Genomic DNA, 81,523 nt, shown 5'->3' with positions numbered 1-81,523 from the left:
ACCGGGAGAGGGAATTACCGGGATTAACGCTTCAGCGCATCGCTCAGTTCATCACGCATGTTTGCCAGCATGGCTTTAACAACGCGTGGGTTACCTGCAACGATGTTGCCGGTAGACATATAGTTATGGCCGCCGGTGAAATCGCATACCAGTGCGCCTGCTTCACGCGCGATCAGCTCGCCCGCAGCAAAGTCCCACGGCTTCAGCGCCAGTTCGAAGTAACCGTCAACGCGGCCGGTCGCCACGTAGGCCAGATCCAGCGCGGCAGAGCCGGTGCGACGGAAGTCCGCGCATTCGGTGAACAGTTTGCCGAGGATATTCATGTAGGTGGTTGCGTGCTGTTTCGCCTTGAACGGGAAACCGGTCGCCAGAATGGTGCCGTCCAGATCGCGTGCATTGCTGCAGCGCAGACGGTAACCGTTCAGCTGCGCGCCCTGACCGCGGGTAGCGGTGAACAGTTCGTTACGCATTGGATCATAAACAACGGCAACTTCAGTACGGCCTTTAATGCGTACTGCAATAGACACAGAGAAGTGTGGCAGGCGTTTAACGAAGTTGGTGGTGCCATCCAGTGGATCGATAACCCATTGAACATCCTGATCGGTACCTTCATGTTCACCGCTTTCTTCGGTGATGATGGTGTGCTGTGGGTAAGATTTGCGGATCGTTTCGATAATAATCGCTTCTGCGGCTTTATCGACGTTAGTCACGAAATCATTGCTGCCTTTCTGGCTGGTTTCTACGGAGTCTGGCGTTTCGTAGTGTTTGGCAATTACATTACCCGCCTTGCGCGCTGCGCGCACGGCGATGGTCAGCATCGGATGCATCGGTCTCTCTCACTGGATGTTAAAGAACAGGAAAATCGGCGCAGAGTATAGCAGCGGGATCGGAATATGTCTCTCGTTTATGATAATATGCCCGAATATTCTTTAGACACTGAATTCAGACATCCAAAACTATGCTGCAAAACATTCGAATCGTGCTGGTCGAAACATCGCATACCGGCAATATGGGCTCCGTTGCCCGCGCTATGAAAACCATGGGCTTAACGAATCTGTGGCTGGTTAATCCGCTGGTGAAACCGGACTCTCAGGCCATCGCACTGGCCGCCGGTGCCAGCGACGTGATTGGCAACGCGCAAATTGTTGATACCCTGGACGAAGCGCTGGCGGGTTGCAGTCTGGTCGTCGGTACCAGCGCGCGTTCCCGTACGCTGCCGTGGCCAATGCTGGACCCGCGCGAATGCGGCCTGAAAAGTGTCTCAGAAGCGGAACAGGCGCCTGTGGCGCTGGTGTTTGGGCGTGAGCGCGTCGGCCTGACCAATGACGAACTGCAGAAGTGCCATTACCACGTCGCGATTGCGGCGAACCCGGAATACAGCTCGCTGAACCTGGCGATGGCGGTACAGGTCATTGCCTACGAAGTGCGGATGGCCTGGCTGGCGACCCAGGAGAAAGTGGCAGAACCGAAAGAAGAGACCGCCTATCCGCTGGTGGACGATCTGGAGCGCTTCTATGGTCACCTGGAGCAGACGCTGCTCTCTACCGGTTTTATCCGCGAAGGCCATCCGGGGCAGGTGATGAATAAGCTGCGTCGCCTGTTCACCCGTGCGCGCCCGGAAAGCCAGGAGCTGAACATCCTGCGTGGGATTCTGGCGTCGATTGAGCAGAAGAATAAAGAGTAGTGTCGTCTGTTCGCCGGGTGGCGCTGCGCTTACCCGGCCTACAAAACCCGTAGGCCCGTGCAAGCGCAGCGCCGCCGGGCAAAAGAATACGGCACGGAAGGTTAAATACCTGACTAAAACAGTCAAGTAAATAGTTGACCAATTTAGTCAGGAATGTCAGACTTGGCCCTGCTATGCAATACCCCATTTTACTATAAAAAACCCCGGGCAGGGGCGAGTTTGAGGTTAAGTAAGACATGAGACTGACATCTAAAGGGCGTTATGCCGTAACCGCGATGCTGGACGTTGCGCTCAACTCCGAAGCGGGCCCGGTTCCGTTGGCTGATATTTCTGAACGACAAGGGATCTCTCTCTCTTATCTGGAACAGCTGTTCTCCAGACTGCGTAAAAATGGACTGGTTTCCAGCGTTCGTGGCCCAGGCGGCGGTTATCTGCTGGGTAAAGACGCGGGCAGTATTGCGGTTGGCGAAGTCATTAGTGCGGTTGACGAATCCGTTGACGCGACCCGTTGCCAGGGGAAAGGTGGCTGCCAGGGCGGCGATAAGTGCCTGACCCACGCGCTGTGGCGCGATCTGAGCGATCGCCTGACCGGCTTCCTGAACAACATCACCCTTGGTGAACTGGTGAATAACCAGGAAGTTCTGGATGTATCGGGCCGTCAGCACAGCCAGGAATCTCAACGCAGCACCCGCGCGCAGGACGCTATCGACGTTAAATTACGCGCGTAATAAAAAGATAAGTATTTCAGAATCAGGCCGGGGCGAAGCTGCCCCGTGTACTCGGTCGTACATCCAGCCGGTTGCCTGATTCCTTGCATTGAAGCGATGTACGGAGTTTATAGAGCAATGAAATTACCGATTTATCTCGACTACTCCGCAACCACGCCGGTGGACCCGCGTGTTGCCGAGAAAATGATGCAGTGTCTGACCCTGGACGGAAACTTTGGTAACCCAGCTTCCCGTTCACACCGTTTTGGCTGGCATGCTGAAGAGGCGGTGGATATCGCCCGTAATCAGATTGCTGACCTGGTGGGTGCCGACCCGCGTGAGATTGTGTTCACCTCCGGTGCGACCGAATCCGACAACCTGGCGATCAAAGGTGCAGCCAACTTTTATCAGAAAAAAGGCAAGCACATCATCACCAGCAAAACCGAACATAAAGCTGTGCTGGACACCTGCCGTCAGCTCGAGCGTGAAGGCTTTGAAGTCACTTACCTGGCGCCACAGAGCAACGGTATTATTGACCTGAAAGAGCTCGAAGCGGCGATGCGTGATGACACCATCCTGGTTTCCATCATGCATGTAAACAACGAAATCGGCGTGGTGCAGGATATCGCGACCATCGGCGAAATGTGCCGTGCGCGCGGCATCATCTATCACGTTGATGCGACTCAGAGCGTGGGCAAACTGCCTATCGACCTGAGCCAGCTGAAAGTCGACCTGATGTCCTTCTCCGGCCACAAAATCTATGGCCCGAAAGGTATCGGCGCGCTGTACGTTCGTCGTAAGCCACGTATCCGCATTGAAGCGCAGATGCACGGTGGCGGACACGAGCGCGGCATGCGTTCCGGTACGCTGCCTGTTCACCAGATTGTGGGCATGGGCGAAGCTTACCGCATTGCGAAAGAAGAGATGGAAACCGAGATGGCGCGCCTGCGCACGCTCCGTAACCGTCTGTGGGACGGCGTGAAAGATATGGAAGAAGTGTATCTGAACGGCGATCTCGAGCAGGGCGCACCCAACATCCTCAACGTGAGCTTCAACTATGTTGAAGGCGAATCGCTGATCATGGCGCTGAAAGACCTGGCGGTCTCTTCCGGTTCTGCCTGTACGTCTGCAAGCCTGGAGCCATCCTACGTGCTGCGCGCGTTGGGTATGACTGACGAGCTGGCACACAGCTCTATCCGTTTCTCTTTAGGTCGTTTCACTACCGAAGAAGAGATTGACTACACCATCAAGCTGGTTCGCAACTCCATCGGCCGTCTGCGTGACCTTTCTCCACTGTGGGAAATGTTCAAGCAGGGCGTGGATCTGAACAGCATTGAATGGTCACATCACTAATCGGTACATAAGGAGAATTCAATCATGGCATACAGCGAAAAAGTAATCGATCATTACGAGAACCCGCGCAACGTTGGCTCTTTTGACAACAGCGACGAGAGCGTAGGTAGCGGTATGGTTGGCGCGCCAGCTTGTGGCGACGTGATGAAGTTGCAGATTAAAGTCAACAATGAAGGTATCATTGAAGACGCGCGCTTCAAGACCTACGGCTGCGGTTCTGCTATCGCGTCCAGCTCCCTGGTTACCGAGTGGGTGAAGGGCAAGTCTCTGGACGAAGCACAGGCAATCAAGAACACGGATATTGCTGAAGAACTCGAACTGCCACCGGTGAAAATTCACTGTTCTATCCTGGCAGAAGACGCGATCAAAGCCGCCATTGCGGATTACAAAAGCAAACGTGAAGCAAAATAATTGAGGTTTGAGTATGTCGATTACCCTTAGCGACAGCGCTGCCGCGCGAGTAAGCTCTTTTCTGGCGAACCGTGGTAAAGGCTTTGGCCTGCGACTGGGCGTACGTACCTCCGGCTGTTCTGGTATGGCTTACGTACTGGAGTTTGTTGACGAACCAGCGTCCGATGACACTGTGTTTGAAGACAAGGGCGTGAAGGTGGTGGTCGATGGCAAAAGCCTGCAATTCCTCAACGGCACTCAGCTGGACTTTGTAAAAGAAGGCCTGAACGAAGGGTTCAAATTCACGAACCCGAACGTCAAAGACGAGTGTGGTTGCGGCGAAAGCTTCCACGTTTAATCGCGCGTCATCCGAAACCCCACCGTGGCTTTATTTGCTACGCGTGGGGTTTGTTCTAACAGGCTACCCCTGAGATTGTTATGGATTACTTCACTCTCTTCGGTTTACCCGCTCAATACCCGATTGATCTCCAGGCGCTGACGATCCGTTTTCAGGACCTGCAGCGTCAGTATCATCCGGACAAATTCGCCAGCGGTACTCAGGCTGAACAACTGGCTGCGGTGTCGCAATCCGCGACCATCAACCAGGCCTGGCAGACGCTGCGCCATCCGCTGGCGCGTGCAGAATATCTGCTTTCGCTCCACGGCTTTGATCTGGCGAGCGAACAACACACCGTACGCGACACGGCGTTTCTGATGGAACAGCTTACGCTTCGCGAAGAGCTGGATGAGATTGAACAGGCCAAAGACGAAGCGCGTCTGGAAGGGTTCATCACGCGCGTGAAGGGCATGTTTGATACCCGCCATCAGCAGATGGTGGCGCAACTGAACAACGAGACCTGGGACGTGGCGGCAGACACTGTGCGCAAACTCCGTTTTCTCGATAAACTGCGAAGCAGTGCTGAACAACTCGAAGAAAAGCTGCTCGATTTTTAATTTCGGAAGCAATTATGGCCTTATTACAAATTAGTGAGCCTGGCTTAAGTGCCGCACCGCACCAGCGTCGTCTGGCGGTGGGTATTGATCTTGGCACCACCAATTCCCTCGTGGCAACCGTGCGTAGCGGCCAGGCGGAGACGCTGGCTGACGAGCAGGGCCGCCATCTGCTGCCTTCCGTGGTCCACTACCAGCAGCAGGGCCACGCGGTGGGCTTTGATGCCCGCGCTGACGCCGCGCGCGATCCGGCGAATACCATCAGCTCCGTTAAGCGGATGATGGGCCGCTCGCTGGCCGATATTCAGACCCGTTACCCGCATCTGCCGTATCAGCTGCAGGCCAGTGAAAACGGCCTGCCGATGATTGCGACTGCGGCCGGGCTGCTGAACCCAATTCGCGTATCCGCTGACATCCTTAAAGCGCTGGCGGAGCGTGCCACGGCAACGCTCGGCGGCGATTTAGACGGTGTGGTGATTACCGTTCCGGCCTACTTTGATGACGCACAGCGTCAGGGCACCAAAGACGCCGCGCGTCTGGCGGGCCTGCACGTGCTGCGCCTGCTGAACGAACCGACAGCGGCAGCGATTGCCTACGGCCTCGACTCCGGTCAGGAAGGGGTGATTGCGGTTTACGATCTCGGCGGCGGTACCTTTGATATCTCGATCCTGCGCTTAAGCCGTGGGGTGTTTGAAGTGCTGGCGACCGGCGGGGACTCCGCGCTGGGCGGCGATGACTTTGACCATCTGCTGGCGGATTACATTCGCGAGCAGGCGGGCATCAGCGATCGCAGCGATGCCCGCGTACAGCGTGAACTGCTGGATGCGGCCATCGAGGCCAAAATTGCGCTAAGCGATGCTGGGTCAGTCAGTGTGAACGTGGCGGGCTGGCAGGGTGAGATCGCCCGTGAACAGTTTAACGATCTGATCGCCCCCCTGGTGAAACGCACGCTGTTAGCCTGCCGTCGTGCGCTGAAAGATGCCGGCGTTGAGGCGGATGAGGTGCTGGAAGTGGTCATGGTGGGTGGCTCCACCCGCGTACCGCTGGTGCGTGAGCGTGTAGGCGAATTCTTTGGCCGCACGCCGCTGACCTCCATTGACCCGGACAAAGTGGTTGCCGTGGGCGCGGCGATTCAGGCGGATATTCTGGTCGGCAACAAGCCGGACAGTGAAATGCTGCTGCTGGACGTTATCCCGCTGTCGCTGGGTTTAGAGACCATGGGCGGACTGGTGGAGAAAGTCATTCCGCGCAACACCACCATTCCGGTGGCACGTGCGCAGGAGTTCACTACCTTTAAAGACGGTCAGACGGCCATGTCCATTCACGTGATGCAGGGCGAACGCGAACTGGTGCAGGACTGCCGCTCGCTGGCGCGCTTTGCGCTGCGGGGCATTCCGGCGCTGCCTGCGGGCGGGGCGCATATTCGCGTCACCTTCCAGGTGGATGCAGACGGCCTGCTGAGCGTCACGGCGATGGAAAAATCGACTGGTGTCGAATCGTCCATTCAGGTGAAGCCGTCCTACGGCCTGACCGATGGCGAAATCGCCTCCATGATTCAGGACTCAATGAGCTACGCCGAGCAGGATGTGAAGGCGCGTATGCTGGCCGAACAAAAAGTGGAAGCCGCACGCGTGCTGGAAAGCCTGAACGGCGCGCTCGCTGCCGATGCCGCGCTGTTAAGCGCCGCTGAGCGTCAGGTGATTGACGAGGCTGCTACGCACTTAAGCGTGGTCGCCCAGGGCAATGACGCTGACGCAATAGAAGAAGCCATTAAAAACGTTGATAAACAAACCCAGGACTTTGCTGCTCGCCGCATGGACAAATCTGTCCGCGTCGCGCTGAAAGGCCAGTCCGTGGACGAGGTTTAATATGCCAAAGATTGTTATTTTGCCTCATGCGGACCTCTGTCCGGATGGCGCTGTTCTGGAAGCGAAGACCGGTGAAACCATTCTCGATGTTGCCCTGCGTGCAGGTATCGAAGTGGAACACGCCTGTGAAAAATCCTGTGCCTGCACAACATGCCACTGCATCGTGCGTGAAGGTTTCGACTCGCTTGCCGAGAGCACCGAAGACGAAGATGACATGCTGGATAAAGCATGGGGTCTGGAGCCCGACAGCCGCTTAAGCTGCCAGGCAGCGGTGACCGACGAAGATCTGGTCGTGGAGTTCCCACGCTACACCATCAACCACGCACGCGAGCATTAATATGGGACTGAAGTGGACAGACAGCCGTGAAATCGGCGAAGCGCTCTACGACGCTAACCCGGATCTCGATCCAAAAACCGTACGTTTCACCGATATGCATCAGTGGATCTGCGATTTAGAGGATTTTGACGACGATCCCAACGCATCCAATGAAAAAATTCTGGAGGCGATTCTGTTAGTCTGGTTAGATGAAGCAGAGTAAATCACGTAACGGGCTGCCTTCAGGCGGCCCGTTTGCTAATAAGGATAAATAAAATGACCGAAGCGATGAAGATTACGCTCTCTACGCAACCCGCCGATGCGCGTTGGGGCGAAAAAGCCACTTACAGTATCAACAACGACGGTATTACCCTGCACCTGACGGGCAACGACGATCTGGGCCTGATCCAGCGCGCCGCGCGTAAAATTGATGGGCTCGGCATTAAGCATGTCTCTCTGGCAGGCGAGGGCTGGGACACCGACCGCAGCTGGGCGTTCTGGGCCGGTTATAAAGGGCCAAAAGGCACCCGCAAAATTGAGTGGGCCAACCTTGACGAAGCCGGTCAAAAAGAGCTGGAAAGCCGCCTGACCATTATCGACTGGGTACGTGACACCATTAACGCACCGGCAGAAGAGCTGGGGCCGGAACAGCTGGCACAGCGCGCCGTTGATCTGCTGTGCGGCGTGGCCGGCGACAACATGTCTTATCGCATCACCAAAGGTGAAGACCTGCGCGAGCAGAACTACATGGGCATTCACACCGTGGGTCGTGGCTCTGAGCGTCCACCGGTGCTGCTGGCGCTGGACTACAACCCAACCGGCGATAAAGACGCGCCAGTGTTTGCCTGCCTGGTCGGGAAAGGTATCACCTTCGACACCGGTGGCTACAGCCTGAAGCAGAGCGCGTTCATGGACTCCATGAAATCCGACATGGGCGGGGCGGCAACCATTACCGGTGCGCTGGCGTTTGCGATTACCCGTGGCCTGAAAAAACGCGTGAAGCTGTACCTGTGCTGCGCGGACAACATGGTAAGCGGTAACGCCTTCAAGCTGGGCGACATCATTCGCTACCGCAACGGCAAAAATGTTGAAGTGATGAACACCGATGCAGAAGGCCGTCTGGTGCTGGCCGATGGCCTGATCGACGCTTCTGCCCAGAAGCCAGAGTTGATTATCGATATGGCCACCCTGACCGGCGCGGCAAAAACGGCTCTGGGTAACGACTACCATGCGCTGTTCAGCTTTGATGACAAGCTGGCGGCCCGCCTGCTGGCAAGCGCTGCGGCAGAAAACGAACCGTTCTGGCGTCTGCCGCTGGCGGAGTTCCACCGCAGCCAGCTGCCGTCTAATTTTGCCGAACTGAATAACACCGCGAGCGCGGCATACCCGGCGGGTGCAAGCACCGCAGCTGGCTTCCTGTCCCACTTCGTTGAGAACTATCACGAAGGCTGGCTGCATATCGACTGCTCCGCAACCTACCGTAAAGCGGCGGTTGAGCAGTGGTCTGCGGGCGCGACCGGCCTGGGCGTGCGTACCGTGGCGAACCTGCTGACGGCTGAGTAATGCTTTTTGCCCTCACCCTAACCCTCTCCCACGGGGAGAGGGGATGGTTTGCTCCCTCTCCCTTGAGGGAGAGGGCCGGGGTGAGGGGAAAATTCGACATCTGGAATTGTTATGTCCGAAACCAAAAATGAATTAGAAACCCTTCTGGAACAGGCGGCGACCGAGCCCGCCCACCGTCCGGCATTTTTCCGCACGCTGCTGGAATCCACCGTCTGGGTGCCAGGAACCGCGGCGGAAGGTGAGCAGGTTGTTGAAGATAGCGCGCTGGATCTGCTGCACTGGGAGAAAGACGACGGCACCTCGGTGATCCCGTTCTTTACCTCGCTGGAAGCGCTGCAGACCGCCGTTGAAGATGAACAGGCGTTCGTGGTGATGCCGGTACGCACGCTGTTCGAAATGACGCTGGGCCAGACGCTGTTCCTTAATGCGAAACTGCCGACCGGGAAAGAATTCACGCCGCGTGAAATCAGCCATCTGATTGGTGAAGAGGGTAACCCGCTCAGCACCCAGGAAGTGCTGGAAAGGGGCGAAACGCTGCTGCTCTCTGAAGTGGCCGAACCGCCAGCGCAGATGATCGATTCCCTGACCACGTTGTTCAAAACCCTGAAGCCGGTAAGACGCGCGTTCCTCTGTTCAATTAAAGAGCAAGCGGATGAACAGCCGGTACTGTTGATTGGTATTGAAGCTGACGGCGATATCGATGAAATCATCCAGGCGGCGGGCAGCGTGGCCACTGATACGTTGCCGGGCGATGAGCCAATTGATATCTGCCAGGTGAAGAACGGTGAGAAGGGCATCAGTCACTTTATTACCGAGCACATCACACCGTTCTATGAGCGTCGCTGGGGCGGTTTCCTGCGCGATCTCAAAACCAACCGCATCATCTGATTACAGCGGGGTGACTGTCACCCCGTTGCTTCCAGCAGCAGTAAATCCATCAGCAGTACCAGATTCGACTCAAACGACGTCACCCCTGCGGCTTCCGCGGCGTAATGCACTGCCTCGTCATAGAGAGCGAAGTGCACGTCCGCCATGCCCGCCAGCGTATTGGCCGAGGCGCGGGTAAACGCGACAATCGTCATCCCGACGTTTTTGGCGATCCGCGCTTTATCCAGCACCTGCTCTGTTTCGCCGCTGCGCGAGACGGCAATAAATACCTGATACCGGGCGGCGTTGCTGAGAAAGATGTTCCGGCTGTCACCCGGCCCGGAGATAAACGCCGTTTTCCCCAGCACCTGCAGTTTTTTGGTCAGGTATTCGGCAAACAGATAGGAAAACCCGGCACCGTAGAGAAAGAAGCTCTCTTTGTGACGCAGCAGGTCGGCAAACTGCAGGCGCTTCTCATCGGTCACCCACTGGAATGTCTGCTGATAGTTGGCAATAAACTGGCTGAACAGCGCAGGCAACTGCGGAAGGGCGTTTCCTTGCGTCGTAATATGCGGCGTGTCGGTGAGGAGCTGTTTGCAGTGCCAGATAAACTCGCTAAACCCGCTGAACCCCAGCTTCTGACACAGCCGCATAATCGTCGCGGTAGAGACAAATGTCGCCTGCGCCAGTTCCCGCACCGTGATGTTACCCACCAGCAGCGGATGCTCCGTAAGATGTGCGAGTACGCGATATTCCGCGCGGGTCAGCGATTCCCCGCGCGTTAACAGCGTGGCCAGGCGGTTATCCATTATTTCGCGGGTTCAACCGGCAGATCGTCCCGCGCACCCCACTCACTCCAGGCACCGTCGTACAGCGTGACGTCGTTTACGCCGAGCGTGGCGAGCGCCAGTATCACCACGCAGGCCGTTACGCCGGAACCGCAGCTGGCAATAATCGGACGGTGTAAATCCACGCCCTGACGATCAAAAATCGCGCGTAGCTCATCGGTGGTTTTCAGTTCGCCCTCAAACACCAGATCGCCCCACGGCACGTTCAATGCTCCCGGAATGTGTCCGCGTTTCAGGCCAGGGCGAGGTTCGTCCGCTTCAGCGTTAAAACGTGCGGCAGGACGCGCATCGACGATTTGAGCAGTGTTTTCATGGCTGACGACCAGCACGTCGGTCAGGCGTTTCACCACATTTGCGTCAAACGTCGCGTCAAAATCCCCCTCCGGCAGCGTCACGTCCCCCTGCTGCAGCGGCAGTTCGTCGCGCTTCCAGCCAGCCAGACCCCCCGCCAGAATCGAGACTTTCTCGACGCCGAAGTTTTTCAGCATCCACCACGCGCGCGGGGCAGAGAAGAGGTTACCTTCATCATAAACAACGAGGTGTTTGTCTTTGCTGATGCCCAGCTCGCGCATCGCCACGGAGAAGGCTTCCGGGCGTGGCAGCATGTGCGGCAGAGGGGAGGTGTGATCGGAGAGGGCTTCGATATCAAAAAATACCGCGCCCGGCAGGTGCCCTGCGCGGTATTCACCGGGAACGTCACGATGCTCCTGGCCCGGAGGAGCCATACGCGCGTCAATAATCTGCACTTCAGGATCGTCGCCGTGCTCAATCAGCCAGTCGGCGGCGACAAAATATGAGGTGGACATGGGTTGCCTCCATTCTTTTCCGTAAAAAAGGATTGTCGGTGTTTTTTCTGACACCGACAAGCAAACCACGTTCAACTCGCGAGCAAGCCCCTATTTTTTCACCGCTTCGCCGTTCTGCCAGGCTTTTTGCAGCGCAGGCCAGTACTCGCGGTTAGCCTCGATCATCTCATCCAGAATCGCTTTCGCGTGCTCCATGGTCGGTACGGTGCGGTTCAGGGTAAATGCCTGCAGCGCTTTCTCATAGCTCCCTTCAATGGTTGCTTCCACCAGCAACTGTTCAGAGGCGAGCTGCTGTTGCAGCAGCGTCTGATGGAACAGCGGCACCTGGCCCACGCGGACAGGCTCTGGCCCCTCGGAGGTGATATAAGCGGGAACCTCGACGACCGCATCGTACGGCAGATTAGTAATTGCCCCGCGGTTTTCCACCATCACCAGATGACGGCTCCGCAGGTTGAAGGCCAGCGAGCAGGCGACATCGACGATAAACTCGCCGTGAACGCCAACGTGGAAGGCGTCCGGCAGGATCCCGGTACGCTTATATTCTTCGGCTGCGGCAAACAGCTTTTTCTCACGCCCGTTCATCACTTCGTTAGCGCGGGTGTAGTCCGGGTTCTGATGCTCAACAATCTGGTTCGGCATCAGGTAGTACTGCAGATACGGGTTCGGCAGATACTCCGGGAAGTTATCCATGATCGGCTTGATGTTGCGCCAGGTTTTTACCCACGACGGATCGGAGTGCTGTGGGTCGGTTTTGGCGGCATCTTCCGTCAGCAGACCAAACTTCGCGATATGTTTACGCAGCTCCGGCAGCTTGTCCTCGCCGTCCACCAACACACGGGTAAACCAGCCGAAGTGATTCAGCCCAAAGTAGTCCACCTCCAGCTTGCGGCGATCGACCCCCAGAATGGCTCCCATGTTACGCATTGCGGCAACCGGCATATCGCAAATATTCAGCACGCGGGCGTTCGGCCGCAGGCGACGCACCCCCTCTGCGACGATTGCCGCCGGGTTGGAGTAGTTTACGATCCATGCTTTTTCATGCGCGTAGCGATCCACCAGATCGATAAGCTCGACCATTGGCAGGATCGTACGCAGCCCGTAAGCCAGCCCGCCGGGGCCGCAGGTCTCCTGACCAACCACGCCGTGGCGCAGCGGGATCTTCTCATCCTGCTCGCGCATTTTATACTGGCCAACGCGCATCTGGGCGAAGACGAAGTGTGCGCCGCTGAAGGCCACTTCCGGGTCATTGGTGACGGTAAATTTGATGCTCTGGCTGTGGTCGCGGATCACTTTTTCCACCACCGGGGCAATCGTGTTCTGACGCGCCTCGTCGATGTCGTAAAGGCGGATTTCGGCCAGCGGGAAGTCCTGCAGACGCACCATCAGGCTTTTCACAATACCTGGCGTGTAGGTGCTACCGCCGCCAGCAATCGACAGAATGAATGGGGGTGTAAACATCTTTAGCTCCTTTCAGAGAAACGTCTCAACGGCTTCTCGCATTTTTTTGACATGCAGCCCGTAGACCACCTGAACGTTGTTACCTTGTTTGATAATCCCTTTTGCGCCGGTCGCTTTCAGGCGCGGCTCATCAATGATGGCGACATCCTTCACCGTCACACGTAAGCGGGTGTAGCAGTTATCCACCACTTCAATATTTTCCCGGCCGCCCAGACCGACGACGATGGATTCACCCAGCCCGTCGTTATTGCCCTTCGCCTGGTACTCCTGTTTGCTGTAAAGGCGCGTCTCCTGGTCCTCATCTTCACGGCCTGGCGTTTTCATGTTGAAACGCAGGATCAGGAAGCGGAACACCACGAAGTAGAGGACAAACATGATCAGCCCGACCACGATGTACATCGGCCAGTTGGACTTTTCCGTACCGAGCGGCAGGTTGTAGAGAATAAAATCGATAATCCCGTTAGCGCCGATGGCGTGAACACCCAGCAGGGAGAACAGCATCATCCCGATACCCGTCAGCACCGCGTGCACCACGAACAGCAGCGGGGCGACAAACAGGAAGGAGAACTCGATGGGCTCGGTGACGCCGACCAGCAGCGAAGTGAGCGCCGCCGGGATCAGAATCGCTTTTGCTGCCGCTTTACGCTCCGGCTTTGCGGTCATGTACATCGCCAGCGCCGCCGCCGGCAGGCCAAACATCTTGCTGATGCCGCGCGCATCCCATACCACCGTGCTGCTGAGCTGTTTCACCTCCGGGCAGGCCATTTCCGCGAAGTAAATGTTGCGCGCGCCCTGATAAACCGTACCGCACACCTCTTGCGTGCCGCCCAGTTCGGTATACAGGAACGGGGTATAGACCAGATGATGCAGGCCGGTGGGCACCAGAATGCGCTCAAGGAAGCCGTAGATCGCCACGCCGAACGGACCAGAACCTTTGATGGCAAGCGCCATTGCGCTAATGCCGTGCTGGGCAAACGGCCACAGCTCGCTCATTACTACGCCGAGCAGCATGGAAACGGGCAGCATCACAATGGCGACAAAACAGTGACCAGAGTAAATCGCCATCGCGCCGTTAAACTGTACGCCGGAGTATTTGTTGTACAGGTATCCGGAAAGCGCGCCGGTCAGGATCCCGGCGAACACACCCATCTCCAGCACCTGAACGCCCAGCACCATGGTCTGCCCGGCGGCTTTCATCTGCGCTGCGGGCGCCAGTTCGCCCTGAAGCTGTAGCGTGACGTTCATGGCGTTGATAAACACCACAAACGTTACCAGCCCAATCAGCGCCGCGTAGCCTTTGTCCCGTGTTGCCAGACCAATCGGGATGCCGACGGCAAACACCAGGGCCAGGTTAACCAGCACCGACACGGCAGATTTGGCGATCAGCTGGCCGATATTCTGGATCAGCGGATGGCCGAGAAACGGCAGATACTCGGCCAGGTTGCCATTGCCCAGCACATTGCCAAAGGCGATAAACAGACCGACGATCGGTAAAATAAGTACCGGTCCGTACAATGATTTTCCGAAATTTTGTAGGGCGTTCACGGCTCGTTTCATGGCTTTCTCTCTTATTGAACCGCGCACTCGGGGTGCGTCTTGAGCTTAAAACTAGCAGGCTCCCGGCGAGCTTATCCAGCTATCTTCTTGTTTTAAAAACAAATGACGTGAAAGGTAACATGTGACGTTTGACGTTGTGATCGGCGTAACATCACCACGTTGACGATGCGAGCCTCCTTCCAGATCCTAAAAATGGACTTTTTGTATTAACGAAACTTGCGGATAATACTTATCCGGAAGACGACCAACAGGCTCCATGGGCCAGGGACAAAGGATGAAACCGTTTCGCTTAGCCGCGCTCTCTCTTGCGCTGCTCACCACGTTTACGCTTGTCGGCTGTGATAACAGCGACGATAAACCTCAGGCTGCGGCTCCCGCGGCATCTACAGCAACCACACCAAAAGCGGCCGAAAAGCCAGACGCTGACAAGCTGGCAAAACTGGCTGCACAAAGTCAGGGCAAAGCGCTCACTCTGCTTGATGCCTCTGAAGTGCAGCTGGACGGCGCCGCCACGCTGGTGCTGACATTCTCTGTTCCACTGAATCCGGATCAGGATTTCTCGAAAACCGTGCATGTCGTGGATAAGAAAAGCGGCAAGGTTGACGGGGCGTGGGAACTGGCGCCGAACCTGAAAGAGCTTCGTCTGCGCCATCTGGAGCCTAACCGCAATCTGGTCGTCACCGTGGAACGCGATCTGCAGGCGTTAAACAAAGCGACTTTTGGCATCGACTACGAAAAAGCCCTGACCACCCGGGATGTCGAGCCGACGGTCGGCTTCGCCAGCCGCGGGTCACTGCTGCCGGGTAAAGTGGTGGAAGGCTTGCCGGTCATGGCGCTCAACGTCAATAACGTGGACGTGAACTTCTATCGCGTGAAACCGGAGTCGCTGGCTTCATTCGTCAGCCAGTGGGAATACCGTAACTCGCTGACAAACTGGGAATCTGACAATCTGCTGAAGATGGCCGAGTTGGTTTATACCGGTCGTTTCGATCTTAACCCGGCACGCAACACGCGTGAAAAACTGCTGCTGCCGCTGAAAGATATCAAGCCGCTCCAGCAGTCGGGAGTCTATATCGCAGTGATGAATCAGGCAGGGCATTACAACTACAGCAATGCCGCCACGCTCTTCACCTTAAGCGATATTGGGCTGTCCGCTCACCGTTATCATAACCGTCTCGATATCTTCACCCAGAGCCTGGAAAACGGTGCGGCGCAATCCGGTGTAACCGTCACGCTGTTAAACGATAAAGGGCAGACCCTGGCTGAGGCGAACAGCGATGCCGACGGCCATGCAAAGCTCGAAACTGACAAAGAAGCCGCGCTGATCCTTGCCAGTAAAGATGGCCAGACTACGCTGCTTGACCTCAAGCTGCCGGCACTCGATCTGGCGGAGTTCGACATTGCCGGTGGCCCGGGTTACAGCAAGCAATTCTTTATGTTTGGCCCGCGTGACCTCTATCGCCCAGGCGAAACGGTGATCCTGAACGGCTTACTGCGCGACAGCGACGGTAAACCGCTGCCAGCGCAGCCGGTGAAGCTGGATGTGCTTCGCCCGGATGGGCAGGTAGCGCGTACCGTCGTCGTCCAGCCGGAGAACGGTCTCTATCGCTTTAACTATCCGCTGGACAGCGGGGCGCAAACCGGCATGTGGCATATCCGCGCCAATACGGGCGATAACCAGCAGCGTCTGTGGGACTTCCATGTCGAAGATTTTATGCCAGAGCGTATGGCGCTGAATCTGAGCGGACAAAAAATGCCGGTTTCACCGCAGGATAACGTCGACTTTAACGTGGTGGGATATTACCTGTACGGCGCACCGGCCAACGGTAATGCCCTGCAGGGGCAGCTCTTTTTGCGTCCACTGCGTGAAGCGGTTCCGGCGCTGCCTGGCTTCCAGTTTGGCGATATCGCCGAAGACAACCTGAGTCGCAGCCTGGATGAAGTGCAGCTTACGCTTGATGAACAGGGGCGTGGGCAGGTCTCTACAGAAAGCCAGTGGAAAGAGGTGCACTCTCCGCTTCAGCTGATCCTGCAGGCCAGCCTGCTGGAATCAGGCGGTCGTCCGGTGACGCGTCGTGCTGAACAGGCTATCTGGCCAGCAGCCGAATTACCGGGTATTCGTCCTCAGTTCGCCAGCAAGGCGGTGTATGATTACCGCACCGATACCACCGTTAACCAGCCTATTGTCGATGAAAACGGCAATGCCAGTTTCGACATTGTCTATGCCGATGCCAGTGGGGCGAAAAAGGCTGTTTCCGGGTTACAGGTGCGCCTGATCCGCGAACGCCGCGACTACTACTGGAACTGGTCAGAAAGCGATGGCTGGCAGTCCCAGTTTGATCAAAAAGATCTCATTGAAGGCGAGCAGGAGCTGACCCTCAAGGCCGATGAAACGGGTAAAGTGACGTTCCCTGTAGAGTGGGGCTCCTATCGTCTGGAAGTGAAAGCGCCTGATGACATGGTCAGCAGCGTACGTTTCTGGGCCGGGTACAGCTGGCAGGATAACAGTGACGGCACGGGAGCCGCGCGCCCCGACCGCGTGACCCTGAAACTGGATAAGCCTTCTTACCAGCCGGGTGACACCATCCAGCTGCATATCGCCGCACCTGCCGCGGGTAAAGGCTATGCGATGATCGAATCCAGCGAAGGGCCGCTGTGGTGGAAAGAGATCGACGTTCCGGCCAACGGACTGGATCTCTCTATTCCGGTAGACAAAGCCTGGAAACGCCACGACCTCTATCTCAGCACGCTGGTGGTTCGCCCTGGCGATAAATCCAAATCCGCCACGCCGAAGCGGGCGGTTGGCCTGCTGCATCTGCCGATGGGGGATGAAAATCGCCGTCTGAATATCGCGCTGGATAACCCGCAGAAAATGCGCCCTAACCAGACGCTTTCCGTGAAAGTAAAAGCCAGCGTTAAAGAGGGCCCGGTACCACAGAAAGTGAACGTGCTGGTCTCCGTGGTGGACAGCGGCGTGCTGAACATTACCGATTACGTCACGCCGGATCCGTGGCAGGCCTTCTTTGGTCAGAAGCGCTATGGCGCGGATATCTACGATATCTACGGCCAGGTGATTGAAGGCCAGGGACGTATGGCCGCGCTGCGTTTTGGTGGTGACGGCGATGAGCTTAAACGCGGCGGTAAGCCGCCGGTGAACCATGTCACCATTATCGCCCAGCAGGCACAGCCTGTGACGCTTGATGCGAATGGTGAAGGGTCCATCACCCTGCCAATTGGAGACTTCAACGGTGAGCTGCGTCTGATGGCGCAGGCCTGGACGGAAGAGGATTTCGGCAGCAGCGAAAGCAAAGTAATCGTGGCCGCGCCGGTCATTACCGAGCTTAATACGCCGCGCTTCCTGGCAAGCGGCGATACCTCACGGTTGACACTGGATCTCACTAACCTGACCGATCAGCCGCAAACGCTAAATGTGGCCTTAACCGCGACCGGCAAGCTGTCGCTGGAAGGGGCACAGCCGCAGCCTGTCAAACTGCCACCGGGTGCGCGCAGCACGCTGTTTATTCCGGTGCGTGCACTGGAAGGTTACGGTGACGGCGAAGTGACGGCGCAGGTAACAGGACTTCAGCTGCCTGGCGAGACCTTCGCTCCGCAGCAGAAGAGCTGGAAAATCGGCGTCCGTCCTGCGTTCCCGGCGCAGACGGTGAATACCGGGGCCATGCTGAACCCGGGTGAGTCCTGGACTGCGCCAGGGCAGCATATCAACGGCTTCTCTCCCGCTACATTGCAGGGACAACTGCTGCTTAGCGGCAAACCGCCGCTTAATCTGGCGCGCTATATCCGTGAGCTGCAGGCATATCCTTATGGCTGTCTTGAACAAACCACCAGTGGCCTGTTCCCGTCGCTCTATACCAACGCGTCACAGCTGAAGGCGCTTGGCATTAAAGGCGACACGGACGACAAACGTCGTGCTGCCATTGATATTGGCATCTCCCGCCTTCTGCAGATGCAGCGTGATGACGGTGGTTTTGCGCTCTGGGATAAAAACGGTCCGGAAGAGTACTGGCTGACTGCCTATGTCACGGACTTCCTGGTGCGTGCCGGTGAGCAGGGCTACAGCGTGCCGACGGATGCGGTCAATAATGCCAATAGCCGACTGCTCCGCTACCTGCAGGATCCGGGCATGATGTCCATCCGCTACAGCGACGATACCCAGGCCAGCAAATTTGCCGTGCAGGCCTATGCCGCACTGGTACTGGCGCGCCAGCAAAAAGCCCCGCTGGGTGCGTTGCGTGAAATCTGGGATCGTCACGGGCAGGCGGCTTCTGGTCTGCCGCTGATGCAGCTCGGTATGGCACTCAAACTGATGGGGGATGCCCCGCGCAGCCAGCAGGCGCTGGATCTGGCCCTCAAAACGCCGCGCAACGACAGCAGACACTGGATGGCGGATTACGGTAGCGCGCTTCGTGACAACGCGCTGATGCTCTCCCTTCTGGAGGAGTACAAGCTGCTGCCTGATGCGCAAAATAGGCTGCTGAATGCCCTGTCTGAACAGGCCTTCAGCCAGCGCTGGCTGTCTACGCAGGAGAGTAACGCGCTGTTCCTGGCCGGACGTTCGCTACAAACTCTGTCCGGAGCATGGCAGGCGGAAACCTCACTCTCGGGTAGCGCATTGAGCGGTGACAAGGCGCTGGTGCAGAACATGAATGGCGATCAGCTTGGTGCGCTGCAGGTGACCAACACCGGCACGGCACCGCTTTGGGTGCGTCTGGATAGCACCGGTTACCCGGACTCAGCTCCTCAGCCATCCTCGAATGTTCTGCAGATTGAACGCCATATTCTGGCAACCGACGGCAGTTCGAAATCGCTCTCTTCGCTGAAGAGCGGTGAGCTGGTGCTGGTATGGCTGGAAGTGAAGGCCAGCCAGGACGTGCCGGATGCGCTGGTGGTGGATCTCCTCCCGGCGGGTCTGGAGCTGGAGAACCAGAACCTGGCGAGCAGCAGCGCCAGCCTGCAGGACAGCGGCAGCGAAGTGCAGAACCTGCTTAGCCAGATGCAGCAGGCGGATATTCAGCATATGGAGTTCCGCGACGACCGCTTTGTGGCCGCAGTGCCGGTAAACGAAGGGCAGCCGGTTACGCTGGTTTATCTGGCGCGCGCCGTGACGCCGGGAACGTACCAGGTACCGGTGCCGCTGGTGGAGTCCATGTATGTTCCGCAGTGGCGGGCAACGGGTGCGGCCAGTGGCCCGCTGATTGTTGTACCGTAATATGTCAGTTGCACGTCTGATACGCTCCCGCTGGCTGTGGCTGGCGGGGGCGCTTCTCATTTTATGGGGGCTGATTGTCGCCGCCGACCGCCTCTGGCCGTTGCCGCTGAAAGAGGTTAACCCCGCCCGGGTGGTGGTGGATGAGAAGGGCACGCCGCTCTGGCGTTTTGCCGACAGCGAAGGGATCTGGCGTTATCCGGTCACGATTGAAGAGGTCTCTCCTCGCTATCTTGAGGCCCTGATCCAGTATGAAGATCGCTGGTTCTGGGAGCATCCAGGCGTGAATCCTTTCTCTGTGCTGCGCGCTGCCTGGCAGGATCTGACGTCCGGTAAGGTGGTCTCCGGCGGCAGTACACTGACCATGCAGGTTGCGCGTCTGCTGGATCCGCATCCGCGCACCTTTGGCGGTAAAATTCGTCAACTCTGGCGGGCGATGCAGCTTGAATGGCATCTCTCCAAGCGCGAGATCCTCACCCTCTATCTCAACCGCGCCCCGTTTGGCGGGACGCTCCAGGGAATAGGTGCCGCAAGCTGGACCTATCTGGGTAAACCGCCATCACAGCTCAGCTATTCCGAAGCGGCCCTGCTGGCGGTGCTACCTCAGGCCCCCAGCCGTTTACGCCCGGACCGCTGGCCGGCGCGGGCGGAGGCGGCGCGCAACAAAGTGCTCGAGCGGATGGTAACGCAGGGCGTCTGGTCAGCCCGACAGGTTAACGAATCCCGTGAAGAGCCGGTATGGCTGGCTCCCCGGCAGATGCCCCAGCTGGCGCCGCTCTTCGCACGCATGATGCTGGGAAAAAGCCGTGATACCAAAATTGTCACCACTCTGGATGCCGCCTTACAACGGCAGCTGGAAGAGCTGGCAATGAACTGGAAATCCCGCCTGCCGGCGCGCAGTTCGCTGGCGATGATCGTCGTGGATCATACCAATATGAAAGTGCGCGGCTGGGTCGGTTCGGTGGATATTAACGATGACACCCGCTTCAGCCATGTGGATATGGTGAATGCGATCCGATCCCCGGGATCGGTACTGAAACCTTTTATCTACGGTATGGCGCTCGACGATGGACTGATCCATCCCGCTTCGCTGCTTCAGGATGTTCCCAGGAAAACCGGTGATTATCGTCCCGGTAACTTTGACAGCGGATTCCATGGGCCGGTGAGCATGAGCGAAGCGCTGGTGCGCTCCCTTAACCTTCCTGCCGTGCAGGTGCTGGAGGCGTACGGGCCTAAGCGTTTTGCCGGCATGCTCAGCAACGCAGGGTTGCCGCTTATTTTGCCTGCGGGGGCGCAGCCAAATCTGTCGTTGATCCTGGGCGGGGCGGGAGCGCGGCTGGCAGATATTACTGCTGCCTACAGCGCTTTTGCCCGCCGCGGTAAAGCGGGAAGGCTGCGCTTACAGCCAGGTGATGCGCTGGTTGAACGTCCGCTGTTGTCACCCGGCTCGGCCTGGATTATTCGCCGTATTCTGGCGAATGAAGCCCAACCGTTACCGGATAACGCACTGCCGCAGGTTGCGCCGCTGGCATGGAAAACGGGCACCAGCTACGGCTATCGCGATGCCTGGGCCATTGGCCTGAATGCGCGTTACGTGATTGGCATCTGGACAGGAAGGCCGGACGGCACGCCCGTGGCGGGACAGTTTGGTTTTGCCAGTGCCGTGCCGCTGTTAAATCAGGTGAATAACCTGCTTCAGTCGCGCTCAACGATAGACGAAGCGCGCCTGCCACGAGATCCGCGCCCGGAAAGCGTCGGGCGAGGCGTGATCTGCTGGCCTGGCGGGCAATCGTTGCCGGAGGGCAGTGAAAACTGCCGTCGACGCCTGTCGACCTGGCTGCTGGAAGGAAGTGAGCCGCCGACGCTGTTGCTGCCGGAGCAGGAGGGCATCCGCGGGATCCGTTTCCCGATCTGGCTGGATAAAACCGGCAAACGCGTTGCGGCAGATTGCCCGGATGCCACAGAGAAAGTGCTGGACGTCTGGCCGCTGCCCCTGGAGCCCTGGCTGCCCGCAGCAGAAAAAAGAGCGGCACGTCTTCCCGCACCCTCAACGGTTTGTCCACCGCTGGATGATAACAATGCGGCACCGCTAATGATTTCGGGTGTCAGAGAGGGGGCGGTCATTAAGCGTCTTCCGGGTGAGGAAAAAGTGACAATTTCCGTCACGACCAGCGGGGGAGAAGGGCAGCGATGGTGGTTTTTAAATGGCGAGCCTCTTGAACATAAAAATCGGAATTTTTCAATGCAGTTATCTTTGCCCGGTAAATATCAATTAGTTGCCATGGATGAGGCCGGGAAATTGGCTACGCTTAATTTTGAATTAAGCCGCTAACCCCTACTCCCTATTAATTAGCTTGATAATAATCAATGTTCGTTCCTGCGAAAAAACGAGAATGCGTTTTTATTTGAAGGAATGAGCAATGACAAAAATAAAAAGCCAGGGAGACGGCCTTTTACCCGCTGTATCCCGACGTCAGTTTATCCAGGCCGGGTCGGCGCTTGCTGCCCTGCCGTTTGTCGCCCGCGTTGGCAAAGCAAAGGCGAGTGAAGACACCGCCGCACAAGACGAGCCTGCGGAAAACATTATTCAGACCTGCAGCACATTTGACTGCGGGGGGAAATGTGATATTCGGGCCCACGTCAACGATGGCGTGGTGACCCGAATTTCCACGCGCCCGGATAATGAGCTGGATCCGCAAATGCCGGTGATGCGCGCCTGCGTTCGTGGCCGGGCTTACCGGAAATTTGTTTACCATCCTGACCGTTTAAAATATCCGATGAAACGCGTGGGTAAGCGCGGTGAAGGAAAATTTGAACGTATTTCGTGGGATGAAGCTACCACGCTTATTGCCGAACGGTTAAAAACGATCACGCAACAATATGGCGCAGCCTCGCGCTATGTTCATGTGGGTACGGCGGTTTCCGGGGGCACCTTTTCCGGGGATAAGATGGTCCGTCGTTTGCTCAACTTAACCGGCGGATACCTTGAAAGCTATCATTCGGTCAGTATGGGCAATACAGCTGCCGCGACGCCTTACACCTACGGCACCGCCGCCAGCGGCAGTTCGCTGGATACACTGCAGGATACCCGGCTGGTGATCCTCTGGGGTCATAACCCAACGGAGACCATTTTTGGTCACAGCAACCACTATTTCCAGAGGATGAAGCAAAACGGCACGCGTTTTATCGTGGTTGATCCACGCTACTCAGATACCGTTTCATCCCTTGCCGATCAATGGATCCCCTTATTACCGACGACCGATAACGCGCTGATGGACGCGATGATGTACGTTATCGTCACGGAAAACCTGCACGATCGTGAATTTATTCAGCGCTATACGCTGGGCTTCGATGAAGCCTCAATGCCTGAAGGTGTGCCCGCCAACGAGTCTCTTGTCGCCTATCTGACCGGTGCGAAAGATGGAGTGGTGAAAACTCCCGAATGGGCAGAGCAAATTACCCATGTGCCAGCGCAGACCATCCGGCAGCTGGCACGCGACTATGCCACAACAAAACCTGCCGCGTTAATTCAGGGCTGGGGTCCACAGCGCCACAACTGCGGCGAACGCACCGCGCGTGGCTCTACGCTGCTGGCAACGCTGACGGGCAATGTTGGCGTAAAAGGTGGGTGGGCTGCAGGATATGGTGGTTGTGCCAACCGGAAATTTGCGGTCGGTCCTGACATGCCGGATAACCCGGTCAAAGCAAAAATATCGGTGATGAACTGGGTTCAGGCCGCTGACGATGCCTCACAGGTCACACCGGATGTCGGCCTGAAGGATGCTGAAAAGCTCGACAGTAATATCCGCATTCTGTTTTCTCTGGCGGGTAACTATCTTGCTAACCAGAACCCCGATCTGCATCAGGCGACACGGGTACTGGAAGACGAGTCGAAAATTCAGTTCATCGTGGCAAGCGATCTCTTCATGACGCCGAGCGCCCGCTATGCCGATCTTCTGCTGCCGGAAACCAGCTTTATGGAACGCTGGAATATCGGTGAAACCTGGGGGACCGCAAGCTATCTGATCCTCTCGGAAAAGCTGATCAAACCCGAATTTGAACGCCGTTCAGACTATGACTGGCTGCGCGAAGTAGCCGCTAAGCTGGGTATCGAACCGGCCTTCAGCCAGGGGCGGGATGAAAAGGCGTGGATTGAACACATATGGGAGCAGACTCGCCTGGCGATGCCAGAGGAAAACTTGCCTGACTTCGCGACGCTGCAAAAGACGCGGCAACATCTCTTCAAAAGCGCACCGTATGTCGCTTTTGAGGACAATATTCGCGACCCGCAAAATCATCCTTTCCCGACGCCATCCGGAAAAATTGAGATCTTCTCGAAGCGTCTTTACGACATGCATCACCCGGAAATCCCTGCGCTGTCGCATTACGTGCCAGCCCATGAAGGACCGGAGGATGAACTGGCGAAGACGTTCCCGTTACAGCTCATTACCTGGAAAGGGAAAAACCGCGCCAACTCCACTCAGTATGCCAACCCATGGTTGATTGAGGTTCAACAGCAAAAGTTATGGATTAACCCACAGGACGCGCAAAAACGCGGTATTGCGCAGGGAGATACCGTGCGTATTCACAATGCACGGGGGATATGTGAAATCCCGGCCGAAGTCACGCCGCGCATCATTCCTGGCGTTGTTGCCATGCAGGCTGGCGCCTGGTGGCAGCCGGACGAGCGGGGCATTGATAAAGGTGGCTGCGCGAACGTGCTCAGCTCCGCCCGCATTACCGCACTTGCGAAAGGGAATTCTCATCAAACCATGCTGGTGGAGGTAGCAAAAGCATGAGTCAGTTTAAACACTACGCGCCGGTGAGCGACAAACAGCTGGGTTTCTGTATCGACTCATCCCGCTGCTCGGGCTGCAAGGCCTGCCAGGTGGCGTGCAAAGATAAAAACAACCTTGAACCCGGGCGTCGTTTCCGTCGCGTGTACGAAATCAACGGCGGGAATTTCATCCCAACCGGCCAGGGTGGCGTCAGCAATAACGTTTTTGCCTACACACTTTCTGTCTCCTGCAACCACTGTGCGGATCCTGTCTGCACCAAAAACTGCCCGACCACCGCGATGCATAAGCGTCCGGGTGACGGCATCGTGCGCGTCGATACGGATAAGTGCGTCGGCTGTGGATATTGTGCGTGGTCATGCCCCTATGGCGCGCCGCAGCTCAACGAGCAGACCGGGCAGATGTCCAAATGCGATTTTTGCGTGGATCTGCAGGCGAAAGGCGAACAGCCTGTCTGCGTGGCAACCTGTCCCCTTGAAGCGATCAAATTCGGGCCGATTGATGAACTTCGGGCGAAATACGGTGTGGTCTGTGACGTGAAGGGATTGCCTGATTCCTCCATCACCAAACCGAACCTGGTGATCAAAGCACATCAGGGCGCAGAGAAAGAGGGGACACGTCATGCATGAGTTACCGTTGCTGATTTTTACCCTGTTCCTTCAGGGATCGGTAGGCGTTACGCTCTGGCTGGCGCTCGGAGGCGCGCAGGCTTCGCCGCGTAACGCGCTGCTGCCTGCTGCCGGGGCATTCGTGCTGGCCTGCCTGGGGCTGCTCGCCTCGGCGCTGCATATGGGCTACCCGCTCAATGCTCTCAACGCGCTGCGCCACGTATCCAGCTCCTGGCTGAGCCGTGAGATTGTATTTGCCAGCCTTTACCTTGCGGCGCTTGGTCTTGCGACGCTGCTGATGTTCGCGAAAAAACCAGGCTGGAAGCCGCTTCTGGCGGTGGCGGGTCTTGTCGGGCTGGTGGACGTGTTCTGCATGGTGCAGATTTATATCCATACGTCGGTTGTCACCTGGCAGCACATCAACACGCTGGTGCTGTTCATCGGCTCGGTGGGAATCATTGGCTCAGCCTGCGTGGCCGTTGGGGCGCCTTCCCGGATTAACCTGCGCGCGGCGGTTGTGATTATTACGCTGTTGGTGCTTGTGCGTCTGGTGATGCAGCCCGTCTGGCTGGCCGACATTACAGCCATGGACAACACCGTGGTGACATTCCCTCACGCTCCGTTACGGATGCTGGAGCAACTGCGCACGATGCATCTGCTGAGCTGGTGCGTTTCCGTTGCGGGCATGCTGTGTTTTGCCGCGGGCGGTCTGAAGGCCGCGCGAGGCCCGGTGCTGCTGGGCAGCGCATTACTGATTGTGGGTGAGCTAATGCTGCGCTTCGTTTTCTTCAGTATTGGCTGATGGACGGATTAACGCTTATCCCGGCGATGGACGTGACGCATGCGTGCGTTTGTCGCCGTTTCCGCCATGCCTCCTGCCACGCCTGTGCGGACGCTTGCCCTGTGCAGGCGTTCTCTTTTACGGACTCGGGCGTTCTGATTGATGACAGCCGTTGTATTGAATGCGGTGACTGCCTGTTTGTCTGTCCAGCCGGAGCCATTACCGGCATCGTACCGCGAAAACGCTTTTTGCGTGGAGATACGCTTGCCGGGCCGTTTACGGAACGCGCCGCTGGAGTGAATGAGCTGCTACTGTGGCACGCGCAATACCGCGTTCGTTTTATCAGTATTGAGGTGGAGCACCATCCTGACTGGCTGCTGGCGCTTGCCCGGCTTAATCTTACGCTTCGCCGACGCGGTGAAGCGGCGTGGACATTTAAGCTCATCCCGCACAACGAGGTGAATCTCGCCCGCCGTGCGCTAATGCACGTTCCCCGCGAGGATGTTCGTGCCTGTCGCGTCATGCCTGGCCTGCGTGAGTTGCGAAGGGCTTTTCCCGCGTTTAGCGAGGCAGAGATCGCTCTCGACGCCGGAAAGTGCGTGCTGTGCGGGGCGTGCTGGCGAAGCTGTCAGGAAAAGGCGATTCGTTTTGAGAACGCCAGTCTGAGGGTGGAAACCGAATATTGCACCGGTTGCGGTGGTTGTGAAGCGGTTTGCCAGCATGCGGCGATAAAAGTGACACAAACAGAGGGAATAGCGAAAACGGTAACCATGCCCGCATATGAGGCCATTTGCCAGACGTGCCGCCGTCGGTTCTGGTCATTTACGCCTGAAGAAAAGCAGTGCCCGCTCTGTTTCCACCATCACTACGGGATGCGAAATCTGTCCTGTTGCTAATCTTCGTCTCATTTTAAAAAAATGTTATGTATAACCATAGGCAATGGCGCTATTGCTCTTTATAATCCGCGCCACACCATACTCAGGTATGCAAAAACAACAGAACATTTTACAGAGGTTATCAATGGCTATTGAACGTACTTTTTCCATCATCAAACCAAACGCGGTGGCAAAAAACGTTATTGGCAGCATCTTCGCTCGCTTTGAATCAGCAGGGTTTAAGATCGTTGGCACCAAAATGCTGCATCTGACCGTTGAGCAGGCTCGTGGTTTCTACGCTGAGCATGAAGGTCGCCCATTCTTTGACGGTCTGGTTGAGTTCATGACCTCTGGCCCGATCGTGGTATCCGTGCTGGAAGGCGAAAATGCGGTACAGCGTCACCGTGACCTGCTGGGTGCAACCAACCCGGATAACGCGCTGGCAGGTACGCTGCGCGCTGACTACGCTGACAGCTTCACCGAGAACGGCACCCACGGTTCTGACTCTGTTGAATCTGCAGCGCGCGAAATCGCTTTCTTCTTCGCAGAAGGCGAAGTGTGTCCACGTACCCGTTAATTTAACGGTTTCGTTTACACATTATTTTCGTAAATGCCACGTGCAAACGTGGCATCCCTGCGCCAGACTTTGTACAATGCAACGCCCCGGACGAGCAGAACGCTTTCCGGGGCGTTTCTTTTCAACCCTCCATGGGCCATAACGTGTAACAACGAGGCCGGAAAATATTATGTCTGAATTAGTGAATACCTCCGAAGTCGCCACGCCTGCGGTTCCAAATAAAAATGGAAAAATTAACCTGCTGGATCTGAACCGTCAGCAGATGCGCGAGTTCTTTAAAGAGTTGGGCGAGAAGCCGTTTCGTGCCGATCAGGTCATGAAATGGATATACCACTATTGCAGCGACAACTTTGATGACATGACTGACATCAACAAAGTGCTGCGCAACAAGCTCAAAGAAGTGGCTGAAATCCGCGCACCGGAAGTGGTGGAAGAACAACGCTCTTCAGATGGCACCATCAAATGGGCGATTGCCGTTGGCGATCAGCGTGTTGAAACCGTGTATATCCCGGAAGACGATCGCGCCACGCTGTGCGTCTCTTCTCAGGTTGGCTGTGCGCTGGAGTGCAAATTCTGCTCAACCGCGCAGCAAGGTTTTAACCGTAACCTGCGTGTATCGGAAATCATTGGCCAGGTCTGGCGTGCCGCGAAAATCGTTGGCGCGGCGAAAGTGACCGGAACCCGCCCAATTACCAACGTGGTGATGATGGGGATGGGTGAACCGCTGCTGAACCTGACTAACGTGGTTCCGGCAATGGAAATCATGCTGGACGATTTCGGTTTTGGCCTCTCCAAACGTCGCGTGACGCTCTCTACATCAGGCGTGGTTCCGGCTCTGGATAAGCTGGGCGATATGATTGACGTGGCGCTGGCCATCTCTCTGCATGCGCCAAACGATGAAATCCGTGACGAAATTGTGCCGATCAACAAAAAGTACAATATCGAAACCTTCCTTGCGGCGGTGCGTCGCTACCTGGAAAAATCCAACGCCAACCAGGGCCGCGTAACCATCGAGTACGTGATGCTCGACCACGTGAACGACGGTACCGAGCATGCGCATGAACTGGCTGCACTGCTGAAAGATACGCCGTGCAAAATCAACCTGATCCCATGGAACCCGTTCCCGGGAGCGCCGTATGGCCGCAGCTCGAACAGCCGTATCGACCGTTTCTCGAAGGTGTTGATGGAGTACGGTTTCACCACCATAGTGCGTAAAACCCGTGGTGATGATATCGATGCCGCATGCGGTCAGCTGGCGGGTGATGTGATTGACCGAACCAAACGTACCCTGCGTAAACGCATGCAGGGCGAGACGATTGCGGTCAAAGCTGTTTGATTATTATGCAATCACGGCGCATTATTGCGCCGTGAAGCATAATCTTACTGAATAATCAGTCAGATTCGTGATGACTGAGTAATAATTACGGTGCGTTTCATACGACTTTCGGGCAGTATGTAACGACGTAACAACAGTTTAGCTTCACGGGCAGGGCGCACTGTCATCTCCGGGCTGACAGTCTTATACTGACTGTTCAAGGTTAACTGACCAGAAGTTTCGCGGTGCGGGTGGCATTGTGACTCACCGGCACCTGAACCCTTATTTTTCACGTACCAGTAGTTGTAGCGAATGAATACTGAAGCCACTCACGACCAACATGAAGCACTCTCCACTGGCGTTCGTCTTCGCAACGCCCGTGAACAACTCGGACTCAGCCAGCAAGCCGTTGCAGAACGCTTGTGCCTGAAGGTTTCCACGGTTCGCGATATTGAAGAAGATAAGGCACCTGCCGATCTGGCTTCAACATTCTTGCGCGGGTATATCCGCTCTTACGCAAAACTGGTGCACATCCCTGAAGACGAATTACTGCCAATGATGGAGAAGCAGGCACCGGTTCGTGCAGCCAAAGTTGCACCGATGCAGAGCTTCTCTTTGGGCAAACGTCGTAAAAAACGTGATGGCTGGCTGATGAGCTTCACCTGGCTGGTGCTGTTTGTGGTGGTCGGCCTGACCGGCGCATGGTGGTGGCAAAACCACAAGGCGCAGCAGGAAGAGATCACCACGATGGCCGATCAATCCTCTGCCGAACTTAACCAGGCCGGAAACGGTAACGCGCAGAGCGTTCCACTGAGCACCGACAGCGCGGCAACAACCAGCGAACCACAAACCGCGACGACCGATACGCCAGCTACCGACGCTGCGCAGACCCCAGCGGCAACGGCTAACACGTCAGCGCCTCAGACGCAGGCTCCAGCGCAGGATCAAAACGCGGTGGTTGCACCTTCTCAGGCTCCTGTGGATACCGCAACGAACGCACCGGCGGCGAACACCGCTGCACCTCTGCCGACCGATCAGGCAGGTGTCGCAACGCCCGCGGTTGACCCTAACGCGCTGGTGATGAATTTCACTGCTGACTGCTGGTTAGAAGTCACTGACGCAACAGGTAAAAAACTGTTCAGCGGCCTGCAGCGTAAAGATGGCACGTTAAACCTAACCGGTCAGGCACCGTATAAACTTAAAATCGGCGCTCCGGCAGCGGTACAGATCCAGTATCAAGGAAAACCTGTCGATCTGAGCCGCTTTATCAGAACTAACCAGGTTGCACGTCTTACCGTTAATGCCGAACAATCAGCAGCACAGTAACAGACGGGCTACGCGGGAGATTTTTCATGCATAACCAGGCTCCGATTCAACGTAGAAAATCAAAACGGATTTACGTTGGGAATGTGCCAATCGGCGATGGGGCGCCTATCGCCGTCCAGTCGATGACCAATACGCGCACCACGGATGTGGAAGCGACGGTCAACCAAATCAAAGCCTTAGAACGCGTAGGCGCGGACATTGTTCGCGTCTCCGTGCCAACCATGGACGCCGCAGAGGCGTTCAAACTGATCAAACAGCAGGTCAGTGTGCCGCTGGTTGCAGACATCCACTTCGACTACCGCATTGCGCTTAAAGTTGCCGAATACGGCGTCGACTGCCTGCGTATCAACCCAGGCAACATCGGTAACGAAGAGCGTATCCGCATGGTGGTGGACTGCGCACGCGATAAGAACATCCCCATCCGTATCGGCGTGAACGCCGGTTCTCTGGAAAAAGATCTGCAGGAAAAGTACGGCGAACCCACGCCGCAGGCGCTGCTTGAATCCGCGATGCGCCACGTTGATCATCTGGATCGTCTTAACTTCGATCAGTTCAAGGTCAGCGTAAAAGCCTCCGATGTCTTCCTGGCGGTAGAGTCCTATCGTCTGCTGGCAAAGGAGATCGATCAGCCCCTGCACCTTGGGATCACCGAAGCGGGTGGCCTGCGCAGTGGCTCTGTCAAATCAGCCATCGGCCTGGGTCTGCTGCTCTCGGAAGGGATCGGCGACACCCTGCGCGTTTCGCTGGCGGCCGATCCGGTCGAAGAGATCAAAGTTGGCTTCGACATCCTGAAATCACTGCGTATCCGCGCCCGTGGGATCAACTTCATTGCCTGTCCAACCTGTTCACGTCAGGAGTTTGACGTCATCGGAACCGTGAATGCCCTGGAGCAACGTCTTGAAGACATCATCACCCCAATGGACGTCTCCATCATCGGTTGTGTGGTGAATGGCCCGGGTGAAGCGCTGGTGTCAACGCTGGGCGTCACCGGCGGTAACAAGAAAAGTGGTCTCTATGAAGATGGCGTTCGTAAAGATCGTCTGGATAATAGTGATATGATCGACCAGCTTGAAGCGCGCATTCGTGCCAAAGCGTCGATGATGGACGAAGCGCAGCGCATCAGCGTTCAGCAGGTTGAAAAATAACGTGATGGGAAGCGAAGTGCTTCCCATGTATGATTGAACCCATTCTTTGGGTTCTTTTTTGTATATAGAAAGAGAATAAACGTGGCAAAAAACATTCAAGCCATCCGCGGCATGAACGATTATCTGCCTGGCGAAACCGCCATCTGGCAGCGCATTGAAGGCACACTGAAACAGGTGCTCGGCAGCTACGGTTACAGCGAAATCCGTTTGCCGATTGTAGAGCAGACCCCGTTATTCAAACGCGCGATCGGCGAAGTGACCGACGTGGTTGAAAAAGAGATGTACACCTTTGAGGACCGCAACGGCGACAGCCTGACGCTGCGTCCTGAAGGTACGGCGGGCTGCGTACGCGCCGGCATCGAACATGGTCTCCTGTACAATCAGGAGCAGCGCCTGTGGTATATCGGCCCGATGTTCCGCCACGAACGTCCGCAGAAAGGTCGTTATCGCCAGTTCAACCAGCTGGGTGTGGAAGTGTTTGGCCTGCAAGGTCCCGACATTGACGCTGAGCTGATCATGCTGACCGCCCGCTGGTGGCGCGCGCTGGGCATCTCTGAGCACGTCTCTCTGGAGCTGAACTCTATCGGCTCTCTGGAAGCGCGTGCTAACTACCGCGATGCGCTGGTGGCGTTCCTTGAAGAGCACAAAGAGAAGCTGGACGAAGACTGCAAACGTCGCATGTACAGCAACCCGCTGCGTGTGCTTGATTCCAAAAATCCGGACGTGCAGGCGCTGCTGAACGATGCGCCTGCATTAGGCGATTACCTGGACGACGAGTCTCGCGAACACTTTGCTGGTCTTTGCAAACTGCTCGAAGCAGCAGGCATTGCCTATACCGTTAATCAGCGCCTGGTGCGCGGTCTGGACTACTATAACCGTACCGTGTTTGAGTGGGTTACCACCAGCCTCGGTTCGCAGGGCACCGTGTGTGCTGGCGGCCGTTATGACGGTCTGGTTGAGCAGCTTGGCGGCCGTGCCGCGCCTGCGGTTGGCTTCGCAATGGGCCTTGAGCGACTTGTTTTGCTGGTTCAGGCAGTTAATCCGGAATTTAAAGCAGATTCCGTTGTCGATATATACCTGGTGGCCTCAGGCGCGGAAACGCAGTCTGCGGCGATGCAGCTTGCTGAACGCGTGCGCGATGCACTGCCGGAGGTTAAGCTGATGACCAACCATGGCGGCGGCAACTTCAAAAAACAGTTTGCTCGTGCCGATAAGTGGGGCGCAAGTATTGCACTGGTGCTGGGTGAGTCCGAAGTGGCCAACGGCGAAGTGGTAGTGAAAGACCTGCGCTCTGGTGAGCAGACAACGGTAACGCAGGACGGCGTTGCGGCGCACTTGCGCACTCTATTGGGCTAAGGAGAAGGACTGCGTGGAAATTTACGAGAACGAACACGACCAGGTCGACGCGATCAAACGCTTCTTTGCTGAAAACGGCAAAGCGCTGGTTGTTGGGGTGATTTTAGGTGTAGGTGCATTGATTGGCTGGCGCTACTGGAACAATCATCAGGCGGATTCCGCGCGCGGCGCGTCTCTGTCCTATGAAAATACCGTGAGCGCCATTCGTGCCGATCAGCCGCAAACGCTGACGGCAGCAGAGAAATTTGCCGCTGACAATAAAAACACCTACGGTGCGCTGGCCGCGCTGGAAGTGGCTCAGCAGTACATTGATAAGAACGAACTGGATAAAGCGGCTGCCCAGCTGTCGCAGGGGCTTGCGGCCGCCAGCGATGACAACCTGAAAGCGGTTATCAATCTGCGCCTGGCCCGTATCCAGGTTCAGCAGAAAAAAGCTGATGAAGCGCTGAAAACGCTCGATACCATCAAAGGCGAAGGTTTTGCTGCCATCGTTGCCGATCTGCGCGGTGAAGCACTGCTGAGCAAAGGTGATAAAGCGGGCGCGCGTAAAGCGTGGCAAGCTGGTGTAGATAGCAATGCATCCCCTGCGCTGAGCGAAATGATGCAGATGAAAATAAATAATTTGTCCGTCTGAGAGGGACCCGATGCAATTGCGTAAATTACTTCTGCCAGGACTGCTTTCTGTTACGTTATTGAGTGGCTGTTCACTGTTCAGTGGCGAAGAAGACGTTGTGAAAATGTCCCCGCTGCCGACGGTTGAAAACCAGTTTACCCCGTCAACCGCGTGGAGTACTTCCGTGGGCGATGGAATTGGTGATTTCTATTCCAACCTGCACCCGGCTTTTGCTGACAGCGTTATCTATGCGGCTGACCGTAAAGGTACCGTAAAAGCGCTTAACGCCGATGACGGAAAAGAAGTGTGGTCCGTTAACCTGGCGGAAAAAGACGGTTGGTTCTCCCGTAAACCTGCACTGCTGTCTGGCGGCCTGACCGTTGCCGGTGGTCACGTATACGTGGGAAGCGAAAAAGCACAGGTCTATGCCCTGAACACCAGCGACGGTTCTGTTGCCTGGCAAACCACGGTTGCCGGTGAGTCTCTGTCTCGTCCGGTGGTGAGCGACGGCCTGGTGCTGATCCACACCAGCAACGGCCAGCTGCAGGCGCTGAACGAAGCCGATGGTCTGGTGAAGTGGACCGTCAACCTGGATATGCCATCACTCTCCCTGCGCGGCGAATCTGCCCCGGCGACAGCCTTTGGTGCTGCCATTGTGGGTGGTGATAACGGTCGCGTGAGCGCGGTGCTGATGCAGCAAGGTCAGATGATCTGGCAGCAGCGTATCTCTCAGGCGACGGGGTCAACTGAAATCGACCGTCTGAACGACGTCGACACGACGCCTGTTATCGTCAACGGTGTGGTTTATGCGCTGGCGTACAACGGCAACCTGACCGCGCTCGATCTGCGCAGTGGCCAGATCATGTGGAAACGTGAACTGGGCTCAGTGAATGATTTCATTGTTGATGGTAACCGTATCTATATGGTTGACCAGAACGACCGTCTGCTGGCGCTGAGCACCGATGGCGGCGTGACGCTGTGGACGCAAAGCGATCTGCTGCACCGTCTGCTGACCGCACCGGCGCTGTACAACGGTAGCCTGGTGGTGGGTGATAGCGAAGGCTACATGCACTGGATCGATCCGGAGACGGGCCGCTTTACTGCGCAGCAAAAAGTCGACAGCTCTGGCTTCCTCACCGACCCGGTTGTGGCTGACGGCAAACTGCTGATTCAGGCAAAAGACGGCACGCTGTACGCGATCACGCGTTAATTACCCGGCGGTTGTAGTATACTAAACGGCTCCTGTTCACTCAGGAGCCGTTTTGACATTTTTAAAAACGCTGCGAAAGCGACGTTATTTTGAATTTTATGAGGCTTCAAACATGGTACCTGTGGTCGCGCTTGTCGGGCGCCCTAACGTTGGAAAATCCACTCTTTTTAACCGTTTAACACGCACCCGTGATGCGCTGGTTGCGGATTTCCCGGGGCTGACGCGTGACCGTAAGTACGGTCGTGCAGAGGTGGAAGGACGCGAGTTCATCTGTATCGATACCGGTGGTATCGACGGTACAGAAGACGGCGTTGAAACCCGCATGGCGGAGCAGTCTCTGCTGGCCATCGAAGAGGCAGACGTGGTGCTGTTTATGGTGGATGCCCGTGCTGGCCTGATGCCAGCGGATTCCGCCATTGCTAAACATCTGCGTTCGCGTGAAAAACCGACCTTCCTGGTGGCGAACAAAACTGATGGTATCGATGCCGATCAGGCGATCGCCGATTTCTGGTCTTTAGGTCTGGGTGATATCTACCCGATCGCCGCATCGCATGGCCGCGGCGTGACCAGCCTGCTGGAAACCGTTCTGCTGCCGTGGGTTGACGAAGTGAACCCGCCGGAAGAGGTGGACGAAGACGCGGCATACTGGGCGCAGTTCGAAGACGGTGAAGAAGGCGAAGAAGAAGAGCCTGAAGAGACATTCAACCCGCAGGATCTGCCGATTAAACTGGCCATTGTGGGGCGTCCAAACGTAGGTAAGTCTACGCTCACTAACCGTATTCTGGGCGAAGAGCGTGTGGTGGTATACGACATGCCGGGCACCACCCGCGACAGCATCTACATCCCGATGGAGCGTGATGAGCGTGAGTATGTGCTCATCGACACCGCGGGCGTGCGTAAGCGCGGAAAAATCACCGATGTGGTGGAGAAATTCTCCGTCATCAAAACCCTGCAGGCGATTGAAGATGCCAACGTTGTGCTGCTGGTTATCGATGCGCGTGAAGGTATCTCCGATCAGGACTTGTCGCTGCTGGGCTTTATCCTCAATAGTGGGCGCTCACTGGTTATCGTGGTGAACAAATGGGATGGCCTGAGCAATGAAGTTCGTGAGCAGGTGAAAGAGACGCTGGACTTCCGTCTGGGCTTCATCGACTTTGCTCGCGTGCACTTTATCTCTGCGCTGCACGGCAGCGGTGTGGGTAACCTGTTCGACTCCGTGCGTGAAGCGTATGACAGCTCCACCCGTCGTCAGAGCACCGCTATGCTGACCCGCATCATGAACATGGCAGCAGAAGACCATCAGCCGCCGCTGGTGCGTGGCCGTCGCGTGAAGCTGAAATACGCCCACGCCGGTGGTTATAACCCGCCAATCGTGGTGATTCACGGCAACCAGGTGAAAGACCTGCCGGATTCCTACAAGCGTTATCTGATGAACTACTTCCGTAAATCGCTGGACGTGATGGGCACCCCTATCCGTATCCAGTTCAAGGAAGGGGATAACCCGTTTGCTAACAAGCGCAACACCCTTACGCCAAACCAGATGCGTAAGCGTAAGCGTTTGATTAAGCACATTAAGAAAAGCAAATAAACTTTGCCTGTCTCACAAAAACCCGCGCCTGTCGCGGGTTTTTTTCGCCCATACAAAACGCCTGCCTTCCCTGTGTGAAGTCAATCACTATTCGCTTTTAACCATGTTTAAATCTAAGAAAGTAGACAATCGTCGAATTTTCATCTTAAAGTCCAGGGTCTGGTACTAGACAAAACTAGCGCCTGGTTATCAAATGGTTAACTCATTTTTCGCCGCATGTAAAAAATCGGTCAGATACGTAACTGGCCGGCGTACGCGCGGTGCTTTCAGCACAACGACATACCTTTCGGGAGAATTATGCAATCCTCTGTTAATCAAAAAGAAAGCCGAACGTTCTTCGGCCATCCTTATCCGCTCGGTTCGCTGTTCTTTACCGAGATGTGGGAGCGTTTCTCGTTTTACGGCATTCGTCCCTTACTGATCCTCTTTATGGCCGCCACCGTCTATGACGGCGGCATGGGGCTGGCGCGTGAAAACGCCTCGGCGATTGTCGGTATCTTCGCTGGTACCATGTACCTGGCCGCGCTGCCGGGTGGCTGGCTGGCCGATAACTGGCTCGGCCAGCAGCGAGCCGTATGGTACGGTTCGATTCTGATTGCGCTCGGCCACCTGTCGATTGCGCTCTCGGCGGTGATGGGGAACAACCTGTTCTTTATCGGCCTGATGTTTATTGTGCTGGGATCGGGCCTGTTCAAGACCTGTATCTCCGTGATGGTCGGCACCCTGTATAAAAAAGGCGATGCGCGTCGTGACGGCGGATTCTCGTTGTTCTATATGGGCATCAACATGGGCTCGTTCATTGCGCCGCTGATTTCCGGCTGGTTGATTAAAACCCACGGCTGGCACTGGGGCTTTGGTATTGGCGGCATAGGGATGCTGGTGGCGCTGATTATCTTCCGCGTGTTTGCTGTCCCGTCCATGAAGCGCTACGACAGCGAAGTGGGCCTCGATTCCACCTGGAACAGCCCGGTGGTCAAACGCAACGGCGTGGGCGCGTGGCTGCTGGCGCTGGCGGTTGGGGTAGCGGTTCTCGTCACGCTGATCGCCCAGGGGGTCATTGTGATTAACCCGGTCGCGGTGGCCAGTATGCTGGTCTATGTGATTGCGGCATCCGTTGCGCTCTACTTTATTTATCTGTTCATCTTCGCGGGTCTGACCCGTAAAGAGCGCGCCAGACTGCTGGTCTGCTTTATCCTGCTGGTTTCCGCTGCGTTCTTCTGGTCCGCGTTTGAACAGAAACCGACTTCCTTTAACCTGTTTGCCAACGACTACACCAATCGCATGATCGGAGATTTCGAAATTCCGGCCGTATGGTTCCAGTCGATCAACGCCCTGTTCATCATTCTGCTGGCGCCGGTATTCAGTTGGGCGTGGCCGAAGCTTGCCACCATGAACATTCGCCCGAGCAGTATCACCAAGTTTGTTATCGGTATTCTCTGTGCGGCGGCGGGCTTTGGCCTGATGATGCTGGCGGCGCAGAATGTGCTGAGCAACGGTGGGGCAGGGGTTTCGCCGTTCTGGCTGGTAGGCAGTATTTTGATGCTGACGCTGGGTGAGCTGTGTCTGAGCCCGATTGGTCTGGCCACCATGACCCTGCTGGCGCCAGAAAGAATGCGCGGCCAGATGATGGGGCTGTGGTTCTGCGCAAGTGCGTTGGGTAACCTGGCTGCCGGTCTGATTGGCGGCCACGTGAAGGCAGACCAGCTGGATATGCTGCCAGATCTCTTCGCGCGTTGCTCCATCGCGCTGCTGATTTGTGCTGCGGTACTGATCGTTCTCATTGTGCCGGTTCGTCGCATGCTGGAAAATGCCCGGACGAAACCTGCCACTGAGGCGGTATAATCGATCTGCCGGGGCGACCGCTTCGCCCCGGCAACCTGCTTAAGGAGTTACTATGTCGATCGCCTGTCCAACCTGCCATGCCGAGCTGGAGCCGCAAAACGGCGTGGCTTACTGCGAACACTGTCACAAAGATATTGCGCTCGAAGCCCGCTGCCCGGAGTGCCATCAGCCACTCCAGGTATTAAAGGCCTGCGGTGCGGTGGACTATTTCTGCCAGAACGGCCACGGCCTGATCTCTAAAAAACGCGTGGAGTTCGTCCCTGTCGGGGCTTAATCACACACGCAGCCTTCGCCTTTCTGCCAGAGTTCAACCAGCGATTCGGGCGCTTCCTGCTCCGGTACCAGCACAATAATATCGGTATACTGCGCTTCGTTGTGCCGGGTCCAGAAGATCTGGATACGAAAATAACGCTGGTCACCGCTGCCTGGTGACGACGTCTGACCAGGCGGTTGCCCACGCGGAATGGCCTGCTCCAGAATACTCACCACGCGCTGACGCTGCGCCTCATTGAGAGATGAGAGCGTGATGGTGCGCTGGCCGCTCAGCCTGGGAATAAAAGCGACGCCGCCTTCCCGGGCCAGCTCAACCACGGCGTCATCCGTCAGTTCCGGAACCTGCATTTACAGCACTCCCACCTGTTCCCAGGCTTGTCTTATCGCCGCCCCGACGTCGCTGCCCGAGCGCTTTTCGCCGTGGGCTATCGTCAGTTTTGCGAAGGCATCAAAATCCGCATCTTGTGGCAGATTGCGATCGCAAACTGTGTCGTACCAGGCATAACCCGCTTTTTCCCAGGCATAGCCGCCGATTGCCGTTGCGGCCAGATAAAACGCCCGGTTGGGAATACCGGAGTTCAGGTGGACGCCGCCGTTATCTTCACGCGTTTTGATGAAATCCTTCATGTGCGCCGGTTGCGGATCTTTACCGAGCAGAGGATCGTCATAGGCGGTGCCCGGCTCCGACATGGAGCGCAACCCTTTGCCGTTAATCCCTTTCGCCAGCAGACCTTCGCCAATCAGCCAGTCGGCCTGGTCGGCGGTTTGCTTCAGGTGATACTGTTTAACCAGCGAGCCAAACACGTCCGACAGGGACTCATTCAGCGCACCCGATTGTTCAAAATAGATCAGCCCGGCTTCGGTCTCGGTAACGCCATGGCTGAGTTCGTGCGCCACAACGTCGATGGCAATGGTAAAACGGTTAAATATTTCCCCGTCGCCATCGCCAAAGACCATCTGCTGACCGTTCCAGAAGGCGTTCTGGTATTCCCGGCCATAATGCACGGTGCCGGTGAGGATCAGCCCTTTATTATCGAGCGAGTCACGCTGGTATTCTTTCCAGAAGAAATCGTGGGTGATGCCTAAATAGTCATAGGCTTCATCGACCGCCACATCCCCATTGGACGGCTGGCCTTCATAGCGCACCTGCGTGCCCGGCAGCTCCTGGGTCTGTTTCGCATCGTAGATATCACGCTCCAGCTGTCCGGCTTTGCTCACGTGCGGCGCGGCTGGTTTACCGGGCATGTGGGCCATCAGCGTCTGAACATGGGTTAAAGTCTGGCGGGCGCAGCGCTGCTGCGGCTCTGAACCGCTTTCGATAATACGACGAAGAATATAGGGGGGGATCACGCTGTGAATTCGGGTCATGCAACTCTCCTGTTTTCTGGCAATGCCGAAAAAAGAATCTTCTTAAGTGTAAAACATTAAACCGGTGCTGGTTGTAAGTCGGACAATTCATCTCCTTAAAAACTGGCGCAACGCTTCACCACCGTTTAGGTTTTTTAAACGGCATTAACTAAGAGGAGCGTAATGAACAGGCAGACTTCGCTGAGCATAACCGGGTTTTCAATCATCGCGGTGACCTATGGTATGGCAAGGTTTTCGTGGGGCCTGATGCTGCCTGATATCCGCCAGGCTATCCCTTTCACCCCGCAGGTGGCGGGGTTTATAGCCTCCTGTAGTTATGCGGCGTATTGCATGTCGATATTTATGGCCTCATACCTTATTGCGCGCGTAGGGCCTCGTTTGCCCGCCTTGCTGGCGGCCATCGCCGCCGCCGCGGGGTTGTTCATTCTCGCGACTTCGGCACATTCAACGATGCTGGCGATAGGTTTATTTATTGCCGGGCTGAGCTCCGGCCTGGCCTCACCGGCCCTTGCCGGGGCGGTTAATGACAGGATCGCCTCCGACCGTCAGCTTCATGTGAATACCACCATCAATGCCGGAACGAGCGGTGGGATCATTCTCTCGGTGCCCGTTCTGTTTTTCATGCCCGGGGGCTGGCGGGCAGCCTGCGTTGTGTTCGCCATTATGGCACTGCTGTGCCTGCCGGCTTTGTGGCGGTATCTGCCGTCATCTGCGGCGAAATCCCGTGAGTCAACGCCAAAGGTGCTATCTATCGTACGCAAACCCGGCATGTTTCGGCTGCTGGGGATTGCCTTTATCAGCGGTATGGCCAGCGCCGCATGGTGGAGCTTTGGCCCGGAAATACTTATGCGTCACACGGAGCTGGATAGCGCAGCGACCAATGTTCTCTGGCTGATAAGCGGCGGGGCGGGGATTGTTGCCATATTTACCGGAAGTATGGCAAGGCGTATCGGCATGCGGGGGGTCTATCGTTTATCCCAGATCTTCATGGCCATTTCTCTGGCGGTTCTGACAGTAAGCCACGGTTTCTCCTGGTGGCTTATTCCGGCAGTGGCCATGAGCGGCGCGGGGTATGTGATTTTGTCCGGGGTATTGCTGGTGAAGGGGGCAGAGATCGCACATCCTTCACCTGCGGCTGGAGTCAGCCTGGCCTTTCTTATGCTGGCAGGTGGGCAGGTTGTGGGGGCTATCCTTTTTGGCCTGCTTCTGGGGTTAACGAGCGCAGTGGCTGCGCTGGCGATTTTTTCAGGCATGTCCTGGCTGATGCTAGCCGTCACGCCAGAGAGCCATCGCTGATTACGCCTTTTTACGGGCGCGAGGTTTTTTTACCGGCATCACGCCTTTCACTTCGCTTTCCACCCAGCCGTCCGACAGACGGGTGGTCAGCACGTCTCCGGCTTTCACCTGTTTGGTTTGCTTCAGCACTTTGCCGTCAGTGGCGGTGGTAACGCTATAGCCGCGTGCCAGGGTAGAAAGTGGGCTAACCGCTTCAAGATGGGTCACCGCATTGCCAAAGCGTTCGCGGGTGGTGCTAAGTCGTGCCCGGACAGTTTCTGCCAGACGATACTCCAGCTGCTGAATGCGCGTTTGTGCGCGGTAAATTTTCGGCTGCGGGTTTTGCTGGTTCAGGCGCTGCGTCACGCGCTGCTGACGCGACATCGCGCGCTTGAGCTGATTATCCAGCGCGAAGTTCATCCGCTGGCGCAGACGCTCCAGCACGGTTTGCTGACGCGCAAGGCGAAGCTGTGGATGCTGCTGCTGCAGGCGGTGATGAAGCTGGGTAAAGCGGCGGGTACGGTTAGCGAGGAAGTAGTCCATCGCCATCTCCAGGCGCTGCTGGCCGTTCTGGATCTGACGCAGCAGCTCCAGCTGATTGCGGCTCACCACTTCCGCCGCAGCAGACGGCGTAGGCGCGCGTAAATCCGCAACGAAATCGGCTATCGTCACATCCGTTTCATGCCCGACCGCGCTCACGATGGGAATAGCACTCGCAAAAATCGCCCGCGCCACGCGCTCGTCGTTGAAGCTCCACAAATCTTCCAGCGAGCCGCCGCCACGCCCAACGATTAATACGTCGCACTCATGACGCGCGTTCGCCAGCTCGATGGCACGCACAATCTGGCCTGGCGCATCGTCACCCTGAACAGCGGTCGGGTAGATGATGACGGGCAGGGAAGGATCGCGACGCTTGAGGACGTGCAAAATATCGTGCAGCGCGGCACCGGTTTTCGAAGTGATTACCCCAACGCAGTGGGCTGGTGAGGGCAGGGGCTTTTTATACTGCTGGTCGAACAACCCCTCTTGCGAAAGCGCAGCCTTAAGCTGTTCATACTTCTGCTGGAGTAAGCCTTCGCCCGCAGGTTGCATGCTCTCGACGATGATCTGGTAGTCGCCGCGCGGTTCATACAGCGTAATATTGGCGCGCACCAGCACCTGCTGGCCATGCTGAGGACGAAACGTCACGCGGCGGTTGCTGTTGCGGAACATGGCGCAGCGCACCTGGGCGGTGTCGTCTTTTAACGTAAAGTACCAGTGGCCGGAAGCGGGCTGCGTGAAGTTAGAGATCTCGCCGCTGATCCAGACCTGCCCCATTTCCCGCTCAAGCAGCAAACGCACCGTCTGATTCAGGCGGCTGACAGTATAAATTGAGGGGGATTGAGAGGATAACATGTGAGCGGGATCAAATTCTAAATCAGCAAGTTATTCAGTCGATAGTAACCTGCTGAGAGGTGAGTGCAAGGTTTTTTTATAAAAAAGTGTGGATGCAATCGGTTACGCTCTGTATAATGCCACGGCAATATTTAACCACCCAGGTCAGAGATATTGCCCATGCTACGTATCGCTAAAGAAGCACTGACGTTTGACGACGTCCTCCTCGTTCCCGCTCACTCCACCGTTCTGCCGAATACTGCCGATCTCAGCACGCAGTTGACGAAAACCATTCGCCTGAACATTCCTATGCTCTCTGCGGCAATGGACACCGTGACTGAAGCGCGCCTGGCTATTGCCCTGGCACAGGAAGGTGGCATTGGCTTTATTCACAAAAACATGTCTATCGAGCGTCAGGCGGAAGAAGTTCGCCGCGTGAAGAAGCATGAATCCGGCATCGTATCCGATCCACAGACCGTTCTGCCAACCACCACCCTGCACGAAGTGAAAGCCCTGACCGAACGTAACGGCTTTGCCGGTTACCCGGTGGTGACCGAAGAGAACGAGCTGGTGGGTATCATCACCGGCCGTGACGTGCGTTTCGTGACCGACCTGAACCAGCCGGTTAGCGTATATATGACACCAAAAGAGCGTCTGGTGACCGTGCGTGAAGGTGAAGCGCGTGATGTCGTCTTCGCAAAAATGCACGAAAAACGCGTTGAGAAAGCGCTGGTTGTGGATGCGAACTTCCACCTGCGCGGTATGATCACCGTTAAAGACTTCCAGAAAGCAGAACGTAAACCTAACGCCTGTAAAGACGAGCATGGCCGTCTGCGCGTTGGCGCTGCGGTTGGCGCAGGTGCCGGTAACGAAGAGCGTGTTGATGCGCTGGTTGCCGCAGGCGTTGACGTGCTGCTGATTGACTCCTCCCACGGCCACTCCGAAGGCGTTCTGCAGCGTATTCGCGACACCCGTGCGAAATATCCTGATCTGCAGATCATCGGCGGTAACGTGGCGACGGGCGCAGGTGCTCGCGCGCTGGCTGACGCAGGTTGCAGCGCGGTGAAAGTGGGTATCGGCCCTGGCTCCATCTGTACAACCCGTATCGTGACCGGTGTAGGTGTTCCACAGATCACTGCGGTTTCTGACGCGGTTGAAGCGCTGGAAGGCACCGGTATTCCGGTCATCGCAGACGGCGGTATCCGCTTCTCTGGCGACATCGCTAAAGCGATCGCCGCAGGTGCTTCCGCGGTGATGGTTGGCTCCATGCTGGCAGGGACTGAAGAATCCCCGGGTGAAATCGAACTCTACCAGGGCCGTTCTTACAAATCTTACCGTGGTATGGGCTCTCTGGGCGCGATGTCTAAAGGTTCTTCTGACCGTTACTTCCAGACCGATAACGCTGCTGACAAACTGGTGCCGGAAGGTATCGAAGGCCGCGTTGCCTATAAAGGCCGTCTGAAAGAGATCATTCACCAGCAGATGGGCGGCCTGCGCTCCTGTATGGGTCTGACCGGCTGTGGTACCATTGACCTGCTGCGTACTAAAGCGGAATTCGTACGCATCAGCGGTGCGGGTATCCAGGAGAGCCACGTTCACGACGTGACGATCACCAAAGAGTCCCCGAACTACCGTCTGGGCTCCTGATAAGTTTCCGCGCCCGGCTCATGCCGGGCGCTCTGTTTTTGTTTCACTTGCCTCGGAATTAGCGTCAATGACGGAAAACATTCATAAACATCGCATTCTCATCCTGGACTTTGGTTCTCAGTACACTCAGCTGGTGGCGCGTCGCGTGCGTGAACTGGGCGTTTACTGTGAACTGTGGGCGTGGGATGTCACGGAAGCACAGATTCGCGAATTCAATCCAAGCGGCATTATCCTGTCCGGCGGCCCGGAAAGCACCACCGAAGAGAACAGCCCGCGTGCGCCGCAGTATGTGTTCGAAGCGGGCGTGCCGGTATTCGGCGTCTGCTACGGTATGCAGACCATGGCAATGCAGCTGGGCGGCCACGTAGAAGGCTCTAACGAGCGTGAGTTTGGCTATGCACAGGTTGAAGTGGTGAACGACAGCGCGCTGGTGCGCGGTATCGAAGACTCCCTGACCGCAGACGGCAAACCGCTGCTGGACGTGTGGATGAGCCACGGCGATAAAGTGACCGCTATCCCGTCCGACTTCGTGACCGTTGCCAGCACCGAAAGCTGCCCGTTCGCGATTATGGCGAACGAAGAGAAACGCTTCTACGGCGTGCAGTTCCACCCGGAAGTGACTCACACCCGTCAGGGTATGCGCATGCTGGAGCGCTTCGTGCGCGATATCTGCCAGTGTGAAGCGCTGTGGACCCCGGCTAAAATCATCGACGACGCCGTTGAGCGCATCCGTCAGCAGGTTGGCGATGACAAAGTCATTCTCGGCCTGTCCGGTGGCGTTGACTCCTCCGTAACCGCGATGCTGCTGCACCGCGCTATCGGTAAAAACCTGACCTGCGTATTCGTGGACAACGGTCTGCTGCGTCTGAATGAAGCCCAGCAGGTCATGGACATGTTTGGTGACCACTTCGGTCTGAACATCGTTCACGTGGAAGGCGAACAGCGCTTCCTGGACGCGCTGGCCGGTGTCAACGATCCGGAAGCCAAACGTAAGATCATCGGCCGCGTCTTCGTGGAAGTGTTCGACGAAGAAGCGCTGAAGCTGGAAGACGTGAAGTGGCTGGCACAGGGCACAATCTACCCTGACGTGATCGAGTCTGCGGCATCCGCAACCGGTAAAGCACACGTCATCAAATCTCACCACAACGTGGGCGGCCTGCCGAAAGAGATGAAGATGGGTCTGGTTGAACCGCTGCGTGAGCTGTTCAAAGACGAAGTGCGTAAGATCGGTCTGGAACTGGGTCTGCCGTATGACATGCTCTACCGTCACCCGTTCCCGGGGCCGGGTCTGGGCGTGCGTGTGCTGGGCGAAGTGAAGAAAGAGTACTGCGACCTGCTGCGTCGCGCGGACGCGATCTTCATCGAAGAGCTGCACAAAGCTGACCTGTATAACAAAGTGAGCCAGGCGTTCACCGTGTTCCTGCCAGTTCGCTCCGTCGGCGTTATGGGCGATGGCCGTAAGTACGACTGGGTTGTTTCCCTGCGTGCGGTGGAAACCATCGACTTCATGACCGCGCACTGGGCGCACCTGCCGTATGACTTCTTAGGCCGTGTGTCTAACCGCATCATCAACGAAGTGAACGGTATTTCCCGCGTGGTGTATGACATCAGCGGTAAGCCACCGGCTACGATTGAGTGGGAATGATGTATAGCTAGTTCATAGCACATCATATCTATTCAATCTCTCCTCTAACCCTCTGTAATCACAGAGGGTTTTTGTTTATATCTACTCATATCTATTCACTCTACACCACATTTTTCGACGGTACAGGTGACGGTATTACCCGAAAGGTATACTCTCATACCGACAAAAAAATGGATGCATTACGGGTGAATTGTGCTTACTGATACCAAACTGAAAAACCTGAAGCCGCAGGAGAAACTGTATAAGGTTTCCGACCGTGACGGGCTGTATGTCGCCGTGCTCACGTCAGGCTCTGTCTCGTTCCGCTACGACTACCGCATTAATGGCCGCCGGGAAACGCTGGTTATCGGCCAGTACGGTCGTGACGGTATCAGCCTTGCCGAAGCGCGCGAGGAACTCATTGCCGCCAAAAAGCTGCTGAAGTCAGGCCAGTCGCCTGCTGCGGCGAAACGTGACGGTATCAGGCAGATCGCCGGGGCCGAAACATTCACGGTATATACCGACGCCTATATGAAATATGTCACCCTGGCAGACAGCACCCGCGCCATGAAGCAGGCAGTGATCGACAGGGATATTCTCCCGGCGCTCGGCAACAAGATGATGACTGAGATAACAACCAGAGTGGTGCGCGACCTTTGCGATCGTATCGTCGAGCGTGGCGGCCGGGCGACGGCGATTCAGGTCAGGGAGATAATCAGCAGCGTCTATCGGTACGCAAATGACCGCGGGCACGGCCTGTTCAATCCGGCGGCCGACATTAAGCCATCATCAATTGCCATGTTTAAGGCGCGCGAGCGGACACTGTCGCCTGAGGAGATCGGCATATTCTTCCGAGCGCTGGATGACGTCGGCGCGATGGGCACAATGAAGATGGCGCTGAAGCTGGTACTGCTGACGCTGGTTCGCAAAAGCGAATTCACTTACGCGACGTGGCAGGAGATCGATTTCAGGAACTGGACATGGACGATCCCCGCCGACCGAATGAAGGCCAGGCGCGCACATGTGATTTATCTGCCGAAGCAGGCGCAGGATCTGCTGGTGGGGTTGCAGATGTGTGCTGGCGGCAGTGAATACCTGGTTCCAGGGCGCTACAACTTCCGCAAGCCATTATCGAATGCCGCACTGAACTCGCTGATAGACCGGACCGTAGAGGCCATAAACAAAGACTGCGAAAAGATACAGGGCTTCACCGTGCATGACCTGCGCCGCACGGCCAGCACGCTGCTGCACGAAGCTGATTACCCGTCAGACTGGATAGAGAAAGCGCAGGCGCACGAGCTGAAGGGCGTTCGCGCGGTGTACAACAAAGCGGAGTATGCCCGGCAGCGCGCCTATATGTTGCAGCAGTGGGCAGATATGGTTGATGCCTGGATTAACGGGGAGCACACCGATCTGGTGCCTTTCTCCCCGTCTAAGTTTGAGAGGTGGATGGAAGGAAAGGATTAAGCTGCCTCCCGTCTTGCCAGGCGTGAATTGCCATATGCCATAAGAGTATCGCGTTCAACCGTTGTAAACTCGCAATGCGTTCTCGGGTATGGCTTCCAGATGAGCAGTAAGGATCCTTTGTTGTTGCCGCTGACCGGCTTACCGGTGACTGGGTTGATAAATGCCAGCCGTCCGGCGGTGATGAAGCGAACCTCGCTGGCAGTCTGTATCGCCTCCTTAAACCAGCCAACCGATGTGTCTGCCGGGACCAGCATGACCGTGCCGATCTGATTTGCGCTCTCGGCGGCGGCTTTTTTTACGAATGGAGTAATGTCGCTATACGGAGGGTTCATCCAGACGTAGCCTGGCACATTCAGGTAATCAGACCATGGCGTTTCCAGCGTATTCTGCTCGGCGGTGATGAAATTCCGGCACAGTGCGTTATGCTGCGCCGCGGCGGCATCCAGCTGGAAGCAAAACTCAGCATCAAGGGCAGCGAAGAGGGCTGGTGGAGTGCGCCAGAGGTCTCGCTGGTCGAGCGGGGTTTTACTTCCACCATAATCACCATTCGTCTTCTCGCCTGGCAGCGCGGCGGCGATGCGCTCACCAATCCAACGCATAACCGGTACTGCCATGCTATTTCCGATGGCTTTATAGCGTGGCCCGTCCGGGCATTCATCAGCATCCTTCCCGCGCCAGCCGATCAGAGTGTGATTATCAGGAAAGCCCTGAAGGCGCTCGCACTCAATCGGAGTAAGTCGGCGCACGGCAACACCATGCATTACCGCCGGTGCAAGGTTGGTTCCGCTGCTGGCGCTGGTTAATGTAGGTGATTGCTCTTCCGCATAACCAATGCCACCCGCTTTCGCACCCTGTCCGGCCTTGAACGCATACGCAATAGCTGGCGGCTGGCCGCTGTTAGCGTGGCTTTTATCGTGGTTTCCTGCACGAATCGTTGGCGATAAATCCGACGTAGCATCAGCGCCATTATCTTTGTAGCTAAATGCGATGCAGGCGTTTTCTTGTCCGTTGTTGCGGCCAAGTGTGTGCGCCAGTTCGCAATTGGTATCTGGATCCTGCGTACCGTGCACTGCGAAAGTCTCAGTATCAAAATCCAACCTGATTCCATGCGCGGTACAGGCGGTCGCCACATCAATATGACCGGCAGTATTGCCACCGCCAAAAGCAATCAGGTGTCCAGCTTGTGCCTGATTGTCGTCTGCGCCACACGTTCCAACGCCTCGTGCAGTAAGGGCGGCAACAGCCTTTTGCGTTTCTCGGCGCGGCGCAGAATCCCGGCGCACGCTGTCGAGCTCAAAAAGTACCGCTGCGGGATCGAATCCTTTTCGAGCACTTGCGACAACGAACACACGGCGGCGTCGTTGGGCCACTCCGAAAAATTGAGCATCAAGGACGCGCCAGGCAATAACCCTTTCTGGTCCAGACACACAACCTGCGTGCGTCCATTTTCCCCCTGCTGGCTGCAATTCACTGCTTTCTCCGGCAAGTCCTGCCAGAAAGCACCCGAAGGCATTGTCTTTGCTGCTGAGCACGCCGGGGACGTTTTCCCAGACGATGATTGCTTCTGGTTCACCGCGTTCGCGGCGCTTTGCGTCGATTTCATTGGCTAATTCCACGTAAGAGAGGGTTAACTGCCCGCGGTCATCAGACAGACCTTCGCGTAAGCCGGCGATGCTGAATGCCTGGCAAGGCGTGCCACCGACCAGAACATCAGGCGCTTCAACTTCACCATCTCGTACCGCATCGGCGATTTTGGTCATGTCGCCAAGATTGGTTACTTTCGGCCAGTGATGGGCGAGGACAGCTGAGGGGAAGGGTTCTATCTCAGAGAACCAGGCAGGTTTCCAGCCAAGAGGTTCCCACGCTTTACTGGCTGCTTCGATGCCGCTGCACACGCTTCCGTATTTCATTCCGCCACCTTCTTACTGTTCATCAGCTCAGCCAGGCGCTGAGCCTTCAATGGGTTTCTGATAACGTCGCCGCTTGGTGCTACCCATCCGCGGCGAATGATGGAATAGGGCAGCGTGACACTGCCCACGGTGATCCCGTCGTGCGGATTAGTCATACACCACCCCGCGACATCCGATCCCGCTGTAGTCCAGGTGCGGCGTGCGGTTCCCTTTGGTTATGCACTGCTGGCGGCGCACCGCGATACGGGCGCGTTCCACTTCACCAACGGCCGCATCCAGGCACTGGAGCCAGAGGCGGGCCGCGATGCGATAATGACCGCGGCGCTCGCGCTCGATGGCGCGGCTTTCGATCTCCATTGCTTCCGGGGTTACTGCCACAACTTTTTCAGTTCCGCGCTGCGATGCTTTGTTCATGTGATATTTTTCAAGGCGGGTTAATTTTCTCATGCCCAGAGTCCTCTCAACTGATTACCGCCGCCAGCCACATCAGGTAGGCGACCACGGCCAGATACAGGTACACATCTGACCATCTGCTGATATGCTTCTTCAGCGCCGTCATGCTGCTGCACTCACGGCAGCACCCTTCACAGGCCGATACTTCCGCAGCTCAACCGGTGGCTTTTTTCCCTGGAATTCGTCCGGGCTGTTCTTCCTGCGATCGTCAAGCCACTTCTCCACTTCTTCCTGGGTCCATGCCACTTTCCCATCGGTGATGTACCAGCGTTTCGGGAATTCGCCATCACGCTCCAGTCGGTCAATCGTGCTCCATGACAGTGGCACCACCTCAAGGAGTTTTTTCTTACTCAATGCACCTTTCATAAATACCTCTCTTGGTTGCAGGTGTGGCGCCGTGGCGCCACGGTGGTGATTACATAGGGACTTCGTTCAGCTCATCGCGGCGGATGGTGTACACGTCAGTAGCTTTAGCCAGGCGTTCATCATCGTTAGCGAGCTTTTTGGCGACGTATTTGTAGGCGTTATCCAGATCCTTCAGTGTGTTGTAGTTCATCGCTGCGTCAGTGAAAGCGCACAGAATCTCTTCTGGATCGCGGTCATCGCTGCTCTTTGGTTTCTCTTCCTGCTTTTGCTCAGGCTTGGAGTTGATCAGCTTGTTCATGCCGGACGCGGTTGCAGGTGTCGGCGTGATATCGCGTTCAACGCGCGGTGCCGTTTCCTGCAATTCGTCAGGGGTGTACACGCCAAGCAGGACATCAGGAGCATTCAGGCGAGCCCAGCGTTTAACGCACAGGTATGCGAGCTGCTGGCGAGGGTCCTGCTCCCAGAGAGGGGAGTTACGCACTCCGGCCTGGGCCATGCTGATTGTCAGTTCGCGTGGTTCTGATTCGCCTTTGAGGGTCGCCCACACGGTTACTGTCAGGTTCGGCGATTTGTCGGTTTTCCCGTTAACTTTCGACCAGTCACCATCCCAGCGATAATTCAGACGGGTGGCCAGAAGATTGGAAGAAGACACAACCGCGTTCACCAGTTGCGCTTCATAGCCCAGCGTTCCGTTAACAACGTGCGTTTTCTGCGCCACGGCGAACGGGTTCATCCCCCACTGCGCCGCCTGCATGGTCACGGCCAGGCAGTCAGCAGGTTTTCCTGCCAGATGCGCCGGAACGGTGGCTTTACTGTCAGCCATCAGGGTTGCGAAACGCACCAGGCGGTCCATACCCTCAGGGCTGAAGATTGCCGCGGCGGTGCCAACGGTAGCGCCAGGCTGCGATGTGATTGCGATGTCGTTGCTCATACGTACATATCCTGTTTGCGTGCCCACTCAGGGCGTTTAATAATTTCAAATCCACCCCAGTCGCCTGACTCCCGGCACTGGTGGTAGGTATTCAGATCCCGGCGGAACAGTGCGTGCCCGGCGTCAACATCCGGCGAATCAAGCTCAAACACGCGCACCGGATAGCGGCCGCAGTCGATGGTTTCGCTCACTGCCAGGAAGAAGAATCCGTGCGGCTCACCGGTGGTCTGCTGCGCGCCTTCGCGGTACATGGCGTCCTGAACGTGGTACCGGAATTCCTCTACGTGGCGGGCGAACCGCTCCATGTCTGCAACCTTCTTCACGTCCAGCAGCGCAGGGTGATACTTCAGGCGCTTGTCCGGGCGAATGCGGCACAGTTCTCCAGTCTCTGGATCCGTCCAGTAGTGCGATGCTTCACAGAATCCCTCAGCTTCCAGAAGCCAGCGCGCCGCAGGGTGTGCCATCGCGCTGTCGCGCATAAGTTTCAGCTTGCGGCCCTGCTCAGCATCCATCACCGTCATGCCCATTCCAGCAACATCATTCAGGAATGCGGCTTCATCCTCTTTACCTGCTGTCGTGCGGCGGTTGAACTGCGGCGCCACTATGAAACGCTTATCGAATTCTTCCGGCTCCAGCAGCAGGCAGTGCAGGGCAGTACCCATATCCAGCGCCTTCAGCTTTTCGGTGTCAACCGGCGCGGATTTCTGCCACTGCAACAGGGCCGGGCTCAGTGCCACCATATCCAGCTGCGACTTACTCACGCCGTCTCCGGCGTGGTAATCCTCGTTGCTTATGTCGAAATAAATGCCAGGTTTCATGCCGCGTTCCTCGCCGTGTCCAGCTGGTCAGCCAGATCCCACTTCGCGATGATGCTGGTCAGCGCGGCCTGGTATGCTGCGAGTGCCTCTTCGAATTCCGGGCTCATCATCAGCTCTTCCAGAATCTCGGTGCGCACGCCTTTGCGCTCCAGCGCATAGAAAGGTTCCTGCAGCTGGTGGTGCTTAATTGCGTCGATCAGCTCTACCTGGCGCTCGTAGTGCAACTGGCTCAGCTGGTAGTCGCTGTCGATGCTGGTCATGATTTTTTTCAGGTTATTAATCTGCTGGATGTTCACTTGCTCACCCCCATATCCATTTCAGTTTTTACTGCCATCTTGGTGACAAACGCCCAGTTGATGGCCTCATGCAGAGTGCGGCACTTGGTGCTCATCACCCCGCACGCCGTAACGCAGTACCAACCGTTGATGATTTTCCACTGCATAATTCGTTACCTCAGTGTTACCGTTGAGGTAATAATTATCCTTATGTGGTTTGAAGTCAATAGGTATGATTATAAAAAATTACCCGTGGGGTAATTATGCAGGCAATAAAAAAGCCGCTCAATGGCGGCCTAGTATCTGAAATTTATGGTTTTACTCTTGCGCTTTACCGTTCTGAACAATCACAAAATCTACGTAGCTCTCGATCTTGCTTTTCTCGCTCTCAGGTAACAATGCGTAGCGGGCCCGGTCGTAATGGATGGTCGCCGGGTCGCGGGGATGGATGAGCAGCTCATAGCCGCGGCGCCCGAAAGCGCTGGCGATCGCCTCCAGGGTGGATATAGAAACGCTAACCTCATTGTTCAGCATGCGCTGGATTGTCGCCTGGGCAACGCCGGACGCTTTCGACACCTTACCCTGCGACGACAGGTCGCGGTTGTTCTGCATCCACGCTTCGAGATTATGCGCCGCCAGTTGACCGATATCGGAAGGGGTGATCTCCTCCTGGGGGATGGCAACAGCAGATAATGAGTGGTCGACGTCCAGCCAGTTCGACGGCTTGTTCGCTGCCTTCTCAATCTTGCGCGCCACCGTATCGCCGACAACCTTCTGCCCGCGGGCCCAGCGGTTCACCAGGTTTGCCTGAGTTCCCAGTTTTTCCGCCAGACGAGTCTGCACCCCGTTAAAGTCACGGTCGATGATATCGTTAATATTCTGCCTGCGGATATCCTGAATACTTTTCATGCTCTGGTGATTCGCCTCATATATGAATTAGTTAGTGGTTCAATTAAAAGCGAATTTACCTCACAGGTAAATGCACCCGGCAGGTAACAAACCTTGATTTTTATTACCTTCTGGGTGAATATTTGTTATCTGAAATTAATATCAGGCAATAGCTATGAGCGAGAACGAAAAATTCGACTTCAAAAAACACTGGTTGCAACTCACTCCTGACGAGCGAAATGCCTTTGCTGACGAGGCCGGAACGACCAGCCACTACATCCAGACGCATCTTACAGGTCGTCGGAAAATGCCCGGTAAGACATTGATGAATGGGCTGTTTAAGGCATGCAAACAACGCGGATGGGTAAGAACTAAGCCTGAGCTGGCTATCTTCTTCTACGAATAAAGCCTCCTTCCAAACCCCATCAGGCCGCCTTCTGGCGGTCTTTTCATATCTATTCAGTCCTCTCAGGTAATAATGATCCGAATATGGTTGATCTTTTTTCGGCCATCGCACAAAATTACCAAAGATAAATTTCAAAGAGAGGTGCAAATGAAGCGATTAACACAGCGTGAAGCTCTCGAAATGGGTCTCGCCAGGTTCTACACCGGCAAGAAGTGCATTCACGGGCATGACAGCGAGCGATACACCCTCAGCGGTGAATGCGTTAAGTGCAACAACGAGCGGGCGCGACGCCAGCAGCAGCTGCGCTCAGAAAAAATGAAAGAGGCTAAACGGTCCAGGGTGAATGCATGATCCATTACCACGGAGGACCAATAACCCCTGACACATGCGCACTGAAAGCATGGAAAGGCCGTCATGCATTTATCAGCTTCGCCAACCCAGGGCAATTAAACCTTGCCAGCGAGGTAACTCAGTCTTTTGCGCTGGATAACGGCGCATTCAGCTTCTGGACGAAAAATCGCGTTGTTAACTGGAATGACTACTACGCGTTTGTAGGCCGCTGGATGAATCACCCTCGCTTTGCTTTTGCTGTTATCCCTGACGTGATCGGCGGGACCAGTGAAGAGAACGACGCGCTAATCGCGGAGTGGCCGCACGGCAAAGTAGTCGGCGCTCCGGTGTATCACTTCAACGAGCCTGACGAGCGCTTCATCCGTCTGTGTCACGAATTCCCTCGTGTATGCATCGGCAGCATGGGTGAATACGACGCGAAGCGCCCGCGCTCATGCCGGGCAAAGTTACGCGATCTCATCCAGCATGTTGTAGACAAAAACGGCTACCCAATAACGAAGCTTCACGGCCTGCGCATGCTGAACGCCGATATATTCCGCTATATCCCCCTGTCGTCAGCTGACAGCACAAACGTTGCGAGGAATATAGGGATTGATAAGGCATGGGATAAATCAGCTTACGCGCCGGCGAGCAAAGAAACCCGCGCCGCTGTTCTGGTAGAGCGCATAGAGGCATACAACAGCGCCAGCTCGTTGCAGTACGACGAAAAACGAGACCGTTTCACTCCCCAACTGGCTTTCGAAATTTGAGAGGTTTATATGGCCGGTGACTGGATCAAGATGCGTGCCGACCTGCACACGCACCCAAAAGTTGTCCGCATGGCGTCCGCATTGAAAGCGGACAGATTGCGGATAGTTGGCGGACTACATTCCGCATGGTGTCTTTTCGATGTCCACTCCGTTGACGGTTTGCTTGACGGATACAGCGCGGACACTCTCGACGACCTGATCGGCTTCCCTGGATTTTCCCGGGCAATGATGGCCGTTGGATGGCTCGAAGAAAATGGCGAAAGCCTAGTAATGCCGCGCTTTGAAGCCCATAACGGGCAGTCTGCCAAGCGTCGCGCACAGGACGCAGACAGGAAGAGAAACGTCCGCAAAGCGTCCGCATCAGAAGCGGACAAAAAGCGGACCAGAGAAGAGAAGAGAAGAGAAGATATAAAAGATAAACCCCACATAGGGGGCGAGCAAAATTTACCTGTGGATAACTCTGCTGGTGGCGGTGAACCAGATCCGGATGCGAAAAACGCGATGCTGAATGGCTACGTTGCTCCGGGTGGAATGGGGGAGTTTGGTAAATTCCAGATGCACGACAACTGGAATCCGGATCCGCAGTTCATCAGGAGAGCTTCTCAATGGGGCATAAACCTGAAGGCGGAGATCACGCCGTTCGAGCTGGCAGACTTCATCACGTACTGGAAGGCGGAGGGTAAGTCATTCCATCACGACCAGTGGCAGCAGAAGTTGGCGAGAAGCGTGCAGCAGTCCAGGTCAAGGCCAGTCGCCCAGCAGCAGCGAAGGGATATCAACGACGTTCCGGAGCCGGACAAAGCCATACCACAGGGATTCAGGGGCTACCAGGCTACATAGTGAGGTTTCCATGGCAAGACCAAACACGTACTCAGAACGTAAGGCAGCCGTCAGGCTGATCATAACCGCTGCAAAAGAGCGCGGTAGGATAACAACCAGGCAGGCAGCAGAGATTCTCGGCCTCCACCTCAACACTGTAGAGAAATATTTCAGAGACGCAGAGAGGAGCGGAGAGGTAATACGTCACGGGAAATGTGGACTGTTCAGGGATTACAGGGCCACGATTGATTTCGATATGGAAAGGTTTTCAAGGCAATACGGGAAAGGGAAGTAGTAAAGCAGAAGCACCGGCGCGGCAGCGCATTTTTTTACGCCAGTACAATTACCTTGCAGGTAACAAAATATGCGCATAGCTATTGATTTTAACTCTAATGTGGATTTAAATTACCTAAGGGGTAAATCATGAGAAAGCAGTTACAGGCTCTTGGTCGACTCAAGACAGGCCAGATGAACAAGACGGAAGAGGCTTATGCCGAGCACCTGAAGCGCATCACCGGCACTGTCATAGCCTGGTACAAGTTCGAAGGCATCAAGCTGCGACTGGCTGACAACACGTTCTACACGCCGGACTTCGCAGTAATGCTCACCACCGGTGAGATGGAGTTGCACGAAGTGAAAGGGTTATGGACTGACGACGCTAGGGTAAAAATCAAGGTCGCCGCCGACATGTACCCGTTCACGTTCAGAGCGCTCAAGCCAATACCAAAAAGCAAAGGTGGTGGCTGGAACTGCGAAACGTTCTGAATCGACGATCCTTTTAGATATCAACGTAATCAATAACTTATACGGGTAAGCGGGGGTAAAGATGAAACCGAGTTATGAAGAACTTGAAGAGCAACTGAACAGATCGCGACGTCTCTGTGATGCCGCGCTTGCGAATGAGCGGGTCTGGGAAACGGCAATGATGAAGGCCTGTGGCGAAGATGGGCCTAAATCAGTGGCTGATAAGTTCTCCGAACTGCAAGCCAGATGCGCGGCGCTGGCTGCGGAGAATGCGGGGCTGAAGTCGTTCATTTCTCAGAGCTGTTATTCATATGATGGCGATGGTAGCGACGTTTGTGATTCTTACGTCAATGCTGAGGAGTCGCAGATGTTCCCGAAAACCCCAGCTACCGAAGCTTTCCTGGCTGGAGTGCAATCAAAAGCTCGCGAAGAAGGTGCTTACTTTGTTGCTAATCGAATGCTTGCTGCATGGGATGCCGGATTTATCGACGACACCGCAAGGAACGCTGCGGACATCGCACGAATGATACTAACTTCCACAGAGTTTATGGCTGACGCGCCAGAGGGGGATTTCGATCGCTCGTTCGCTGATGGAGTACTCGAAGACATAGCTGCCCAACTTCGCCAGGAGGCCGCCCAATGAGCAACTTCGACAAACGCGCATTACGTAAGGCTGCGATGCATGCAAAGACGACGGATGACTGGGGCTGTGATGCTGACAACTTCCACGACAAAGCGACGCCTGATGCTGTGCTGGCGCTGCTGGATGAGCTGGAATCCGTACAAACGGTTTCTGCTGCACGTCTTGTAGCAATAGACACTACCCACAAGATGTTTCAGCGTGAGCGAGACAGGGCAGAGAAAGCAGAGAGGCGGATTGCTGAGCTGGAGGCGCGTGAAATTAATCTGCCTCCATATTCGTTCTTCGACTTCAAGCAAGGCTCTCAGTTCAAAAGTGGCGCTTATTGCCATATTGATTCTGTAAACAAAGAGCTATCCAAGCATGGAATCAAGATGATCGCCGCATCCGGTAAAGGAGAGGCATCATGAGCACTATTACCAAAGAATGGCTGCAGAAGGCCATTAGCCAGAACGAAAACATGCGAGATGAAATACCGTTCGGTTGGGACGAAGACGACATCAACATGCTGGAAGCTCTGCGTATCGCGCTGGCATCGATGGAAGCTAAAAGCCGCAAACTCTTTACCTGTAGCGGGTGTGGTGCCGAAGGTTTGGACGAGCCGTTAGAGTCGAAGTGCCATTGCAATGAAGATGGTGCACATTGGGTTGAAAGCGTTGTCTACACCGCCCCTCCAGCGCCGGTATCTGTACCTGATTACCCTGACGTCTTGCCATGTTCGGTGATGCTGGAGCCTGGGTTACGGTTTGGTAAGGGTGTTCCGACAAAAACAATGCTGGGTGCCCTGCAGCGTCGCGCAGAACATTACGCAGAGCTTGAAGCTATGACACCGGAACAGCGTGCTGAGCATGATGCAGGAATGAAGGAATTCGCCGCCATGCTTCAGGGTGCCGAGCAACAAAATCGACAACAAAATATTCCTGAAAATATTCCAGCCACACAGTTTAAGCCGGTAGCAGACCTGTTCGGCTTAACCTCACCAACTGGCAGCGAAACATCATTCACTTTCGACGCTGTTGAAGCTCGCGATTTTATTGATGGCGGGTGGTCATGTCAGGAGTACGTGGAGCTTGAACGCTTTCAGGAAGCGATAACCAACCATACCGAGGATAAGCTCGCTATGGTCGACCATTCCGGTGACTCCAACAATATGGTTGAACCTGTAACGACGGCTTACAAGTTGCCTCCGCATATTTTCAGAGAACTGGTGAATAGACTCCGTGATACAGCAGTTAAATATCAGGGATGTCAGCAGTTACGAGAGCAATTAAGCCGCACCCTGCAGGAGGTAATTCAGCCAGCAGCACCGCAGCAGGAGGTGAAGTGATGGACGCATTCAGAGAATTCAGCGCGACGGACTGGTTATTTTTCGCAACGCTGTTGATCGTATGGTTTTACATGGTCGCAAAAGCGTATAGCTGGTTAATAGGAGTACTGCTTCGCCGCGGTTGGAGATTGTGGAATCGCAAGGACGAGCAAACCCTGGCTATGGACTCGTTTTACGAGGCGTTCAGGCTGGCAGATATCGAGCCTGGTCAGAGAGTGGTTATTACTACCGAAAGCGGTATGACGATCCACATTCTTCGGCCAAAAGGTAATCCCAATGCCTAACCCATTCGATGCAGTAATGTTCGTGCTGCTGGTATACGCAGCAGTTCAGGAAATAGGGTGGCTGCCATGGTGAGCAAACTAAAACAGCGGCGCTTGCGCCGCCTTAAGGCAGATGTGGCATGGTGGCGCGAAGAGGTAGAGGATTGCCACGCCCGCCTGCTGGAGTTAGCCGGCGAAATCGACAGACTCAAAAAGCTGGTTATCCGCGTGCCGATGCCGGTGGTGGTGCCAGAGTCAGTGGCAGATGAACTTAAACTCAGAGAGGTGGGGTGATGGATGATATTTGCGTGTTCCGCGATGATGCAAAGAACTGCATTGTGCTGAAAGACGGTGAGAAGCTTTTCACGTTCACGCCTGAGCAGTGGTCGGTTATCTGCATGGCGGCAAACTCTGACATGGAAAATCGCCTGTACGCGCTGAAACACGGTGAAACGATGCGCCTGGAACGTGAGCGGACCTGGGAAGAGAACCGCGCTGCGGTGGGGAGATATTAATGGATTGGGGTTTTGTAGTCGTATTCAGCGTCCTGGTTATATCATTTTTTGGATTCTGTGCCTGGCTGGCTTGGCTAGACTTCAGTGGAAAGGGCAATGGCTAAAACCGCAGCAGAACGCAAAGCAGCGCAGCGTGCCCGTCAGGCGGAAGCCGGTGAGCGCAAGCTGGAGCTGGTGCTCGACGAGCAGGAAATGGAGATGCTGGCGCGGAACTGCGCGGATCGCCGCCCGGGCCGCGAGCCATACGAACTGAGCGAGTACATTGCTCTGCTTATCCGCCAGGATGATGCCCGGGTACGCGGTCGCATCAAAGCTATCAGCGCCAACCAGTGCGGCAAGTGTGGCGACAGCCTGCCGGTGAAGTCCTGCCCATGCGCCGGCGATTCGGCTTGTTGGGTAACGCAGGGCTGGCATGAAACGAAACTTGCGGTGTGACCTGTCACGGCGTATTGACTAAATCCTCACATGATTATACTGTTTAAATGTACAGTATTTTTATGTGAGGTTCCATTATGGGCTTTCAATCTCCGGCAACAGACTACGCAGAATCCCGCCTTACCATCACCAGCCTGTGCGGCTACGACGGAAACTGCCGCACCATTGAGACTTCTTCCGGTTACGCAATCTTTAACGTTTCACTCAAACCAGATGCGGGTGACACTGTGCTGATTTCATATTGCGGCCGAACAGAGTTTGCCGTGGTGCAGGGCAAGGCGCTGATAACTCCTGACGGTGAAGCGCTGGAAGGCGATGCGCTGGACGATACGACAGTGCATGGTGTGGTTACCCATTTCCTCAACCGTGTTGATCGTCAGGAAGGCGATCCGATACCAGTCATGTAACATCTGCGCGGGCGTGATAGTATTACCTGCATGGTAATAAAATTACTCAGGTGGTAATTATGTCCGCAACACCAAAACCGCATAAGCGCAAATCAATGCAATTTGAGCCTCTCAGCGTTATGAAGGAGGCTTATTGCCAGGAATACATCAAGTGCCCGGAGAATCAGACTCAGGCGGCGATTAATGCCGGGTACTCTCCCAATACAGCGGCTAAGTTTGCCAGCCAGAATATGCGCGATGAACGAGTCCAGAAACGAATCGCTGAACTGATGGAGGAGCGCAACAAGCGCATGCGCGTCAGTGCTGACTACGTCCTCATGCGCTTGGTGGAGATCGACCAGATGGATGTCCTGGATATCCTGAACGACGACGGCGGGATGAAGCCAATTGCGGAATGGCCGAAGGTCTGGCGTACATCTCTCAGTGCGATGGATATCGCTACCATCAAGACGACTCAGGCCTCACTGCAGAAAGAGAATGGCGAGGCGGATCTGTCTGTTGAGGATGTCGAGCATATCCTGAAGAAGGTGAAGTGGCCGGACAAGGTGAAGAACCTCGAGCTGATTGGTAAGCACGTCGACGTCAATGCGTTCAAAGAGCGCCTGGAGGTTTCCGGCACCGTCACCATCGCCGACCGCATGGCGAAAGCCCGTGACCGCGTTAAGAAACAGGCTGGTGGTGAAGAATGACAGCCGCAGCCATGTCGCCGGAAGAGCAGCTCGTCGAGGATATTGCCTCGTTCACGTATGACCCGCTGGGCTACGCGCTGTATGCGTTTCCGTGGGGCGAGGAGGGTACAGAGCTGGCGCACGCCACCGGTCCTCGTAAATGGCAGGCAGACGCATTCCGCGAGATACGGGATCACCTTCAGAACCCTGCGACACGTCACCAGCCGCTGATGCTGGCCCGAGCATCCGGCCACGGTATCGGCAAATCCGCTTTCATCTCGATGCTAATCAACTGGGGCATGTCCACCTGCGAGGACTGCAAGGTGGTGGTGACCGCCAACACCGACAACCAGCTGCGCACCAAGACCTGGCCGGAAATCATCAAATGGTCGAACCTGGCTATCACGAAAGAGTGGTTCACCTGCACCGCCACGGCGATGTACAGCAACGACCCTGGCCACGATAAACGCTGGCGCGCTGACGCTATACCGTGGTCTGAGCACAACACAGAGGCGTTCGCTGGCCTGCACAACGAGCGCAAGCGTATCATCGTGGTATTCGATGAAGCCTCCAACATTGCCGATCTGGTGTGGGAGGTTGCGGAAGGTGCGCTGACCGATGAGGACACCGAAATCATATGGGTGGCGTTCGGTAACCCTACGCGTAACACCGGGCGTTTCCGCGAATGCTTCCGCAAATACAAGCACCGCTGGAAATGCGCGCAGATTGATTCACGCACCGTGGAAGGAACGAACAAACAGCAACTCCAGAAATGGGTGGATGACTACGGCGAGGACAGCGACTTCGTGAAGGTCCGTGTGCGGGGGATCTTCCCTGACGCGTCTGAGCTGCAGTTCATTCCGACCGGCCTCACTGACGAAGCAATGAAGCGGGTGGTGACCGCTTCGCAGGTGGCGCACGCACCGGTTATTATCGGCGTCGACCCGGCGTATTCCGGCGTGGATGACGCGGTGATATACCTGCGCCAGGGGCTGCACAGCAAAGTGCTATGGACAGGCAACAAGACCACCGATGATCTGATTATGGCGAAGCGCATCGCCGACTTTGAAGACCAGTACCAGGCTGACGCGGTATTTATCGACTTTGGTTACGGTACCGGGCTGAAGTCCATCGGCGACGGCTGGGGCCGGACGTGGCAGCTAATCCCGTTCGGTGGCGGCTCGACAGACCCTCAGATGCTCAACAAACGCGGAGAGATGTTCAACAGCTGCAAGACGTGGCTGAAGCTTGGCGGAGCGCTGGACGATCAGGAGACGGCGGACGACCTGTCGGCGGCAGAGTACAAAGTCAGGGTGGACGGCAAGATAGTCATTGAGCCGAAGGAAGATATCAAAGAGCGCTTGGGCCGCTCGCCGGGCAAAGGTGACGCTCTGCTGCTGACGTTTGCTTTCCCGGTCACGAAGCGCCTGCGCATCCCTGGGCAGGAGAGTCAGCAGGGGAAAGCGGTCACAGATTACGACCCGTGGAAATAACAAAGCCCGCATTAGCGGGCTTGTTCGATGAAACAAACAGACAAAATAGGTTCTGTCCGAGCTGGAGAAAAACCACTAATCTGTGGTTTTTACTGCCAGCTGGTTACACGGCGGAACCTATCTCTTGGCAATGATTTGCCTCAGCTCATCGCGGATAAATTCTTTAAATTCCTTCAGTTGAAGATTGCTTCTGAGGTAGATGCTTTCCTGGGTAAAATGCCAGTCAATACCATCAGGAAGGATGAAATCCCACTGCACGTATCCCGCACCAGTAAGGTGAACACGTTGCTTTGTGAAAAGCTCTTGGTCACCATCAGCGTTAAGCGGCGCCATTGCTAACAACTCGTTTTCGTGTGAGAAGTGTTGCTCTTGCATATTCGGTTCCCGTTAATCTCATTCAGGCAGTATACACAAAGCCCGCGCATCGGCGGGCTGATTGTGACATGTCACGGCGTTATTTTGCTGGTTCTGCCAGCCAGTCATCAGCGAACAAATCACCCTGAGATGGAACCCAACCAGGCTGCATAATTCCCTGTGCGTTTTTCAGGTCGAGATGTGGCGCGATAGTGAATTCACCAGTAATTCCAGCCTTAGCATAGTCACTACCTGGTCGAGGTTCGCTGACTGTATATCCGCCTGCTTTAATGACAAACTGACCTTTGCCATTCCATCCTTCGCGATAAATTTTTGCGCCGGATTTAACTGCCTCAAGAGCTTCACCAAATTTCATTCTCATCACCTTAAAAAAATGCCCGGACGAACCGGGCGAATGATCAACGGAGTGCCTTCCTTGGCAGTTACGGGTTTACAGTGCAACGTCATCGGAATGGCGTTCTGCTGTAAAAAGGGCGGTGGTCAGAAGTGGGAGCAACTGCCACCGCCAAAGCTACACGCATTGCCTGGTACTGCCGTATCACGGTCCTAACGTGATTGGGTTGTGGTGGCCGGTGCTGATCTCCGGCGTTGACTATCACAGGTGTTAGCTGCCACCGCCGAGGCGGGATAGACGTTATGATTTTCACCTGCTTTATTGGCTACTACGGCTTACCAGTTATTTACACAGCTTGTCTTACAGCCTGTCTTGTTCCAGTAGCCACCCGGGCCGCTCCACCCCGCGCATCAGCCTGCGCATTCACCACAACGGAAAGAGCACTGCATGGTTTTACCATTACATCCGAAGATTTATCTGGTGTAGTCAATGCCCTTACCTGTTGTGTGCTCTGTTTCGCTGAGCCAGCGGCAGGTGATCAGGCTGCACCAATGTGGAACTTATTTTCGGCTTTATGCCCATGCCACAACATTGAGAGCACTGCGCCTGTATCGGTTAGCGTCACGGGTTTAACCGGTCACCCCAATGCTCTCATCGTTATGGCCTCGTCTCTTCCGAGGTGTCACACCTGATCGCCACGCTGGTGAAACGCTATGTCGTGCATACCGATAACACTGACTTGCACATTCCGGCTACCCGGTCGGGGATAAGGAACATCAAGGAACCCCGCCGGACCGCTGCGACACATGTGCCATATGCCGTACTGCTCACACCTGGAAGCGCACTCACCAGTTTTGATTTAGCGACAAGACCTCACAGAACCGATATCTAAGTGCGCTTTCATGCTGTGTTACCTGAAGGGTAATAATTGCACGGCATTATGTCAATACACTACGTAAAATAATCCGTATATGGTTAAATTGGTAATAATTTAATCGTGTGTGAGGTTATCGCTATGTGTATCGGCAGCAAGCCATCAGTGCCAGCGGCACCAGAAGTCCAGGCCGCACCTCAGGAGCAGGACGCCGCTGTGGTCAGTGCCCGCGATGACGAAGAGCGGCGCCGCCGAGCTGCAGCCGGTCGTAACTCGACCATGCTCACCGGTGCCCAGGGCGATACTTCCAAAGCCAACACCAGCGGTAAAACGCTGCTCGGTCAGTAACGGAGACCAGAGAGATGGCGGAAACCGAAAAAGAGCGGCTGCTGAAGCAGCTCGCACAGCTGAAGAATGAGCGCACATCGTTCGAGCCGCACTGGCGCGACCTGAGCGACTTTATCAATCCGCGCGGTTCCCGCTTCCTGACGTCTGACGTTAACCGTGACGATCGCCGCAACACCAAAATTGTTGACCCTACCGGCTCACTCGCTCAGCGCATTCTCGCCAGCGGCATGATGTCAGGTATCACCAGCCCGGCCCGTCCGTGGTTCAAGCTGGCAACGCCTGACCCTGACATGATGGATTACGGTCCGGTGAAAGTCTGGCTGGAAGTCGTGCAGCGCCGCATGAACGAAGTGTTCAACAAGTCGAACCTGTACCAGTCTCTGCCTGTGATGTACGCCAGCCTGGGTACTTTCGGTACCGCCGCCATGGCTGTGCTGGAAGATGACCAGGACGTGATCCGCACAATGCCTTTCCCGATTGGCAGCTACTACCTGGCGAACAGCCCACGCGGCAGCGTAGATACTTCCTTCCGCCAGTTCTCCATGACCGTGCGCCAGCTGGTGCAGGAATTCGGCCTGGACAACGTGAGCACGTCCGTTAAGGGAATGTGGGAAAACGGCACATACGAAAACTGGATCGAGGTGAACCACTGCATCACGCCAAACATCAACCGCGACAGCGGGAAGATGGACAGCAAGAACAAGCCGTATCGCTCCGTCTATTTCGAGACTGGCGGCGACGCTGACAAGCTACTGCGTGAATCCGGGTTCGATGAATTCCCGATCCTGGCGCCGCGCTGGGAAGTTAACGGCGAAGACGTTTATGCGTCCTCCTGTCCTGGCATGCTGGCACTCGGACAGGTTAAAGCCCTGCAGGTTGAGCAGAAGCGCAAAGCTCAGCTGATCGACAAAGCCACAAACCCGCCGATGGTCGCTCCGACGTCGCTGAAGAATCAGCGCGTTTCTCTTCTGCCTGGTGACGTGACGTATCTCGACGTGCTGAGCGGCCAGGACGGTTTCAAGCCTGCTTACCTGGTCAACCCGAATACTTCCGACCTGCTGGCAGACATTCAGGATACCCGCCAGACCATCAACAGCGCCTACTTTGTCGACCTCTTCATGATGCTGCAAAACATCAACACCCGCTCCATGCCGGTGGAAGCGGTGATCGAAATGAAAGAAGAGAAGCTGCTGATGCTCGGCCCGGTGCTCGAACGCCTGAATGACGAAGCGCTCAACCCGCTTATCGACCGCGTGTTCTCCATCATGGCGCGCAAGAACATGCTTCCGCCACCGCCTGACGTTATGCAGGGAATGCCGCTGCGCATCGAGTACATCTCCGTTATGGCGCAGGCGCAGAAATCTATCGGCCTCACCAGCCTGTCGCAGACCGTTGGATTCATCGGCCAGCTCGCACAGTTCAAACCTGAAGCGCTCGACAAGCTCGACGTCGATCAGGCTATCGACGCGTTCTCTGAAATGTCCGGCGTATCGCCAACCGTCATCGTTCCGCAGGAGCAGGTGCAGGGCATTCGTGAAGAGCGCGCCAAGCAACAGCAGGCAGCTCAGGCGCTGGCAATGGGTCAGGCAGTTACGCAGGGAGCCAAGACTCTCAGCGAGACGCAGACCACTGACCCCAGCGCGCTGACAGCAATCACTAACGCAGTTGGAGCAGCACAGCAATGACGGACTTCGATGAAGAAGAACTGCGCATTCAGAACGAGCGGAAGAAGAACGATCTGGAGCAGCGCGAGAAGGACGACATCAAGTTCGTCATGGATAGCGAGCAGGGCCGCCGCGTCGTGTGGGGGCTGCTGGAGAAAGGTCAGGTGTTCGGTACCTGCTTCAACGTTGACCCGAACATCACAGCATTCAACGAAGGGCAGCGCAACCTGGCTCTGGTTCTGTTTCAGCGCGTCATGACGCACTGCCCCGATCAGTATCTGAAGATGGCCGCAGAGGCCAGTGAACAGGAGTAACCATGAATTTATTTGAACGTTTGCTGCATCGCCGTCTTTGCAATGAGCAATCCACTGAAGGTGGCCAGGCAGATACAGCTTCAACGGGAGCCACTGAAACCACTCATGGCTCGGGTGAAACGCAGGAGCAAACCCAGGCGCAGGATAACTCTCAGGACACTGATTCTGAGAAAGGTTCTGAAGCTCAGAAAACTGAGGAAGAACTTGCTGCTGAAAAAGCCAAAACCGAAGAAGCAGAAAAGGATAAGAAGCCAGAAGGTGCGCCGGAGAAATACGAGTTCAAAGCTGGAGAAGGCGTTGAGCTGGACACCGAAGCGCTGAAGGACTTCGAGCCTGTTGCCCGCGATCTGAACCTGACCAACGAGCAGGCTCAGAAACTGGTGGATGCATATCCAAAAATTCTTGCCGGTGTGCAGCAGCGTCAGGCAGAAGCCTGGCAGAAGCAGACCGAGGGCTGGGCAGAGACCGTAAAAGCAGACAAGGAGATAGGCGGCGACAAACTGACCGCAAACCTCAGCGCTGCGCAGCGTGCACTGGACCAGTTCGGCACGCCGGAACTGAAAGAATATCTGAACGCTACCGGGCTTGGTAACCATCCAGACCTTGTTAAGACGTTTGTGAAAATCGGTAAAGCCATGTCGGAAGACGGCATGGTCGATGGCAGTAATCAAGGCCAGCGTAGTGCGGCCGAAGTGCTTTATGGCTAATAAGAGAGGATATAACCATGGCTGTTAAAGGCGTAAATGCGCTGACGCTGGCTGACTGGGCTAAGCGCACCGATCCAAACGGGAAGGTAGACAAGATTGTCGAACTCCTTTCCCAGACCAACGAAATCCTGACTGACATGATGTTCGTAGAGGGTAACCTGCCAACCGGTCACCGCACCACCGTGCGCTCTGGTTTGCCTCAGCCAACCTGGCGTTTGCTGAACTACGGCGTTCAGCCAACCAAATCCACTACCGTGCAGGTTACTGACACTGTCGGCATGCTGGAGGCTTATGCCGAGGTAGATAAGTCACTGGCTGATCTGAACGGTAACACTGCTGAATTCCGCCTGTCTGAAGATCGTGCATTCCTCGAAGGCATGAACCAGCAGATGGCTCAGACCCTGTTCTACGGCGACACCAGTGTGAACCCGCAGCAGTTCATGGGCCTGTCATCCCGCTACTCCACCAAATCCGCAGGCAACGGCCAGAACATCATTGATGCTGGCGGCACCGGTACAGATAACACCTCTATCTGGCTGGTGGTCTGGGGTGAAAACACTGTGCACGGCATCTTCCCCAAAGGGCAGAAGGCTGGTTTGCAGACTCAGAACCTCGGCGAGCAGACGCTTACCGATGCCAATGGCGGAAAATACCAGGGTTACCGCACCCATTATAAGTGGGATAACGGCCTGGCTCTCCGTGACTGGCGCTACGTTGTGCGCATCGCCAACATCGATGTGAGCGATCTGTCAGTACCAGGTTCAGCTGCAAATATCGTCAGCCTGATGGTTAAAGCGCTGCACCGCGTCCCTAACCTGAAAATGGGCCGCGCGGTGTTCTACATGAACCGTACCGTTGCCCAGGCGCTGGATCTGCAATCTCTGGATAAAGCCTCTCTGGCTCTTTCCGTAAAAGAGACTGAAGGCGAATTCTGGACCACGTTCCGTGGCATCCCAATCCGTGAAACCGATGCGATTCTGGAAACAGAAGCGCGCGTTGTTTAACGCCTGTCATTAACTGATGGGCCTTAATCGGCCCATAAATGGAGAAAGAAAATGATCCTCGACAAACTGTTGATGTTCTCCGAGAAGCAGGCGGTTACAGCTTCCGCTGCTTCTACGGACGTGATTGATCTCGGCCCTATCGACGGCACCCGCCGCGATATTGGCGTTGGTTATCCGCTGGAGTTCTGGGCAACCGTTGACACCACTGCAACCGCTGCTGGTGCTGCGACCCTCAACGTTCAGTTGCAGACCAGCCCTGATAACTCCACCTGGACCACTATCTACGACAGCGGTTCTCTGGCGCTGTCTGCCCTGACAGTTGGTAAACGCCTGTTCTCTACCAAAGTTCCGGCGGGCGTCCAGCGTTATCTGCGCGTCAACTATTCAGTCGGCACCGGTCCTCTGACTGCTGGCGCGTTCACCTCGGGCATTAATCTGGATGTTGACAACAACACTCCTTATTACCCGACCCGTTCCAAAGTGACTGGCTAAGGTGATGGCAATGGAAAAAGCAAAATACCGCGTCCTGCGCTTATCCCATATTCATAACAACCTCTGGCCTGAAGGTTCAGAAATTGAATATGACGGCGAGCCAGGATCTGCGCTGGAGCCGATCAACGCAGCGGCGAAGGCGGCAAAGGAAAAGGCAGACCAGAAGCGTGGAATCGTGCCGGTTGACTCTCATCCTGAACAACAGGATGAAGATGATGGCCAGGAAGATACCGGCGGTAAAGATGCCAATACCTTCAGTGAAGATGAAGCCGCGCTACGCCAGCAGTACGAAGAACTTTTCAACAAGAAACCTGGCAACATGAACGTTGAAACGATCAAAGAGCGTATTGCGGAAGAACGGCAAAAACTGGGCGTCTAAGCCTCGCTAATAAAACAAGGGGCTTCGGCCCCTTTATTGCAGGAGTCCGCTATGGAACTGGTAAACCTCAAAACTGGAACTGACACCTATCAGGATGAGGATGGTAAAACCCAGACTCGCGATGATTATCCATGGGGCCTTTGCATTGAGCTGAACAACGAGACGCTCGCCAAGCTCAAGGCAACGCCACAATCCGCTGGTACTGAAGTGATGATCACCGCGAAAGCCATAATTCGTTCCACCTCTACTCGAGAAACGGAAGATGGCATGCAGCATAACGCCAGCTTGCAGATTACTGACATGGCACTCAGTCCGGTATCTGGTGAGCAGCCCAAAACTGCCGCCCAAACTCTCTACGGCGGGGAGGATGATTAATGGCCTCCGTTATCGAGATCTGCAACCGCGCGCTGAGCAATATCGGGAACAGCCGCAGCATTAACAGCCTGACCGAGGCCAGCAAAGAAGCCGGGCAGTGCTCCCTGCATTTCGATTCCTGCCGCGATGCTGCGCTTGCGGACTTCGACTGGAACTTTGCCACCAAACGCCTGGCGCTGGCTGATACCAACAATCCGCCTCCGGACTGGGCTTATTCCTACCAGTATCCGACTGACTGCCTGCGCATCACCGAAATTATGGTGCCCGGTATCCGTAATCCGACGGCAGCTATGCGCATCAACTATGAGGTTGGGTCTGATGCCGACGGCACCGGAAAGCTGATCTACACCGATCAGCCTCAGGCATGGTTGAAGTACATCTCGCGCGTCACCGACGTGAACATGTTCGATGCAATCTTCATGGAAGCGCTGTCCTGGCGTCTGGCCGCCGCCATCAATATGCCGCTGACCGGCAGCGCAGATCTCGGTAACAACGCACTGACTATGTACCGCAGCGTCATCCTGAGCGCTGGCTCGCACAGCCAGAACGAATCCCAGGAGCCGCAGCCGCCAGTTGATGAGTTCACCGCAGCGAGGTTGTCATAATGGCTTTCAGTTGGATACAGCCGAGTTTTGCCGGCGGTGAAATTGGCCCGTCGCTGTACGGGCGAATCGATATGTCGAAGTATCAGGTGGCGCTGCGCAAGTGCGATAACTTTATCGTGCGTCAGTATGGTGGGGTGGAGAATCGCCCGGGAACGCGATTCGTCGGAGAGGCAAAATATCCGACTCGAAAATGCCGCCTTATTCCTTTCCAGTTCTCGACCGTCCAGACCTATGCGCTGGAGTTCGGGCACAACTACATGCGTGTCATCAAAGACGGCGCGTATGTGCTGAACAGCAGCAATGTGATCTACGAACTGGCTATGCCTTATGCAGAGGCCGACCTTTTCCGCATTAAATTCACGCAGAGCGCCGACGTGCTTACGCTGGTTCACCCGGCCTACCCGCCGAAGGAGCTGCGCCGCTACGCGCACGACAACTGGCAGATTGTCGACGTCACCACCAAAAACGGACCGTTCGAAGATATCAACGTTGACGAGTCAGTGAAGGTTTACGCCAGCGCCAGCACCGGAACTATTACGCTGACGGCCAGCTCTGCCATCTTTGGTGCTGAGCAGGTAGGGAAACTCTTCTATCTCGAACAGCCGGCGGTTGATTCCGTTCCCGTCTGGGAAACCAGCAAGACCACTGCTATCAACGATGTGCGACGCGCCGACAGCAACTACTACCGCGCCAATACAAGCGGCACCACAGGTACGCTTCGACCGTCTCACACAGAGGGAATGTCATGGGATGGATGGGGCGGCGATACCGGTATCCAGTGGGAATATCTGCACAGCGGATTCGGCATTGCGCGCATCACCGCGGTTGCCAGCGACGGCCTGACTGCTACCGCTACGGTGGTTAGCTATATCCCATCTCAGGTTGTTGGCTCCGCTAACGGCAGCTACAAGTGGGCAAAATATGCCTGGAACAGCGTAAACGGCTACCCAGGAACGGTAGTCTATTATCAAGAGCGTTTGTATTTCGCTGCATCAACAGCTTACCCGCAAACTATCTGGGCTAGCAGGACGGGAGATTATAAGGATTTTGGGAAGCATACGCCTATCCAGGATGATGACAGAATTCAGCGTACATATGCTGGGCGTCAGGTGAATGAAATACGACACATTATTGATGTTGGATCTTTAATGGTGCTCACTTCAAGTGGTGAATTCGTGATAAAGGGAGACCAAAACAACACCTTAACACCAAACTCATTCACGTTCAGTTCTCAGGGTAACAACGGTTCCAGCAATGTGCCGCCGATCGCTGTGGCAAACATCGCGCTGTTCATCCAGGAAAAGGGGAGTGTGGTCCGTGATTTGGCTTACTCCTTCGACGTGGACGGATACCAGGGCACTGACCTGACCATACTGGCAAACCACCTGTTCCAGAAGCGCAGCATTGTCGACTGGTCATTCTGCATCGTTCCGTACAGCAGCGCGTTCTGCATTCGTGATGACGGCAAACTGCTGGTGCTGACCTATCTGCGCGATCAGCAGGTGTTCGCATGGGCGCCGCAGTCCAGCACCGGAAAGTACGAAAGCACCTGCTCCATCAGCGAAGGAAGCGAGGACGCTGTTTACTTCGTGGTTAACCGCACCATCAACGGCCAGACGAAACGTTACATAGAGCGCCTGTCCAGCCGCCTGTTTACCAGTGATGAAGATGCTTTCTTTGTCGATTGCGGACTGAGCTATGACGGCCGCAATACCTCGACACGTACTATGACCATCAGCGGCGGCAGCGGTGACTGGAACTATCAGGTTGACTACCCGGTGACGATAAGCGGCGGGGCCTATTTCGTGGGTACTGACGTTGGCGCTAAGATTCAGTTCCCGTACTCAGAGACGGATCCCGATACCGGAGAAGCAGTGGCGAAAGAATTGCGTGGTGACATTCTCTCCGTAACGAGCAATACCGCCGTGGTTGTGCGCTTCAACCGTAACGTTCCTGCGGTGCTGCGTAATTCGGCCACGGCTAACTGGCAGATGGCCCGCCAGACTTTCAGCGGCCTGTCACACCTCGAAGGCCAGACAGTAAACATCCTCTCCGACGCCAGCGTAGAGCCACAGAAAACCGTCTCTGGTGGTGCCGTCACGCTGGAATCACCGGGCGCAGTGGTGCATATCGGGCTGCCGATCACCGCTGAATTCGAAACGCTGGACATCAACATCAACGGGCAGGAAACACTGCTGGATAAAAAGCAGGTGATCCCCACTGTGACGATGGTGGTCAACGCCAGCCGAGGCATCCAGGCAACCACACCAGGTGGTGAGTGGTACGAGTATCCGCAGCGGGAATTCGAGTTTTACGACGATCCGGTTGATGACGCTACCGGGAAGGTGGAAGTGAAGCTCGACAGCAACTGGGATAAGAACGGGCGCGTCAAGGTGCGCCAGCTCGACCCACTACCGCTTTCTGTTCTGGCAGTCTTGCCGCGCATGACGGTCGGGGGATTCTGATGATTAAAGCTCAGATCGTACCGGCAACTCGGGAACATATCGAAGCCATGCTCCCGCATGTCCGCCAGGCTGACGTTGATGAATTTCTGGCGACAAACGGGTGGAGCCCGCGCCGCGTGCTTGAAACCGGTCTGCGCACGTCAACATTTGCCTGTGCCGGTCTGATTAACGGTGAGGTGGTGACCATCTTCGGCGTGGCCCCGGCATCAATGATCGGCGGTAACGGTATCCCGTGGCTGGTGGGCACCGACGCGCTGGAGAAATACCAGCGCACTTTCCTGCGCCGCTGCGGGAAAGTGGTCAATGCAATGCTGGCTGTTTACCCGTATCTTGAAAACTATGTTGATGCTCGCAACCACACAGCGCGTATCTGGCTGCACTGGCTGGGATTCACCATTGAAGAACCACAGCCGTACGGCGCTCACGGTCTTCTGTTTCATCGCTTCCACATGGAGAGAAAATAATGTGCGAACCCACCACAATTTTAGCCGGTGCGACGCTCGCGGCAGGCGCATTGTCAGCTTACAACCAGTATGAGACAGGCAAATATTCTGCTGCTGTTGCTGAGCAGAATGCGGATGTGGCAGAAGCTCAGGCGCAGGACTCGATTAACCGTGGCAATGCCCAGGCCGAGGAAGTGCGACGCCGCAATCGGCAGGCTGCTGGCACCCAGGCTGCAACCATGGGGGCCACCGGGGCAGACCTCTCAACCGGTAATGCTCTGGATATCTTCGGTGATACCGCGCAGTTCGGCACGCTGGATGCTCTGACGACCGTTAACAACGCCCAGCGCGAGGCTTACGGCTATCAGGTGCAGTCCGCCAACTATGACGCCCAGGCGGTATCCGCGCGTAAGCAGGGGAATATGGGGGCGATGACAACGCTGCTCACAACGCCGCTACAGGCTTACGGAGCTTATAAAATGGCTGGCGGTACGTGGTCGCCATTCTCCCAGAAGGCCGCACCTATCAGCGCAGCCGTCGGCACGCCAACCGGTCGATAAGGAGATATCGAAATGCCAACAGTACCAACAGTCAGCGGGCGCCAGGTTGAAAGCCGCGGATTCCAGTCTCCGGGTTTTCAGGCGTTCGAACAGCCGAATGTCGGCGACGTCATTTCTCAGGTAGCACCAAAGGCGATCGACATGTTCGCCCAGGCCAAGCAGCGCGCAGATGTCGCCCAGGCGCAGGATGCATCGCTGCAACTGAGTCAGGTATCGAGTGATCTTCTGACGAACCCCGATACCGGTCTGCTGAATCTTCAGGGGAAAAACGCGCTCGGCAAGGGGCAGGAGTACACTCAGCAGTTTGATTCTCAGGCAGAGCAGATCGCCATGACCCTTCCAGAAGGTGCCCGTGCCGGGTTCCTTCAGCAGGCACAGCAGCAGCGTATCCAGTTCACGACACAGGCCGGGCGCCACGAGATCAGCCAGCTCAACGCCTACGAAGAAGGTCAGTTCCAGGCTACGCTGGAGAACAACGGGAAACTGGCAGCATCTGCGTACGGCGATAACGACAACTACGTGCTGTACAACCAGCAGACATTTCAGCAGATCGAAACCTATGGCACCGCGCATGGCTGGAGCGCTGAACAGATTCAGGCGAAAAAGACCGAATTTAAAGAGAAGGTCGCTGATACGGCTCTCTCTCAGTGGTCGGCCAACAACTCTATCGAGTTCATCCAGAGCAATGGCGAGCTGAGCGACACGGCTGTTGGATCACGTCGAGCGGTATCTGAAGGTGGTTCAGGCGATAGCGCTCGCGGCATTCGCAATAACAACCCCGGAAACCTCGAATACAGCAAAACAAATCCATGGGTTGGACAGACCGGTGATGATGGTCGATTTGCTAAATTCGAAACTCCGGAGCATGGCATTCGCGCGCTGGGCCGCAACCTGCTGTCTTATCAGCGCCAGGGCATCGATACCGTCAGTGACATTATCAACCGCTGGGCGCCGCCGTCTGACAATAACAATACAGACGCCTACATTAAGGCAGTATGCGCGCAACTTGGCGTGACTGCGGATCAGCAGCTTGACGCATCAAACCCAGACACGCTGAAGGCACTGTGTGCTGCAATCATCCAGCATGAGAACGGTAGTCAGCCATACAGTGATCAGCAGCTCGCCACCGGCGTCAGTGCTGCTATTGGCCTGTCTCAGCTGCCGACCAGCACCAAACGGTACACCGGCAATGCTGCATTCGACGCTGCATCTCCTGAAGCGCAGGCAACCTTCCTCCGTCAGGCTGACCAAATTCGCAAGCAGCAGCAGGCGGAATATCGCACCAGTATCGACAGCCGGGTTCGCGATGCCAGCGCGGCATATATGCGCGGCGTGGATTTCCCTAACGCTCCAACTCAGACTGACTTCCTGGCGGCCTACGGCGTGCGTGAAGGCAATCTCCGGTACACCGAGTTCAGAAACACGCAGATCGCCGGGCAGTATATTGGCTCATTCCGCAACATGCCGACGAGCAGCATCACAGCCTACGTCAATCAGCTGAAGCCAGGGACTGAGGAAACAGGAGAGGGATATGCTTCCCGTGCAGAATTATTCGATCAGGTATCAGCTGCGGCCACGAAGGTGATCAGCCAACGCCAGAATAATCCGTTCAACGCAGCGGTAGAGATTGGCGCCTATAAGCCGATCGCCAGCAACAACCCTAACGACATTACTGCGGAGGTGGCCAACCGGTTCTCATCTCAGGAAAGCCTGCGCGCGCTTGGCATCAATGCGCCTATCCTGTCCAGTGAGGAGGCTGCGGCTCTGTCCGAACAGGTACGCGGTACCAAAGACGTAAACCAGACAATCAGTCTGTTACAGAGCATGGGGGAAACGCTGTCCGCTCCGGCAATGCGCCAGGTCGCGTCAGCCATCGCACCGAACAATGCAGCCACCGCCTATTCTGCGCTGCTGCTTGGCACGCCGGATAACCAGTACGACAACAAAAAACCATCCATCGCCTACAGTCAGTTCATCGGCTATAAGCCGACCATGAACAAGTACGACGTATCGAAGGTGATCCTGGCCGGTGACCAGTTACTGAACCCGACGAAGGCAATGAAAGATGCTGGCATTACACCGGTCCAGTTGCCGAGCGAGGATAAGCTTAAGCGCGCATTCGACGATCAGGTGGGTAACGCATTCGCCAATAACCCGCAGGCGCGCCAGCTCAGTTACAGCCTGTTTAAAGCTGCTTATGCCGGGATCGCTTATCAATCAGGAGACGCTTCCATGACGCGCACTGATGCAGCCAACTCAGACGTAGTGGAAAAGGCGGCGCAATACGCAACAGGCGGCGTGTACAAGGGCTTTAATGGTGGCGATGTGGTAATGCCGTTCGGCATGGACAAATCCACTTTCAAGGACCGATACACCGCATCTGCGCAGCAGGTGCTGAAAGATGCCGGGCTGAATGTCAATGCCGCATCAAACTTCACCCCGGTCAATATCGGGAATAACCAGTACCGGCTGGTAAGCGGTAGTGGGCGCTGGGCGACGGATCCGAAAACCAATGAAGCAATCGTCGTGAGGGTCGAATAATGTCTGATGTATTTTCTCTGGCTCCGGAAGGCCAGGCGTGGACTGACGATAAAACCGCAGCCAACCCTGCACGTCCTGAAGACTATGAGCCGACATTCTTCCAGGGCTCAATTGCCGCGCCGGTGCGCGGCGTGGCGGAAGGAACACTCGGCCTGGCTCAGTCTGCCGTAGGATTCAGCAAACGCCTCATCAGCGATCCCGCATTCACCGCCGACGTTGCGCCAACGGTTAATATCTTCCGGGTGATGTTCCCTGATGCCGACAAAGCGCTGAATGACACCTACGACACGATCGGCAAACAACTGCAGGATGCACGCGGATACGTGAAGCCTGATGCGGGTAGCCAGGGCACCGCTGCCGAGGTGCTTTACGGTCTGGGTCAGTTTGTACCAGCGATAGGGGCGACCATTGTCGGCGGCCCTGCGGTCGGTGCTGCTACGGCATTCAGCTCTACGTATGAACAGTCCTATCAGGATTTCAAAGGGAAGGGTGTAGACGAGTCGACGGCGCGCAACCTGGCAACTCAGCAGAGCCTTTTCAACGCAGCGGGCATGGCCTTACCTGCTGCCATCGGCACCACACTGGCAACGCGCATCGCCTCAGGTGTGGCAATCAACACCGGGTTCGGTGGACTGAACCGTTACTCCGTCGGCGAAACGCTGGAGGAGAAAGGATACACCGAGATGGCGAAGCAGTATCGTGTGTTCGACGGGCAGGCGATGCTTGTTGATGCGGTGCTGGGTGGTGCCTTTGGTGGTGCCCATCACCTGGCAGCGCGCAATGCTGACGTGCCACCTCCTACAGATACTGAAGCGCTGATCCCGGCGGCTGAGGTGCAAAGCGTGCAGTATAGCGCGCCTACGTCTGAAGCAACTCCTGAGCCGGTGGCGCTAGGTGACGGTCCGGCCGCTCCGCAGGCTACTTACGAAACCCGCATGGCTGAACTCGAAGCTGATTCTGGTCTGTTACTTTCTCGCGGCGACAGGAAAGTGTGGCAGTCTGAGGTTGCGAACAGCGAGCGTATACTGAAGAACCTCAACGAGCAGCGCGCAGCAATTCTCGAAGAGAAGCCGTCCGGGAGCGGCAAAGCGCTAGCCACCGCCCGCCAGGATAAGCAGTCTCGGCTAAGAGCAGTAGATCAGCAAATAGACCAGGTGAAGCAGCGCCTGCAGGACGCCACCGATACTCTGGCGCCTAATATGCCCGGCGGCAGGTTCTACGAGGCCAGGGCCGATCTCTCCCGCCTGCAGCAAGGTATTATTCCGGAAAGCATGCGCGGGCTCGTCAGGGAGTCGGCCATCAAGCCGAGCGACATTGATGCAGCCCACACGCTGAATGAAGGACTGTATTACGATCTGGAATCCTCACCAGTGCTGCACGCCAGCAACGAGAGCATTAACAGCCATGTGGCAGCCATGGACGAAGCATATCGTCAACTCAATGACGGCCAGCCAGTTAACGTCGGAATGATGGCGCGCGGACTGGATGGTCCTGCGCGTCCCGGCATGCTGGACTCAGCAAACGAGCAGTACCATGCAATGCAGCAGGTTTTCGAAGAGAATGGTGTCAGGTATGAAACGCCGTCAGAACTGGCTGGAGAGGCTCCGGCGCCGCGCGCCGAAAGTGCATTCACGGCAGCAGACGAAACTGGCGGGCAGGTCAGTGTCGATCCCGACACCGGACAAGCGATTTCATCCAACAGTTACGACCTGATGGCGGCGCGCGATGTGGCGACCACTAATCCGGATCTGACAATTACGCACCCTGACACCGGGCAGCCTGCGAAACTCTCCGATGTTCTGGCTGAATTTGATGAGCAAATCCAGACCGTGCAGAACGAATCGAAAGTGTATTCAGTCGCCGCCGCGTGCTTCCTGAGGAACCCATAATGAAACAGGCATGTGTTGAAGCCATTGCGCAGACACTTGGCCGCCAGCCAAAGGCTGACGAGCTGAAAGGAATTGAGGACCGTATCAAAGAGGCCGTGCGCCAGGTACATAAAAAAAATGCCAGGGAAGGCAAAACTGGCATTCCTGATGCGCAGACGTATATGGAGGCCGCCGATCTTGTGCGCCAGCGTGTTGTGCATGACGTTTATAAGAAGCGCCAGCGCGTCGCTCAGAACGCGATCGCTATCAGCAGGGTGACAGATACCCTCGACGCGAATATCCCGCCAGAGCAGCAAACGCCCGCCAATTTGCAGCAGTTTATCTTCGCAGGGCGGCGTACAAAGATATTCGGCAAAGATCCAGATATCAACGTGACGTCTGCCGAGGAACTGGCTACCGGTGCATATCAGGACTGGTCACGCCAGCTCAGCGCTGAATTGCTTAAGGCCGGTGATGATGTCCGCAAATTCTTCGAGCAGAGCAAGGCGCTTGGTGAACAGCGTTTCCGAAGTCTCTTTGACCAGCAGGCGGCAAAGTCGGCACAGTTCCAGATCCTGAAAGAGTTATACGGCGAGGACACCGGGAACCCGCAGGCGAAGAAAATCGCCCAGGTATGGAATGACGTCACCAGCCGGGCCCGGCAGGAAATGAACGACAACGGTTTCGATATCGGCCTGCGTGACGACTGGCACCTGCCGTATGTGGACGACGCTGATTTTATTCGCAACGCCGGGCGCGATGAATGGCTGGCATCATTGCCGGTAGCAGAGCAGGCTAAAGCGCGTCTTTCAGGCAGCCAGCCTCCGATTGAATTCGCCCGTCAGGCGTGGGTGGATGACGTTTACAACACTCAGGATCGCAGCAACTACGTTAATCCGGACGGCAGCCCGATGAATGACATCGAGTACCGCCAGGCGCTGGAAGCGATCTTTGAAACGAAGGCTACAGACGGAGCCAACAAAATCGACCCGGGCGCATTCATGGGCACAGGCGGGATAAAAAACCGTGGCTCACAGAGCAGGGTGATGGCGTTCAAGGATGCGCAGTCGCACTATGCCTACATGGAGCGCTATACACAGCAGCCGGTGGTTGGCGTGATGATGTCGCACCTGCAGTCTTCATCCCGTGATCTTGGTGTCGTTAAAGCCTTCGGCCCGGATGCTGCGCGCAACTTTTCCCTGGTGCTTGATCGGGTGTATCAGCGTGCTGTCACTGGTGGAAAGCCCGTTGGGCACATGAACGAAGAACGCAAGATGGTCGAGCGGATGTTTAACTCTATGGCCGGTCTTAACGGCGCGGCCACATCGAGCGTGTTCACGTCAGCAGTTGGCGGTCTTCGTAACCTGATGACCAGCGCCATGCTCGGTACCAGCGTCCTGACAGCAACCAGCGACCAGGCCATTATGCGCGCCAATGCCCAGGCTCTCGGTTTCACCCGCGACGGCATGCGCCTGTCAGCCAACACCATCAAGAACCTTTTCAGTGGTGACGCGAAAAGGGCGAATGCTGAACTGGGCCTGCTGGTGGATTCTCACGCTGCTGTCGTATCGAAGATGGGCGGCTTTGACCTGTCGCGCGGAATCACTGGCTGGTTTGCAGAGAAGACGTTGAAGTGGTCAGGGCTGATCGCAATGGACCGCGCCAACAAAGCGGCGTTCGGCCTGCTGATGTACAAAAACATTGGTGAGCTCACCCGCAAATTTAAGACGCTGGACGATGTTAAAGGGTCAGATAAAACCATCCTGGCCAACAAAGGCTGGAGCAATGAGGACTGGGCTATCATGGCAGCGGCAGACCTTCAGCCAATGACCACTGCCGGGCATAAGGGCATGACGCCTGACGCTATTTATGCCGTGCCTGACGACGTGATCACCGGAATCATGGCAAACCGTATTGCACAGGTTCGCGCCGGGAGTGAAGCAGCTCTGGCCGCGCTTGGCGATCTTCCTCCTGATCGCCTGAAACGGATGAAAGAAGCATTCGATGCAGAAGCAGAGCAGACCATCACGCGCATGGTTCGCAATGCCCGCGCTGAAGCCGCGCAGAAATTGTTGGGGATCACCCACGGTGAAATGACCAGCGCCGTAACGACGGCCACCGGCCTGGACACCTATGCCCGTGACGATGCAGGGCAGTTGATTAAGAGCTTCATGCTCTTCAAAACAACTCCGTTTGCAGGTTTTCGCCAGTTGGTAAACCGCTCTAAGGATCTGGACACGGTGCCGGCGCTTAAATTCCTGGCTTCATACATTGCTGGTACGACACTGGCCGGGATGTTTGCAAACCAGATGAACAGCCTGTTGACCGGTAATGACCCGCTCGATATGTCAAAGCCAACGACGTGGGTACAGGCTCTTCTGAAAGGCGGTTCCTTTGGCATCTATGGTGATTTCCTCTTCCAGGACCATACGCAATATGGCTCAAGTATCGCGGCAACCATTGGCGGCCCGGTGCTCAGCTTCGCAGAACAGTTAACAAAACTGCTGATCACTAACCCGCAGAAGGCGCTTCAGGGCGAGGAAACATCTTTCGGTGCCGATGCGCTGAAGACGGCCCGCATGATCACCCCATTCGCAAACCTCTGGTATGCTAAGGCCATCACCAATCACCTGATCCTGCAGCAGTTGCAGGAGATGGCAAACCCAGGCTACAACGACAGGGTAAGGGACCGCGCGCAGCGGGAATTCAACACAACAAGCTGGTGGGAGCCTGGCGAAACTTCGCCGCGCAGAGCGCCAGATTTAGGGAAAGCGGTGGGCAACTAATGACGAGAGATAAAATTGAATATATTGCTTCTCTTCAATATGAAGCCGAGAGGTGGAGAAGGATTGGCGGGTGGGGATCTTTAATAGCGTTAGCTGCTTTACTTATCGACCTCTGGTTCAGGCATATTGGTGAGGCATCACTACTTTTTGAATCAGCAATACTTGGTGGGTTCATCTGCTGTTGGGGTGGTAATTTCGATAGGGCATCCAAGCATAAGAGAGAACTCGACACGATATGTTTTGCTCTATTCGGTAAAAGTTATGAAAGCTCTCACCTTGATATTATTGGACTAGATAAAACCAAATCAACGTGACATGTCACAAAGGCCGCCGAAGCGGCCTTTTTCATATCAGAACGCAGTTGTGTTTTTGGTGATGTATTGTGCGTGGGTCCGGATGTCGTTCAGGCATTTGCTGACGCCGACGATGTAGCTCACCATAGTAGTGAACTCTGCCGCCGCACCGGAAACATCGTGCCCGTCGTCCTGCATGCGGTTAAGCAGGTTCATCAGCAGTGAGTGCTCCGCCAGGCCGAGAACGCCTTCAGGTGAATGGATGTGATCGCGGTATCCTGGCTTCAGCGGAACGTCATAACTCTTTTGCTCCACCTGCATCGCCTGCATTACAGCAGATGCAGTAGCCGTTGCCACCTGATCTGCAACCATCTTAATGCGGTCTTCCTGAGGGATTGCATTTTTGATATAGCTTCCCGTCTTGCGGATCTGCGGCAGCACCTCGCCAGTGACCCATTTGCGGAAACGGCAGGCTGACGTTCCCTCTACACCAGCCTTGCGGCATCTGAGCATAAGCCAATAGAGCCCTGATTCGTTAACAACGCTTAACGACTGAAACCCTCCACGGGTCCGTATTGAATACGTACCATTTTCATCGCTATCAACTTTACGTAAAGCGACGTCCACACTCTGGATGCCAAGGGCGCAACAAACATCTTGGGCAACGAAATAAGGGCGCTGGTCTATCATGACCATACGGATACTGATGGTGGATTCGAAAGAAAAGACGGTTGGTGCATTTTGTGCTGACATAGTGATCACCTTTTTGATTAGGTTAATCACCACCTCTGAGACCAATCAGTTTGGTGGTGAGACGTACAGGGTTGGTCTTGCCGGTCACTATGAAACCCGGTGAGCCTTGCGGCCCCCCTGCACGCCCCACCATAAAGATGTGCGTGTATTTAGCGCATAAAAAAACCGCTAACGCGGTGTATGCGTCATAGTGAATTCCGGGAGACCAATCCCGGCACTGGATTTTGCCAGTGCCTGATTACTATGGCACAAGATTTATGCAATGTAAATTTACCGTAAAGGTAATGATTGCACGGAATTTAGGTAATTACAAACCCTATCTGGTTTGTTTCTTCAGATGCTCGGCGCAGTAATCAAGATGCATTTGCAGATCCTTCATGGACATCTGCGAGCTGGTGACATAGTTCACCAGAGCAGTGAGCTCTGCCATCGGACCATCAACATTAAAGCCATCCTCACCCAGCTGGCGCAGCAGCTTCATTAGGTGAGAATCTTCAACAAGGGAGCGGACGCCTCCCGGCGTGTGTATGCGTTCGGCAAATCCTTTTTCCAGCGGGTGATGATACTGACGTTGCATCTGATATTCTCCATGCATTCACTGTATATATGTACAGTAGCAAAAGTCCTTGAGACTATCCAGCACGATTTGCTATTTACCCAAAAGGTAATAATTTTCCTGATTGTTATTCATTCAATTCATATAAGGATTGCCAGGTAATAAACTGTCCAGATGATGCACGCGCGCCGGGCGCTGCTTTACTGGAGACAGGCCATGACGGTATCTACCGTAGTTGACCATAACGATTACACCGGGAACGGCGTTACGACATCCTTCCCGTACACTTTCCGCATATTCAAGAAAACAGATCTGGCCGTGTCGGTTATCGATCTGAGTGAAAACATCACAGAGCTGGTGCTGGACACTGATTACACCGTGACAAACGCAGGGGGCTATAACGGGGGCAGTGTGGTTCTCACCACGCCGCTGGCTTCAGGATGGCAGATATCCATTGCGCGTGAACTGGAGCCAACGCAGGAAACAGACCTGCGCAACCAAGGGAAGTTCTTTGCTGAGGTGCATGAAGATGCGTTCGATAAGCTGACGATGCTGATCCAGCAGGTACGCAGTTGGTTCAGCCTGGCGCTGCGTAAACCTACCAGCATTTCTAACTGGTATGATGCCTTAGGAAATTATATTCGTAACCTGAAAGATCCGCGTGACCCGCAGGATGC

General features: G+C 55.7%; 83 protein-coding genes and 4 pseudogenes. 65 read left to right on the top strand and 22 right to left on the bottom strand.

What is annotated here, in order from left to right:
- Window positions 1-23: 23 nt before the first annotated feature.
- Window positions 24-827: an inositol-1-monophosphatase gene (gene suhB, locus M8370_RS11385; protein WP_013098296.1), complete on the bottom strand. Its 804-nt coding sequence runs from the start codon at window positions 825-827 to the stop codon at window positions 24-26.
- A gap of 131 nt (window positions 828-958) precedes the next feature.
- On the opposite strand from suhB, the gene trmJ reads away from it, so the two are divergent.
- The 11 genes from trmJ (at window position 959) to sseB (ending at window position 9,720) form a co-directional block, all read left to right on the top strand.
- Window positions 959-1,684, top strand: coding sequence for a tRNA (cytosine(32)/uridine(32)-2'-O)-methyltransferase TrmJ (trmJ, locus tag M8370_RS11380; protein WP_013098295.1), 726 nt, complete (start codon window positions 959-961; stop codon window positions 1,682-1,684).
- A gap of 236 nt (window positions 1,685-1,920) precedes the next feature.
- The gene (iscR, locus tag M8370_RS11375) at window positions 1,921-2,412 is read left to right on the top strand and encodes a Fe-S cluster assembly transcriptional regulator IscR (RefSeq protein WP_013098294.1); all 492 of its coding nucleotides are present in this window, start codon (window positions 1,921-1,923) and stop codon (window positions 2,410-2,412) included.
- 117 nt (window positions 2,413-2,529) lie between these two features.
- Window positions 2,530-3,744, top strand: coding sequence for a cysteine desulfurase (gene iscS / locus M8370_RS11370; RefSeq protein ID WP_003860663.1), 1,215 nt, complete (start codon window positions 2,530-2,532; stop codon window positions 3,742-3,744).
- Window positions 3,745-3,768: 24 nt separating this feature from the next.
- On the top strand, window positions 3,769-4,155 hold the full coding sequence (gene iscU / locus M8370_RS11365) for a Fe-S cluster assembly scaffold IscU (protein ID WP_003860661.1): 387 nt from the start codon (window positions 3,769-3,771) through the stop codon (window positions 4,153-4,155).
- A gap of 13 nt (window positions 4,156-4,168) precedes the next feature.
- Window positions 4,169-4,492, top strand: coding sequence for an iron-sulfur cluster assembly protein IscA (iscA, locus tag M8370_RS11360; protein WP_003860659.1), 324 nt, complete (start codon window positions 4,169-4,171; stop codon window positions 4,490-4,492).
- Window positions 4,493-4,572: 80 nt separating this feature from the next.
- Window positions 4,573-5,088 (top strand): co-chaperone HscB, encoded by a 516-nt coding sequence (gene hscB, locus M8370_RS11355; protein WP_020690034.1) that lies wholly within the window; start codon window positions 4,573-4,575, stop codon window positions 5,086-5,088.
- Window positions 5,089-5,102: 14 nt separating this feature from the next.
- Window positions 5,103-6,953, top strand: a complete 1,851-nt coding sequence (gene hscA, locus M8370_RS11350) for a Fe-S protein assembly chaperone HscA (protein ID WP_095439782.1) — start codon at window positions 5,103-5,105, stop codon at window positions 6,951-6,953.
- Window position 6,954: 1 nt separating this feature from the next.
- Window positions 6,955-7,290, top strand: a complete 336-nt coding sequence (gene fdx, locus M8370_RS11345; RefSeq protein ID WP_003860652.1) for an ISC system 2Fe-2S type ferredoxin — start codon at window positions 6,955-6,957, stop codon at window positions 7,288-7,290.
- Window position 7,291: 1 nt separating this feature from the next.
- On the top strand, window positions 7,292-7,492 hold the full coding sequence (gene iscX / locus M8370_RS11340; protein WP_003860650.1) for a Fe-S cluster assembly protein IscX: 201 nt from the start codon (window positions 7,292-7,294) through the stop codon (window positions 7,490-7,492).
- 53 nt (window positions 7,493-7,545) lie between these two features.
- A complete protein-coding gene (pepB, locus tag M8370_RS11335; protein WP_013098291.1) occupies window positions 7,546-8,832 on the top strand; it encodes an aminopeptidase PepB in 1,287 nt (428 codons plus the stop codon).
- 111 nt (window positions 8,833-8,943) lie between these two features.
- A complete protein-coding gene (sseB, locus tag M8370_RS11330; RefSeq protein WP_250021053.1) occupies window positions 8,944-9,720 on the top strand; it encodes an enhanced serine sensitivity protein SseB in 777 nt (258 codons plus the stop codon).
- 17 nt (window positions 9,721-9,737) lie between these two features.
- On the opposite strand, the gene M8370_RS11325 is transcribed toward sseB, so the two are convergent.
- The 4 genes from M8370_RS11325 to M8370_RS11310 form a co-directional block, all read right to left on the bottom strand.
- Complete coding sequence (locus M8370_RS11325; RefSeq protein WP_013098289.1) at window positions 9,738-10,508, bottom strand: MurR/RpiR family transcriptional regulator; 771 nt, start codon at window positions 10,506-10,508, stop codon at window positions 9,738-9,740.
- A complete protein-coding gene (gene sseA / locus M8370_RS11320; RefSeq protein ID WP_038985685.1) occupies window positions 10,508-11,353 on the bottom strand; it encodes a 3-mercaptopyruvate sulfurtransferase in 846 nt (281 codons plus the stop codon). Before sseA ends, M8370_RS11325 begins: the two co-directional genes overlap by 1 nt.
- Window positions 11,354-11,443: 90 nt before the next feature.
- Window positions 11,444-12,811 (bottom strand): 6-phospho-alpha-glucosidase, encoded by a 1,368-nt coding sequence (locus M8370_RS11315; protein ID WP_023620126.1) that lies wholly within the window; start codon window positions 12,809-12,811, stop codon window positions 11,444-11,446.
- Between the two features lie 12 nt (window positions 12,812-12,823).
- On the bottom strand, window positions 12,824-14,368 hold the full coding sequence (locus M8370_RS11310) for a PTS transporter subunit EIIC (RefSeq protein ID WP_058662096.1): 1,545 nt from the start codon (window positions 14,366-14,368) through the stop codon (window positions 12,824-12,826).
- A gap of 274 nt (window positions 14,369-14,642) precedes the next feature.
- Between M8370_RS11310 and M8370_RS11305 the strand changes: the two genes are divergently transcribed.
- The 16 genes from M8370_RS11305 (at window position 14,643) to M8370_RS11230 (ending at window position 37,898) form a co-directional block, all read left to right on the top strand.
- Window positions 14,643-19,595 (top strand): alpha-2-macroglobulin family protein, encoded by a 4,953-nt coding sequence (locus M8370_RS11305; protein WP_250021052.1) that lies wholly within the window; start codon window positions 14,643-14,645, stop codon window positions 19,593-19,595.
- A 1-nt stretch (window position 19,596) separates the two neighbouring features.
- Window positions 19,597-21,924: a peptidoglycan glycosyltransferase PbpC gene (pbpC, locus tag M8370_RS11300; RefSeq protein WP_250021050.1), complete on the top strand. Its 2,328-nt coding sequence runs from the start codon at window positions 19,597-19,599 to the stop codon at window positions 21,922-21,924.
- 88 nt (window positions 21,925-22,012) lie between these two features.
- The gene (locus tag M8370_RS11295) at window positions 22,013-24,391 is read left to right on the top strand and encodes a DMSO/selenate family reductase complex A subunit (RefSeq protein ID WP_095453323.1); all 2,379 of its coding nucleotides are present in this window, start codon (window positions 22,013-22,015) and stop codon (window positions 24,389-24,391) included.
- A complete protein-coding gene (locus tag M8370_RS11290) occupies window positions 24,388-25,017 on the top strand; it encodes a DMSO/selenate family reductase complex B subunit (RefSeq protein ID WP_214453315.1) in 630 nt (209 codons plus the stop codon). Before M8370_RS11295 ends, M8370_RS11290 begins: the two co-directional genes overlap by 4 nt.
- Window positions 25,010-25,798 (top strand): dimethyl sulfoxide reductase anchor subunit family protein, encoded by a 789-nt coding sequence (locus M8370_RS11285; RefSeq protein WP_114519215.1) that lies wholly within the window; start codon window positions 25,010-25,012, stop codon window positions 25,796-25,798. Before M8370_RS11290 ends, M8370_RS11285 begins: the two co-directional genes overlap by 8 nt.
- On the top strand, window positions 25,798-26,673 hold the full coding sequence (locus tag M8370_RS11280) for a 4Fe-4S binding protein (RefSeq protein ID WP_114519216.1): 876 nt from the start codon (window positions 25,798-25,800) through the stop codon (window positions 26,671-26,673). The genes M8370_RS11285 and M8370_RS11280 overlap by 1 nt, the downstream gene beginning before the upstream one ends.
- A gap of 124 nt (window positions 26,674-26,797) precedes the next feature.
- Window positions 26,798-27,229 (top strand): nucleoside-diphosphate kinase, encoded by a 432-nt coding sequence (gene ndk / locus M8370_RS11275; protein WP_003860625.1) that lies wholly within the window; start codon window positions 26,798-26,800, stop codon window positions 27,227-27,229.
- Between the two features lie 169 nt (window positions 27,230-27,398).
- Window positions 27,399-28,565 (top strand): dual-specificity RNA methyltransferase RlmN, encoded by a 1,167-nt coding sequence (rlmN, locus tag M8370_RS11270; RefSeq protein WP_114519217.1) that lies wholly within the window; start codon window positions 27,399-27,401, stop codon window positions 28,563-28,565.
- A gap of 291 nt (window positions 28,566-28,856) precedes the next feature.
- The gene (gene rodZ, locus M8370_RS11265; protein WP_023620375.1) at window positions 28,857-29,870 is read left to right on the top strand and encodes a cytoskeleton protein RodZ; all 1,014 of its coding nucleotides are present in this window, start codon (window positions 28,857-28,859) and stop codon (window positions 29,868-29,870) included.
- Window positions 29,871-29,896: 26 nt separating this feature from the next.
- Window positions 29,897-31,015, top strand: coding sequence for a flavodoxin-dependent (E)-4-hydroxy-3-methylbut-2-enyl-diphosphate synthase (gene ispG / locus M8370_RS11260; protein ID WP_029882243.1), 1,119 nt, complete (start codon window positions 29,897-29,899; stop codon window positions 31,013-31,015).
- An 81-nt stretch (window positions 31,016-31,096) separates the two neighbouring features.
- Window positions 31,097-32,371: a histidine--tRNA ligase gene (gene hisS / locus M8370_RS11255; protein ID WP_013098276.1), complete on the top strand. Its 1,275-nt coding sequence runs from the start codon at window positions 31,097-31,099 to the stop codon at window positions 32,369-32,371.
- Window positions 32,372-32,384: 13 nt separating this feature from the next.
- Entirely contained in the window at window positions 32,385-33,005 is a 621-nt protein-coding gene (locus M8370_RS11250; RefSeq protein ID WP_013098275.1) for a YfgM family protein, read from the top strand.
- A gap of 10 nt (window positions 33,006-33,015) precedes the next feature.
- Window positions 33,016-34,194, top strand: a complete 1,179-nt coding sequence (gene bamB / locus M8370_RS11245; RefSeq protein WP_029882244.1) for an outer membrane protein assembly factor BamB — start codon at window positions 33,016-33,018, stop codon at window positions 34,192-34,194.
- Window positions 34,195-34,306: 112 nt separating this feature from the next.
- Window positions 34,307-35,782 carry a ribosome biogenesis GTPase Der gene (der, locus tag M8370_RS11240; RefSeq protein WP_029882245.1) on the top strand — a complete coding sequence of 492 codons (1,476 nt, stop codon included), beginning with the start codon at window positions 34,307-34,309 and terminating at the stop codon, window positions 35,780-35,782.
- Between the two features lie 297 nt (window positions 35,783-36,079).
- The gene (locus M8370_RS11235) at window positions 36,080-37,624 is read left to right on the top strand and encodes a peptide MFS transporter (protein WP_013098271.1); all 1,545 of its coding nucleotides are present in this window, start codon (window positions 36,080-36,082) and stop codon (window positions 37,622-37,624) included.
- 52 nt (window positions 37,625-37,676) lie between these two features.
- A complete protein-coding gene (locus M8370_RS11230; RefSeq protein WP_020690017.1) occupies window positions 37,677-37,898 on the top strand; it encodes a zinc ribbon domain-containing protein in 222 nt (73 codons plus the stop codon).
- Here M8370_RS11230 and M8370_RS11225 read toward each other — a convergent pair.
- Together M8370_RS11225 and M8370_RS11220 are read right to left on the bottom strand one after the other, a co-directional pair.
- Complete coding sequence (locus tag M8370_RS11225) at window positions 37,895-38,245, bottom strand: protealysin inhibitor emfourin (protein WP_013098269.1); 351 nt, start codon at window positions 38,243-38,245, stop codon at window positions 37,895-37,897. The two genes, M8370_RS11230 and M8370_RS11225, sit on opposite strands and share 4 nt — an antisense overlap.
- Window positions 38,246-39,265, bottom strand: a complete 1,020-nt coding sequence (locus M8370_RS11220) for a M4 family metallopeptidase (RefSeq protein ID WP_023620379.1) — start codon at window positions 39,263-39,265, stop codon at window positions 38,246-38,248.
- Between the two features lie 162 nt (window positions 39,266-39,427).
- On the opposite strand from M8370_RS11220, the gene M8370_RS11215 reads away from it, so the two are divergent.
- Window positions 39,428-40,561: an MFS transporter gene (locus M8370_RS11215; RefSeq protein WP_048972583.1), complete on the top strand. Its 1,134-nt coding sequence runs from the start codon at window positions 39,428-39,430 to the stop codon at window positions 40,559-40,561.
- Here M8370_RS11215 and xseA read toward each other — a convergent pair whose 3' ends face one another.
- Window positions 40,562-41,935 carry an exodeoxyribonuclease VII large subunit gene (gene xseA, locus M8370_RS11210; RefSeq protein WP_214453312.1) on the bottom strand — a complete coding sequence of 458 codons (1,374 nt, stop codon included), beginning with the start codon at window positions 41,933-41,935 and terminating at the stop codon, window positions 40,562-40,564.
- A 159-nt stretch (window positions 41,936-42,094) separates the two neighbouring features.
- Here xseA and guaB point away from each other — a divergent pair, with 159 nt between their 5' ends.
- From guaB to M8370_RS11195, 3 genes are all read left to right on the top strand, one after another.
- The gene (gene guaB, locus M8370_RS11205; protein ID WP_013098265.1) at window positions 42,095-43,561 is read left to right on the top strand and encodes an IMP dehydrogenase; all 1,467 of its coding nucleotides are present in this window, start codon (window positions 42,095-42,097) and stop codon (window positions 43,559-43,561) included.
- A gap of 67 nt (window positions 43,562-43,628) precedes the next feature.
- Window positions 43,629-45,206 (top strand): glutamine-hydrolyzing GMP synthase, encoded by a 1,578-nt coding sequence (gene guaA / locus M8370_RS11200; protein ID WP_013098264.1) that lies wholly within the window; start codon window positions 43,629-43,631, stop codon window positions 45,204-45,206.
- 192 nt (window positions 45,207-45,398) lie between these two features.
- On the top strand, window positions 45,399-46,652 hold the full coding sequence (locus tag M8370_RS11195; protein ID WP_250021049.1) for a tyrosine-type recombinase/integrase: 1,254 nt from the start codon (window positions 45,399-45,401) through the stop codon (window positions 46,650-46,652).
- On the opposite strand, the gene M8370_RS11190 is transcribed toward M8370_RS11195, so the two are convergent.
- The 10 genes and pseudogenes from M8370_RS11190 to M8370_RS11145 all read right to left on the bottom strand — a co-directional run bounded on the left by M8370_RS11190 (window position 46,649) and on the right by M8370_RS11145 (window position 52,314).
- Complete coding sequence (locus M8370_RS11190) at window positions 46,649-47,251, bottom strand: phage N-6-adenine-methyltransferase (protein WP_250021064.1); 603 nt, start codon at window positions 47,249-47,251, stop codon at window positions 46,649-46,651. The two genes, M8370_RS11195 and M8370_RS11190, sit on opposite strands and share 4 nt — an antisense overlap.
- A pseudogene (locus M8370_RS11185) lies at window positions 47,240-48,562 on the bottom strand (DNA cytosine methyltransferase); the annotation flags it as partial. The gene M8370_RS11190 and the pseudogene M8370_RS11185, both read right to left, overlap by 12 nt.
- Window positions 48,559-48,717: a DUF1317 family protein gene (locus M8370_RS11180; RefSeq protein ID WP_250021047.1), complete on the bottom strand. Its 159-nt coding sequence runs from the start codon at window positions 48,715-48,717 to the stop codon at window positions 48,559-48,561. The gene M8370_RS11180 and the pseudogene M8370_RS11185, both read right to left, overlap by 4 nt.
- Window positions 48,710-49,009, bottom strand: a complete 300-nt coding sequence (locus M8370_RS11175) for a PerC family transcriptional regulator (protein ID WP_040117969.1) — start codon at window positions 49,007-49,009, stop codon at window positions 48,710-48,712. Before M8370_RS11175 ends, M8370_RS11180 begins: the two co-directional genes overlap by 8 nt.
- A gap of 108 nt (window positions 49,010-49,117) precedes the next feature.
- Complete coding sequence (locus M8370_RS11170) at window positions 49,118-49,381, bottom strand: helix-turn-helix transcriptional regulator (protein WP_045345490.1); 264 nt, start codon at window positions 49,379-49,381, stop codon at window positions 49,118-49,120.
- A 49-nt stretch (window positions 49,382-49,430) separates the two neighbouring features.
- Entirely contained in the window at window positions 49,431-50,312 is an 882-nt protein-coding gene (locus M8370_RS11165) for a RecT family recombinase (protein ID WP_250021046.1), read from the bottom strand.
- Window positions 50,309-51,130, bottom strand: a complete 822-nt coding sequence (locus tag M8370_RS11160; RefSeq protein ID WP_250021045.1) for a PD-(D/E)XK nuclease-like domain-containing protein — start codon at window positions 51,128-51,130, stop codon at window positions 50,309-50,311. Before M8370_RS11160 ends, M8370_RS11165 begins: the two co-directional genes overlap by 4 nt.
- Window positions 51,127-51,426 (bottom strand): hypothetical protein, encoded by a 300-nt coding sequence (locus M8370_RS11155; RefSeq protein WP_250021044.1) that lies wholly within the window; start codon window positions 51,424-51,426, stop codon window positions 51,127-51,129. Before M8370_RS11155 ends, M8370_RS11160 begins: the two co-directional genes overlap by 4 nt.
- Window positions 51,423-51,572 (bottom strand): hypothetical protein, encoded by a 150-nt coding sequence (locus tag M8370_RS11150; RefSeq protein ID WP_169804820.1) that lies wholly within the window; start codon window positions 51,570-51,572, stop codon window positions 51,423-51,425. Before M8370_RS11150 ends, M8370_RS11155 begins: the two co-directional genes overlap by 4 nt.
- A gap of 151 nt (window positions 51,573-51,723) precedes the next feature.
- Window positions 51,724-52,314, bottom strand: coding sequence for a helix-turn-helix transcriptional regulator (locus M8370_RS11145; protein ID WP_202774530.1), 591 nt, complete (start codon window positions 52,312-52,314; stop codon window positions 51,724-51,726).
- Window positions 52,315-52,468: 154 nt separating this feature from the next.
- On the opposite strand from M8370_RS11145, the gene M8370_RS11140 reads away from it, so the two are divergent.
- The 16 genes from M8370_RS11140 to M8370_RS11065 all read left to right on the top strand — a co-directional run bounded on the left by M8370_RS11140 (window position 52,469) and on the right by M8370_RS11065 (window position 61,110).
- Window positions 52,469-52,699: a hypothetical protein gene (locus M8370_RS11140; RefSeq protein ID WP_032634928.1), complete on the top strand. Its 231-nt coding sequence runs from the start codon at window positions 52,469-52,471 to the stop codon at window positions 52,697-52,699.
- A gap of 147 nt (window positions 52,700-52,846) precedes the next feature.
- Window positions 52,847-53,050, top strand: a complete 204-nt coding sequence (locus M8370_RS11135) for a hypothetical protein (protein ID WP_250021043.1) — start codon at window positions 52,847-52,849, stop codon at window positions 53,048-53,050.
- A complete protein-coding gene (locus tag M8370_RS11130; RefSeq protein ID WP_250021041.1) occupies window positions 53,047-53,799 on the top strand; it encodes a hypothetical protein in 753 nt (250 codons plus the stop codon). Before M8370_RS11135 ends, M8370_RS11130 begins: the two co-directional genes overlap by 4 nt.
- A gap of 9 nt (window positions 53,800-53,808) precedes the next feature.
- Entirely contained in the window at window positions 53,809-54,639 is an 831-nt protein-coding gene (locus M8370_RS11125; protein WP_250021040.1) for a DnaT-like ssDNA-binding domain-containing protein, read from the top strand.
- A gap of 10 nt (window positions 54,640-54,649) precedes the next feature.
- Window positions 54,650-54,913, top strand: coding sequence for a DUF977 family protein (locus M8370_RS11120; RefSeq protein ID WP_100229734.1), 264 nt, complete (start codon window positions 54,650-54,652; stop codon window positions 54,911-54,913).
- Between the two features lie 128 nt (window positions 54,914-55,041).
- The gene (locus M8370_RS11115; protein ID WP_250021038.1) at window positions 55,042-55,383 is read left to right on the top strand and encodes a PDDEXK family nuclease; all 342 of its coding nucleotides are present in this window, start codon (window positions 55,042-55,044) and stop codon (window positions 55,381-55,383) included.
- Between the two features lie 157 nt (window positions 55,384-55,540).
- Complete coding sequence (locus tag M8370_RS11110) at window positions 55,541-56,005, top strand: ead/Ea22-like family protein (RefSeq protein WP_250021062.1); 465 nt, start codon at window positions 55,541-55,543, stop codon at window positions 56,003-56,005.
- Window positions 56,002-56,412 carry an ead/Ea22-like family protein gene (locus M8370_RS11105; RefSeq protein WP_250021036.1) on the top strand — a complete coding sequence of 137 codons (411 nt, stop codon included), beginning with the start codon at window positions 56,002-56,004 and terminating at the stop codon, window positions 56,410-56,412. The genes M8370_RS11110 and M8370_RS11105 overlap by 4 nt, the downstream gene beginning before the upstream one ends.
- Window positions 56,409-57,329: a hypothetical protein gene (locus M8370_RS11100; protein WP_250021034.1), complete on the top strand. Its 921-nt coding sequence runs from the start codon at window positions 56,409-56,411 to the stop codon at window positions 57,327-57,329. Before M8370_RS11105 ends, M8370_RS11100 begins: the two co-directional genes overlap by 4 nt.
- Complete coding sequence (locus M8370_RS11095; protein ID WP_250021055.1) at window positions 57,329-57,613, top strand: DUF4752 family protein; 285 nt, start codon at window positions 57,329-57,331, stop codon at window positions 57,611-57,613. The genes M8370_RS11100 and M8370_RS11095 overlap by 1 nt, the downstream gene beginning before the upstream one ends.
- A gap of 66 nt (window positions 57,614-57,679) precedes the next feature.
- The gene (locus M8370_RS11090; protein ID WP_250021033.1) at window positions 57,680-57,886 is read left to right on the top strand and encodes a hypothetical protein; all 207 of its coding nucleotides are present in this window, start codon (window positions 57,680-57,682) and stop codon (window positions 57,884-57,886) included.
- Entirely contained in the window at window positions 57,886-58,107 is a 222-nt protein-coding gene (locus tag M8370_RS11085; protein WP_250021031.1) for a hypothetical protein, read from the top strand. Before M8370_RS11090 ends, M8370_RS11085 begins: the two co-directional genes overlap by 1 nt.
- Before the next feature lie 96 nt (window positions 58,108-58,203).
- Window positions 58,204-58,542, top strand: a complete 339-nt coding sequence (locus M8370_RS11080; protein ID WP_250021030.1) for a hypothetical protein — start codon at window positions 58,204-58,206, stop codon at window positions 58,540-58,542.
- A 77-nt stretch (window positions 58,543-58,619) separates the two neighbouring features.
- Entirely contained in the window at window positions 58,620-58,949 is a 330-nt protein-coding gene (locus M8370_RS11075) for a hypothetical protein (protein WP_250021028.1), read from the top strand.
- Between the two features lie 59 nt (window positions 58,950-59,008).
- The gene (locus M8370_RS11070; RefSeq protein WP_250021026.1) at window positions 59,009-59,638 is read left to right on the top strand and encodes a terminase small subunit; all 630 of its coding nucleotides are present in this window, start codon (window positions 59,009-59,011) and stop codon (window positions 59,636-59,638) included.
- A complete protein-coding gene (locus M8370_RS11065; protein ID WP_250021024.1) occupies window positions 59,635-61,110 on the top strand; it encodes a terminase in 1,476 nt (491 codons plus the stop codon). The genes M8370_RS11070 and M8370_RS11065 overlap by 4 nt, the downstream gene beginning before the upstream one ends.
- A 117-nt stretch (window positions 61,111-61,227) precedes the next feature.
- Here the strand turns inward: M8370_RS11065 and M8370_RS11060 are convergent, their stop codons facing one another.
- Complete coding sequence (locus M8370_RS11060) at window positions 61,228-61,485, bottom strand: hypothetical protein (protein ID WP_147692017.1); 258 nt, start codon at window positions 61,483-61,485, stop codon at window positions 61,228-61,230.
- 79 nt (window positions 61,486-61,564) lie between these two features.
- Window positions 61,565-61,840, bottom strand: coding sequence for a DUF2829 domain-containing protein (locus M8370_RS11055; RefSeq protein WP_250021023.1), 276 nt, complete (start codon window positions 61,838-61,840; stop codon window positions 61,565-61,567).
- A gap of 994 nt (window positions 61,841-62,834) precedes the next feature.
- On the opposite strand from M8370_RS11055, the gene M8370_RS11050 reads away from it, so the two are divergent.
- The 17 genes and pseudogenes from M8370_RS11050 (at window position 62,835) to M8370_RS10975 (ending at window position 79,558) form a co-directional block, all read left to right on the top strand.
- Window positions 62,835-63,041: a hypothetical protein gene (locus M8370_RS11050; protein ID WP_032634944.1), complete on the top strand. Its 207-nt coding sequence runs from the start codon at window positions 62,835-62,837 to the stop codon at window positions 63,039-63,041.
- A gap of 14 nt (window positions 63,042-63,055) precedes the next feature.
- Window positions 63,056-64,726, top strand: a complete 1,671-nt coding sequence (locus tag M8370_RS11045) for a portal protein (RefSeq protein ID WP_250021022.1) — start codon at window positions 63,056-63,058, stop codon at window positions 64,724-64,726.
- Complete coding sequence (locus M8370_RS11040; RefSeq protein ID WP_250021021.1) at window positions 64,723-65,019, top strand: Bbp19 family protein; 297 nt, start codon at window positions 64,723-64,725, stop codon at window positions 65,017-65,019. The genes M8370_RS11045 and M8370_RS11040 overlap by 4 nt, the downstream gene beginning before the upstream one ends.
- 2 nt (window positions 65,020-65,021) lie before the next feature.
- A pseudogene (locus M8370_RS23600) lies at window positions 65,022-65,102 on the top strand (peptidase); the annotation flags it as partial.
- Window positions 65,082-65,726 (top strand): annotated as a pseudogene (locus M8370_RS11035) (peptidase); the annotation flags it as partial. The pseudogenes M8370_RS23600 and M8370_RS11035, both read left to right, overlap by 21 nt.
- Window positions 65,727-65,743: 17 nt before the next feature.
- Window positions 65,744-66,730: a major capsid protein gene (locus M8370_RS11030; RefSeq protein WP_032634948.1), complete on the top strand. Its 987-nt coding sequence runs from the start codon at window positions 65,744-65,746 to the stop codon at window positions 66,728-66,730.
- Window positions 66,731-66,781: 51 nt separating this feature from the next.
- Window positions 66,782-67,222 carry a Bbp16 family capsid cement protein gene (locus M8370_RS11025; RefSeq protein WP_178328655.1) on the top strand — a complete coding sequence of 147 codons (441 nt, stop codon included), beginning with the start codon at window positions 66,782-66,784 and terminating at the stop codon, window positions 67,220-67,222.
- 4 nt (window positions 67,223-67,226) lie between these two features.
- Window positions 67,227-67,601 carry a hypothetical protein gene (locus M8370_RS11020; RefSeq protein WP_250021019.1) on the top strand — a complete coding sequence of 125 codons (375 nt, stop codon included), beginning with the start codon at window positions 67,227-67,229 and terminating at the stop codon, window positions 67,599-67,601.
- A 51-nt stretch (window positions 67,602-67,652) separates the two neighbouring features.
- Window positions 67,653-67,976 (top strand): capsid staple protein, encoded by a 324-nt coding sequence (gp10, locus tag M8370_RS11015; RefSeq protein ID WP_045342894.1) that lies wholly within the window; start codon window positions 67,653-67,655, stop codon window positions 67,974-67,976.
- A complete protein-coding gene (locus tag M8370_RS11010) occupies window positions 67,976-68,581 on the top strand; it encodes a phage connector family protein (protein ID WP_032634952.1) in 606 nt (201 codons plus the stop codon). The genes gp10 and M8370_RS11010 overlap by 1 nt, the downstream gene beginning before the upstream one ends.
- Window positions 68,581-71,046, top strand: coding sequence for a phage tail protein (locus M8370_RS11005; protein ID WP_250021018.1), 2,466 nt, complete (start codon window positions 68,581-68,583; stop codon window positions 71,044-71,046). The genes M8370_RS11010 and M8370_RS11005 overlap by 1 nt, the downstream gene beginning before the upstream one ends.
- Window positions 71,046-71,510 (top strand): hypothetical protein, encoded by a 465-nt coding sequence (locus tag M8370_RS11000; RefSeq protein WP_088567080.1) that lies wholly within the window; start codon window positions 71,046-71,048, stop codon window positions 71,508-71,510. The genes M8370_RS11005 and M8370_RS11000 overlap by 1 nt, the downstream gene beginning before the upstream one ends.
- Entirely contained in the window at window positions 71,510-72,049 is a 540-nt protein-coding gene (locus M8370_RS10995; protein ID WP_032634955.1) for a virion core protein, T7 gp14 family, read from the top strand. Before M8370_RS11000 ends, M8370_RS10995 begins: the two co-directional genes overlap by 1 nt.
- A 12-nt stretch (window positions 72,050-72,061) precedes the next feature.
- Entirely contained in the window at window positions 72,062-74,590 is a 2,529-nt protein-coding gene (locus tag M8370_RS10990; protein WP_250021016.1) for a hypothetical protein, read from the top strand.
- The gene (locus tag M8370_RS10985; RefSeq protein WP_250021009.1) at window positions 74,590-76,479 is read left to right on the top strand and encodes a hypothetical protein; all 1,890 of its coding nucleotides are present in this window, start codon (window positions 74,590-74,592) and stop codon (window positions 76,477-76,479) included. The genes M8370_RS10990 and M8370_RS10985 overlap by 1 nt, the downstream gene beginning before the upstream one ends.
- Window positions 76,479-79,244 (top strand): hypothetical protein, encoded by a 2,766-nt coding sequence (locus M8370_RS10980; protein ID WP_250021007.1) that lies wholly within the window; start codon window positions 76,479-76,481, stop codon window positions 79,242-79,244. The genes M8370_RS10985 and M8370_RS10980 overlap by 1 nt, the downstream gene beginning before the upstream one ends.
- The gene (locus M8370_RS10975) at window positions 79,244-79,558 is read left to right on the top strand and encodes a hypothetical protein (RefSeq protein ID WP_250021005.1); all 315 of its coding nucleotides are present in this window, start codon (window positions 79,244-79,246) and stop codon (window positions 79,556-79,558) included. The genes M8370_RS10980 and M8370_RS10975 overlap by 1 nt, the downstream gene beginning before the upstream one ends.
- A 36-nt stretch (window positions 79,559-79,594) precedes the next feature.
- Here the strand turns inward: M8370_RS10975 and M8370_RS10970 are convergent, their stop codons facing one another.
- On the bottom strand, window positions 79,595-80,290 hold the full coding sequence (locus tag M8370_RS10970) for a BRO-N domain-containing protein (RefSeq protein ID WP_250021003.1): 696 nt from the start codon (window positions 80,288-80,290) through the stop codon (window positions 79,595-79,597).
- Between the two features lie 316 nt (window positions 80,291-80,606).
- Window positions 80,607-80,867, bottom strand: coding sequence for a hypothetical protein (locus M8370_RS10965; RefSeq protein ID WP_250021002.1), 261 nt, complete (start codon window positions 80,865-80,867; stop codon window positions 80,607-80,609).
- Between the two features lie 195 nt (window positions 80,868-81,062).
- On the opposite strand from M8370_RS10965, the pseudogene M8370_RS10960 reads away from it, so the two are divergent.
- A pseudogene (locus tag M8370_RS10960) lies at window positions 81,063-81,523 on the top strand (hypothetical protein); the annotation flags it as partial.

The organism is Enterobacter cloacae complex sp. OE43NF (assembly GCF_023544405.1).
Classification (GTDB): Bacteria; Pseudomonadota; Gammaproteobacteria; order Enterobacterales; family Enterobacteriaceae; genus Enterobacter; species Enterobacter cloacae.
Note: the sequence above shows the minus strand (reverse complement) of the source record. Positions and strands in the feature narration are given on the sequence as shown.

Coding starts and splice junctions, on each gene's coding strand:
- suhB (WP_013098296.1), bottom strand. CDS start 827: ATGCATCCGATGCTGACCATCGCCGTGCGCGCAGCGCGCAAGGCGGGT.
- trmJ (WP_013098295.1), top strand. CDS start 959: ATGCTGCAAAACATTCGAATCGTGCTGGTCGAAACATCGCATACCGGC.
- iscR (WP_013098294.1), top strand. CDS start 1,921: ATGAGACTGACATCTAAAGGGCGTTATGCCGTAACCGCGATGCTGGAC.
- iscS (WP_003860663.1), top strand. CDS start 2,530: ATGAAATTACCGATTTATCTCGACTACTCCGCAACCACGCCGGTGGAC.
- iscU (WP_003860661.1), top strand. CDS start 3,769: ATGGCATACAGCGAAAAAGTAATCGATCATTACGAGAACCCGCGCAAC.
- iscA (WP_003860659.1), top strand. CDS start 4,169: ATGTCGATTACCCTTAGCGACAGCGCTGCCGCGCGAGTAAGCTCTTTT.
- hscB (WP_020690034.1), top strand. CDS start 4,573: ATGGATTACTTCACTCTCTTCGGTTTACCCGCTCAATACCCGATTGAT.
- hscA (WP_095439782.1), top strand. CDS start 5,103: ATGGCCTTATTACAAATTAGTGAGCCTGGCTTAAGTGCCGCACCGCAC.
- fdx (WP_003860652.1), top strand. CDS start 6,955: ATGCCAAAGATTGTTATTTTGCCTCATGCGGACCTCTGTCCGGATGGC.
- iscX (WP_003860650.1), top strand. CDS start 7,292: ATGGGACTGAAGTGGACAGACAGCCGTGAAATCGGCGAAGCGCTCTAC.
- pepB (WP_013098291.1), top strand. CDS start 7,546: ATGACCGAAGCGATGAAGATTACGCTCTCTACGCAACCCGCCGATGCG.
- sseB (WP_250021053.1), top strand. CDS start 8,944: ATGTCCGAAACCAAAAATGAATTAGAAACCCTTCTGGAACAGGCGGCG.
- M8370_RS11325 (WP_013098289.1), bottom strand. CDS start 10,508: ATGGATAACCGCCTGGCCACGCTGTTAACGCGCGGGGAATCGCTGACC.
- sseA (WP_038985685.1), bottom strand. CDS start 11,353: ATGTCCACCTCATATTTTGTCGCCGCCGACTGGCTGATTGAGCACGGC.
- M8370_RS11315 (WP_023620126.1), bottom strand. CDS start 12,811: ATGTTTACACCCCCATTCATTCTGTCGATTGCTGGCGGCGGTAGCACC.
- M8370_RS11310 (WP_058662096.1), bottom strand. CDS start 14,368: ATGAAACGAGCCGTGAACGCCCTACAAAATTTCGGAAAATCATTGTAC.
- M8370_RS11305 (WP_250021052.1), top strand. CDS start 14,643: ATGAAACCGTTTCGCTTAGCCGCGCTCTCTCTTGCGCTGCTCACCACG.
- pbpC (WP_250021050.1), top strand. CDS start 19,597: ATGTCAGTTGCACGTCTGATACGCTCCCGCTGGCTGTGGCTGGCGGGG.
- M8370_RS11295 (WP_095453323.1), top strand. CDS start 22,013: ATGACAAAAATAAAAAGCCAGGGAGACGGCCTTTTACCCGCTGTATCC.
- M8370_RS11290 (WP_214453315.1), top strand. CDS start 24,388: ATGAGTCAGTTTAAACACTACGCGCCGGTGAGCGACAAACAGCTGGGT.
- M8370_RS11285 (WP_114519215.1), top strand. CDS start 25,010: ATGCATGAGTTACCGTTGCTGATTTTTACCCTGTTCCTTCAGGGATCG.
- M8370_RS11280 (WP_114519216.1), top strand. CDS start 25,798: ATGGACGGATTAACGCTTATCCCGGCGATGGACGTGACGCATGCGTGC.
- ndk (WP_003860625.1), top strand. CDS start 26,798: ATGGCTATTGAACGTACTTTTTCCATCATCAAACCAAACGCGGTGGCA.
- rlmN (WP_114519217.1), top strand. CDS start 27,399: ATGTCTGAATTAGTGAATACCTCCGAAGTCGCCACGCCTGCGGTTCCA.
- rodZ (WP_023620375.1), top strand. CDS start 28,857: ATGAATACTGAAGCCACTCACGACCAACATGAAGCACTCTCCACTGGC.
- ispG (WP_029882243.1), top strand. CDS start 29,897: ATGCATAACCAGGCTCCGATTCAACGTAGAAAATCAAAACGGATTTAC.
- bamB (WP_029882244.1), top strand. CDS start 33,016: ATGCAATTGCGTAAATTACTTCTGCCAGGACTGCTTTCTGTTACGTTA.
- der (WP_029882245.1), top strand. CDS start 34,307: ATGGTACCTGTGGTCGCGCTTGTCGGGCGCCCTAACGTTGGAAAATCC.
- M8370_RS11235 (WP_013098271.1), top strand. CDS start 36,080: ATGCAATCCTCTGTTAATCAAAAAGAAAGCCGAACGTTCTTCGGCCAT.
- M8370_RS11230 (WP_020690017.1), top strand. CDS start 37,677: ATGTCGATCGCCTGTCCAACCTGCCATGCCGAGCTGGAGCCGCAAAAC.
- M8370_RS11225 (WP_013098269.1), bottom strand. CDS start 38,245: ATGCAGGTTCCGGAACTGACGGATGACGCCGTGGTTGAGCTGGCCCGG.
- M8370_RS11220 (WP_023620379.1), bottom strand. CDS start 39,265: ATGACCCGAATTCACAGCGTGATCCCCCCCTATATTCTTCGTCGTATT.
- M8370_RS11215 (WP_048972583.1), top strand. CDS start 39,428: ATGAACAGGCAGACTTCGCTGAGCATAACCGGGTTTTCAATCATCGCG.
- xseA (WP_214453312.1), bottom strand. CDS start 41,935: ATGTTATCCTCTCAATCCCCCTCAATTTATACTGTCAGCCGCCTGAAT.
- guaB (WP_013098265.1), top strand. CDS start 42,095: ATGCTACGTATCGCTAAAGAAGCACTGACGTTTGACGACGTCCTCCTC.
- guaA (WP_013098264.1), top strand. CDS start 43,629: ATGACGGAAAACATTCATAAACATCGCATTCTCATCCTGGACTTTGGT.
- M8370_RS11190 (WP_250021064.1), bottom strand. CDS start 47,251: ATGCGTTGGATTGGTGAGCGCATCGCCGCCGCGCTGCCAGGCGAGAAG.
- M8370_RS11180 (WP_250021047.1), bottom strand. CDS start 48,717: ATGACTAATCCGCACGACGGGATCACCGTGGGCAGTGTCACGCTGCCC.
- M8370_RS11175 (WP_040117969.1), bottom strand. CDS start 49,009: ATGAGAAAATTAACCCGCCTTGAAAAATATCACATGAACAAAGCATCG.
- M8370_RS11170 (WP_045345490.1), bottom strand. CDS start 49,381: ATGAAAGGTGCATTGAGTAAGAAAAAACTCCTTGAGGTGGTGCCACTG.
- M8370_RS11165 (WP_250021046.1), bottom strand. CDS start 50,312: ATGAGCAACGACATCGCAATCACATCGCAGCCTGGCGCTACCGTTGGC.
- M8370_RS11160 (WP_250021045.1), bottom strand. CDS start 51,130: ATGAAACCTGGCATTTATTTCGACATAAGCAACGAGGATTACCACGCC.
- M8370_RS11150 (WP_169804820.1), bottom strand. CDS start 51,572: ATGCAGTGGAAAATCATCAACGGTTGGTACTGCGTTACGGCGTGCGGG.
- M8370_RS11145 (WP_202774530.1), bottom strand. CDS start 52,314: ATGAAAAGTATTCAGGATATCCGCAGGCAGAATATTAACGATATCATC.
- M8370_RS11140 (WP_032634928.1), top strand. CDS start 52,469: ATGAGCGAGAACGAAAAATTCGACTTCAAAAAACACTGGTTGCAACTC.
- M8370_RS11135 (WP_250021043.1), top strand. CDS start 52,847: ATGAAGCGATTAACACAGCGTGAAGCTCTCGAAATGGGTCTCGCCAGG.
- M8370_RS11130 (WP_250021041.1), top strand. CDS start 53,047: ATGATCCATTACCACGGAGGACCAATAACCCCTGACACATGCGCACTG.
- M8370_RS11125 (WP_250021040.1), top strand. CDS start 53,809: ATGGCCGGTGACTGGATCAAGATGCGTGCCGACCTGCACACGCACCCA.
- M8370_RS11120 (WP_100229734.1), top strand. CDS start 54,650: ATGGCAAGACCAAACACGTACTCAGAACGTAAGGCAGCCGTCAGGCTG.
- M8370_RS11115 (WP_250021038.1), top strand. CDS start 55,042: ATGAGAAAGCAGTTACAGGCTCTTGGTCGACTCAAGACAGGCCAGATG.
- M8370_RS11110 (WP_250021062.1), top strand. CDS start 55,541: ATGATGAAGGCCTGTGGCGAAGATGGGCCTAAATCAGTGGCTGATAAG.
- M8370_RS11105 (WP_250021036.1), top strand. CDS start 56,002: ATGAGCAACTTCGACAAACGCGCATTACGTAAGGCTGCGATGCATGCA.
- M8370_RS11100 (WP_250021034.1), top strand. CDS start 56,409: ATGAGCACTATTACCAAAGAATGGCTGCAGAAGGCCATTAGCCAGAAC.
- M8370_RS11095 (WP_250021055.1), top strand. CDS start 57,329: ATGGACGCATTCAGAGAATTCAGCGCGACGGACTGGTTATTTTTCGCA.
- M8370_RS11090 (WP_250021033.1), top strand. CDS start 57,680: ATGGTGAGCAAACTAAAACAGCGGCGCTTGCGCCGCCTTAAGGCAGAT.
- M8370_RS11085 (WP_250021031.1), top strand. CDS start 57,886: ATGGATGATATTTGCGTGTTCCGCGATGATGCAAAGAACTGCATTGTG.
- M8370_RS11080 (WP_250021030.1), top strand. CDS start 58,204: ATGGCTAAAACCGCAGCAGAACGCAAAGCAGCGCAGCGTGCCCGTCAG.
- M8370_RS11075 (WP_250021028.1), top strand. CDS start 58,620: ATGGGCTTTCAATCTCCGGCAACAGACTACGCAGAATCCCGCCTTACC.
- M8370_RS11070 (WP_250021026.1), top strand. CDS start 59,009: ATGTCCGCAACACCAAAACCGCATAAGCGCAAATCAATGCAATTTGAG.
- M8370_RS11065 (WP_250021024.1), top strand. CDS start 59,635: ATGACAGCCGCAGCCATGTCGCCGGAAGAGCAGCTCGTCGAGGATATT.
- M8370_RS11060 (WP_147692017.1), bottom strand. CDS start 61,485: ATGCAAGAGCAACACTTCTCACACGAAAACGAGTTGTTAGCAATGGCG.
- M8370_RS11055 (WP_250021023.1), bottom strand. CDS start 61,840: ATGAAATTTGGTGAAGCTCTTGAGGCAGTTAAATCCGGCGCAAAAATT.
- M8370_RS11050 (WP_032634944.1), top strand. CDS start 62,835: ATGTGTATCGGCAGCAAGCCATCAGTGCCAGCGGCACCAGAAGTCCAG.
- M8370_RS11045 (WP_250021022.1), top strand. CDS start 63,056: ATGGCGGAAACCGAAAAAGAGCGGCTGCTGAAGCAGCTCGCACAGCTG.
- M8370_RS11040 (WP_250021021.1), top strand. CDS start 64,723: ATGACGGACTTCGATGAAGAAGAACTGCGCATTCAGAACGAGCGGAAG.
- M8370_RS11030 (WP_032634948.1), top strand. CDS start 65,744: ATGGCTGTTAAAGGCGTAAATGCGCTGACGCTGGCTGACTGGGCTAAG.
- M8370_RS11025 (WP_178328655.1), top strand. CDS start 66,782: ATGATCCTCGACAAACTGTTGATGTTCTCCGAGAAGCAGGCGGTTACA.
- M8370_RS11020 (WP_250021019.1), top strand. CDS start 67,227: ATGGCAATGGAAAAAGCAAAATACCGCGTCCTGCGCTTATCCCATATT.
- gp10 (WP_045342894.1), top strand. CDS start 67,653: ATGGAACTGGTAAACCTCAAAACTGGAACTGACACCTATCAGGATGAG.
- M8370_RS11010 (WP_032634952.1), top strand. CDS start 67,976: ATGGCCTCCGTTATCGAGATCTGCAACCGCGCGCTGAGCAATATCGGG.
- M8370_RS11005 (WP_250021018.1), top strand. CDS start 68,581: ATGGCTTTCAGTTGGATACAGCCGAGTTTTGCCGGCGGTGAAATTGGC.
- M8370_RS11000 (WP_088567080.1), top strand. CDS start 71,046: ATGATTAAAGCTCAGATCGTACCGGCAACTCGGGAACATATCGAAGCC.
- M8370_RS10995 (WP_032634955.1), top strand. CDS start 71,510: ATGTGCGAACCCACCACAATTTTAGCCGGTGCGACGCTCGCGGCAGGC.
- M8370_RS10990 (WP_250021016.1), top strand. CDS start 72,062: ATGCCAACAGTACCAACAGTCAGCGGGCGCCAGGTTGAAAGCCGCGGA.
- M8370_RS10985 (WP_250021009.1), top strand. CDS start 74,590: ATGTCTGATGTATTTTCTCTGGCTCCGGAAGGCCAGGCGTGGACTGAC.
- M8370_RS10980 (WP_250021007.1), top strand. CDS start 76,479: ATGAAACAGGCATGTGTTGAAGCCATTGCGCAGACACTTGGCCGCCAG.
- M8370_RS10975 (WP_250021005.1), top strand. CDS start 79,244: ATGACGAGAGATAAAATTGAATATATTGCTTCTCTTCAATATGAAGCC.
- M8370_RS10970 (WP_250021003.1), bottom strand. CDS start 80,290: ATGTCAGCACAAAATGCACCAACCGTCTTTTCTTTCGAATCCACCATC.
- M8370_RS10965 (WP_250021002.1), bottom strand. CDS start 80,867: ATGCAACGTCAGTATCATCACCCGCTGGAAAAAGGATTTGCCGAACGC.